Raw genomic sequence first — 115,343 nt, forward strand, 5'->3', positions numbered from 1 at the left:
AGCATAATCTTTTTCTCAAAATAAAAAAAAAAGCGTAGATAGTTCTACGCTTTTTTAGTTTTGACTTAAAAAGGTTATTCACCTTCTTTGCTAGCCATTTTTTCTTTCAATAAATCACCCAGAGTAGTTGATGCTGCCTCTGTTCTTGAGTACTTCTTAATTGCATCCGCTTCATCCTGGGCATCTTTTGCCTTGACAGAAAGTGAAATGGTGCGATTTTTTCTATCAATATTAGTGATTTTTGCTTCAACTTCATCACCAACTTTTACGATAGTGGTAGCATCATCAACACGTTCATCGGATAATTCACTCACACGAATTGTCCCAGAAACATCTTCTGCTAACGCAACTGTTACAGTTTTAGGTTCTACAGCTGTAACTGTACCTTTAACAATAGATCCTTTCGTGTAAGTTTCAGCAAAACTGGCAAAACTGTCGCCTTCCAATTGTTTCAATCCTAAAGAAATACGCTCTCTCTCTGGATCGATTGCTAAAATAACAGCTTCTAACTCTTGGCCCTTTTTAAATTGTTTTACCGCTTCTTCACCAGGAACAGTCCAGGAAATATCAGATAAATGAACTAGTCCATCAATATCACCATCAAGACCTATAAAGATTCCAAAGTCAGTAATAGAACGGATCTTGCCTTTTACTTTTTCGCCTTTATTATGAGTAGATGCAAATTGCTGCCATGGATTGCCCACGCACTGTTTCATACCTAAAGAAATACGTCGTCGTTCTTCATCAATTTCAAGAACCATAACGTCGACTACATCTCCCAGAGACACTACTTTGCTTGGGTGAACATTCTTATTAGTCCAATCCATTTCTGACATGTGGACTAAACCTTCTACACCTTCCTCAATTTCGACAAAGCAACCATAATCGGTGATGTTAGTTACTTTACCTTGCAATCTCTTGCCTATTGGGTAACGTTCAACCAAATCAACCCAAGGATCATTTCCTAACTGCTTCATACCCAAGGAAACACGGTTTCTTTCACTATCAAAGCTTAGTACTTTGACTTTAACATCCTGACCTACTGATAATACTTCACTTGGATGCTTGACTCGCTTCCAGGAAATGTCAGTGATATGTAACAAACCATCTATGCCGCCAAGATCAATGAAAGCACCATAGTCGGTAAGGTTTTTAACAATACCGTGAAGCTCTTGACCATCATGTAAAGACTCCAGTAGTGCTTGTCTGTCAGCGCTACTTTCTTCTTCAACTACAGCTCGTCGAGAAACAACAATATTATTGCGTTTCAAATCCATCTTGATGACTTTAAATTCAAGTTCTTTACCCTCGAGGTAAGACGGATCTCTTACAGGCCTAACATCAACAAGGGAACCCGGTAAAAATGCTCTGATTGAGCCAATTTCCACAGTAAAACCACCTTTGACTTTTCCAGAAATCAAACCAGTAACTGTTTCATTATTTTCGTGGCATTTCGATAATTTGCGCCATGCTTCCTGGCGTTTTGCTTTTTCTCTTGAAAGGAGCGTTTCGCCGTGACCATCTTCTACTGAATCCAGGGCCACTTCGACAGTATCGCCTACTTTAACTTCCAACTCGCCATTTTTATCGTAGAATTCTTCTACGGCAACAATACCTTCTGACTTTAGTCCAGCATTGAGAGTAACAAAATCATCATCGATATCGATGACTTTAGCAGTAATAATGGCACCAGGATAAAATTGAGCTCCGGCAATACTTTGCTCAAATAATTCTTTGAAACTTTCAGACATGTTAATAAACTCTTTAGTAAAAAAATGGAAGAATGAGTTCCACTCACCTTCCCCCCAATTCAAAACTACAAATTATTCAAACGTTCATCAATTAATTTTAATACAATATTGAACACTTGTACAATTGTTAGTCCGGTTGTATCGATCAATACAGCATCTTCAGCTGGTTTCAATGGCGCATGCGTACGAGCTGTATCCCTTGCATCGCGTTTAGCCAGTTCTTCAACAACCTGCGCGAGGCTAACATTAATCCCATTATCTTGCAACTGTAAATATCGTCTATTTGCTCTTTCTTCTGCACTTGCATATAAATAAACCTTCAAAACAGCATTTGGAAAGACCACCGTACCCATATCGCGTCCATCTGTCACCAACCCAGGAAATTGGGCAAAGTTTCTCTGGCGTTCAAGCAGTGCTGTTCTTACTTCAGGAATCACTGCAATTTGTGAGGCATCCTGACCACATTGCTCACTGCGGATTTGCTGACTGACATTTGCACCATCAAGTATTACTTTTATTTCATTATCCGCAGATGATTCAAAACGCAAATTCAGGGAACGGGCCAAAGCGGTTAATTTTTTAATATCATTCGGTTCGATGCTATTTTTCCGAGCAGCATAAGCTAGAACACGATAAATAGCACCACTGTCAAGCATATTCCAATGCAGTCTCTTGGCTACCAAATGACAAATTGTCCCCTTTCCTGTTCCACTTGGACCATCCAACGTAATGACAGGAACCTCATTATTAAAAACCATCAGCTGTATTCCTCTATCTGAAAATGAAGCATGTTAGCGGTAGTAACAAAAGATGGGAATGAAGTTGCAACATTGGCGCAGTTTTTAATCGTTACAGGAGCACTGGCGACAGCGCCAGCAATGGCAAATGACATGGCAATACGGTGATCTCCTCGACTATTAACCTCACCACCCTGTATACTTCCACCCTCTATCAATATTCCATCATCAAAACCTTCAGCATGAACTCCCAATTGGTTTAAGCCATCCACCATCGCGCCAATACGATCACTTTCCTTCAAGCGCAGTTCTTTAGCTCCATGAAGAGTTGTTTTCCCTTGTGCGCAAGCAGCTGCAATAAAAATAACCGGGAATTCATCAATCGCCAAAGGCACCATAGAGGCAGGAATATCGATTCCTTTTAATTGGGAATATCTGATATGCAAATCGGCAACTGGTTCCTCTCCATAGGCACGTTGATTCAAAACTCTTATGTCCGCTCCCATTTCAGTTAAAATATGAATAATGCCAGTTCGTGTAGGATTAATACCTACATTACGAATTAAAACATCGGAACCTGGAGTAATAGAAGCTGCAACAATAAAAAAAGCAGCAGATGAAATGTCTCCCGGGATATTCAGACGAGTTCCATGGCACTCGCCATTACGATCAATTACGATAGCACCATCTTGTATCTGAACTGGATAAGAAAATGTTCTTAACATTCTTTCGGTATGATCCCGACTGACTGCATTTTCAGTTATTTTTGTTTGTCCTTCAGCATACATACCAGCTAACAACAGGGACGACTTTACCTGAGCACTAGCTTCCGGCATAACATAATGTATTCCATTTAATTTTTTTCCGCCTTTGATTACTATAGGCGGCTTCCCATCCTGAGTAGTGACGTCTGCACCCATTTGACTTAAGGGTCTACTGACTCTTAACATTGGGCGTTTAAGTAAACTTTCGTCTCCCGTTAACTGGCTATCAAATTGTTGTGCTGCAAGCAATCCAGCCAGCAAGCGCATACTGGTACCTGAGTTGCCACAATCAATAATATTTTGGGGTTGTTTTAAACCATATTTCCCAACCCCATGAATAATGACACATTGCTTATCAGGCCCCTCTATCCTAACACCCATCGATTGGAATGCTTTAAGGGTAGCTATGCAATCTTCACCATCTAAAAAGCCATCGATTACTGAAGTTCCAATAGCAATCGCGCCAAAAATAATAGAACGATGGGAAATGGATTTATCTCCAGGTACTGTGATTTCGCCCTTAAGGCAGCCAACTGGTTTACTTATAAAATTCAACATGCTTATTAACCATTTTCTTTTGCAAATTCAGACAAAAACTCAATGAGCGCATCAACTCCAGCCATAGGCATGGCATTGTACAAACTGGCGCGCAATCCTCCTGCGAAACGATGACCTTTTAAGGCCTTTAACCCACGCTCATTAGCCATATCTAGGAATTTTTGTTCCAAATCAGGATAGCAGAGGGAAAAACAAATGTTCATTATAGAACGAGCTTCTTTAGATACTGGAGTTAGATAAAAATCAGTTGAATCAAGATATTGATATAACTTCGCGGCTTTCAAACAATTCCTTTGAAATAATCCTTCTATACCTCCCTGAGTTTTTATCCACTCGAACATTTTACTTGCCAAATAACAATTAAATACTGGTGGTGTAGCATATAAGGAGCGATGTTCGGCATGATTTTTATAATTCAACATGGTAGGAATCACTGGTTCAGGTTGGTTTTTTAGTAAATCCTCATGAATGATAACTACAGTTAAACCTGCATTGGCAATGTTCTTCTGCGCACCAGCAAAAATCAAACCATATTGATTAATATTTATCGGCTCGCTCAACAAGCAAGAAGTCATATCCGCGACTAAAGGAACCCCTCCTGTTTTAGGAACATAAGGAAATCTGACTCCATTAATTGTTTCATTTGGGGTGTAATAGACATAAGCTGTATTACTTTTTAACTCCCACTTTTGATAATCAGGAATTGATACAAATCCCTCTTTCTCTTCATTGCTAAGATAATATGCCTGTTTTAGAAGATTCGCTTCATGATAAGCCATCTTAGACCAGATTCCAGTAATAAAATAAGCCGCCTCATCCCCGAGCTGTAATAAATTCATAGGGATCATGGCAAATTGTGCCCGAGCTGCTCCTCCTAAAAACAATACATGATAATTTTTAGGGATATTTAACAGCTCTCTTAACGATTGCTCCGCAGTACTTAAAAGATTAATGATCTCCGGTGTTCTATGCCCTATTTCAAGTATGGACATTCCGGTATTACGCCAATTAAGGAATTCTTCTTGAGCCTCTTTTAGTATTTCCTCGGGCAGCATAGCAGGGCCAGCTCCAAAATTGAAAACCTTGCTATTCATCATTGTTGTCTTCAGCATTGAGGGATGAATCTTCTGCTTCTTCTAACTCTTCTCCAAGATCTACAATTTTTTGCATTCCAACAACTGTCTCACCAGAACTGACATTAATCAGGCGAACTCCTTGTGTATTTCTGCCTATCACAGATAATTCATTAACTTTAAAACGAACCAAAGTTCCTTTATCTGTAATTAACATGGCTTCGTCATTATCTGTAACCTGCAAGGAACGGACCACTTTACCATTTCGTTCAGTTACCTGAATGGAAATAACACCTTGCCCCCCCCTTCCTGACACTCGATATTCATCAATATGAGTTCTCTTGCCGTAGCCGTTTTCAGTTGCCGTCAAAATGGTACCTCCTCTTGGGTCGACTACCACAAGAGATTTAACGGCTTGATCCTTTTCCACCCTAATTCCGCGAACTCCTCGAGCCGTGCGTCCCATAGGTCTCACTTTACTTTCATCAAAGCGGATTACTTTGCCTGCATCGGTAAACAACATAATATCGCGAGCACCATCAGTAATATCAACTCCAACGAGACTGTCATCTTCTTCCAGGTCCACAGCAATAATACCATTGGAACGCGGCCTGCTAAATGCGTTTAAAGGTACTTTTTTAACTGTTCCCTTCTTGGTTGCCATAAACACATAGCTGCCGTCTTTGTACTCACGAACAGGGAGCATAGCATTAATCTCTTCACCTTCTGCCAAAGGAAGAATATTAATTATAGGCCTTCCTCTCGAAGTGCGGCTTGCTTGAGGCAATTGATACGCTTTTAGCCAATATAATTTGCCATGATTGGAGAAGCATAATAAGGTGTCATGAGTACTCGCAATAACCAAACGTTCAACAAAATCCTCATCCTTGACATGAGTTGCCGATTTCCCTTTGCCACCTCGGCGCTGAGCCTGATAGGCTGTAATGGGCTGATATTTTACATAACCTTGATGAGATAAAGTGACCACAACGTCTTCTTCGGTAATCAAATCTTCAATAGTCAAATCTTCTTGTGAGGCTGTTATTTCCGTTCGTCTCTCATCACCAAATTGGGATTTAATCTCTATCAATTCATCGCGAATAACTTGCATAAGTCTTTCAGGTGAAGCCAATATATCAAGTAATTCTTTAATTAAATTCAATAGCTCTTCAAATTCATTAATAATTTTATCTTGTTCAAGAGCTGTTAGCCTATGTAATCTTAATTCAAGTATTGCTTGTGCCTGTGCTTCAGATAATTTATATCCGTTCTCATGCAAACCATATTCTTCAGTTAAATCATCAGGCCTTGACGCGTTTGAGCCAGCCTTTTCCAACATGGCCTTTACCAAGCCAGGTTGCCATATTTTGCTTAATAAAGCATTTTTTGCGTCTTGAGGAGTAGGAGATTGCTTAATTAACGCAATCATTTCATCGATATTGGCTAAGGCGATTCCCAAGCCCTCCAATAAATGGGCTCTACTTCTGGCTTTTTTCAATTCAAATATTGTGCGCCTGGTAACAACCTCTCTTCGATGTTTTATAAAATATTCCAGTATTTGTTTCAAATTCAAAGTACGCGGTTGGCCATCCACCAGAGCAACCATATTAATTCCGAATACATTTTGCATTTGAGTATGAGCGAACAGGTTATTCAATACCACATCTGCTACTTCATTGCGTTTTAATTCAATGACTACTCTCATTCCCTGCTTATCTGACTCATCCCTCAAGCCGGAAATTCCTTCGATTTTCTTGTCCCTTACCAATTCAGCAATACGCTCGATCAAACGCGCTTTATTCACCTGATAAGGTAATTCCTGAATAATAATTGACTGACGGCCTGAACTTTCATCCGTTTCAATTTCTGTGCGTGCCCTGATAACAACCCGCCCTTTTCCAGTACGATAACCTTCAATAATTCCAGCACGACCATTAATAATTGCTGCTGTAGGAAAATCAGGGCCAGGAATAATTTCCATTAAATCTTCAAGACTCGTGTCAGGTTCATCCACTAAAGTAACACATGCATTGATCACTTCGGTAAGATTATGTGGTGGAATATTAGTAGCCATCCCTACCGCAATACCGGAAGAACCATTAACTAACAAATTAGGAATTCTCGATGGCAATACCACTGGAGCAAATTCTGTTTCATCATAGTTAGGACTAAAATCAACGGTTTCCTTATCCAAATCAGCCAGTAAAGCATGTGCCACTTTGGACATTCTTACTTCAGTGTAACGCATCGCAGCTGGAGCATCTCCATCTACAGAACCAAAATTACCCTGTCCATCGATCAAAAGGTAGCGCATAGAAAAAGGTTGAGCCATACGAACAATAGTGTCATAAACAGCTGTATCACCATGAGGATGGTATTTACCGATGACATCCCCTACTACACGGGCAGATTTTTTATAAGGTTTATTCCAATCATTACCCAACTCGCTCATCGCAAAAAGAACTCGCCTATGCACCGGCTTTAAACCATCACGTACATCAGGCAATGCTCGACCTACAATAACACTCATCGCATAATCCAAATAGGATTGCTTCAATTCGTCTTCTATGTTGACTGGTAAGACTTCTTTGGCTAGGTATACCATGATTTGGATGTATCCTTTAGACAATAAATCAAGATTAATTTAATGCAAAAGGATACCACACTGGGCGTCTTAATTAAATGACCTTAAGCTTCAGATGGCTCAAGGATATTTTTAATATTCGCAAGTGATTTTGTAATTAGGGAATCCAGACAAGATTTGACATCAGTTACAAAATTTCCATGTATCCTGTTATTAATCACCACACTTAAGGATAAGCATTTATGTCCAAGCATACTGCCAAGTGCGTAGATGGCAGCAGTTTCCATCTCAAGATTAATTACTGAATAATTCTGAGTACAAAATTTTCCTAACTGACTAATAAGATTGGGATAATGAAGAGGAATTCTTAACTGGCGGCCTTGCGGCCCATAAAAACCACCACAAGTGGCTGTAATTCCCGTATGGCCTAAGACACTAAACTGTTCAGCTAATTGCGGGCAGGATTCAGAAATATAAAATGGACCACTCTCTCCCTTTAGATAATTAGATAACTCTTCCCTAATTGTTTCAAGCACTCCCATCGGCTGATACTGATAATAATCAATCAAACTATCAAAACCAATTGCATATCGACTAATCGCTATATCTCCAGGCATACAGCTCGCAGCCACTCCTCCTGTAGTGCCTAATCGAATAATTGTTAAACTCTTTTTGTTAGTATTCACCGTTCGTGTAGATAAATCGATGTTTGCCAAAGCATCCAGTTCATTCATCACAATATCTATGTTTGGCATGCCAATGCCAGTTGAGAGAACTGTAATTCTATGAGTTCCGAGGTACCCAGTATGGGTAACAAATTCTCGGTGGGAGCGTTTCACTTCAATTTTATCAAAATGTTGACTAACCAGGCTCACTCGCCCAGGGTCTCCAACTGTAATGATGAGGTCAGATATTTCCTCAGTTCTTAAATCAAGATGATATACCGCACCACGATGATTAATAGGTAATTCAGCTGGAGTTATCATTTTTTTTTCTATTATTCCTCAAATTTGTAAACCATAATATATAATCAATGTATACGGTTGCAAATGGTCTAAATTATTTGAATGTATGACTAAGGTCAGATTTTGGACTAGCATTTTTAATGACCAAAATTACGTTTAATTTGACTGTATGTTGTCATTTTTATATAGTTCCGCGCACTAACGCAAGTATGAATGCTTAAAGCATGTAAATAATCAGGAGAAGCAATGACTCAAAAGACAGCGAAACTCAGCATCGATGGGCAAGAGACGATTGATTTACCAATCTACACTCCCACCTTAGGTAATGATGTGATTGATATTACCCAGCTTGGTTCACATGGCGTCTTTACCTTTGATCAAGGTTTTTTATCAACTGCCTCCTGTGAATCAAAAATCACCTATATTGATGGGGATAAAGGCATTTTGTTGTATAGGGGTTATCCTATAGAACAATTGGCAGAAAAAAAGGACTTCCTTGATGTAAGTTATTTATTACTCAATGGAGAACTACCTAACAAAGAAGAAAAGAAAGCTTTCGTTAGTCTGATCAACAATCATACTATGGTTCATCAGCAAATGTACCAGTTTTTGAATGGGTTCAGACGTGACGCTCACCCAATGGCTATAATGGTTGGAATTGTGGGGGCTTTGTCTGCTTTTTATCATGAATCCATGGATTTGAATAACGCACAAGACCGTTTTATTTCCGCAATCAGACTGGTTGCTAAAATGCCTACTTTAGCCGCAATGAGTTATAAATACTCCATTGGCATGCCCTACATGTATCCTAAAAATAAAATGTCTTATGCAGAAAATTTTCTTCACATGATGTTTGGTGTTCCATCCGAAGATACTACGCCAGATCCAGTATTGGTAAGAGCTATGGATACTATTTTTATTCTACATGCTGATCATGAACAAAATGCATCTACATCGACAGTGCGTCTGGCAGGCTCTACTGGAGCTAATCCCTTTGCGTGTATTTCAGCTGGTATAGGGGCTTTATGGGGACCAGCTCATGGTGGAGCGAATGAAGCCTGCTTAAATATGCTAAAAGAAATAGGCGATGTGAGTCGCATAGATCATTACATTAAACGAGCCAAAGATAAAAATGATCCATTCCGTTTGATGGGTTTTGGGCACAGGGTCTATAAAAGCTATGATCCAAGAGCAAAAGTAATGCGTAAGACCTGTTATGATGTGTTAGAAGCCGTTGGAGCAAAAGACGCACCTTTATTTAAATTAGCAATGGAACTTGAACGTATTGCTCTTGAAGATGAATATTTCATTGAGAAAAAACTCTACCCGAATGTAGACTTTTACTCAGGATTGACTTTAAGCGCTATTGGAATACCAACCAATATGTTCACAGTGATATTTGCTCTAGCCCGCACTGTTGGATGGATGAGTCACTGGATGGAAATGGTAGCCACCAAGTCACGCATTGGCAGACCTCGCCAATTGTATACTGGTGAAAAAATTCGTGACGTAAAATAAAAAATCCAATGTGTTAATCAGTAGCTTGTATTAAACTATAATACGAGCTACTGCGATCTAATTTAATCGCACCAATTTAAATATAAGACTAGCCTATGCGTGCCTTGCTTTAACCATTGCCAACGCCTCTAACCAGCCACGAAAATCTTTTTCAACTACCTCTCTTTCCCTAGATGGCTGAAACTCGTTCTCAACGTCCCATACCTTATTTGCTGAAGAAACTGAATCAAATAGACCAGAACCTATTGCGGCTAATACTGCTGCCCCTTTGGCAGTCGTTTCAATGTCCTTGGGTTTTTGAATTGTCAACTGACATTGATCAGCCATAAATTGTAGAAACCATTGGTTTACTGCCATCCCTCCATCCGCTCTTAATAAAGTCAAATCCAATTGACTATCATCTCTCATACAGGTTAATACATCACGTGTTTGATAACAAACTCCTTCCAGGGCGGCTCTGGCAAAATGCGCTCTATTCGTTGAACGGGATACACCAATAATAGCCGTTCCTGTTATTGATAACCAATGAGGTGCTCCAAGACCAGTAAAAGATGAAACAAGATATACACCATTATTGCTATCAAGACTTTGTGCCAATACTTCAGTTTCAGCAGAATGAGATATCAACTTCATTTCATCGCGTAACCATTTAACAGTTGTTCCGGCATGATAAATACTACCCTCCAAACCATAAGCTGTTTTTTCTTTAATTCTATAGGCAATAGTAGTCAACAATTTATGCTTTGAGAAAACTGGTTTATCACCTGTATTGAGCAATAAAAATCCCCCGGTACCAAAAGTAGCTTTAACCATTCCGCCATTAAAACAACCTTGACCAATTAAAGCGGCTTGTTGATCACCTGCAACCCCGGTAATTGGTATTTCTACTCCCAGCCATTCTTTATCTATCACCCCAAAATGATTATCACTGGAGTAAACCTCTGGTAATATCGATTCTGAAATAGAAAAAAGTTCAAGTAGCTGTTTATCCCATTTTTCATCATGAATATTAAACAGCATAGTTCTGGATGCGTTGGTGATATCGGTAGCATGACTGGCACCTTTAGTCATGCGCCATATTAAAAAACTGTCTATTGTCCCAAATGCCAAATCCCCTTGATTAATTAGTGATTGAGCTTGAGCATTATTCTTTAGTAACCAGTTTAACTTGCTCGCTGAAAAATAGGGATCAGGAAGCAATCCGGTTTTCTCTTGTATCATTGACGAGTATTCAGACAATGAATAACAAAACTCTTCCGTACGTCTATCTTGCCACACAATTGCTGGCGCGAGGCATTCCCCTGTTTTTTTGTTCCAAATCAGAGTAGTTTCCCGTTGGTTGGTAAGGCCACAGCATAAAATTGCTTTTCCTTGAACTTGAGATACGACATCCCTCATCGCATTCAGAGTTTTTTGCCATATTTCCTCAGGATCGTGTTCTACCCAACCCAAATTGGGGTAATATTGAGTAAGAGGATACTGACTATTTGCGATTAAATCACCTTGAAGGGTGTAGATCATCGCGCGAGTACTACTTGTTCCCTGGTCAATAGCTAGTATATAGTTCATTATTATAAAATCCCTCTATATTTATATATATTGAGTGTAATCTTTTTTCGGAGATAAAAACATGGATCAGGTTTTTGATGTTGCAATTATTGGTGGAGGCATCAATGGCTGCGGCTGCGCTGCAGATGCAGCATTAAGAGGTCTGTCTGTGATACTCTTCGAACAGGACGATCTGGCTTCGAAAACCTCATCAAGTAGCACAAAATTAATTCATGGTGGTTTAAGGTATTTAGAGCATTATGAATTTGGTTTAGTCAAAAAAGCACTCCAGGAACGTCAAACCCTTCTCAATTTGGCTCCCCATTTAGTCCATTCCCAATCTTTTGTTTTGCCCTACTTAAAACACATGCGCCCCTCATGGTTATTGAGGTTAGGTTTATTTTTTTACGATCATCTCAGTCGAAAAAATCATTTACCCAAATCCAGATCGATCCACAGAAATAATAAGAATAATTATTTTACGCCACTAAAAGAGGAGCTAAATCGCGGTTTTCTTTTCTATGATGCCGCCACGGATGATGCTCGCTTAACCATTCTTAATGCCATACAAGCCAAAAATCATGGCGCAAGCATAAGGCCACATGCCAAAGTAACCTGTGCTGAGGTAATCAATAACATATGGCATTTAACTATCCAGCCCACCAAAGGGCAGAGTTATAAAGCTTATGCTAAAAGCATCATTAATGCCACAGGACCATGGGTGCAATCCATTGCCCAATTAACTCATACACCTATCCAAAAAGATATTACCCTGGTTAAAGGTAGCCATATTATCGTCCCCAAACTTTTTGAGGGAAATCATGCCTATTTCTTGCAACATAATGATCAGCGGGTTATTTTTGTTATCCCCTATCATGGCTTTAGTATGATTGGAACCACCGATATCCACTATACTGGAGATCTTAACCACATAGAGATTGGCGAAGAAGAAATTGACTATTTAATTGAATTGGTAAATGCCTACTTCAAGGTTAAAATAACTAAAGAAGATGTAGTCCATTCCTGGAGTGGTATTAGGCCTTTATTAGCTGATGATAGCAAGGAAGTCAAATCATTAAGTCGTGACTATTCCTATGAGTTTAACCACTCCCCAGCTCCCATTATTACAATTTTTGGAGGAAAAATAACCACTTACAGGCAGTTGGCTGAAGAAGTTGTAGATCAACTTACCCCTGTATTTCCACAAATGAAGCCATCAAAAACACAACACACGCCCTTACCGGGGGCAACTTTAGCGGATATGAGTTTTACTCAATATGTCAATTACGCCAAAACAAAATATCATTGGCTGGATGATGAACTATTAAATCGCTACCTCAATACCTATGGTTGTTATACTGAAATTTTTCTTTCGCAATGCAACAATATGGAAGCAATGGGGAAAAAATATGGCCCATCACTCTACCAGGTGGAAGTAGATTATCTTATTTTAGAGGAGTGGGCGAATTATTGTGATGATATACTTAACCGCCGCACTAAGCTCGGCCTTACTATGGATAATGCCAGTAAAAAAGAACTTGCGGATTATCTGGCTAGTATATCTACTTATCCTTCTGCTCAAGCTGAGCTCGTATTTCACTAACATCAGCATCAAGTGCTTGTTGCGCCAATTCTTTTAAAGTGGACTCGGGTATGCTTCCAGCATCAGAATAAATAACAATACTGTCTTTGAAAACCATAAGATGAGGGATGGATCGGATCTCGAAAAAATCTGCTAACTCTTGTTGCTCTTCAATGTTAACTTTAACAAATTTAATAGCTGGAAATTGATCGGAAACTTGCTCATATACTTTTGAAAATTGCTTACAGGGAGCACACCACTCAGCCCAGAAATCAATAAAAACTATCTCATTGTCATTAATTAATGATTCAAATTCAGCGCTGTTAATAGTCTGGGTCGGCATGTTAACTCCTAAGTTTCGAGTATCGTTACGATGTTGTCAAATATTTGCTCTACTGTACCTGTACCACTAATAGTGTGAAATTTTGGAGCTTCTTTAGAGCCAGATTCAGCCCATTCCTTATAATATTGCACCAATGGCGCTGTTTGGCTATGGTAAACCTGTAAGCGCTTACGTATGGTTTCTTCTTTATCATCATCACGTTGAATCAGAGGCTCACCTGTGATGTCATCTACACCCGGATTTTTCGGCGGTTGATTCACAACGTGATAAACCCTACCAGAAGGCTGGTGAATGCGTCGCCCGCTAATGCGTTCAATTATTTCTTCGTCATCGACGGCTATTTCTATCACATGATCCAAATGGATTTCTGCATCTTTTAAAGCTTCGGCCTGAACCAATGTTCTTGGAAAACCATCAAACAGGAATCCTCTATCACAATCAGGGTTTTTTAGTCTTTCCTTCACTAACCCGATAATAATATCATCAGATACCAACCCACCTGATTCCATGATTTTTTGGGCACTTAATCCTAAGGGCGTACCTTTTGCTATGGCCGCACGCAGCATGTCACCGGTAGAAATTTGAGGAATTTTATAACGGTTAATTAAAAGTGAAGCTTGGGTTCCTTTGCCGGCGCCCGGTCCACCTAAAAGCATTAATCGCATCCAAAACTCCTTAAATAATTCGTAATCATTATATACTTTCGAATATAGTAACATAGTAGCACTATAAAATTTTATAATTATTTAGTGCACATTGACAAATAATTTTGGTCATGCATAGTCTTAAAAAAACAAATGAGCAGCTCAAAAAACAGGTTTTTTAAGACTATAAGGATTGAGTAGGCTCATCATGAGCAGACCATCACTCACCTTTTCTTTTCAAGCTTTATTCTGTTAAATAAACAGGATTTTACCCGATTTTCTATTTAAAAATAGAAATGTATACCTTACTTAAGATTGACTTCGTGTTATAGCGATTATTATAAACACACAAAATCATATATGGTCCAAGTCTGACTTTATTTCCACTGGCAAGAACATAATTAGGCTATCTTAATTACCACCAGGAACGTGACTTCAACGAACCTTGACAAGAATTGAGCTGCATTGCATAAAGTTGTGATTTAGCCTTCACTTTGCGCGCTACAGAAATTAACCATGGTTTTTTCAAATAGGTTTTCCTTTGATAACCGCCGATCCCTTCATGATAAGCCAAATAAAGTGAGTAAGTATCTGTTCGGGGAATACCTGCCTTAATATTTGCCTGGTTAGCATACCATCCTATAAAATCAACACCATCTCCAAAATCGTCACGTGATGACCAAAACCATCCATTGGTGCGTTTATAATTGTCCCAAGTCGAACGCAACGCTTGAGTATATCCGTAAGCTGTTGATGGCCTTGTCCATGGAATTATCCATAACAGTTTGGTTCTTGGTGGCCTAGCTCGAGCATTAAATTTTGATTCTTGATGAATAATTGCCATTTGGACCGGAACCGGAACCTTCCAGCGTCGCTCAACATCTTTTGAATCCACATACCATTTCGGATATTGTTTAAATATATTACAAATATTATTAATGTCTGCTGGAGGTTTACTGACGCAGCCCGTAAGAAAAATGCTAAAACAAAGTAAAGTAAATCGAATCTTCATGATTTAATGATAAAAAACTCATCCTGCAGTATTGAATATCAATGCTACGATATAAGGTATCAATTTAAAAAATATTGTATCAAATATACTGCATACAATCTATGCCATTTAAAGTTACTTCTATTCCTTCACATGATAGAATCAATCAGATATCCCAATTGTGATTTTGACAAATCCGAAACTTGGCGATAGTTTCAAGCAAATTTGCAAAAATAAGAATTAAGACCGAACTGGACCAACAAATTATGACAATACTTGTTTTTGATATTGAAACAATCCCAGATATTGAGTCAGGGCGAAAGCTTTTTGCACTTGATGGCTTATCAGATAAAGATACAGCATGCGCTATGTTTGCCTTAAGGCGTGAGAAAGCAGGCAATGATTTTTTGCCTCATTACTTACAAAAAATCTGCGCTATATCAGTGGTAATCAGTCATGGAAATCAAATAAAAGTATGGTCTCTTGGCGATGAAAATTCTGATGAAAAAGAATTAATAACTCGTTTTTTTGCTGGAATTGACAAACATACACCCACCCTGGTGAGCTGGAATGGGAGCGGTTTTGATCTTCCTGTACTGCATTACCGATCCCTATACCATAGTATTAGTGCGCCCACTTATTGGGAGACAGGGGAAAATCAACAAACCTTTAAATGGAACAATTATCTAAGCCGTTTTCACTACCGACATATTGATCTAATGGATGTTCTTGCAGGATATCAGAACAGAGCATTTGCCCCTCTTGATGACATTTCAACCATGTTAGGTTTCCCTGGAAAAATGGGAATGAGTGGCTCTAAAGTTTGGGAACAATACCAGGCAGGCCAATTGAAAGAAATAAGAGATTATTGTGAAACAGACGTACTCAACACCTATTGTGTATATTTAAGATTTGAGCTGATGCGTGGCACAATTAGCCAGGAAGGTTATGACAGAAACATAGCACAACTCAAAAACTATTTAGGTGCTGAGAAAGACAAGATGCATTTACAGGAATTTCTCAAAAAAATGCTCTGAAGATCTTAATCGTCACTGTAAACGAGTTGTCCTGTCTAGATAATGGCGACCGCTAAAAAGGTCTCTGCCCCGTAAAAGTCAGGCTATGACTATCTGTTTCAATCAGTGCCAAGGCTTTGACATAGCCCTCACTTTTCAAGTGAATTAAGGTGTTATGATACCTTTCAAGCCCAAGTTGCTCATAAGAACTCAAATCAACTGCATTAGCTCCATTTGCCAATTGTGTCCATGACCAAATGGTTATCCACCACTCAATGATGGGTTTATAAACCTCTATCCATGCCAACAGAGAGCCACTCAGCTCTTCTGTATTAAAGTAAGCTTTCAACAAAATAAGCTGTTGTTCACGGTTTAGCTTGGCCTCAACCATAAAATAAACCAAATCCCAAATAAAATCATTATTACTTGAATATTCCCAATCAATCTGATGAATCTTTTCAGAACCCTTGATTTCTGGATTTTCGGACAAGATAAAATTAAGTGGCGTTGTATCATTGTGGCAAGGAAATTGCTGAATACGATAAGAAGAAAAAATCTCCTTTAGATTTTTCATTTGTTGCTCAATAAATTCTATTTCCCCTGGGAAATTAAAGGGTTTTCGTTTTAATAAATCCAATAACTCTTCATTTCGCTCAAAAAAAAGCGTGTTATTATTAAAGGGAGGAGATTTATGAAGTCTTCTCATCATAGATGCTACCTCATGCAGAATTTCCTTGCGGGCCAAAGCTTGATCATCCAGAGAATGTACTCCTTCTATAAAGCGCGTTACCTGCAGCCCATCTTTTGGATCAAAGAAAGCTATTGGAACATTCAGTCCAAGTTTTTCGGCTTGTTTAGCATTGTGGGCTTCATCTCTTCTGGTTATAAATGCTGAAGAGCCTATTCCAGGAATCCGCATAACCCATTTCTCAGGTGCATTTTTGATTCTTAGCCTAAATGTGGAATTCGTCATACCACCTGTCATTAATTTTAATTTCAAAACGTCAAGACCCAAATTCGCAAATAAAGGTATTCGATGAATCACCGGTAACATAGACAGGTATTGCCGTGTCAATTGAACCAGCCGAGACCAGTCTTTATTCACTAAAGAAGCAACAGACTGAGACTTGGGATCTAGCAAACTGAGTATGTAAATGATTAAATGTTCGCTTAATTTGGGTTTATTATTATCATCACCAAAAAAATATAATTTCATAAATGTCATTTATTAATTAATGATAAAACTGAATGCATTATATAAAAACTGATAATAAAATAACATACAATTCATCATTACTTTCCTGGGAATACTGAATGTTTTTGCACATGAATCGCTACATTAGCCTCTATTTTCTACTCATTCTATTAATTGCACCAATTCACCTCCTTGGATTAGATAGTTATTATTACTGGGATTGGAGTAGGCATTTGGCTCTATCATACTATGATGGTTCTCCCATGATTGCCTACTTTATCCGCATAGCCACACTTTTATTTGGAGATACTCTCTTTGCTTTAAACCTGGTTACTATAGTTTCTACTGCCTTGACCAGTTTTATAATTTATAAAACAGCAAGATTATGCCTTAATAAGGAAGCCAGTTATGTTACGGTTTTGATTTGGTTATTCTCACCATTAGTCACTTTAGATTTGATCAATCAAACTACTTATGACACACCTTTAACCCTTTTTTGGGCATTAACTCTTTACTTTACAATAAGGTATATCCAGTTTAATCGAAACCACGATCTGTATTACATAGGCTTGAGTATAGGCCTTATGCTTTTATCCAAATACTCAGGTGTTGTTCTCGTGCTGGCCTTACTTATTTTTTTGGTTGCAACACCCTATAGACGACTTTTTAAATCCAGGCATTTTTATTTGGCATTAACCCTGGCAATCATTGTCTTTAGCCCGGTTATCCTATGGAATGTTCAACATGATTGGGTATCCATTCGCTACCAGTTAAGTACTCATCAAACGCAAAATACTCATCATGCGATGGGGAGTGTCTTGCATGCCTTTTTTAGTATTTTCCTCCCTGCAATTAACTTTTTATTCATTCCACCAGCGTTATATCTATCCAAAGGGACGCCTAGAAAATCTCCTGTATTTTATTTGTGCCTCATTATTTGCGTAACATTTAGTCTTTTCTATTTATTTGTCGCCAGCAAAGCCACGATAAGAGGATATTGGTTGAGCCAATACATAATTACTGCCAGCTTATTAGCTGGTTATTGCTATCAAGAGTGGGCTTATCGTAATTCTACTTATTTATTAATTGTATTCTACACTCTTACCAGTGGAATCATTTTGATGGACAATACCACTCTTTTCAGTTTTGGGTATTCAAAAAAACTGGCTTATTATCAATCGATACAACAAATTAATCAGTCTAATGATAAACTCCCAAGCATAGTCATAACCCCAGGATGGTTTGAGGCACGCATGCTGTTTTTTCTTAAAAATAAACCAACAATTTTTACCTTTGACTGCGGTTCAATGCAAAATCAATACGGGTATTGGTCACCTAATCTGAATACCCTTGGCGAAGTGCTATATATCGATACATTTGATAGATTATCATGTGTTAAAAAATACTTTGCCCAGTGTCAATCATTAAATTTGCCGGCTACTTTTGATGAAAAAGGTAAGCCAATCATTTACGCCTATTGGTGCAGTAATAAGCTGGATACTTAAATGAAACAGGAGTTATACCCCCAATCTCTTTGTAAAAAATGCTTTTATTGAGGGTTTAGTTTATCCAATCTCATTACACTTATGCTTTCAAATTTGAGTTTCTTTAGAAGAGTTTGAATTGAGAGAATGAGCGCCTTTTGATGACCAAATAATATTTGAATAAAACAGGTAATTGATAATAGATCCAATGCCCAAGCCTGAGGCTACAATGATATTTTCTTTCAAAACACCTTGTCCAAAGGAATGGACAAAAATATGAACCCATAGGCTTTGAAAATAAACCATAAATGTGGAATAAATAATAAATTGTGTAAAACGGCTAAACGTTGTTTTAGTTATCCGGAAGTCAGTTTTTTGTTTGAATGTAATGGAATGGTGAAAAATAAAATTGGATATAATAGCAGCAGTGATAGCAACTTGGCTGGATATCAGAGCGGAATAGTTCGAACTGCGCAACCAATTGTATAAGCTGAATTGAATCAATGCACCGATGGAGCCAACACAGCACATAGTTAGGTACTGGCGTAATTCTCTGAAGCGAAGGGTAAAAAGAACACGTAAGGTGTCAATCATACTGTTTTTAGGTAATTTACTTTTCCCTTTTTCTCTATCAATAAATTGGATAGGAAATTCAACGATCCTGGCTTTTGCCTTGTGTAAAAGCCAGTATAACTCAAGTTTATACGCGTAATTATTGGATAGGAAGTTTGAAGGCAATAGTTTCTTTAGCAGATTAGTACGTATTGCCCTTAAACCAGAAGTAAGATCTTTATATTTTCCAGTTAATAACATACGAGCAACCCAATTACCTCCCACAGATAATAATTTACGATGGAATGCCCAGTTTGAGGGAATCCTTCCCCCTGAAATATATCGGCTCCCCACAACTACATCATGCTGTTTAAGTAGCTCTAACATGGGAGCAATATAACAAGGTTGATGAGAACCATCTGCATCAAACTCAAATACAACATCTGCATTTAACTCATTTATTGCAATTCTCATAGCTTGCAGGTAAGCGGAACCAAGTCCAGTTTTCTGTGGTTCTTGTGCAAAATGAACACGTTGAGAGGTATAAGTTAGCTTTCGAACTATATGGGCTGTAGAATCTGTGGAGTGACTATCAAATACAAGAATGTCAACCTGATAATCTGCGAGTGAGCAAGTCTCCTGAAGAATCAAATCAATCGTATTAGAAATATTATCTTCTTCATTGTAGGTAGGGATAATAATAACGACTTTTTCTTTGGGCATACTGATCAGATCATAAGAAGCAGATTTTAGAAGTAAGCAAATCTTATCAAATGGTGGACTTGCCGTAAACAAACTTTAAGTGGCAGTTGCTATTGTAAAGATTTATTCTCAGTATATGGCAGATTTTATGTCACTTACCAAAACATTTATCAGATTTTCTACCAAATTATGAAATAAATGTATATACTGACAGACCGCCTTTTAGAAACGATTGATTCAGGTTTAATGCTATGTCTGAGCCACTAATTAAAATTTCATACAGACAGGCCATTATCTTTGCTTGCTTCCTGGTTTTATACGAGTTTTTGACTTATATAGCCAATGACATGATCATGCCAGGTATGATCAATGTTGTTAAATCATTCAACGCGCATGAAAGTGTTGTTGCCACCTCTCTAACTGTCTATGTCCTCGGAGGGGCCAGTTTGCAGCTCATACTTGGCCCACTATCAGATGCTTATGGCAGAAGACCTATGATGTTAATAGGATCATGCTTATTTTTTCTGTTCACTCTTTTGATCGCAAGCTCACACTCCATGAATCAGTTTTTAATCGCCCGGTTTTTTCAGGGAATGGGATTGTGTTTCATTGGCGTTATAGGCTATGCCACAATTCAAGAAATATTTGAAGAAATGGACGCTATCCGATTAATTGCTATCATGGCTAATGCCGCAATATTAGCCCCATTATTAGGGCCACTATTGGGAGCTATAATCATTCATTATGCGTCCTGGCGTTTGATTTTTATTATTATTGCTTTGGGTGCTCTTTTAGCTTATTGGGGATTATGGCGGTTTATGCCAGAACCCATAGGCCAGGTAAAAAGAGACGGCCAGATTATACCTAAAACACCGTTCGCACTGAACGCTATAACCCGAAATTATAAAACGTTATTATCTAATCAGGCCTTTTGTTATAGTGCAATTGCTGAAGGTCTGGTAGGGATCCCATGCATCGCCTGGATTGCGCTCGCGCCAATCATATTAATTGCTGAAGCAAAATTAACTGTGATTCAATATGGCCTTTGGCAACTACCTATCTTCGGGGCAACAATTTTAGGAAACTGGTGTTTACATCATTTAACTTACAAATATAAAATCGAGAGAATTATTTTTATAGGTTGTATCATAATGGTTGTGGGACTTGCTCTGACAGCTCTCCTCCCTTATTTTTATGGCAATAATTATGTGTATTTGATCCCGGGAATCATAATTTACTTTTTCTCGCTGAGTGTAATTAATGCCCCCTTGAACAGGTATTGTTTATTTGTAACCGCTGTAAGCAAAGGTACAGCCTCGGCATTAATCAGCCTAAGTATTATGATCATTGGGGCTATTGGAATAGAAATAGCTAACCTGTTTTATCAACATCACAATAATCTGCATTTCGCCCTCTATTGTAATGCCGTTGGATTATTATTTTTAATCTTTATCGGTTTAACTTTTTTTATAGGGACTCCCAAGAAATCTGAAATTCATGATGAAGCAAATAGTAATGTGGCTAACTCATAAGAACAAGCCACATTTACATAACCTGATTCCTTTGTTTTAGGTCAATAACGCAAAATTGAATTGATAAATCTGTTATTAATCTCTGCGCGCAGGATGTGATTCCTTAAGCAAAAAAGTGGCAATAAGCAAACTAGCCAGGAAGCATATCGGCATAACGAGCAAAGCAGTCTGATAACTCGATATACTGTATACATGAGCACCATTGACAATTCGCCATGATCCTATCTGTTGCAAGATATAGCCAACGAGTGGCTGGAAAATGGCCCCACCAATTAATACAGACAAATTATTAAAACCAGATGCTGTGCCAACTAATTCTGGGGTATTATTTTCTTTAACTACTGCAAAACTTACCGTCTGTCCTCCAGCACCTAATCCTAAAACGAACAAGACAACATAAGCCCAATTATAAGATAACTCAGACCAATAAAGGATAATCAGAGTAGCAATCAACCCTAAAACCGCACTGATAATCAATGCAATACGACGACTCTCCAATTTATCACTCAACCAACCTAACAAGGGACTACCAACACCAATGCCTAGCCAAATCATACTGCATAAACCTGAGGCAGCCACTACGCTTACTTGAAATTTTTCCTGTAAAAAAGGAACCCCCCAAAGTGCAGCAAATACTGCAATAGGAGTCCAAATTGCAAAAGCATAACCCCCGATAATCCATGTATAAGCATGTTTACAGACAGCTACTAAGCGCTTCCATTCATCTCTTAAATAATGATCGGGGATTGTCTGATTTTGCTGATGAGGATAATCTCGAATAAATACCCAAAATAAAATAGCCAAAAGAAATCCAACACCCGCTAAAATAAAACTCGCACTTCTCCATCCAACCAGATCAATTAAAGCTGCCAAAGGCATTTCACCAAACATAGCGCCGACTGAACTCATCAACTGCGCTACCCCTGCTAGAATTGCAAAATAATAAGGGGGAAACCAGCGTGAAATAAGGACCAAAACACCGATAAAAGAAAACGCAGAGCCTATTCCGATCAAAAATCGGCCTATGCAAGCTGTAAATACACTGTCAGTGGAAGCAAAAAAGGCAGAACCAAATGCACACAAAACGATTGCAAAAGTCATTAACTTGCGTGGCCCATATCTATCGTATAATACTCCTGCTGGCAATTGTGTAGGGGCATAAGCATAAAAATAAAAAGCTGAAATGACACCAAAGCCTTGACCCGTCACCCCAAAAGTTTTCATCATCGACTCTGCCATAACGCTTGGTGCTACTTGTAGTATGAATTCATACAAGTAAAATGAAGCGGCTAGAAAAAAAATAAAATAAGACGTTGCAAGTGTATTTCTTGCTCCACTGTTTGAAGCGACGTTGTAATGTGCGGTCAATTTAAAATCACTCTGTTAATTTTTATGAAATTAAACCTTATGATTCTTTAGTTTGTCAATATGATTTTATTATAGGATACACTGCACCTAAAATTGCAATACCTTTAGCTCCAGTTATTGATGTTAAATTAACTGGCATTTGATTAATCGTCTGTGCTGCTAACCATGCAAACATCATTGCCTCAAGATAATCAGGACTAATCCCTAGCTCTGCTATGCTTTTTACTGCTATCCCAGGCAGTAGACGAGCTAAATTCTCTTTCAAATGCGTATTATGGGCTCCGCCTCCACAGAGATATAATTGTTTAATTTCTCCTGATTCATTTAATATTGTTTCAGCTATCGTATGGGCTGTAAGCGCCAACAAAGTAGCCTGAATATCAGCTGGTGTGTAATCTGTTTTTAAATGTTTTTGTAGCCAGGATAAAGAAAAATATTCTTTGCCTATGCTTTTAGGTGAATCCAAATGGAAAAATGGATCTTGTAACAAATATTCAAGTAGAGGATGAATTACTTGACCTTGGCTCGCCCAAACCCCACTTTTATCAAAAAGGACTCCTTTATTTTTATAAATCCAGGCATCCATCAGACAATTTCCAGGCCCTGTATCCCAACCTCTAGTCATTTGATTCTTTGCAATAAAGGTAACATTAGCAATACCACCGATGTTAACAACAGCAACAGACTCATTCACTTTAGAAAATATCTGTTGATGGTAAAGGGGAGCAAAAGGCGCACCTTGACCACCATTCACCAAATCTCTTGTTCTAAAATCTGCTACAACGGTAATGCCAGTTAAAGAAGAAATCGTATGGCCACAACCAAGCTGCAAAGTATACGGGATATTTCCACTTGTATCATGACAGACAGTTTGACCATGACTACCAATGGCCTGAATTTCTTTTGAATGCACTTTTATTTCATTCAAGAGTTGGCGAACTGCTTCTGCAAACTCCCTGCCAATTAGCGTGTTCAGTTGGCAAATCGAAGCCAGGGTTAAATGATTACCCATAATTAAATCATCAAGATTTCTCCTGACATCATCTCTATATTGTTTAGTAATCCCGTGAATCAATTGATTGGAAGGAAGCTCCAGTAAGGCAGTATCAATTCCATCCATACTGGTACCTGACATCAAACCGATGTATAAACTCATTAATTACTCTAAATTTAAAATAGAATTGATAAATACTACTAAAACCTTTATTCACAAGCAAAAAATTATTAGACAACGTTCCTAAAGTTTATTTGTATTTTATCAAAGTTTAGCAACAAGCGATGAATCAAGACCTTGGGCCTTTTTGCTGCAATGGCTATCAATGTAATCAACACGACTGATCAAGTCCTGATTATCCCCCATAATGGCTTTTAAGCTTTCTATGATCTCAATAACCACTTGATTTCTAGCATCTTCTCCATTTTCTTGTACTGCAGTACGTTTTAACTGTGAAAGAAGAGTTTTTACCGATCTTACTTGGCTACTAAACAAACTACTTCCAACGAAAGCATGATTAGCATAGTCTTGAAGTATGGCCTGTGTAAGAGCTAAATTATCTTTTGTTGCGAGGGTTTGGCGAATCATTTCAAAAGAAAGATATCTGGTTATTTCTGGGTATCCTGCATTTTTTGCAACTTGTAACGCATTTTTAACGTAATATATATTAGGTACATTTTTGTCATCTAAATTACAAAGCATTTGGATAACATCAAGTCTTCCTTTTCCTGCTACAATTTGCAGCAAATTACCAGCTGTCTTTGAGTCAGGTTGCTGCAGAGAACAAAGTGCCTTAAAAACCTCCCATTTATTATCGGGGTCCGATACTGCCAATGTTAATACAGTATTCATTGCGGTATGGGAAGGTTTATCTCCTTGCTGTTGAATAAAATAATTTAAAACCTTTACCCACTCCCCATTGTAGGCGAAGTTAATTAATTTCTTATCAGCTCGTATCTGTGGAACTTTTGCTAATTGCCTTAATGCATTATCTAATAGATTTTTATCAGGTACAATAGCAGGCGGTTGTAAGCTCGCAATGGCTTTTACTGCCTCCCATGCTTTAGAAGATGATTGTATATCACCTTTATTTTCATAGCTCTCCGCATTTGATAATGCTGCGTCTAGGATTGCATTGATTATTTTTTGACTTGGTTGACGTGCTGGGGCAGTTAAGTTGCAAAGAGCTATCACAAATTTCCAATTATTGGTTTTAATTGCTTTTTCTGCTTCTCGTACTAAAGCCTCGTTTACCATTTTTTGACTTGGTTGACTTGCTGGAGCAACCAAGTTGCAAAGAGCTATAACAAGCTCACTGTAATTAGTTTCTACTGCCTGCTTAAAAGCATTGTTTACAATATGTTGATTTTGATAATGATCTTCCCATTTTAAGTTGCATAACATCACAACAATTTTCAATCGCTTATCAGCCCCTTCATTTAACACGTCAGATGCTGAACTGATTGCTACCTTTATAGCTTCGTTAATTGCTTCAGGTCGAATATCATTGCTGTCTGATGCTGATTTTATGAATTCTTTATTTATAGTTTGAATAAGCCCTCTGGAAGCCAAATCAATCAGTCTTAATTCTTTAATAGTAGGTTTAAATTTTGGCATAGTGTGGATATCCAATACAAATACAATTTGTATCAATTATAATACAAAATAAATTAAATTAATATAATTTATTTATTATTTGATCATTAATTTTCGTAGCGAGCTAATGAAATTTACTAGTAACGGACAGCGCAAGATCATACCTTTTTGAATAATAACTCGCCTTACACAGCAGCTTTCAGAAACTACGGTTCATTGAACATGATTTGATTAGCCTTCAGCAGTAATTTTTGTTTGATAGCAAAGTGATTCATAGAGGTTTTTACTGTCAACAATTCAGGTTTGCATTATGCAATCACAGATGCAAACAGATGATTGCATTGTGTTCATAGGAGCGCTGCCTATTTCTAGTTTAAAAAATGATAAGTTAAGCTGAGAACCACCCTTTGCCAGCTATTTATGCTTGTCGTTTGATATTAAAACAATTGTAAAAATTGTTTGTAGTGATTTCTGCTATCTCTTGGAATTCCATTCCTCTGAGTTGCGCGATAGTTTCTGCAACATGTTTCACTAAGGCGGGATGATTTTGTTTTCCTCTATGTGGAACAGGGGCCAAATAAGGTGAATCTGTCTCTATCAATATCCTCTCTAAAGGTATCTCTCTCGCTACTTCTTGTAAGGAAACAGCATTTTTAAAAGTGACTATCCCAGAAAATGATATATAAAAATTCAAATCAATTGCTCTTTGCGCAATATCCAAGTCTTCAGCAAAACAATGCATGACACCACCTATCTGACTAGCCTCTTCCTCAGCCATCATCAGCAAAGTATCTTCAGCTGCTTGCCGCGTATGAATAATTAATGGCTTGGAAGTTATAAGTGCGGCCTTGATATGTTCTCTGAAGCGATCTCGTTGCAAAGATTGAGCTTCTTCAGTGGGATTACGATAATAATCAAGTCCTGTTTCTCCTATGGCAATGCAGGCAGGGTTTTGAGCCAATTCACATAACATCTGTGCCGTAACAGGATAATTCATTTCACTATTCGGATGCACTCCAACAGAAATGCTAATATCAGGATAATCCTTAGCTAAACGCTCTAATTGAGGATAATCGCTCAACTCAACACAAACAGACAAGAAATGTTCCACCCCATTCTCGCGAGCCTGATTGATTACCTGAGCAAGATCATGATTAAAATGCGTCAAATCGATAAAATTTAAATGACAATGAGAGTCGACCAGCACCTTTATTCCCCACAATGAAAATACTGCTCATTATATAATAAATGATAATTCTAAATAGTATCTGTAACCTGACATGATTTTAGCACTCCTGCCAAATAAGTTTCTATCTTGTTACATAGATAACGACTGTTTTCACCGGTAAATTGAATACCAACTCCTGGGGGCTTATTACCTTGTGCACCTTTAGGAGTAATCCAGACTATTTTACCAGTGACCAAATATGGTTCATTTTCATTAAGCAATTTAACAGATAATTCAAGCGACTGCCCTAGAGAATAAACGTGTTGAGTTCTTATAAAAAGACCGCCACCTTTCACAAAAGGCATGTAAGCCATGTACAAAGATGCTTCATTTGGAAATGAGCAGTTTATAAGCTGTGGTTTTTCGGTCATGACTCCTCCGCTCAATCAAAAGACATCCTCCTTGAATAGTCCTGTTTTGACTAATCATCTTGCTTACTTCAGTTGCTTAATAAAAATTCGGTTCACACGCAATGGTTTAATTCCTTTAAACTCAATTAATAATCAACAACCAAAGAAAATAATAAATCTTCCAAGACCAAAGTATGATTCATATTCATATTCATATTATGGCTTAATTTTCTTAACAAAGTATTGATTTTATCTACTTGGGCAAAAATCATAACCGGATTGAGTAATGAGGATAGCTTATTCAATTGTTTTGTTAAGGTACCAGAATAAGCCACTCGAAACAAATGCATATACTGTAGTTGAGAATAGAGCAAATATAAAAACCACAAAAAAGCACCTAATTCATGTTGAGTCCATTGTGCAGCTAAAGTGCATGGATGCTCTCTTCGCTCAATAATTGCAATCAAGCCTTCTAAAATGGATTCTGAATGCTTGAAGACCATTGTGCTATTCGATTCGTGAGTATAGTACTCTCCTAAAGCCAATAAATTGTTGCAAGGCAACTCATCAAAAACAGTAAATTGCGTCATTTGGCATCGGCTCAATACGGTGGGTGGTATATTGCCAATTTGTTGCGCTAACAAAATAAAGATAGTATGTTGGGCTGGCTCTTCCAGAATTTTCAATAAGGCATTTGATGCCGCAATATTCATTGATTCAGCTGATTCGATAATTATAAGTTTATGATTAGTCCTCTGTGGTGTTAGAAACGCGGTGCTCTGCAATCCCCTAATTTGATCAATTTTAATAATACCACCGCTTCTTTCAGGCTTAATCCATTGCACATCCGGATGCTCAAAACGCTCTATCATTTGGCAATCCATGCAAGTCAAACAAGGTTCATTCTGTTTTATTTTACACAAGAGTAATTTGATCACTTGATTTGTAAATTCTATAAGACCACAATGCAAAGAACCGAAAAATAGCATGGCTTGAGGAATTCGTCTTACCGCCAAGGCCATTTGCATTTTCTGCCATTGTTCTTGATAAGTAATCATAGGTTATGCTCTATAAACTCCTCGATTACTGATTGAATGGAAGATTGAACCTCTTCCAAAGACCTGTTAGCATCAATCATCATAATTTCCGGGTTTTGTTTAACAAGAACATGATATGTATCATGTATTCTATGAAAAAACTCAATTGACTCCTGCTCAATCCTGTCAAATTTTCCCCTTGATTTAGCTCTTATCATGCCAAGCTCGGGATTAATGTCTAAATATAAAGTAAGATCAGGTTTGAATCCTTTTAAACAGAAATTCGATAGCTCATTAATAAGCCGCATATCCATTTTGCGGCCCCCACCCTGATAAGCTAAAGTGGAAAGCTCAAATCGATCAGCTATGACCCACTGCCCCATATTTAAAGCAGGTTTGATCACTTGCTCAATCAGTTGTATTCTTGCGGCATACAGGAGAAGTAATTCGCTTCTGTCATCCAGAACATTATTGTACTCTGGATTTTTAATAATACTTCTTAAAATTTCACCTATTCTTGTTCCTCCGGGTTCTCTCGTAGTTATAGTACTGATTTTTTTTTGGGATAACAGTTCAACAACTAAATTGACAGCTGTAGATTTTCCTGCCCCCTCCAAACCTTCAATAACTATCAATTTCCCGGTTAACGATGACATTAATAATCCTTGCGTCTGTATTGGTTAATTGCTTGTCTTTGTTGCTCATAAGTTTCGGAGAATTGATGAGTGCCATCTCCTTTGGCAACAAAGTATAAATAATTGGACAATTGCGGATGTGCAGCAGCATCTATGGCCTCTTTACCAATCATAGCTATTGGGGTGGGAGGTAATCCTCTGTTCAAATAAGAATTATATGGTGATTGAATTAGCAAATCATTATGTGTTAATTTTCCTGTATACTGATTTCCCAGCCCATAGATAACCGTAGGATCCATTTGTAATGGCATTTTTTTCTTTAATCTATTTACCATTACACCAGAAATCAATTTTTTCTCTTGCGCAATTGCAGTTTCTTTTTCAATAATTGACGCAGCAATCAATAGCTCATAGGCAGTTTTATAAGGCAAATTTGGTGCTCTGCTTGTCCAACTGGTATTAAGATAATTTAATAAATTACGATGGGCTTGCTCTAATAATGTCCTACTACTACTCCCAGCTTGATATTGATAAGTGTCTGCTAGAAGTAACCCCTCTGCACTTGGGTAATTTTCTTTTACTATTGCCCAATCTTCTGGATTGTATTTCAAATAATTAGCTTGTCTTAGGTCATAATCTACTTTCTGCTGTGTAGATCCTTCGATGATCGTAAAATTTTGCGTAATTACATCACCAGCAACTACTCGGTGTAGTAATTTCATTGCAGTTTCGCCAGGAGTAATTTGATACACGCCTGCCTTTAACTGATGCGATAATCCTTCAAAACGAATAATCAATAGAAAAAATTTGGCAGAATGTATTAATTTTTTATCTTGCAAAATATAAGCAAATTGATAAGCGGACGTCGCCTTATCCAAGGCAATAATCATTGGAGAAGCAGTTTTCGGAATTATTGGTGTATATAATAAACGATATATATTCCAAAATAAAAACAATAAAGACATAAAAAACAACGATAAAACAAGAATAACCAGTTTTTTATGTCTAGAGAATTGCATTTAGATTCGCTTGAACAATAAGCTACCGTTTGTCCCACCAAAACCAAGTGAATTACTTAGAACATAATTAATTGTTCTACTTTGTGGTGCATGTGCTACATAATTCAAATCACAACCTTCATCAGGATTATCCAAATTTATTGTAGGTGGAGCCACCTGATCTCTTATGGCTAAAATACTTATAATTGCCTCTACTGCACCTGCAGCTCCGAGCAAATGTCCTGTCATGGATTTGGTTGAGCTAACCGCCAGATCATAAGCATGATTCTGGAAAACACGCTTAATGGCTTTTGTTTCATTTAAATCGTTTAAATAAGTCGACGTGCCGTGAGCATTAATATAATCAACTTGTCTGGGATCGATACCAGCATCCTGGATGGCTGCCTCCATAGCTCGCGAAGCTCCATCGGCATCTTCATCGGGTGCAGTAATATGATAAGCATCTCCTGACATACCAAAACCAACCAATTCAGCATAAATTTTGGCTCCACGAGCTTTAGCGTGTTCATATTCTTCCAAAACCAAAATACCAGCACCCTCACCCATAACAAAACCGTCTCTGTCTTTATCCCAAGGCCTTGAGGCTTTCTCAGGCTCATCATTCCGCTTGGACAAAGACCTTACTGCTGAAAACCCAGCAAGGCAAAGTGGCGTTGTGGTCATTTCTGCTCCACCACAAACCATGACATCGGCATCGCCATAAGCAATTATACGCCCTGCTAACCCGATATTATGTGTTCCGGTAGTACATGCAGTCACAACCGAAATATTAGGCCCTTTTAAATTATGTTTAATAGAAATCTGTCCAGCAACCATATTGATAATACCTGCCGGAATAAAAAATGGCGAAACCTTACGTGGTCCACCGGCAACCAGTTTATCCTGGTTATTTGTGATTGTTTGAATACCACCAATACCTGCCCCCACTGCGACACCAATTCGACGAGATAAGATTTCATCAATTTTTAAACCCGAGTCAAGCATCGCTTCATCGGCAGCAGCCATACCGTATTGTGTAAAGACGTCCATTTTGCGGGCGTCTTTAATTGGCATGTGATTCTCAACATTAAAATTCTTGACCTTAGCCCAAATCTTAGTTGGGTATTCAGTAGTGTCAAAATCTTCTACCAAACCTACCCCACTAACCCCAGCTAAAATACTTCGCCAAGTTTCTTCTACATTAAGTCCGACAGGAGTAAGCATACCCATGCCGGTAATAACCACACGCCGACTATTCAATGAGAGCTCCTTAAAAAAATTAAGCTTCTTCTTTATTTAAGTTAGATTCAATATAATCAATTGCTTCTTGAATTGTAGTAATTTTCTCAGCTTTTTCATCAGGAATTTCTGTTTCAAATTCTTCTTCAAGAGCCATAACCAATTCTACTGTATCCAGGGAATCAGCACCCAAATCATCAACAAAGGATGCATCATTCTTTAATTCTTCTTCTTTAACACCCAGTTGTTCAACAACAATTTTGCGAACACGCTCTTCAACTGTACTCATAACGTAATTTTCCTCTTTCGGTTGATAGAAATTATTAAATACTGACGGCTAGTTTATTCAATTATACAGATAACGCAAGTGCATTTAACTCATATACATACCGCCATTGACATGAATTGTTTCACCTGTGATATATTTTGCGCTGTCTGATGCTAGAAAAGCTACAGCATCAGCAACATCTTCTGGCTGGCCCAGCTTACGCATGGGAATTCTTTTTAACATTTCCTCTTTCACCATATCAGGCAATGCAGTAGTCATATCTGTGTCGATAAACCCGGGGGCTACCACGTTTACAGTTATTCCTCTACTACCAATTTCCTGTGCCAAAGACTTGGAAAAACCAATAAGTCCAGCCTTGGCTGCAGTATAGTTTACCTGTCCAGAATTGCCACTGGCACCTACCACAGAGCCTATAGAAATTATTCTTCCCCAACGTGCTCTGAACATAGGTTTTAAGCAAGCTTTAGTCATTCTGTAAATAGAATTCAAATTTGTTTCTATTACTTTGTACCATTCCTCATCATCCATACGCAATAAGAGGTTATCTGCGGTAATGCCTGCATTATTAACAAGAATAGAAGGACACTGATGATTATCAGACAAGGTAGACATCAAATTTTCTACTTGCTCAGTGCTGGTTACATCCAAAACAATTCCTTTACCAGCCAATTTTTCTTTCTCAAAAAAAGAATTAATAGATGCAGCACCCTGTTCAGTGGTTGCTGTTCCAAAAACAAAGGCACCATTTCTTGCCAACTTCTCGGCAACAGCACGACCTATGCCACGGCTGGCACCAGTAACTAATGCAATTTTACCTTCTAAATTGATCATTTAGTTTCCTCTCAAACTGGGATATGTAAACGCTCTATGACTTGATCAAGACTAATGGTGTCATAAACGCTAATCGTAGTTAAATTTCTTTCAATTCTTTTTATCAAACCATTGAGAACCTTTCCTGGCCCACATTCCACAACGAGTTCAATTCCACGCTGTTGAATTAACTGAACCGTTTCAACCCAACGTACAGGGCTGTATAACTGCTCTTTAAGTTTATCTCTTATATGTTGAGTGGAATAATAAATACTTAAATCAACATTGCTTATTACATCGACTGAAGGAACTTGGAATTCTATTTGAGCTAAATTTTCAGCAAACAGTTCTGAAGCATCTTTTAATAAAGGGCAATGACAAGGTACACTGACAGGAATTATCATCGCTAATCTGGCACCTGCATCTTCAGCCAATTGGATTAGTTTATCAACGGCTGTTCGATGTCCGGCAACAACAATTTGACCCAGAGCATTATAATTCGCTGGGGTAACAAGATGATTGGCTGTGCTGGCCTGCTCACACAACGAACGAACTTGCTCATCAGATAAGCCTACTATCGCAGCCATAGCCCCCTCTCCCAGAGGGATAGCATTTTGCATCACCTGCCCTCTGCGAGCAACTAATTGTGCAGCATCCTTTAAAGATAAAGAATTAGCGCAAACCAAAGCAGCGTATTCTCCCAAACTATGACCAGCCATTACTTGAGGCTGGGGTACACCTAATTGCACTAATAAACGATAAATTGCAACATCAGCAGTTAACATGGCTGCCTGCGTGTATTCAGTCTGGTTTAGTTTTGTTTCAGGACCATTTTGAACCAAATCCCACAAATCATAACGCAAGGCATCTGAAGCCTCTACAAAAGCATCAGTGACAACAGTATACTGTGGCATAAAGTCAGACAACATGCCTATAGACTGTGATCCCTGTCCAGGGAATACAAATGCTGTTTTTACCATAATAGAATTAATCCTTATTAATTAATTTAGTAACGAATAACCATAGCGCCCCAGGTCATTCCACCACCAAAGGATTCAATTAATAATATTTCATCCCTTTTAATTTGATTATTTTTAATTGAATAATCAAGTGCTAAAGGAATAGAAGCAGCCGATGTGTTACCTTGGTTACCAATTGTAACAATTACATGTGACATAGGAAGAGATAATTTTTTAGCTATGGCTTGTATGATGCGTATATTAGCTTGATGAGGTATCAGCCAATCAATATCAGATTTTTTTAAATGACTTGCTTCTAACACTTCATCAACAATATTACCCATAATATTAACAGCAATTTTAAATACCTCATTACCCCGCATTCCAATCGTTGCACGATCTTGTTCGAAAGTTGAATTACGAAGGACTAGTAATTTATCAGAGTCATAGGCAGAATGTAAAACACTACCCATAATCCCTTGGCGATCACTTGCGCTTAAAACAACAGCGCCTGCGCCATCTCCGAATAAGACACAAATAGAACGATCAGTCCAATCTACCGCTCTTGACATGCTCTCACTGCCTACGACAAGAACATGTTTGGCAGCCCCTGCAGCAATGTATTGTTTCGCTACATCCATCGCATAAACAAAACCGCTGCATGCAGCTCCAATGTCAAAAGCCGGAATAGGTCTTTTGATTCCTAAAGCGTGTTGTACGTGACAGGCAACGCTAGGAAAAAAATAATCCGGGGTACATGTTGCTACTAATATCAAATCAATTTCTTCAGCATCAAGGCTTGATGCTTCTAGTGCTTGCTCTGCTGCTCTGGAAGCCATATAAGATGTTGTTTCATGTTCTTGAGCAATACTACGACTAGTAATACCAGTCCTGGTAACTATCCATTCATCGCTAGTATCAAGCATGGTTTCCAGTTCAGCATTAGTCATTTGTTTCTCTGGAGAGTAACTTCCAGTGCCATTAATAACAGCATTTTTCATAACAACAATCCTTGATTTATAAAATCATTTATTTGATCACGCACTAAATCGACAACATTATTTTTTACTTCAAGAACAGCCTGTTCAATAGCATGTTGAAAACCAATTTCATTGGCTCCACCATGACTTTTGACAACGATACCATTCAACCCGAGTAGACTAGCACCATTGTATCTCGATGGATCCAAACGATTTTTTAAATGTTTTAAGGCTGGTAAAGCAATCAAACCAGCAATTTTTGTTAACCAATTTCTGCTAAATGATTCTTTAAGGACAGTTAATAAAAGCTTTGCCAAACCTTCACTTGCTTTTAATGCCACATTTCCAACAAATCCATCACAGACCACTAAATCAACATCACCACTGTAAAAGTGATCGCCCTCAACGTATCCCACATAATTCATAACAGAACACTCAGCCAGCATATGTGCAGTACGCTTAACCTGATCGTTACCCTTGATTTCTTCAACGCCAATATTAAGTAAACCAATTTTAGGTTTGGGTTTATTTTCTATTGCCTGTATCAATGCAGACCCCATCACAGCAAACTGAAACAAATGCTCGGCGCAAGAATCAACATTGGCTCCCAAATCAATGACTCTTGTTTTTCCACCCATGGTAGGTAACTCGGATACTATTGCTGGGCGATCAATTCCCGGTAAAGTCTTTAAGACATATCGTGCGGTAGCCATTAAGGCACCTGTATTGCCCGCACTGACGCAAGCCTGCGCTCTGCCTTCCTTAACTAGGTTGATTGCTATTCGCATTGAGGAATCTTTTTTATTTCGTAATGCATGAGATGGCAATTCATCCATTGTAACCACTTCTGATGCGTGGATGATAGTAAATTGCTGACAGGACAACATGCCATGTTTTTTCAAAGAAGCACTGATCTTGTCCTGGACTCCTACAAGCAATAGTTTCAAATCAGGGTTGTTTTTAATAGCACGAATACAGGCAGGAATCACAATTTCCAAGCCGTGATCCCCACCCATCGCGTCAATTGCAATGGTGATATTCTTCAAGAAAGTTACTCTTGTTCGTAAGTGGTTTCAGCGTCAATAATTTTTTTGCCTCTGTAATATCCATCTGGTGTCATGTGATGACGAAGATGGGTTTCACCAGTTGTTGGATCAACTGATAGAGTAGGCTTGGTTAGTGCATCATGAGAACGCCTCATATCACGACGTGAGCGTGATTTTTTATTTTGTTGTACGGCCATTGTATTACTCCTAAACAAATTGCATTCATAAAGCGGGAATATTACCGATATTTTAACTTCAATCCAAGTATTAATTATCAAAATATCAAGAAGTTTGTTTTTTCCCAGTTAAAATTTCATTGATTTCATTAGCACATTCATTAATATTAGGATGAACTTGTGGTGCATATAAATGCAGCTCATCAATTATTAATTCATTTAAGTCAACCTGCCAGTTTGAAGAAACCAAGCATTCATATTGACTCAAAAGTTGCTCGGCTCTCTCATCACTTCGACAAACAGCAACAACAGTGGAGTTATTATAACATACAGTGAAGTTTTCCATACATCGCTGACATATACTGTTTAAATTACCTTGCACTCTAAGATGAATAAGATAAAAATCATCTTTTGCCTCTATATGATAAGACGCATGCAAATGGCATCCGGGACTAACAAACGAAGGTAGACGCTCGTTTAAAATCACTTCCTTTTCTTGCTGGCCATGTTTTGCCAACTCTTGTAAATGCATCATAGATAATTATCCGAAATATAGAATGAGTTTGCTCTTTGAGTCTTGACAAGTATATATAAGCGCTTATAGACGGTTTATGACTTACTAACATAATCAAGTTAAAATGATAACGAATCCCTAAAAACGTGGTATTATCCAATTATATGTAAAAAATATCAACTTATTGGGTAATAAATACAGGGCTAAATTACAATTTCCTAGAGTGTAGTTAATTTGTTAAAATCGCAGATTCCAATATGATTATGATTCAAAAAAGAGCGATACAAACCATTTATGAAAGCTAAAGTTATTGTTGGTATGTCAGGAGGAGTCGACTCTTCTGTAGCAGCCTGGCTATTGAAAGAACAAGGATACCAGGTGGAAGGGCTATTCATGAAAAACTGGGAGCAGGACGATCACAATGATTATTGCCCTGCAGTAAAAGATTTGGCAGATGCCCAAGCCGTCTGTAATCAATTGCGCATACCACTACATACTGTAAATTTTTCAGAAGAATACTGGGATAGAGTCTTTGCTTATTTTCTGAGTGAATATGAAAAGGGAAGAACACCCAACCCCGACGTGTTATGTAATAAAGAAATCAAATTTAATGCCTTTTTGAATCATGCTTTAAACCTTGGCGCAGATTATATAGCTACTGGCCACTATGCCAAAAATACAATAGAAGAATCTATCGGCTACTTATTTAAGGCAAAAGATAGAGAAAAGGATCAAACGTATTTCCTCCACGCTGTTGAACCAGAGGCATTGTCCAAAACCATTTTTCCAATAGGTGATTTTACCAAACCACAAATTAGAGAATTCGCTAAACAACTGGGCCTTGTCACTCATGCCAAAAAAGATTCTACAGGTATTTGCTTTATAGGTGAAAAAAGATTCAAAACTTTTCTTAATGAATTCATACTTGCCAAACCGGGAGAAATAAAAAGTACTGGAGGAAAAACACTTGGTCAACATGATGGTTTAATGTTTTACACATTAGGACAACGCCAGGGTTTGGGAATTGGAGGATTACAAAACTCGACAGATGAGCCATGGTATGTCGTGGATAAAGACATAGCCAGTAACACCCTTTACGTAGCACAGGGCAGTCAACACCCAATGCTCTATTCTCAAGGTTTGATATGTGGTCCCATTCATTGGCTGGCAGACTATGAGAATCATTTGCCACTAACCTGCTTTGCCAAAACAAGATATAGGCAAACCGATCAAGCCTGCATGATTTCTCCTCCGGATAATAATCTGCACTATGTGATGTTTTCAAGTCCTCAACGTGCGATTACTCCGGGACAATTCATCGTCTTTTATGAAAAAAATCAATGCTTGGGTGGAGCTACTATAGAGCAGATTATTCGCTAAACAGGGAAGCAAGTTTTGTACTGGTACTGTTTGTTTTCTCTGGTACCCATACCAATTTATGGATTGAGACTACGAAACAACTCACATTATTGATATAATGAATAATAATAGTAGTAATTATTTTGGAGCTAAGTATGGCCAGTGTTGACGTATCCCAAAACACTTCAGATATCCATTTTTCTGTCAGCGCAGCTGATAAAGTAGCAGAATTAATTAAAGAAGAAGATAATTCCAATTTGAATTTACGCGTCTCAATTACAGGTGGTGGTTGTTCTGGATTTCAATATGGATTTAGCTTTGATGAACAAATCAATGATGACGACACGATTATCATACAACAATGTTCTGATGGAAAATCTTCTGTCAAATTGCTAATTGATTCAATGAGTTACCAATATCTACATGATGCGGAAATTGATTACATTAAAGGAATTCAAGGAGAGCAATTTGTCATACGCAATCCTAATGCAAAAACGACTTGTGGCTGTGGCTCTTCGTTTAGTATTGGTGATGAAGATGATTTATAAAAAAATCACTGCCTAAAACTTGGGCAGTGATCTTAGTTTTTTACGGATGAACTGCTTATTATTCTTAGGCACCTCGGGTAGGTGCGGGTGGTGGAAAATTAAGATCCGTTAATTTACTCTCAAGAGTTCTTGCCCAGTCACGTAATGACTTGCATGTTTCCACTTTACTAATTTCAAAAAACTTGCTATCTAAACCAGCTTCTTTTAATTTGGCTCGCAAATTGTCATCTATTCCTGCTAGCAAACAACGTTTAGCACTACTGGCACAGTTATTAAAAAGAAATGAGTAATTTTGGCTGCGTTCTTCTTGCATAGCTTTCAGTATTTTGACTTCATCAACATAATAAGTAAAACCACTTTCCGCAGTTGGCAATGTGACACTGTAATCAGGATGCCTACCTTTAGTAAAATCACGGCTTTTGATAAATTGTTCTTTGCGAGAGGTGAATTCTTTGTGGCGATAGGCCTCTTCTTGCAATTCTTTTAAATCATTTTCATCCCTGCCATTGATTTTAATATCCAATTGCCTTAGATTTTCTTCACGGTAGTTAATTGCAAGCTCAACCTGTTGAAGATTTTTTTCAATTTTTTGCATACCTTCATAATAAGTGAGTTCAGATTTTGACATCAATTCGCTTATCTCATGTTGAGAACTTATTGTAGTTTCGAGCTCTTTTTTTAATTTAATTAATTTTTCAGTAAGCTCAATCGATTGTGCTCTGGTTTTAGGATCAGGATTTTCCAATTTGTCCAAGTAGGCTAAAGTTCTCTCTGTAGCTTTAATTTGTCCGTTTGTTTTATTCAAATGAAGTTCCAGCTTGGCTAATTGCCCCTTTAAATCTTTTAATTGGGTTTGGTGGGAACTGGTTAATTGCTTCTGTTGCTTACTCAGCTCCTCTTTTTCTAAATGCAATTTCTTAAGATCATCCGTAAAAAGTAATCTTTGCTCCATGTTGACTTCCAAATCTGAAACTTCAACCAACAAGTCAAGATTTTTCATTTTTCTTTTTGTCCCTATGAATCTCTTCTAAAGCAGATTTGCGATGTGTTATATCCATTGCCGTTACTGAATCTTCAGCAATCATATCGTCTTCATGAGTTTTAAACTTGGGTTTAACTCCTTTACCTTTTATAGTTTCTGATTTACTTGGTCTCCCTTCTGGCCAAAAGCTATGAGACACCACATCACTCTTTACCATAGTTGGTTTCAAATGAGACGATTCTATGTTTGTTATGGAAGGTCCAGTCGCTTGAGTTGGGACGGCACGCAATGTTTTTTTAGCCCCCAGCTCAGGCCCGTGTTTTTCAATAAAATCAAAACTATTTTTTCTGCGCTCATCAATTTCTATAGTAAAATTCACATGCCCTACATTTTCCCCTTTGTCCTCTGAAGCTAAAAGCGGGCCAAAAAATTTGTGCTTAATTCGTTTCTTAAACAAAACAGCAGTTGATAACCAAATATTTACTTCAATCATAACGATACTTCTTCTAAAATTAATGAGTATAAATGAATTGGTGAACAATAGTCACCCAATAATTCCAATTATACTACATAATTCCCAATTATGGCGCATTAATTAATGCTATTAATAGGATTTAATAATTACTTTCGTTCCAACTTTAATAAAATTTTGACTTAACCATCTTGCATCATGAGGCTTCACTCTGACACAACCATGACTTGCGTTATAATTTGGCACATCCGGAGAACCATGAATTGCATACAATTTACTAAAAAACATACAATATGGCATAGGTGCTCCACCTTTGCCCAGCGGATAACGACTGGATCGGCATGCTGGGCCACCTTTGCTAATCACTCTAAAAACGCCAGACGGTGTTTTACATGATCTGCGAACATCAGAACAGTAGTGTTTTCCACCTGATCCGCGTCCTGTACGTATCACCTTTCCATTAGCACTGATAGCTTTCCAGGTTAATGTATTGGGATTAAAAATAAAGGTATTCCCTGCTGCGTACCCATTACAGAATAAAAATACCCCTAAAGTGAAGAGCAAAATTTGAGACAAAAAATTTAAGCGAAAATTGGACTTTTCCATGATTTAACCTATTTTTTTTCCGTCACTTTATTATTTTAGTTTAATTTTTGAGCAATTCAAATATTTCATCACCTTTATGCCACTGCTAATCAGTTATTAAATTACTTACCCAACAACACGTGGGGCCATGATTGCCTAAGATGCACAACAAGCACATAGGTGTGTTGGCAAGAAGAAGTAAAGAGGAATCAATCATTTAGTTTCAAGTAACTATAAATTACTAAATAAAGGAAAAATTGTATTTTTTGTCCTACTATATTTATGAGACTCTAAAAATAAGGACAATAAATCATGTCAAGGAAATTACTTATTGCTACCACGCTCGTGCTAGGCACTTCATTATTTCCCTTAATATCCAATGCTGAGGATACAACAAATCCTAATGAGATGACTAAGGATGCTTGGTTAAACTCTATGACTCCCTTATTACCAGATCTTATCTGCAAAGGATTCATTCAAGATCCGGATCTCAAAAAACGATTTGATGAAATTAAAATGACTTATGAACAATGCGTGACTTTAATTCCTGAAAGCACCAAAAAATGCCAAGATGAACTGTATGCCAGCATGCCAGATAAAATCAATAGTGAAACAGCTGGCACATGGGGCAGATCATTAGGAGAATGTATCGGAAAAGATTTTGCTGAAAAACATCTAATCCCCAAATAGATAATAAAAAAATTGCTTGAATGAGATATTCATTAGGCTTCGCCTCTGCCTATAACCAATCACTTGGGTTGCTTGTTTTGAGGATAGCGACCAGGAATAGGATGTCTGAAGAATTTTTGTTATTGCATAAGGTTTAGTATTGGCAGACGCGAAACCGAATAATAAGTGTAACAGAATAATTATTTATAATTTATATAATCATGAGAGCTATACCTCTTCCCAATGATTGATACCGGATTTTTTAGATATAAATTCAACGAAACTTTGATGTTGAATTAATTCCTCTTCATTAGCCTTCATTATTACTGGTTTTTTTAAACTTAATGACTTTATCTCTTGGGTTTTTATTTTTGATTGACGCAAACTGGATTCAACCTCAGTAAATAAACTGCTTTGGCCACCTGTCATTGCCAAATACACATAAGCTAATATTTCGGCATCAAGCAAAGCACCGTGCAGCTCACGATTAAAATGATCTATTTCATAACGTTTACACAAAGCATCCAAACTATTACGTTGTCCTGGATGTTTTTCTCTGGCTAAAATCAAAGTATCAAGAATCGGGCAATAATCTTCTAATGTCTTATTCCATTTCACATGTTTTAATTCAGAATTCAGAAATCCAACATCAAATGGAGCATTGTGAATAATTAATTCTGAACCTTCAACAAATTGTATAAATTCAGTCACAATATCCTGGAATAAAGGTTTATCTTGCAAAAATTCAGTGCTTATCCCGTGAACTCTAAATGCCCCTTCATCCACTTCACGCTGTGGATTAAGGTATATGTGAAAGTGCTTGCCGGTTAATTTTCTATCAATAAGCTCAATACAACCTATTTCAATTACTCTATGTCCCTGTTCAGGTCCAATACCAGTCGTTTCGGTATCTAATATAACTTGTCTCATAACTCTATGATAATTCCTCAATACCCAAGTTTGCCAAAGCATCAACCAAATCATTTTCCAAATGGCCTGAGTGCCCTTTAACCCAATGCCAATGAATATTATGAATAGAAGCCAGATTATCTAATGATTTCCATAATTCCGCATTTTTAACCAACTCTTTCTTGGAGTTACGCCAACCATTTCTTTTCCATGTTTTGATCCATTCCTTCATTCCTTGCTGCAAATATTGGGAGTCGGTATACAAATCCACCTCACAAGGACGTTTTAATGCTTCCAGGCCCTTAATTGCTGCCATTAATTCCATGCGATTATTGGTAGTTTGCGCCTCTCCTCCATGAAGAGTTTTTTCTCTACCATTATATCGGAGCAATACGCCCCAGCCGCCAGGCCCTGGATTTCCCTTACATGCACCATCAGTATAGATTTCTACCTTCATAAAAATAAATCAGGACAAAGTTGAGCTTTAGGATTCATAGCATAGCAAGAAAAATCAGTGACACCGCTATTTTTTAATACGTCTTCATCAATAAAAAAATTTCCAGTGGTTGATTTTGATGGTTGATTGATAATCCAATAAGCAGCATCAGCCATAATGAGTGGCTTTCTGCTTGCCATATACAGCTCACTGGGAAAATGAACTCTTATGGCATCAGTAGCTATAGTAGTTTTCGGCCATAAAGAATTAACAGCAATTCCCGCCTCTTTAAATTCCTCAGCGAGGCCTAATGTGCACATGCTCATACCGTATTTACTGATGGTATAAGCCAGATGTGGTGCAAACCAGGTTTTATCCATATTTAAAGGTGGGGACAAAGTCAGAATATGCGGATTCTCGCTTTTTAAAAGATATGGAATGGCTGCTTGAGAACATGCAAACGTTGCCCTGACATTAACACTTTGCATGAGATCATAACGCCTCATTGGAGTATCTAATGTATCAGTCAAATTGATTGCGCTCGCGTTATTGACTAATACATCCAATCTTCCAAAAGTTTCTATGGTTTTAGTGATCGCATTTTGGATCTGTTGCTCATCTCTGACATCAACCATTAAAGGCAGGGCCTGTCCGCCTATCTCTTCAATTTCTTTTGCAACTGAATAAATAGTTCCTTCCAATTTAGGATGAGGTTCTGCTGTTTTCGCTGCAATAACGATATTAGCTTTATCTTTTGCTGCAAACTTTAAAGCGATTTCTCTACCAATTCCTCTGCTGCCACCCGTAATAAAAATGACTTTATTCATGATTTCTCCTTCTACTTGATGCCACCAACCCAAGCCAAAAACATACGCATAAAAGCACCATAAGGTGGGTATAACCAGCTCACTGTAGATATAAATCGCTGCACTAATACCGGTTTTAATTTTGAAAAGGTATCAAACCCTTCTTTTCCATGATAATGCCCCATACCACTATGGCCAACACCCCCAAATGGCAAATCATCAATTGCAATATGCATTAAGGTTTCATTAATTGTCAAAGCACCAGATAATGTTGTTGTTTGTATGATCTTTATTTCATTCTTATCTTCCCCAAAATAATATAGCGCAAGCGGATTGGGAAAAGAATTGATTAAATCTATGGCATCAATTATCGAATTATAAGTCAACACAGGAAGAACAGGGCCAAAAATTTCTTCCTTCATAACAAGCATATCATTTGTTATATCAAATAATAAAAACACAGGTAGCTTCGAGCTATTCGAAATTAAATGACCAAACTCAACAACACGGGCCCCTTTGCTTCGCGCATCTTCGACCAGATCAAGTAATCGCTTTTTATGGCTCTCTGATATGATACTGGAATACTGCTCATTACTCATTAAATCTGGATAAAAGGTATTAATAAACTTCTTAAACTCTGTTTCAACTCTCTCCTCCCATCCTTTAGGAATCAATACATAATCAGGTGCAATACAAGTTTGACCGGCATTCAATAATTTCCCCATAAACAGGCGCTTAAAATAAGCTGGATTCATGGTGGGAGATAATATTACCGGAGATTTACCACCTAGCTCCAGTGTCACTGGGGTCAGGTTATTGCTGGCAGCCTTCATCACCAGTTTTCCTACGTTAGTTGAACCAGTGAACATAAGATGGCCAAAAGGCAGAGAAGCAAAGCGTTTTGATAGCTCAATATCGCCGTTAATGACGCTGATAGAATGGTTTATTCCACTTGCATGTACCAATTTTTGTAAAGTATCGCCAATATGTGGAGATAACTCGGACATTTTTATCATTACCCTGTTTCCCGATGCCAATGCATAAATAGCAGGGACTAAAGCCAGATAGACAGGATAATTCCAGGGAACCAAGATGCCTACAACTCCAAGGGGTTGGGGAATAACATAGGCTTGTGCGGGAATAAACAACCAAGACACATTCCTACGTCTCTTTCTCATCCATTTCTTCATATTTTTTAAACAAAAATTAATGGCTTGTATCGTTGGAAACACTTCCAAAAATAAGGTTTCCTCAATAGGGCGATGAGTAAAGTCTTTATTTATTGCTTCTGCTAAAGTGTAAGCTTCTGTCTGCAAGATTTTTTTTATTGCAATCAGCAATTTTTTTCTTTCAGACAAAGAAGGATAAGGATTGTTTTTGTGTTGTTGATGCAAAGTTAGAAATTCTGCCATCAATTCCATTGTATTTTTCCTGCTATTCGTTCGTGAGTGTGAGTAATGAGAATTCTTTATCTAAAATCTTCTTTTTAATTTTTTCTATATCAGGTGCAAAATAGCGATCTTTATCATACTCTTTAACAACGCTTCTTACGCTTTGATAAATTTTATCCAATTGCGGTGATGTCTCTAGAGGTTTATGAAACTCCAGCCCTTGACAAGCTGCCAATAACTCAATAGCAAGAATTGTTGAAGTATTATCGATCATTTCGTGCAGTCGACGTGCTGCGCTAGTTGCCATAGAAACATGATCTTCCTGATTTGCCGAGGTAGGCAAACTATCAACGGAGTGCGGATGAGCAAGCGCTTTGTTATCACTGGCACATGAGGCAGCAGTAACATGGGCAATCATAAAACCTGAATTTAAGCCGCTTTCTCTAACCAGGAAAGCAGGCAATCCACTAAAATTCTTATCAATTAATAAAGCGATTCGCCGTTCTGCACTACCTCCTATCTCGGATAATGCCAATGCTAAATTGTCAGCAGCCATTGCGATGATTTCACCATGAAAATTTCCCCCAGACAAAATATCCCCCTGCTCTGCAAAAACGAGAGGATTATCGGAAATTGCATTGGCCTCTACTTGGAGAGTTTGTCCAACAAACTGCATCTGATGAAGAACTGCACCCATGATTTGTGGCTGACATCTTAAAGAATAAGGGTCCTGAACACGATTACAATCCCTGTGTGACTCTCGAATTTGACTACCAGCCAATAAATTTCTGTACATGCTGGCAGCAGAAATTTGAGCTTGATGCCCTCGAATTTGATGTATTCTGTCATCAAAGGGCACATCACTCCCACTGGCAGCATCTACTGACAAACTGCCGGAAATAATCGCTGTTTCGAACAATGTCTCACTAATAAACAGAGCTGACAAAGCTAAAGCGGTAGATACCTGTAAGCCATTAAGCAGTGCTAATCCTTCTTTAGCTTCCAATTCAAGCGGTTTCAATCCCGCCAGTTTTAGTCCTTCCTCAGCACTGATCACCTGACCTTGATGCCTTACTTCGCCTTCTCCTAACAAAGGTAAAGACAAATGCGCAAGCGGGACTAAATCTCCGGACGCACCTACCGAACCCTTAGAGGGAATACATGGATATACTTTATGATTAAACAAAGCAATCAATGCATTGATTAATTCCAGCCTAACTCCGGAATACCCTTGAGACAAATTATTAATTTTCAAAAGCAAAATCAAGGCAACCACGCTATCCGGCAATAATTTACCCGTTCCACAAGCATGAGAAAGTACAATATTACGCTGCAACTCTTTCAAACAATCTGAAGAAATGGTCTGGTTTGCCAGAGAACCAAAACCCGTATTGATTCCATATACTGTTTTCTTTTCATCAATTACTTTTTTAACCGTTTGGTGAGAAGCTCTAATTAATTCAAAGGCGTTCTCAGCAAGAACGCAAGATAGTTCCTCATCTAAAATTTGTTTAATAGAAACTAGCGATAACTGACCAGGCTGCAATATAAAATGTTCTGACATAAACCTGCTCCTTTTAAGATTCCATGGGTAACCAAAGCGAATTCTCTTTGGCACATTGCTTGGCAATTTGATAACCTGCATCAGCATGCCTCATTACCCCTGTCGCAGGATCATTGTGTAGCACGCGAGCCAATCGTTTAGCCGCTTTTTCTGTTCCATCAGCAACAATCACAACGCCAGCATGTTGAGAAAAGCCCATACCAACCCCTCCCCCATGATGAATGCTTACCCAAGTAGCCCCGCTGGCACAATTTAACAGCGCATTAAGCAAAGGCCAATCAGAAACAGCATCACTGCCATCCAGCATACCCTCTGTTTCGCGGTTGGGGCTGGCCACAGAACCAGAATCCAAATGGTCACGGCCAATCACAATAGGCGCTTTAACTTGTTTATTTTTAACCATTTCATTGAAAGCCAGGGCAAGGCGCGCTCTATCCTTTAACCCTACCCAACATATCCTTGCAGGTAATCCTTGAAATGAAATTTTTTCCCTGGCCATATCTAACCAATGATGTAAGTGAGGATCATCAGGAATTAGCTGCTTTACTCGCTCATCTGTTGCATAAATATCTTCTGGATCACCTGACAATGCAACCCATCGAAATGGTCCGATTCCTTCGCAAAATAATGGCCTGATATAAGCCGGTACAAATCCCTCAAAGGAAAAAGCGTTTTTTTCTCCCGCTTCAAATGCCATTTGTCTAATGTTATTGCCATAATCAAATACAGGAATGCCTCTGTTATGAAACTCAATCATTGCATGCACTTGAACAGCCATCGATTTCTTGGCTGCATCAACAACCTCTTCTGGTGATTTTTTCCTCATTTCAACAGCTTGTTCCAATGTCCATCCTAATGGCAAATAGCCATTGAGCGGATCATGTGCGCTGGTTTGATCGGTAACCAGGGAAGGGTGAACTCCCAACTTAACCAGCTGAGGAAATATTTCGGCAGCATTTCCCAAAACAGCTACTGAAACTGGCTTTTTACAGCGACAAGATTCATTAATCCAGTCTAATGCTTCACTTAAATTATCAGTGTACCGATCCAGATACTTCGTCTGTAAACGTTTCTCAATCCTTTGCCTGTCACATTCTACAGCCAGAACGCTGGCACCAGCCATAGTTCCAGCTAAAGGTTGAGCTCCACCCATTCCCCCTAAACCCGCTGTTAAAATCCAACGCCCGGACAAATCACCCTGATAATGTTTTTTAGCTGCCGCAACAAATGTCTCATAAGTTCCTTGCACAATGCCTTGAGAACCTATATAAATCCAGCTGCCGGCGGTCATCTGACCATACATCATCAGGCCTTTCTTATCTAGTTCGTTAAAATGCTCCCAAGTAGCCCAGCGCGGTACCAAATTAGAATTAGCAATTAGTATTCTGGGAGCCTCTTCATGGGTAGTAAATACACCGACAGGTTTTCCGGACTGAATGAGTAAAGTCTGATCATTATTCAATAATTTTAATACATGAACAATTTCATCAAAACATTCCCAGTTTCTGGCTGCCTTGCCTAATCCACCATAAACAATCAAAGAATCGGGATCCTCTGCAACATTGGGATCCAAATTATTGCAAATCATCCTTAATGCCGCCTCAGTTAACCAATTTTTAGCTTGAATTTCGGTACCTCTAGGGGCAGAAATAACACGTTTATTCTTGTCCTTGTTCATCAAGAATACTCCTTATTGCTATGAAAACTTCAGTTATTATTTCCCATCAAATAGCGATTAAAAAATTTTTTAGCATCATACACCAGTCAACTACCTCCGGGAATGAGATATTCTAATGAGTTGAGAAAAACCAGATAAAATGACCAATCAATACTCATACTGTTTTTTATATGTTATAATTTTTATTTAATAAATTAATTTAATCGTAGTTACTTAAATAATATGGAAAAACACCCAAAATCTCTCCGCATCTACTTTACAACCGAAATGTGGGAACGTTATGGTTTTTACGCAGTTCAATCCTTATTAGCACTTTATTTGGCCTTGCACTTTAAATGGCCGGACAAAGAAATCTATTCTTTAGTAGGATCGTTCACAGCACTCACCTACCTTTCACCATTAGTAGGAGGCTGGATTGCTGATAAATTAATAGGCCAAAAAAGCGCTATATTGCTGGGTGCTATTGTTCTGTTTTTAAGTTATTGCATGTTGTCATTGATTGATAATTCTCTGGCATTAACCTCTTCACTTGCAGGAGTAACTGTAGGAACAGGTTTATTAAAACCTAACATTTCTTCATTACTAGGTAATGAATATCCAGTTGGCTCAACAAAAAGAGAAAGTGGTTTTACTATTTTTTATATGGGCATCACGACAGGAATAATCCTCGGAACAACTTTGCCAAGCAAGTTTAGTGAGTATTTTGGCTGGTCTGCTTCCTTCACCAGTGCATCAATCGGGCTAATCATCGCATTTGTAGTGTTTTTATTTGGAATACATCAGTACAAAATTAAGGATTATAATCCTTTTGTTTTCCAACCAGGTAAAATCATTTCAGCTTTTGTGTTATTGGTTTTTCTCTGGTCATTGTCATTTTATATTTTAAGTTCACCTCAGCTGGCGAATATCATGTTTGGACTTGTAGTTCTTTTTTCAGCCAGTTACATTTTATATTCAGTAAATCGTGAAAGTGCAAATCAATCCAGGCAAACATTAGTTATCGGGTTATTGTGCATCATCTCTGTTATTTTCTGGGCATTTTATTTTCAGATGTTCATGTCTTTAACATTATTTATTGCGCGAGTAGTCGAGCCAAGCTTTTTAGGTATCGATTTTCCCCCTCCATACTACATCACAGTGCAAAGTATTGGCATGTTAATAATTGGTTATTTTCTTGCAAAAAAACACCATAGTCTTACAATGATTGAAAGAGGCTTAAGTACCGGGAAAAAATTTGTACTTGCTATGGTATTCATGACACTCGCCTACTCAATTATTGCCTTTGTAAGTACTGTAGTTGATAAATCCATTTTGATTTCACCCCTTCTTATCATCCCTGCCTACCTGATGATTTCTTTGGCTGAATTACTGCTTTCACCAGTAGGGTTGTCAGCAATAACTGTACTTGCTGACAAAAACAAGGTAAGCACCATGATGGGTATCTTTTTCGTTTCATTAGGAATAGGAGGATTCCTTTCAGGAAAATTAGCCGATCTGACTGCCATTCCTACTGGAGAGACAAATATAATCGTTTTAAAAACGCTCTACGCTACAGCATTCACCCAACAACTCAGTATATTATTCATTGCTACGTTAGGCTGCCTGGTATTGTTTGCTGTAATTAAATTTTTATTGACTCATATTCAGATATGCGAAAAACAATAATTAGATTTTTACGTTTTAGTTTTCCAGACTTGAAAACTAAAACCCTTTTTATACAAATCAATTGTTGATATTATTCAACCCTTTTGACGGAATATATCTTAGTTATGCTTGAAAAAAATCCTACGCTCGAAAAACTGTTAAAATCTCTTGAAGACATTCAAGCGATAGATATTAAGATCATTGATGTGCATAAACAAACAACAATCACTGATTTTATGGTCGTCACATCAGGCCGTTCATCCAGACATGTCAAATCGATAGCTCAAAAAGTTTTGGAAGATATGAAGGTTGCTGGTCTGCCTTGCTTGAGTTCTACTGGAATAGAACATGGTGATTGGGCTTTAATTGATTTTGGAGACATCATATTGCATGTCATGCAACCAGAATCCCGACATTTTTATAACCTTGAAGGATTATGGGAAGAACACCCAGGTAACTCCTGACATTATCTATGCTAAAAATTACCATTATCACTCTTGGCAATAAAATGCCCGACTGGGTTAACTCTGGAGTTAATGAATACGCAAAGAGGTTTCATGATGGCATCCAGATAAAACTCATCGAAATCCCTTTGCTGCGTCGTAATAAATCCTCGGATTTAGCAAGAATACTAGAAAAAGAAAGTGCCTTGACTAAAGATACCCTTCCTGCCAATGCTCGCCTCATTGCACTGGACATGCTGGGAAAATCCTTTAGCAGCGAGGAATTAGCACTTAAGTTGACGCAATTACAACAAATTTCAAGTCACCTTTGTTTTATAATTGGCGGCCCAGAAGGATTATCCAATGAAATACTGACTCTTTGCGATGAACGCTGGTCGTTATCCAAATTAACCCTTCCTCATCCTCTGGTTCGCATTATTTTGCTGGAATCCCTCTACAGAGCATGGTCTATCATTAACAACCATCCTTATCATAAATAAGAATATACATACGTTTAAAAAATACAAAGAAAGACATTTTTATTGAGCATATTGAGCCTCGTATAGGAATGCATTAAAACGTCTCTGCCGTCCTGCAAGAGTGAGTAATTATCGGTTTCGGTATTGTATGTATCAAGAATCGGAGTAAGTTGGCAGGATAATCCGGGTTGTTATGGTAACTGGAATACAATTTATACTCGCTTTAAACACCGGAGTGAGAATGGTTTATTTTGGTTTTTAGTATAACCATTAGAACATCAGAAAAGAATTATGGCTTATAAAAGCGCAGTTACTATCATCAACATTTATCGCTATGATTCTGAGCACAAACTAATAGGCTCTTTTTGCTACATTATAAACAATATTGATATATATTGTGTTTTATGTATATAATATAATCATAAACATTTTATTAGAGGTGGTTATGGGGGGGCAGTTATATCTTAAAAATGGTAACCCTCAAAATAGGGAAAATACATGTGTTTCAGGTTACACAAAAGGACGTGATAATTATGCATTAAGTAATTTTCATGATAATAATGGTCAAGGTTTTGACTTTAATGATCCTGATATCGGAAAGGTACACTTTAGAACATCGGAACATTATCTTCATTTCCAAAAATTGACTCCCAGTGCCAAACGGGAATATCGTCAGCAATGGGAGACAATGACCAACCCAGGCGAGATTTTAGACTTCAACAAAAAGATTCCATCTCATAAATTGCGCTATCAATTTCTCCCTGGACAACCCTCTCCCGATTGGGACAGAGATAAAGTTGATGTACAAATGCAAATCAATGCAACGAAATATGCTCAATCATCTGAATTTAGAGATTCTATCCAGAAATCCATTGATATCGGAAAAGGATTCAACGACGGTCAGGGAGCAGCTGTTATTATTGAGGATACGAGTACTGCAAAAAAAGTTGAAAAAAACTGGGGAACAGGCCCCGATGGCACAGGCACAAATATTCTGGGAAATACGCAGACAGCATTTGCAAATATGGTTGCAAATGGCCAGATAAATGTTACAGAAAGAACACCATCCTTACAATCAATTAAAAACAACCCCTCTACAAAAACAAGCTACGACAAAGCAGAGATTCAATTCAAGTCAGGTTTTCAAAAAACATTAATTAAGACACGTGCAAATGCAGCTGCACAACTTGGGACGACTCCAGATAATCTTAAGATTGATACATCTCAATTAGGAACCAATTTGGTAGCTCCTGCAAAATTAGCTGGTCACGCAAACCAAGCCACAACAACCAATGACACCAGATTTGCACAACTAAGTCAAAAAATGCACTCGTCGCATTCAATAATCGCTCATAGCTCATCAACGCATACTTCAATCCTAAATTTTTCTCCTATACCGATTTCCATCAATTCTGCTGGCTTGAGCGGACTTATAAAGGCCTTAAATCAACAAAAAATTCCCGTCCTGCCAGATGGGAAAACAGAGTTTGATCAGTTTCTTTCCTCTACTGCAAGCCATAAAACAAAAATTGATGCTACTCATTTATTAACAAACTATGCCATAAAAAGTATAATGGGAAATTTAAGTACTGAAACTAACTTGTCAATTGTAGACAATATTGGAATATCTACAGCTACTGTAAAACATGATCCTCAAGCTATTAAAATCAAATTCAATAGTCCTGAAGAAGCAATGATATTTGCAAAAAAACTATCAGAACAAGGGATTAACAGCCATACTTTTCCCGGTCAAATGAAAACGCCGCAAGGTAAAAACAAAGATTGCATTTTCTTAACTCAAAGTGATTTGGAAAAAATAACAGAGAAATCCAGACTTGCTTCCAAAGAATCGGTAGCACATGCTTATCAAGCAGTTGTAACCGAATATAAGCAAAAAAAATTAGAGGATTCTCAAGATAATCAACTAAGTAGTAGAAACCTCATATAGAGTGAGTTTCTCTATAATTAAGGGATCTTTAAGTTTGTCCTCAAATAAAAGTGCATAAAAATCAAATATCAGTACCAATACAGATGCCTCTTAATTAATTGCACTTTTTAGTTTGTTAACAACCCCCTATTTTCCTGTTAAGTAGGTTTCTGTGGGAAATCATCAATGATTTGTATCAAAAGTCTATGTGGGTGAGAATAGCATCACACTGGTTATCCTATATGGCTTTGTACTCATGCTGAAATGAACATATGGCGACTTACACCGCCAGGCGTCTTCATAGACATGTCGTCAACTCGATCACATTGGGACAACTCCGTGATAATTATCCAGTGTAGCCCGCTCTTCAAGTAGCGATTTGAGCTTAATAAAGTCCATTGTTCTTACTTCAGATAATGCCGATATAGCTCCCAAATCATCACGAGATGCCGCTATGCCTGCATGCCGGCACCCCAGGGTACGATCACCGCGACCTTTATATATAGCTAAATCAACCCCCATCTTAGAATTCAGGTTAAACCAATCTTCATCCTTTTTAGTAGTCCAATTGTAGAATTGTTTCGATGATTTTGGCTGAGAGGAAAATTGAGGCACAGGATAAAAGGGTTCATTAGAGCAGTATTCATCAACAACATGCATCGGCAGCAGTTTTTGTGCACCACCAATACCTTCTCTCCACTGATTATCAATGGCATCCCAATTATCAATGGCATCTCCAGTCGGATTGGGAGCGTTTACCGAATCTACTTGCATTTTCATCTCTTTTACTTGAGTTTTAAGCTCTTTAATGATGGTATTTTCGAAATCAAAATGCTGTTCAGTTATGGTGTTCCCATTAAGTCTATAAGTGATTCCATCTGTATTAACTTTATTGTATTGAGCAAGCAATTGCACGAATACTCTCCTACTTTCTTCGTTGCTTGGTATGCACGCAATCATTGCTGTCCACATGTGTTTATCCAAGGCCCACAGTACATATTCAAAAGCACTGATACTCTCAAACTCTCGTCCAGAGCAATCTGTGACTTTACCTCTTTTGAAAATTAAACTACAGTCTTTCTGTAACATTGATTGCACCTTAGCATGCTCACCACATACTACGCAGTGCAGTAACTTACGAACATCAACCATCGGTTTAAATAATACTAAATGATGCTTTGATGTCTGAGTCAAGTTTACTAAACCACGATTTAATAAATTTTGTGCTGTTTCGATTTGGAGATTTTTGGTTAATTCATCAAACTTCTCAAATTTATCTTGCGTAAATTTCATTTTTTACTAATTTTAGTCATAATGTAAAATTATTTTACTTTAATTGGTTGTAAATATCAAGAACTTTATGAATTCAAGCAGAACATACTCCGCGGTGGAGTAATCGAGACAATAGCACATTAATGCAAAATCATACCCAAATAACATGCAGAGTAAGTATTTTATAATTGGTAAAAATCAGTAATTTCAGTTACTATTCCTACTTTTGTTTTGTCATACAACATTTTCTGCGATGTATCGGAATCAATCATTTAAAAACTATCGTGCTGAATCCCAACATCAACGATTTAGACTTAATCTATTAATTGCAATTCTGATTATTTTATCATTAATACTGATTTTAAGATTGGCCTTCCTGCAAATATCAGAATTTAAACGATACCAAACCTTATCTTTAAAAAATCAAATGAGCGTGATACCCATTGCTCCTCCAAGAGGAGTTATTTTGGATAGAAATGGAGTATTACTCGCTGAAAACATACCTGTTTATGTACTTGAAATCACTCCTGAACGTGTTAAAGACATGAAACAAACTTTAGCTAAACTTCGAGAGTTAATTCCTTCAATCACAGACGAAGACATCGATAACTTCAATAAAACCAGATTACAAAATCGTTCTTTTGTTCCCATACCTATCAAGTTAAAATTAAGCCAGGAAGAAGTGGCAACCTTTGCCAGCAATCAGTATCATTTTCCAGGTGTGAGCATTAAAGCGAGATTGATGCGTCATTATCCTCTTGGGGAGATTACTGCCCACGCTTTGGGGTATGTTGGTCGCATTAATATTCAGGAACTCAAGCAAGTGGACTCCACTAATTACCGAGCTACCAATTTTATTGGCAAGGCCGGTGTTGAAAAATACTATGAAGATATTCTGCATGGCAAAGTGGGTTATCAAATGGTAGAAACTGATGTCAGTGGCCGCACTTTAAGAATAATAAATAAAGTCAATCCTCATTCAGGAGCGAAACTGTATTTAAGTATCGATGCCAGACTTCAGGAAGCGGCTTATAATGCATTGAAAGATAAACGCGGTGCGGTAGTAGTCATAAACTCCCGGAATGGTGAAGTACTCGCGATGGTGAGTTCTCCAAGTTTTGATCCCAATATTTTTGTTAGCGGAGTCAGTAAAGCAGATTATAAAGTGTTATCCAATGCCCTCCAACGCCCTCTTTTTAATCGAGCAGTTCGAGGTGTTTACCCGCCTGCATCAACAATCAAACCGTTTGTTGGGTTGGCTGGTTTGGATAAAGGCTTCATTACCACGACCACTGAAATATATGACCCCGGTAAGTACAAACTCCCTACTTCCAGCCATGTTTACCGTGATTGGAAAAAAACAGGCCACGGGGTCATTAATTTCAAACGAGCCATTACCGTCTCTTGTGACACTTTTTTTTACCAACTAGGTAATAAAATGGGAATCTCTAACATTGAGGACATGCTTGTAAAATTTGGCTTGGGACAACTAACACACGTTGACCTTCATGAAGAAGCAAATGGAATAATACCTAGCGCTCGCTGGAAAAGACAAACTAAAGGAGTATCCTGGTATCCAGGAGATACTCTCATTTCTGCAATAGGACAAGGATTTATGCTGGCAACCCCTTTGCAAATGGCTAATGCCACAGCTTCCCTAAGCCAGCATGGACAACGATTTAGACCTCACCTACTGATAAAAACAGTAAACAGTGATACCAATGAAACGGAAGAATACAAGCCTTTTGAAGAATACCCAGTTTCCCTGAGAGATGAAGCAAACTGGGATGTTGTGATTGATGCGATGCATAGCGTACTAACCAGTAATGAAGGAACAGGCTACCGTTTTGGCAGAAATCCTCCTTACCCGGTAGCAGGAAAAACAGGTACAGCACAAGTATACAGCGGAAGACAATATGAAAAGGCAAAATACGAAGACATACCTGAGCATTTGAGGGATAATTCTTTATTTATTGCATTTACTCCAGTAGAAAAACCCGAAATTGCCATTGCGGTGGTAGTTGAAAATGATACTATCGCTTCCACTGTAGCACGCAAGGTACTTGACACTTATTATCAACTTTATCCTATTAAGAAAACACCATGAGTAGACAAACGACTAAGCCCGTATATCGTTTTACAGCAAAGTCCCTGCATCTGGATTTTCCATTACTTGGATTAATACTTACCCTTATTGCCTTCGGACTCTTGATACTTTATAGCGCTTCAAATGCCAATATGGGCATGATCATGCGCCAATCCATGAGGCTGCTCTTCGCCTTTCTAATTATGTTTGTACTGGGATTTATCCCGCCACATAAATATAAAATCTGGACCCCATGGATTTACGGGGTTGGATTAAGCTTGTTAATCGCAGTCATGCTAATGGGTAAAATTGGTAAAGGGGCTCAGCGCTGGTTAGAACTGGGGTTATTTCGTTTTCAACCTTCCGAGATTATGAAACTGGCTGTACCTATGATGGCCGCCTGGTTTTTCGACCGACAATCTCATCCAAGCAGCATACGTTCAATTGGTATTGCTTCCCTGATTATTTTTATTCCGGCTCTTCTTATTGCAAAGCAACCTGATCTAGGTACTGCAATTATGGTTACTGTTGCAGGTTTATGTGTCGTATTTTTGGCAGGAATACGTTTTAAAATCATATTATTAATTGCATTACTGATGTGCTCAGCAATTCCTGTTGTCTGGAATCTGATGCATGACTACCAGAAACAAAGGGTGTATACCCTGATTGATCCTGAACAAGATCCACTTGGTGCTGGCTATCACATTATTCAATCCAAAATTGCCATTGGCTCAGGCGGACTAATGGGTAAAGGATGGTTAAAAGGTAGCCAATCACACCTCAATTTCTTGCCAGAACATGCTACTGATTTTATTTTTGCGGTAAGTGGCGAAGAATTTGGATTTGCCGGCGGATTTGCTATTGTGGCGCTGATAGTCTTAATTTCCCTACGTAGTTTAAATATTGCCAATAATGCACAAACTACATACACGCGCCTGCTTTCAGCCAGTCTGGCCATGACCTTTTTCCTTTCTGCATTTGTCAATATTGGTATGGTCATGGGGATTATTCCAGTTGTAGGTATCCCTCTTCCGCTCGTCAGTTATGGTGGAACAGCTATGGTAACTTTCCTGGCAAGCTTTGGAATTTTAATGTCGATAAGCTCACACCGTATATTATTTAATAGCTTGAATTGATTTAATTTTTTTTGCTCTGATTTGCATAAATCATATTATGACATTTTAAAAGCTATTTCTTATGTATTTTTATTTGGGCGGTATTTTTCCAAGTTAATGCCACCCAGAGTTTTATTTTGAAATCAAATCCGCAATAGGGGAGTAACTTCTTCTATGTATTTTACAAGGACCCAAACGCATTAGCGCTTCTTTATGAACAGGGGTTGCATAACCTTTATGTTCTGCAAAACCATATCCTGGATATATTTTATCAAGAGCTACCATTTCTTCATCACGCAATACCTTGGCGAGGATGGATGCCGCACTAATTTCAGGTATCAAGCTGTCTCCCTGGACAATAGCCTTGCATGGTATGTTCAATCGAGGAGTAAAAGCTCCATCGACAACGACATTGTCTGGCTGAATGGGTAAAGATTCAACTGCCCTTCGCATAGCTAATAGAGTAGCATGATGAATATTTAATTGATCTATTTCCTCAACTTCTGCTCTCCCATAGGCAAAAGCTAACGCTTCTTCCTTTATTCTAATTGCTAATAAATTTCTTTGTTTTGGACTTAATTTTTTTGAGTCGGTAAGCCCATTTATTGGTTTTTTTAAAATAACGGCTGCAGTCACAACGGCACCTGCAAGTGGTCCTCTCCCCACTTCATCGACCCCAGCCATCAATATTTTTAGCTCAGTATTCATTTAACTGCTCCCTGCGAAAAATTAGGCGTAAGATAATAGCTATTGAATGCAAGTGCAAGACAAGAATCGACTTCTTTGATTTGAACCAATCTCAGGAGTTTGATTGGAGTTTTAAATGCCTCAATTACTGTATATCTGGCATGATAACATAGGAAATACAATTGATTTATCACTAAGGAAATGCGATCATAAGTACAAATAATTATCAATTGATGATGAGATGAATAAAATTCGTTGTGCAGTTATTGGTGTTGGTTATCTTGGCAGGTTTCATGCCCAAAAATATCAACTAATTCCTAATGCGGAGTTAGTTGCAGTTTGTGATGTAAACTCTACAGTCTGCGAAGCGGTGTCCAGTGAGTTAAATGTTCCGGCATACATCAATTACCATGACCTGTTTGGCAAAGTAGACGCTGTCAGTATCGCAGCAACTACCAACAAGCATTTTGAAATTGCAAAATTCTGTTTACAACATGGGATACATGTTCTGATTGAAAAACCGATTACTGAAACAGTGTACCAGGCTGAGGAACTGATTCGACTTGCAAAACAACATCAGGTGAAATTACAAGTAGGCCATTTAGAACGCTTCAATTCTGCTCGCCTTGCCCTGGATGAATATCTGGAATTACCATTATTTATAGAATCGCAGAGACTCGCACCTTTTAACCCCCGTGGAACTGATGTAAACGTGATACTTGATTTGATGATTCACGACATAGACATTATTCAAAATATAGTTCAGAGCCCTATTAAATCCATTACGGCTCAAGGAGCACCGGTATTAACAAAAGCAATTGATATCGCTAATGCACGCATAAGCTTTGCTAATCAGTGCGTAGCAAATGTAACAGCCAGCAGAATCAGTTTCAAAACGGAACGAAAAACAAGAATCTTTCAGGAGAATTCTTATATTTCAATTGATTACCAAAACAAACAGCTTGCCGTATTTAAAAAAGGCACGGGAGAAATGTTCCCTGGAATACCTGATATCACCAGAGATCAAAGGGAGTTTGAAAAAGGAGATGCATTACTGGAGGAAATCAGAGCTTTCTTAAATTGCATAGAAAATGATAGCGTGCCGCTTGTTACAGGTGAAGAAGGAAGGGATGCTTTGAAAACAGCCGAACAAATCACCGCTTTAATTAATAATAACCTTGTGGAACGCTATGCCGAATGCTAGTCGTGTTGTCATAGTGGCAGGCGAAGAATCTGGTGACCACCATGCTGCCGAGCTGGTAAAGCAATTAAAAGCAGTTTATCCGAACCTGCAAATTAGTGGCATTGGCGGAAAGCACTTAAGAGCCGCCGGGGTTCATTTAATTTCAGATTTAACGCGTTATGCTGTAACCGGTTTGACTGAAATAATTCCTTTCCTGAAAATATTCCATAAAGCCTTTCAAGATATCAAACAGCACCTGAGCACACAAAAACCTGATTTGCTGATTTTGGTAGATTACCCTGCTTTCAATTTGAGATTGGCCAAGTACGCAAAGAAAAAACTGGGGCTCAAAATTATTTATTACATCAGCCCTCAAATATGGGCATGGAAAGGCAAACGTATCCATCTTATTAAAGATAGCATCGATAAAATGGCTGTCATCTTCCCATTTGAAAAGACTATCTATGAAAATGCAGGTGTTCCTGTCAATTTTGTAGGACATCCTTTAGTAAAAAAGATAGCTTCTGCCAAGGATAAAAACTCGAGCAGAACTTTCTTGGGATTACCTTTAGATGAGTCAATTATTGCCTTGCTGCCTGGGAGTCGCCATTCTGAAATTGAACGCCACATACCGATATTGGTGAATACAGCAAAATTGCTGACCCTAGACAACCCCAAACTTCGATTTGTAGTCCCTATCGCTGGAACTATCAATCCTGATAAAGTAAAAGCTTATTTCAGCAATCAGAATCTTACTGTTACTTTTATCCAGGGACAGGCAATAGAATGCATGTCTGCTGCTGACTTTGTCATAGTAGCTTCTGGAACTGCCTCATTGGAATGTGCCTTATTGGAAAAACCAATGTGCATTATTTACAAATCGTCCTTTCTTACTTATGTTGCTGCCATGTATTTTATTAAAGTTAAGTTTTTGGGCTTATGTAATCTGTTAGCCAATAAAATGATGGTACCTGAATTTTTGCAATACGATTGCAATGAAATTGAATTATCAAGATATATTTCCAATTTTCATAGTGATCCTAACCAACCCAAGTCGATGATTAATCAACTGGCAAAGTTAAAGGAATCTCTGTCTTCCAGCCAGGCTGACTGCTCTCTTTTTGATCTTGTAGTGGCAGAATTGCCTGAAAAAAATGCATAGTTTTGATGTGAAAATCTAGATTATCATTTAGCCTTCATGTACAATTAATTTTGCTTTCATTTACATGTGTAAGCAATTGGACTGTATGATTTAATTAAATAATAAGGAAGTTAAGATGAATGTCATTGATACACAAGCTACAACTCAATCCACTAAACAAGAACAAGGTTTACAGGATTTAGTTTACAGTTTGGTTACCCGCTTTCTTGCTGAAAATAAATCCAAATCAATTAATGATCTCTATGATATGATCCTGTCAGAAGTTGAGCCACCTCTATTACAAGCTGTAATGGAAAAACGTCGTGGAAATCAATTACAAGCAGCCAAGATGTTGGGTATTAGTCGCGGTACGATCAGAAAGAAATTACAAAGATATTTCGGTACCAAATATTTTCGCTTAACTGAAGAGTAAGGAAAATTTAAAAATAAAAAGGCTCATAAATGAGCCTTTTTATTTTATGTTCAACTCATCCCGGATAATGACTTGTTCTCATCCGGGATTGATTGTCAGCCCAATGGAATACTAGCAGGAAACCAGGAGTCTGTTAACCCGATTCACAAAATCAGCGGGATTATCCAATTGCCCTCCTTCTGCCAACACAGCTTGTTCGAACAGCATAGTAACCCATAATTCGAATTGGTTATCATCCTGAATATCATGCAACCGCTTAATCAGGGCATGATCCGGATTAATTTCAAAAATAGGCTTGCTCACTGGAACCTGTTGACCCGCAGCTTGTAAAATTCTTTGCATTTCCAATCCCATGTCTTGCTCATCAGCAACAACACATGCAGGGGAATCAGTAAGACGATTAGTCAGCAATACATCTTTAACTCGATCATTTAGAACTGATTTAATATGCTTAATCAATGGCTCCAGGGTTTTTTCCTGTTCTTTAATTTGTTCGGAAGTTTCATCATCCCCCAATTCAATCTTGCCTTTTGAAATTGATTGCAGTTTTTTGCCTGCAAACTCATTCATATAGCCAACAAGCCATTCATCGACTTTATCACTGAGCAATAATACCTCAACACCTTTTTTCCTGAATATTTCCAAATGAGGGCTATTTTTAGCAGCATTGTAGCTGGATGCGGTAATATAATAAATTTTATCCTGCCCTTCTTTCATGCGACTAACATATTCCTCCAGCGATACTTCTTGTTTCTCACTACCGCTTGCTGTAGTAGAAAAACGAAGCAACTTGGCAATCGCTTCCTTATTAGCGAAATCCTCAATAGGTCCTTCTTTTAGCACAAGTCCAAATTCATTCCAAAACTTCTGGTAGGTTTCTTTATCATTGGTAGCCATTTTTTCAAGCATAGACAAAACACGTTTGGTGCATGCAGCTCGAATTGACTCTACTTGCTTATTATCCTGTAATATTTCTCGAGAAATATTAAGCGGTAAATCACTGGCATCCACAATCCCTTTTACAAATCGTAAATATCGGGGTAAAAATTGTGTCGCTTCATCCATAATAAATACGCGCTTTACATAAAGCTTTAGTCCATGTTTGGCTTCATGCTGCCATAAATCAAATGGGGCATGGGCTGGTATGTAAAGCAAAGTAATATACTCGTGTTTTCCTTCAACATGGTTATGAGACCAGGTTAATGGATCCATGTAATCATGAGAAATATGCTTATACAGTTGCTTATAGTCTTCTTCAGTAATTTCAGATTTCTGTAGTGTCCAAAGTGCCGTCGCCTTGTTTACTGTTTCAAATTCTTTTGATTCTTTGCCTTCCTCTGAAAGCTTTTTCATCACAATAGGCCAACAAATATGATCAGAGTATTTGCTAATAATACCGCGAATACGCCAATCACTTAAAAACTCATCGTTTTCAGGTTTTAAGTGCAAAGTAATTTCTGTACCACGGGTCAATTTTTTTTCATATCCTATAGTAAATTCACCATCACCTTTAGACTCCCATACAATTCCATCCTCAGGTTGTAATCCAGCACGACGACTTTTAACTGTTACTTTATCAGCAACGATAAACGCGGAATAAAAGCCCACTCCAAATTGTCCTATGAGTTGAGAATCTTTTGCCTGTTCACCAGTTAATTGGCTAATAAATTCTTTTGTTCCAGATTTTGCAATTGTCCCCAAATTTTCTACGGCCTCTTCCCAACTTAAGCCAATGCCATTGTCGCTGATGGTAATGGTTTGAAGCTTTTCATTAATCTGGATGCTAATTTTCAAATCAGAATCATTTTCAAACAATGAACCGTTTGATAAAGCTAAAAATCGTAACTTGTCCAAGGCATCAGAAGCATTAGAAATTAACTCTCTAAGAAAAATCTCCTTGTTGCTATAAAGCGAATGCACAACCAAATGAAGCATTTGCTTTACCTCTGTTTGAAATCCCATAGTTTGCTGCTTGCTAACCATTAAACAATCTCCCCGTTAATAGTTGTGTTCGAATAATTAACTTCTCATATAGGGTTGATCTATTAAATTTCAAGGGGATAGCGCTAAAAAAGGAGGAAACCAGCAAAAAACTCTAATCACCAATAAAGTCTTTTATCTATTGGTGATTATTCATATTGCTAATGCTTGAGACAATATTCAAAGTTTGTGTGCTGAAATTAAGCTACCCTACTGAAGGCAACCAACTCAAACCCTCTCGATTCAACACGCCCAGATCTCGGACATTGGTTTGCCAACGCGCAATATTATCTGAAACAAAAGGACCCTTGTCATGCGCATCACAAAATACCTGTAAAACACGTGGTGGGGTTGTTGGCAACATAGGTCCTGTTGAACGCCTATGAGTGGTAGTGAAGCTGCCCGCTCCTCCTAAAGCATTATAAATGGCACCTGGCCCTGAAATCTCCTCAACTAATGGTTTGTAGAATGCTGAATAGTGCTCTTTGGCAATATCTATGTACATTGCTTTAGCCTTGACAAAATCAAGTGTATGCTGATTAATCTCGGAAGGTTTATCAGAAATTAAATTTAACAACAGATCCTTCTCGCTAAATTCACTTATATGCTCATTAATGTATTTGCTTTGAGCTTCCTTTAATTTAAATACTTCCTTAAATTTGTCTGCCCCTAAAAAGTCGTATAATTGCAATAATGAATCGGAGCGAAATGCATCTTGTAATCCTTTTCTTAAATCAAATATACTTTTCTTTTCCTCTTGGCACTTATTAAAAAAAGCCGTTTGCGCAAGAGGTGTGTCTTTTAATGCTGTATATGGATCATCGTATATATTTTTCAAATGGCGGGCGACCGTATCCATCATTTTTTGAGTTCTTTTATCATTGGAATAAGCAATAATGTCCGTATTCATACAAACAGCTTCTTGCCTTCTATAATGTGGAGCTATGGGTTCACTGATAATGGAGCCCATATTGAGCATGATTGGAACTCCTCCTGTAATTTGATGTCCTTCTACTATTTTTGAACTATCAACAGGGAGATCAATATCCACATAAAACCCTTCATTGAATAACTCAGGGATCCAGCGACACAGATCGGAAGCAGCAGCAGGATTTCCTCCTTTTCCAAGGTGTGCAAGTTCAGATTTTAGTAATGGATATAATGGTGAATCGGTTTTAACACTATCAATATCAATTAATGAAATATTTTGTTTCCTGGCAAATGCCTTCATCTGGCGGTTTGCTTCTACATTTAGCAATGAACTGGAATAAATTAATCTAATTTCGCAACCAGGGTATTGTTCCCTTCTTCTTTTTAAAGCCTCCTGTTGCTTAGAAGGCATGAAAAGATCGGGCTTGATACTAAACCATATCGAAGTTTAGAAATTACGTCTTTGCCAAGAAGCAAGCCTATTCAAAAAGCAAAGCCAGAAATGGTTAATATACCACCAGAATGTACAATCAATACCTTCCCTTTTAATTCGTATTTTTCTATGTACCTTCTGGCCTCATAAAATAATTTTGCAGAGTAAATCGGATCAGCCAAAATGCCTTCTTCATAAGCCAATCGTTTAATTTCTTGTTTAATTGTTTGATTTACAGATCCAAACGATTTCGCAGTGGTTGGGTAAAAACAAGTGTAATTATCAGGGTTTACTCCTGCCCAATGCATAAGTTTTTTCTTAAAAATCTCCTCACTATCTGCTAACAATAACACATGAATAAATCCTTTATGCTGTAATTCATGAAAACCTTTAATTAGCGCGATTGCTGAAAAACCTGTACCTGCATCAACAAAGATATGATCAAAAGCAAATCCCAAAATCTTTTCATTTTCCTTGATATCATTCGCTAGAGACATTGCCCCCTTCATGGACTCCTTAACACTGGCACCTTCAGATAAAATATAACCAGTTTCTCTGAGCCCCTCAAGATACTGCTCAGCCAATTCATTGACTCGATACCATTCTTCTCGATTTATCCAGATAATTTCATTCTCATGAAGAAAAAGAATGCTTAATTTAAAATTACCCTGGATTTTTAAATGTTTGGGCTTTACTAGAAAGGCTGTCACTTTCAATTGACATTCTCTGGCCACCTGCAGAGCAGCCAATAAATTATTAGATTGAGCACCCGCAATAATAATGAGATGGCGAATTCCCTTGATTTTTAGAAACGGGATTAAACTGCTGTATTTCCTTATCTTTGTACCACTTATGCCGCAACCTAATTCATCATCTCTCTTAACATAGCACTCTATACCTTGCTTGGGAAAATGATTAAGGGCATGCACCCGACTGGACAAATTCCACATCAAATACCTTTTAAATAATTTAATGGATTCGAATAAAATTCAAACTATTTGGACTGGAAATTTCTTTATTAAATAAATAACCCGACTCAGAAAACTCTTTAATTTGTTCTATGGAGTCTATTCTATTCTGCATTATATACTTTGCCATCATTCCTCTTGCTTTTTTAGCAAGGATACCTATCATTTTTAATTCGCTATTTTTCTGTTCATAAAAATTGATAGTCACAATAGGATAACTCAATTTTTTCTCATCCACTACTTTAAAATACTCAGTTGAAGCCAAGTTAATAAGTACAGGATTACTCTGCTCTGCCAGTATTTGGTTTAAAATATTAGTAACAATTTTGCTCCAAAATGCATAGAGATTCTTACCTGCTGGATTTTCCAAATTAACTCCCATCTCTAATCTGTAAGGTTGAATCCTATCTAAAGGCCGTAAAAACCCATATAGCCCTGACAAAATTCCTAAATGGGATTGAGCGTATTCGATCTCTTCATCTTTCCATGAATTAGCATTCAATCCTTGGTACACATCTCCTTGAAATAAAAACAAAGCGGGATAAGAGTGATTCATTGGGTTATTTTTAAGATCAAAATTTTGATATCTCTCATAGTTTAATTCAGCGAGTTGTCTTGATAAATCCATTAAATCCGCAATTTGTTCCACAGATTTTAACTTCATTATTTTAACCAATTGTAGCGCTTTATCGAGCAATAAAGGATTACTGGTTTCTTTAGAGTAATGTTTTGATATGGATAATAGTTTCTTAGCTGGCGATAACAAAGTTAACATACATAACCTGCTCTATTTATTAGAATTGATATTTTTCTTTCTGCCCTTGCCCATACCGACGCGAGGATTGTGCATGAAAATTGTAATACTGTCACTGACCTTAAGCACATCCCCTTTATCATTAAGAATCTGAACAGCAATTGTATGAGATCCTCGATAGATACCATTCAATTGAAAAATCAAATTGGGCTGTGGCTCTCCTAAAGGCGCCCCATCAAAAATAAGCTGCAAATTATCCCCCGGAGACAAATCAGGTTCTATTCTGACTGCAACAACAACATAACCTTGATCATTACGAATTGTTGCTTCATTTTGCGGTTGAATAATTTCTAATTTGGCATATTTTTCCTGATCTTCCTCTTTGACACTCTTTTGTTCTTGCTCAGAGGAACCACCTGTTTCATTTGCAGGTGGTGTATAGGTTTGAGCTTCAGGAATTTTTATTTTCTCAGCACCCTGATGAGGTTTGTCGCTAAAATGAACAACACCCTGACTATCCGTCCATTTGTAAATTTGCGCGCTGGAAAGGCAAATTACCATCATCAAAAAGACGAATAGTGGCAGTTTATTCATGAATATAGACCCTTAGAGACTATAATATAACTCAAATTCATAAGGATGAGTCAAGCTCCGGATTTTAGTAATTTCCTCTTCTTTCATTTGAATATAATTATTAATAAAGTCTCTGCTGAACACATCTCCCTGTAACAAAAACTCATGATCTGCCCGCAAATGGTCCATAGCCATCTCTAATGAAGAGCAAACAGTGGGTACATCAACAAGCTCTTCAGGCGGTAAATCATAAAGATCTTTATCCATTGGCTGCCCAGGATAGATTTTCTTCTGAATGCCATCTAGACCTGCCATCATCATTGCAGAGAAAGCAAGATACGGGTTAGCTGTTGGATCAGGGAAACGTACTTCTATACGTCGTGCTTTTGGATTGCTAACGTGTGGGATACGGATAGCGGCAGAACGATTTCTTGCTGAGTAAGCCAGCAATACAGGCGCTTCAAAACCGGGAACTAATCTCTTATAGCTATTGGTCGACGGATTGGTAAAAGCGTTCAAAGCCCTGGCATGCTTGATTATCCCGCCTATGTAATATAAAGCTGTTTCAGAAAGCCCCGAATATTGATCACCGGAAAACAGATTATACCCATCTTTATAAAGCGATTGATGACAGTGCATCCCGCTTCCATTATCTCCTACCAAAGGTTTTGGCATAAAAGTAGCGGTTTTCCCATAGTTATGGGCAACATTATGTATCACGTATTTCAGAATTTGTAGTTCATCTGCCTTTTTGGTCAGTGTATTAAAACGGGTAGCTACTTCACACTGGTTAGCTGTAGCTACTTCATGATGATGTGCTTCCACAACCATTCCTAAAGATTCCAATGTGATACAAATTGCTGAACGAATATCATGAGATGAATCGACTGGAGGAACAGGGAAATAACCGCCTTTCAACGGAGGTCTATGGCCAATATTTCCGCCTTCCATTTCCTTACCGGAGTTCCAATGTGCCTCGTCTGAATCTATTTTATAAAATGAGCCGCTGATAGTAGTTTCCCATTGCACATTGTCGAAGAGAAAAAACTCAGGCTCAGGGCCAAAATTTACACCATCTGCAATACCTGTAGATTGTAAATAATTTTCTGCGCGTTGTGCGATTGAACGTGGACATCTGTCATAACCCATCATAGTCTGTGGATCAACTACATTACATCGTATAAACAAAGTGTTGTCCTGAAAAAATGGATCCGACTTAATTGAAGTTAAATCTGGCACTAAAGCCAAATCTGATTGATGAATTTTCTGCCAACCTTTAAAAGATGAGCCATCGATCATTTTTCCATTCTCAAGAAAATCATCATCAACTGCTGAAACAGGGATGGTAATGTGTTGCTCTTTTCCACGGATATCTGTAAATCTTAAATCCACAAATTTGGCGTCATGTTCTTTGATTGCATCAAGCACTACATTTTTTGTCATCTTTTGTCTCCAGGATAGTCCGCATATAGTTTACCTTAAGTGACTTATTAATCCCAATAGATTACACTCTATAGTTTTAATTTTAACAAAAATAATATGGGCGCCTACCAATATCAAGCGCTAAAAGTGAATGGCAGCATTAGCAAAGGTGTAATAGAAGCCGATTCTGAACGTCACGCACGTCAATTATTGCGAGAACAAGGACTAATTCCTACTCAGGTTCAAACATTAACCCAGCAACGTGCTGCCAGCAGCAAAAGTAAAGTTTCTGCGGCTGATTTGGCATTACTCACTAGACAGCTGGCAACACTTCTGGCTGCCGGTATTCCTGTTGAAGAATCATTGCGCGGAGTCAGCGAACAATCAGAAAAAGACAAAGTCAGAGAGCTTATTATCGGAGTTCGCTCTAAAGTATTGGAAGGGTATGGTCTTGCTCAGGCAATGGCTCAATATCCCAATGCCTTTCCAGAACTATACCGGGCAACAGTAGGCTCAGGCGAGCAGACAGGGCGTCTTGATGTTGTTTTAGAAAAACTAGCTGATTATACTGAAAAACAACAACAAACTCGACAGAAAGTGCAGCAAGCCTTGATTTACCCATTGCTCATGATCATTGTTTCTACTGCCATTATCAGTTTTTTACTTACTTTTGTTGTCCCAAAAATTATTGATGTGTTTACCGAAAGTGGCCAAACACTACCACCAATGACGCAATTACTCATTAACTTGAGCCAATTTATTAAATCTTATGGTTTGTATAGTCTAGTGACAATAATTGTAGCTCTAATTGGATTTAAAAAGAGCCTCAGTAATATAAAAATTAAAACAGCATGGCATCAATTCATGCTTAAACTACCTATCGTGTCTTATTTGGTTAAAACAATTAATGTCGCGCGATATATTCACACGTTTGGAATTCTATTTGCAGCGGGAGTCAGTGTACTTGAAACCATGCGTGTTTCCTCAAGTTTGGTAACCAATATCGTAATGAGACAGGCTTTTGATTTAGCTACTCTACGAGTCCGAGAAGGAAGTGGAATCAGTGAGGCCCTCAAAGAAACAAAATTCATTAGCCCCATGGCTATCCATCTGATAGCCAGTGGTGAGAAAAGCGGCCAACTTTCAGACATGATGGAACGCTCAGCGTCTCATTTAGATAATGAAGTAAACCGACTGATTGAAACATCCTTAACTTTATTAGAACCTATGGTTATTCTATTAATGGGTGCAGTTGTTTTATTTATCGTGCTGGCGACTTTATTACCTATTTTTTCAATGGAACAATTAGTTGCCTGATTAAGCATAGAAAGGGCTATCCGCCTCCTTTTAAAATTTAAGCCTATTCATAGGCATCAATATTTGTGTTATAATTTAACATTTAGTTTCAAGAGGTACACAAATGAATCGACAAAAAGGCTTTTCTTTGATCGAAATTATGGTTGTTGTCGTGATTTTAGGCATATTGGCATCTATAGTTGTCCCCAAGATCATGGGACGTCCGGATGAAGCCCGTAAAGTCAAAGCGAAACAAGATGTTTTAGCCATTCAAAATGCACTTGATTTATTCAAGCTTGATAATGGTTCATACCCTACAACTGATCAAGGTTTAATGGCTTTGGTAGAAAAACCAACAAGCAATCCTGTTCCAACAAATTGGAAACAATATCTGAAATCATTGCCAAAAGATCCATGGGGCAGAGAATATCTTTATTTAAACCCAGGACAACATACTGACGTTGATGTCTTTACTTATGGGGCAGCAGGACAACCTGGTGGAACAGGGATTAATGCGGAGATTGGTAACTGGGATGACCACTCATAAGGGTTTTACCCTGATAGAAATTCTTATTGTCATAGTGATTATAGGTATAACCTTAGGGTTTGCCTTAATCGCTTTTGGTGACTTCGGGGAAAGCAGACGTATACAATTTTCAGCTGAACAATTGGCAAATACCCTAAGCCTGGCTCAACAACAAGCCATTTTAGAAAGCAGCACACTTGGCTTAAAAATAGATAATAGCAGTTACCAAATTCTGAAGTTTCAGGACCAGGCTGGATGGAATCCCATATCGAACAAAGGAATTTTTAAACTCTACTATTTTCCCAAAAACGTTGTGATTAGCCTTAAAACAAATCAAAAACATACCCGAGGGAACCCTGCAATCATTATAGCGCCATCTGGTGACATGACCCCTTTTACTATAGAATTTGGTACAGATAAGGAAAAATCGATAGCCAAACTTACAGGCAGCCATAATGGTGATTTGGATTTTACCATGGCAAAATCTCAATGATGCCGAATACTAAATCAATCTCCGGATTTACTTTGATAGAAGTCTTATTGGCTCTTACTGTCATTGCAATTGCTTTAACAGCGCTTTTAAAAGCAACTGCTCAAAATACAGATAACACGCATAGAATTAAAGAAAAAACAATTAGTCATTGGGTAGCAATGCAAGGGGTAGCAATGATCCAATTAAATCTGCTGCGCACTTCTCAAAGCCAAGAATCAACGCAAGCAACAACAATGCTGGGTCAAAAGTGGTACTGGAGAGCTAAAATTAGCCAGACCCCTATAAAACGAATGCAACAGATAACCATTTCAGTCAGCTCCAAGCAAGCAGGTCCCTTTCGAGAAGAACTCATTGCATTCAGGTACTTGCAATGATTAAAAATAAAGGATTTACACTGATTGAGATATTAATTGCTCTTACTGTTTTTGCTATATTAGCAACTATTACCTCCTCAACCTTATACTACGCATTCAATACTCGAACCCGTGTTAACGCGCAGGCCGAACGCTTAAATGCACTTCAGCTGGCAATAAGTATCATTCAGCAAGATACTTCCCAAACAGTGGAACGTGCTATAAGAGGTAATGAAATGCGCCTGTTTCCAATATTTGTTGGTCAACCTCAATACCTTGAACTAACCAGGGATGGGGTGGTAAACCCCAATAATGTTGAAAAACGCAGTACCTTGGAAAGAGTCGCACTTGTTTGCCAGGATAGCAAATTACTGCGCCGCACATGGAATACTTTAGATCCTATAGACAGAAATATCTATAAAGACAAAGTGCTTCTGGATAATTTGTCTCAATGCCATTTCAACTATTTAAATCAAAATTTACAGCTTCTCTCCGAGTGGCGAGAACAGGCGGTCAATCAAAATCAGCACAGAGAACCTCTTCCCAAAGCAATCCAAATGAATCTCACTTTAAAGGACTGGGGAGATATGAACATGCTTTTTATCATACCCGGAGCACTCTATGTTTATGGGTAGTCCACCTCCAAAATCCATTGCCAGTTCTAAAATGCAAGGAAGTGCTCTTTTAACTGCTCTATTTATTATGACATTGGTTGCAATAGTTGCCACTGCCATGAGCACACGATTACAACAGGACATTTACAGAACAAGACTAGTGATTGCTCAGGATAAACTATATCTTGCTTCTCAGGCGGTTACTTTCTGGGCTCTAAATGAATTACTTGATAAAAACAACCGCTTTACAAAAACCAACCAGTTAGGGATGGTAGCCCAATACCCTAAAAATATGGAATCCATATACAATCAAGTACAATTAAGTGGTGGAATTTTTGATTTACAAGCGCGATTCAACCTCAATAACCTGATTGAGAAAAAATCCATTCCCACTTTAATGCACCTGATAAGTCACGCCTACTCAAAGGCAACCGGCCAAGAACGTGCTAATATAGCCTTGGGAGTAAAGCATTGGTTGCTTGCTTATGATCTTGGCCGAGGAGAAGATATTTATACCTCTTATTATCTCTCTCAGAAACCTCCTTACTATCCCAGCCATCAACTTATAAAAAGTAAATCTGAATTTCGATTGATAAAAGATGTAAGCGCACCCGCTTATATTGCCCTTGAGCCTTTTATCACAGCCCTGCCTGAATCAACGAGCATTAACATTAATACTGCCCCAAAGCAAATATTGATGTCATTAGGAGATGGATTAAGTGACACCCAGGCAAATGAATTAATAAATGCTCGGGGGGAAAATGGTATCACTGATCTGAAAGAGATCAACGAGTTATTAAAAAAATTCAATATTCCCAGTGACCAAATAACCATTGAAAGTCAATATTATCTCAGCGTTGCCTATGCAAAGAATGATGAATTTAGTTTAGTTGTGTATTCTTTGTTAAAACGCAGTCGTGACAGAAAGGGTAAGTTATTAACGAGCGTCATTAGAGAGAGTATTAATAATTTTTGACTTGAGCTCAAATGTTCCAAACAATATGAATACGCCAGAATCCAACTTTTATTTAATGGGTTGCCATCCGATTTTTATTTTTACCAGGAATGGGTACTTTTATTTTCTGGAAAATGTCTTTCTTGCTGAGGTTTCATTCTCCACCAATCGATATATTTTAATATAAACTGATCATTTACTATACTAACAAATATCATCAAATTCATTTGGATTTCACGATGCACTTAGTTTTATTTTCTAACTGTTTACGAGGAAAACAGCCAACATTTATGCTCGTTTTGCTTTTTAACATACCATTTTACTAACTACTTGCTATGATTAATATTATTAAAAACAGAAACAAGAAAAACCATACTGCTTCCACTGAGTTGAAATCAGAAATTGAGAAAGAGCAGGTCAAACTGCTTTTTGATCAAGTTGGTATGGCTATATCAAGTGAAGCTCTAGCAGTAACTATGCTACCTATTGCATTATGGTCTGTTACAAATCATGAGCTGCTTATTATTTGGATGATTTTTACTTATGTTTTTTCAGATCTTTATAAGAGCATGCTGCTCTTCTATTACAATAAACAACCAACATTATTTTCAACCGAAAAATGGTTGTTCCTTTTTAACTTGGGTGTTGTAAGTTCTGGCTTGGCATGGGGATTTGCCAGTTCAATTATGATTCCACCCTCAAGTACATTGCATCAAATCATTGTAGTTTTTCTTATTACAGGAGTTACAGCAGCAGCCAACTCACTCTATTCAACTGTGCGATTATCCTATTTTTTATTTCTGGTCACTGCTTTTGTTCCTTTCACTATATGGTTATTTTCAAAAGGACAAGTTTATTTATTGTTGGGGTTTTGTGGTATTATTTATATGGGGATTATGTTGTTTATTTCATATTACTCAAACAGGATTTTGATTAATACCTTAGAAATGCGCTTTAAAATCTCTAACTTGAATTCAACTAAAGATATTCTAGAAAAAAAAGTAGCAGACAGAACCAAAGAATTGGAAAAAATCCTGGCTTTAACCAAATCAACTTTAGAGTCAACAGCGGATGGTATTTTAGTTGTTGATCTCAAAGGTAATATTGAATTCTGCAATCAGCAATTTCTCAAGATCTGGGGAATTTCTCCAGGGTTTATTGACAGTCATAATGATACAGAAACAATTCAATATGTATTGAATCAGCTTAAAAATCCAGAAGAATTTTTAAAACAAATTAAAGAACTATATAATAATCCAAAGCAGGAAAGCTTTGATGAATTGCATTTCAAAGACGGTAAAATCTTTGAGAGATACTCACAACCACATTGGCTAGACAATAAAATTGTAGGGCGTGTTTGGAGTTTTAGAGATGTCACCTTAAGAACTAGATTGGCCTATCAAGCCAATCATGATTCTCTAACTGGTTTACCCAATCGTACAGCTTTATACGATAGACTGGATCACGCGATTAATTACTGTAAACGATTAAACACCTCATTATCGGTATTATTTCTGGATATTGATAATTTTAAGTTAATTAATGACAGCCTGGGCCATGATGCCGGTGATATATTATTGTATGAATTTTCCAGGCGTCTTAAAGGATGCATACGTCATAGCGATACAGTTGCTCGATTTGGCGGTGATGAGTTTGTTTTGTTATTGATGACCACTGAACCTAAAGATGTTATTTTAGTAGCGCAAAACATTTTAAAGGCTATAGCGCAACCTATCAAATTGCCTACCCAGGAAGTCATAGTGACGACAAGTATAGGAATTAGCCTTTTCCCTAAAGATGGCATTGATGCATGCGCCTTACTCAAAAATTCCGATACCGCAATGTACCTGGCTAAAAAGGAAGGGCGCAATAATTTCCAATTTTATAATAATTCGATCAATCAACAATCACTCAAACGCCTTGAGACACAAACACAGATACACAATGCAATTAAAAATAATGAATTTTTTATTCTTTACCAACCCATTTATAATTTGCGTAGCGGTGAATTAATAGGTGCCGAAGCCCTGATACGTTGGGGGCATCCTGCAATAGGACTCCTCTCTCCGGATGAATTTATTCCTATTGCTGAGGAAACCGGGTTGATTAACCAAGTTGGCGAGTGGGTGTTAAGAAATGCCTGTATTCAAAATAAAACCTGGCAGCTTATGGGGTTACCGCATATTAGTATTTCCGTTAATGTCTCATGGAGACAGTTAAAAAATAGCAATTTTATCGAGATTGCAGAATCTGTATTAAAAGAATCCAGATTAGATCCTCAGTATTTGGAAATTGAATTTACTGAAAGCACTATGATACAAAAATCAACGCCCATTGATTCGACATTAATAAAAATTTCCCAGCTAGGTATTAAAATGGCAATCGATGATTTTGGTACTGGTTACTCAAATTTAAGTTATTTAAAGGCTTTCCCCTTCAATAAACTTAAAATTGATCGTTCATTTATTCAAAACTGTACTAATAACCCAAATGATGCCTCCATAGTTGAAGCAATTATTGCCATGGCCCATAGCTTAGAACTCAAAGTATTGGCAGAAGGAGTTGACACGATTGATAAAGCATTTTTTATGCATCAGCATGGCTGTGATGAAGTGCAAGGTTTCCTGTATGGCTTACCTGTTAAAGCTGACAAATTTGCGAAATTAATGCAAAAAACTAAAATCCACCATTCAAAATTTATTAATAAGACATAAGGTTGTTGTTTCTTTTATTACTATAAAGAAAATACTACAGACTATTCATTAATTAAACTATCTCATTTAAACTAGTATTTTAAACATACAAGAAATTATAAAGTTACAACTATAATCTTCTGGATTCAGTTTTTAACTTTAGTCCTCATAATTCTCTTTGCTTTCTAATGGGCCCAAATCCTTGATCATTTTCTCTGCTTCCAATTTTTCAGGCTCGGTCAACTTGTCTTCCAAAGATTTAAGTTGTTTTGCTGCTTCCTCATTTTTATTTCCAGCAGCAATTTTTAACCAGGCGTAAGCTTTAACCAAGCTCTTGTTGACTCCTAATCCTGCTAAATACATATACCCCAACTTGGCTTGTCCAACAGGATTTCCCTGATGTGCTGACTTTCCAAACCAGTAAGCTGCCTGTTGGTAATCTTTATCAACACCTGTACCAGTCAATAACAATTGTCCTAATTGTGCTTGTGCTTCAGGTTGCCCCTTTTCTGCTGCAGATTGATACCAATAAGCTGCTTTCACAGGATCAGCATCTACACCATACCCTTTAAGATAGTAATAAGCCAAATAGGTTTGTGCGTTGACATGTCCATGATTAGCTGCTTGTGAAAACCAGTAAAAAGCAGCTTTATCATCCGCACTAATCCCACCTTCTTGGCCTGTATACAATAGACCTAGACTGTATTCGCCCTTTTCATCCCCTTGCTCTGCCGCTTTTTGATACCATTCAAATGCTTTTTTTACATCTTTTGGAGTTCCTTTACCCATCATGTACTGATAGCCCAAATTCACTTGTGCCTTGCTATAGCCTTGTTCTGCTGCCTTTTTAAACCAGGTGAATGCTTTGTCATCACTGGCAGCTACACCATCTCCTGTGGCATACATTAATCCGATATTTCTTTGTGCTATAGGATTTCCTTGCTCTGCTGCCTTCATATACCATTTGAAGGCCTCAGCAAAATCCTGAGATACCCCCTTACCTGTATCGTACATAAATCCCAAACTTAATTGAGCCAATGCATTATTTTTATCAGCTGCCTTTTGATACCAATTTCTGGCTTCTTCGTAGTTAGTTGTCACACCATATCCGTATTGATACATGCGTCCCAATAAATACATGGCTTCCTCATTACCTTCTTTGGCAGCCTGCATTAAATGTGGGTAGGCTGTGGTGTAGTCGCCATTTTCAAATGCTGCAAAACCAACTAACTCATCAGCCCAAACAACAGTATTAATCGCCAGTAATACAGCTAACAAAAAACCGCGCATACTTGCTCCATTTTATTTCCTTTTAATTTAAGCGTAGAATAAACAAACAACAAAGCAAGTAATCGATCAATTTAAGATATAAAACAAGCCAGACACATAATCGAAAACAAAATATCTTAATCTTAATAAATACTATATTCCATCGATTAAAGTTAAACATATTTTATGGCAATGAAATATATAAGATGGAGATTTTCTTAAAACTATAAAAAAACTAATAATGCCCCAGTCATCAAACAAACACTATTTCTGACATAATACGCAAAACTATTCAACTAAAAAAAACAGGGTATCGCACATTGAAAGTTATGCAGAATCTAGGTTGGTTGACGGAACAAGGAACTATAAAAGAAGAAAATGGGATAGGAAGACTATTAAAAAATTGAATTATGTGTAGTAGTTCAAATCTGGTGATACTAATCAGTTCTTGGCGCCAAGCTTTGCCTGGTGCCAAGAACGTCTTATGCTAACATTATAGATTGAATTAAAATGATATATTTATAGCGCTTCAAATATCGCAGCAGCCCCCATTCCGGTTCCAATACACATGGTTACCATACCGTAGCGCCCTTTTGTTCTTCTCAATCCATGTAGTAATGTAGCTGTTCTTATGGTGCCCGTTGCTCCTAAAGGATGTCCCAAAGCAATAGCCCCACCTAGGGGGTTAACTTTCTCTCTGGGTAGGTCAAGGTCTTTAATAACCGCCAAAGCTTGGGCAGCAAAAGCTTCATTCAATTCAATCCAATCCAATTGATCTAAAGTAATTCCAGCGCGCTTTAGCGCCATAGGAATTGCCTTTACTGGTCCGATTCCCATGATTTCAGGCGGTACTCCCGCAACGGCATAGCTCATTAAACGGCCTAAAGGTTTTAAATCATACTGTTTTAAAGCCTTCTCACTGGCTAGTAATGCCACTCCTGCTCCGTCACTCGTCTGAGAACTATTTCCTGCAGTCACTGTCCCGTTTAAAGCAAATACTGGTTTTAATTTAGAAATCGCTTCGTAAGATGTGTCTGCTCTAGGGCCTTCGTCCTTATTTATCAATTTTTTCTTTATTTCGACCTTTGAAGTTTTCAGATCAGGGTATCTTATAGATATTTCGATAGGACTTATTTCAGCGTTGAAATCGAGTCTTTCCTGCGCAGCAATTGCTTTTTTATGGCTTTCTATGGCGAATTCATCCTGTTGTTCTCGAGTAATTTCCCAACGCTTGGCAACGTTTTCTGCTGTAATCCCCATGCCATAAGCTATAGCAACGTGCTCATCATTAAAAATGGATGGATTCGCCGTGTATTTATTTCCACCCATAGGTACCATGGACATGCTTTCGACACCGCCACCTAGTGCTAAATGAGCCTCCTGATTACGGATTGTATCTGCTGCAGTAACTATACTTTGTATGCCTGATGAGCAAAAACGATTAATAGTCATTGCTGGAACAGACTGTGGAAGATCAGCCAATAAAGAAGCGATTCTTGCTACATTCATACCTTGTTCCGCTTCTGGCATTGCACAACCTATTACTACGTCAGCGATCTCTTGCCAATCAATGTTTTGATGTCTATGTATTAAACATTTAATAGTATGAGCCAATAAATCATCAGGTAATGTGTTTTTAAAAACACCTCTTGGTGCTTTACCTACTGGTGTACGTAATACGTCAACTACATATACGTCAGTCATCCTAATTCTCCTTGCTTAGTTGCGCAGTGGTTTACCAGTCTCTAACAGATGACTGATTCTGGCTTGGGTTAATGATGTATTTGCTAGTTTTATGAATGCTTCTCTTTCCAACTTTAGCATCCATTGTTCATCAACCAAGGTTCCATGATTGACACCCCCACCACACAACACTTTCGCCAATTCATTCGCCAGAAAATAATCATGCTGTGATATAAATCCACCTTCCAACCAATTCACTAAACCGGATTGTAATCGGGCATGCCCCTCTATACCTGCCACTTTAAATCGTTGTTTTTTCATAGGAGGAAGATAATTAGCAGCTCGCATGGCTTTGATTTTTTCTAAAGAAGCATATAAAACCTCATCAGCATGCATTAGAATAGAATCAGCCGCGCGCAGATATCCCATATTTCTGGCTTCCACCGCACTTGCAGCTACTTTTGCAGTTGCTATTTGCTGAAAAACTGGCAATATAAAAGTTAATAAATCAGCTTGTTGGGCATGATGTGCTGAACGCATAGCGAGCTCTTTGCAACCACCACCAGCAGGTATAACTCCTACACCAGCCTCAACTAAACCGGGATAAGCTTCAAAAGCAGCAACAATAGAATCACAATGCATCATTAATTCACAACCACCTCCTAATGCTCGACCTCTTAAAGCAGCTACAGTTGGAATTGAACTATATTTTAAGCGCATTGCTACCCGTTGAAATTGCTCTACCATATGTTCAAGAGCTTGTATTGTTCCATCTGTTAATAATTTGGAGACGCCACGTAGATCAGCTCCTGAACTAAAATTGGATGCATCTTGTTGATAAATAATTAATCCCTGGTAATCCCTTTCTGCAATATCCAAAGCAGTCTCTATGCCATCGAGAACTGATTGACCAATTGTATTGGCTTTGCTTTTAAAACTAATCACAGCCACATCATCTTTTAAGTGCCATAAACAAACACCCTCATTTTCATAAATAACATGAACAGGATGATGTGACTCCTTTAATACCCTGTCATGGAAGAATTGTTTATGGTAAACAGGTAACTGACTTCTGGCGTGGTAATTATTTTTACCAGGCGAATAAGCGCCTTCTCGTGTGTAAAATTCCTTTATTTCATATAACCATTCAGGTAGTTTTGCGCTTGATAATGCCGTATTATCCTGTATAGATTCATCGATTTGTCGAGTCACACTGTGTAAATCAGAAAGCTGCCAGGTTTCAAATGGTCCTTGCGACCATCCAAATCCCCAGCGAATGGCCAGATCAACATCTCTTGCATTATCAGCAATTTCTTCCAAATGGTACGCACAGTAATGGAATAAATCTCTAAAGTAAGCCGCCAAAAATTGAGCTTGCTTATTATTTGATGTCATTAAATTCTTCATTCGAACTTCAGGATCTTTAATATCCATTATCGCTTTCAGTTCATCACTCACTTCTGCTCGAGAGGATCTATATTGACCGGTTTGAATATCATAAACTTCTATTACTTTACCTGCTTTTCGGTAAATTCCTTGGCCAGATTTTTGCCCTAAATGACCTTCCTTAATTAAACCATTCAACCAGTCTGGCAGAATAAACATTTTATGCCATGGATCAGCATTTAATTGAGACTGCATGGTATTAATAACGTGTTGCATAGTATCCAAACCAACCACATCCATGGTACGGAAAGTTGCAGATTTCGGTCTTCCTAATAATGGACCAGTCAAGGCATCCACTTCATCAATTCCCATATTCATGGCTAAAGTATGATGCAAGGTAGTTAAGAGTGAAAAGACTCCTATTCGATTTGCGATAAAATTGGGAGTGTCTTTCGCTCTTACAACTCCTTTGCCCAAATACTCGGTTAACCATGTTTCCAAATAATCGAGCAAATTAGATGATGTACTATTGGCAGGAATTAGTTCTGCCAAATGCATGTAACGCGGTGGATTAAAAAAATGGACTCCACAAAAATTGGATCTATGCTGCGCAGGTAATACCTCACATAGCTTATTGATACTTAGCCCTGATGTATTACTAACTAAAATTGTTTTATCAGATAAATAAGGCGAAATTCGCTTGTATAAGTCCTCTTTCCAATCTATACGTTCCGCTATCGCCTCTATGACTAAATCACAAGAAGATAACTCTTCCAAATTTTCCGCATAATTTTTTGCTTGTAATAACTCATTGGTTTGGGGAGTTGCAAGAGGAGTTGGTTTTAGTTTACCTAAATTGGCAATAGCTTTATCGACCAAGCTGTTTTTAGGTCCTTCTTTGCCAGCTAAATCAAACAGTAAAGTCTCTATTCCGGCATTAACGCAGTGTGCTGCAATTTGAGCACCCATGACGCCAGCCCCTAAAACCGCAACTTTTTTAATGAAAAAAGGCTCCTGCATTGTTATTATCCTCTTGTTAATAATCGATTGATGCCTCTATGAGTGAGATTTACTGGTAACAGGCACTTACCATTGGCTAAAAGGAGCAATAATCTGTTGATCTTGCTCCTTTCTACATCTTAACTTAAATTAAAACGAATACCCTGAGCCAAAGGCAATTCATCTCCCCAATTAATTGTATTGGTTTGTCTCCTCATATAAGCTTTCCAGCTATCTGAACCTGATTCACGTCCGCCACCAGTTTCTTTTTCGCCTCCGAAAGCACCTCCAATTTCAGCCCCTGAAGTGCCAATATTAATATTGGCAATACCACAATCACTTCCACAAGCGCTGAGAAAGAGCTCTGCATTTTTTAAGTTTTGGGTGAATAAGGCTGAAGAAAGCCCTTGAGGAACACCATTATGTAAAGCAATAGCCTCATCCAGTGTCCGATAGGACATAACATATAGAATAGGAGCAAAAGTCTCTTCCTGCACAATATCCCAATCGTTTTTTACATCACAAACTAAAGTAGGCTGCACAAAGGAGCCAGCTTGTTTTAATATTTCTCCACCATAAACAATTTGACCTCCTGCCGCTTTGATTCTATTTATTGCTTTTTTAAACTGTTCAACAGCTTGCTGGTCAATCAAAGGACCCATTAAATTTCGTGTATCGAGTGGGTCACCAATAGTTATCTGTTCATAAGCATGTCTTAGCCTTTTGATAACATCCTGGTATTTTGATTCATGAACAAACAGGCGTCTCGTAGTAGTACAACGTTGGCCAGCAGTACCCACAGCACCGAATACTATGGCAGGAATAGCCAAGTTCAAATCAGCAGACTCATCGAGGATGATGCCGTTATTACCTCCCAACTCCAGAATGCTTTTACCCAGTCTGGCAGCGACTTTTGCTGCTACTTGCTTTCCAACTGCAGTAGAGCCTGTAAAGGATATTAACTGTATTCGTTTATCATCAACCATGGCTTCAACCACATCGTGAGAATTGGGAATGATCAAGCCAAATATTTCAGGACAATTATTTTCTTTCAATACCTGATTGCAAATATGTTGTACTGCCACTGCACAGAGAGGTGTTTTTGCCGATGGCTTCCATATAGTAACGTTGCCACAAATAGCAGATAAAAATGCATTCCATGACCATACAGCAACAGGAAAGTTAAATGCTGAAATCACCCCAACTATTCCGTACGGATGCCATTGCTCATACATTCGGTGATTTGGGCGTTCTGAGTGCATGGAATTACCATACAACATACGCGATTGCCCTACAGCAAAATCAGCGATATCAATCATTTCCTGAACTTCGCCATCACCTTCCTGTTTGGATTTACCCATTTCCAGCGATACCAGACTTCCCAAGCTATCTTTATTTTCTCTTAGTGCTTGCCCTATTTGCCTGATGATTTCACCACGCTTTGGAGCTGGCACTTTTCGCCAGGCTTGCGCTGCTTGCTCCGCTCGCTGCATAACCTGCTCATAATCATCCATAGTGCAAGTTGCTATTTCAGCAAGCTTATTCCCAGTACTGGGATTGAAGGATTCCAGAGTATGGACATGGTTGTCACTATGCCAACCATGTCCACTAAAAGCTCCGGGGTTTACTGATTTAATATTTAGACGTTGCAATAAATCCATAAGATTCTCCTAGGCATAATATTTGCCGAAGCGATTTTCCAACACGTGGGACAATTTAAACTTTTCTTGCAAAATAAGCCCTTTATATTCATTTCCCTGTCCCAATACCAAATCAACAACAGCACATACGCCCGAAGCTGTACTGACCTGAATAGCTGACCACTCTAAACCTCGAATTACTTCTGGGTAAATTTTCTTGACATAACTTTTTTCAGTTAGTTCGCCCTGCTTAATACCCTCAACAGTAACATAAACTATCACGATATCCTGGTATGTTTTTGGAATTGCATTTTCCAGTATTCTTTTTAACGTCCCTCGATCTTCATTTAATCGTAAGTCATTCATTAAAAAGCGCATTTTTTTACAATGGCCTGGATAACGCATGGTTTTGTAATTCATCGATTGTATTTTTCCAGCATAAAGTTCAGCCAAACTTCCCAAACCACCGGACGTGTTGAACGCTTCATATTCACAACCATCAATCTGAATTGACTCCAATCCTTCCAGTGGAGCCATAACCACATCTTTACCACCTTCAATACCATAACAAGGATTACCATATTCATTAATAACCCCATCAGTAGACCAGGTTAATGAATAATGAAGCGCATTATTAGCACGCTGTGGCAATGCCCCAACTCTTAGTCTGGCATGATGACATTTCTCAAATTCCTGCATCAAACTATTGGCCGCAATACTGATAAAGCCAGGAGCTAATCCACATTGAGGAACAAAAGCTGTCTCGGCATTTTGAGCAATAGCTTTTACTGCCTCCGTTACAGAGGTATCTTCCGTTAAATCAAAATAATGGGCTTTGGCAGCTTTGGCGGCCTTGGCAACATGAGTATTTAAAAAATAGGGAAGACTCGAAATCACTGCGATAATATTGTGCTTTTGCAAATAGGCTTGAGTGGATTGTTCATCTTTAACATCCAATGCAACCGTTTTAATCTCAGGCAGCGCAGTTAATAATCTTGTCACATCAGAGCCATTAAATTCCAGATCGGCCAAATGAACCTGATAAGACCCACTATCGGCGAGTAGACAAGCAATTAGACTGCCTATTTTCCCAGCACCAGTAATCATTACGTTGTACATACAATCCTTCTCCTTTGTAAAACTTGATAATCCTACACAAATTATCAGAGATTAGATAGATCCAAAACATGATCAATACAGCAATTCTTGATATCACTTGACCAATTAGTCTTACTCATTTATCTTGACCACTTTAATCAGTCTAGTTGTGACATGAAGCAGGCCGCTTTGATACATTCGACAATAATAAACACACCAACACTAAACCAATATTCGAAGTTCGTTGTTGTATTTTTAGCAGGTTTATTAGCCCCTTTGGGATTTGCACCTTTCCATCTGCCAGGATTAACTATTTTGAGTCTGGCCATTTTATTTTCTGAATTTCTTCAATGCACGGTTAAGCAGGGATTTACTCTTGGTTTCCTATACGGGTTAGGATACTTTGGCTTTGGAGTATCATGGGTGATTATCAGCATCCACGACTATGGACAACTTGATTACTTTCTTGCTGGCGTTATCACCTTATTGTTTATCATGTATCTTTCTCTGTTTCCTGGAATAGTCGGTTATTCCTTTAAACTCCTTTCACCCAAGTGTAATTTATTAACATGCATGCTTTTGTTTAGCACTCTTTGGTGTATAGGTGAGCTCATCCGTTCCAAGCTTTTTACTGGATTCCCCTGGCTATTAACAGGTATTACCCAAATCGATACACCATTGAGATATATTGCACCAGTAGTTGGTGTTTATGGGCTTGGATTAATATGCTCTTTTTTGGGTACCCTACTGGTTCTGATAATTAAAGACAATACGATTAAACGATATTACTACCTTAGCGTTTTTATCTTGATTCTTATTGCACCATCCCTGGGGAAAAATATCCATTGGACAGAAATCAAGAAAGAACCTATTTCTGTTGGTGCAATCCAGCCTAATCTCTCAATGAGAGACAAGTGGGACGAAACTCTCTTTTGGAATTTATTAAAATACTATGAAAACAAAACAGATCAACTGTTAGGAAAAAATTTAATTGTTTTACCTGAATCAGCGATACCCCTGCCAGCAAGTTATGTTGAAGATTACCTACAGAAACTGCATGAAAAAGCATTAAAAGCAAAAAGCAGTTTAATTTTGGGAATCTTGCAACCTACAGATAATGATGAAACCAATTTTTACAATTCCATCATTAGCTTGGGAGAAGCTACTGGAGCCTATGTGAAACGCCAATTGGTACCATTTGGAGAATATATACCAAAACCCTTTATCCCCATCAATCGTTGGTTAAATCTTCCAGAACCTAATGTTGTTCCCGGCAGATCGAATCAGCCATTAATTAACATCGCTAATCATCCCATTGCCAGCCTAATTTGCTATGAAATTGCTTACCCAAATATCTTGAGATCACAAATGCCTGCAGCTCAATGGATAGTCTCTATCAGTGATAATGGCTGGTTTGGCCATTCCCTGGCAAGCTACCAGCAATTACAAATGGCTCAAATGCTTTCTTTGCTGACAGGACGATACCAAATCCTGGTGAATAATGATGGACTCTCCTCAGTAATTAACCACCAAGGAACTATTGTCGAAGGTCTACCAGCTTTTAATTCAGGTATGCTCCAAACAGATATTTTTCCTGCAAATGGCATCACTCCCTGGATAATTTGGAGTGACTATCCTGCCTTTGTTTTTTGTTTTATATTTGTTCTTTTTGTTTTATTTTTTAATATTAAACGATTTACAGAAAAATAATCTATTGCTGGCAAAGGCAAGAGGGGTTATCCTTAGCAGTTCCGTGTTATTAAATTTATTGGCCTATGGATAATACCTATAACCCCCAAGAAGTTGAAGAACAAGCACAACAATATTGGCATAAGAAGCAATCATTTAATGTTACTGAAGATTTAAACAAAGAAAAGTTTTATTGCTTATCCATGTTTCCCTATCCCAGTGGCACATTGCATATGGGGCATGTGAGAAACTATACTCTCGGTGATGTCATAGCCCGATATCAGCGGGCATTGGGAAAAAATGTCCTGCAACCTATAGGATGGGATGCTTTTGGCCTACCTGCTGAAAATGCAGCCATCAAGAATAAAATTCCTCCTGCAGAATGGACCAGGAAAAATATTGCTGCCATGAAAGAGCAGTTTTTACGCTTGGGAAATGCTTATGACTGGAAAAGAGAAATTACTACCTGTGATCCTGAATATTATCGCTGGGAGCAATGGTTTTTTATTCGTTTATTTGAAAAGGGCTTAGTTTACAAGAAAAACGCTGTTGTTAATTGGGATCCTGTTGATCAAACAGTATTAGCTAATGAACAGGTAGTTGACGGTCGTGGCTGGCGTTCGGGTGCTTTGGTTGAGCGCAAGGAAATTTCTCAGTGGTTTATTAAAATTACCTCTTATGCTGATGAGCTTTTAAGTTCTTTAGATAGCCTGGATGAATGGCCTGCACAAGTAAAACAAATGCAGCGCAATTGGATTGGTAAATCCATAGGCACAGAAATTTACTTCAATGTAAATAATTATTCCAAACGATTGAAAATTTACACTACTCGCCCAGATACATTGATGGGTGCAACCTATCTTGCTGTGGCAACAGATCATCCATTAGCAAAAGAAGCGGCTTCCAAGAATAAAAAGGTTCAAGAATTCCTCGATAGTTGTCAAGGAATTAAGATAGCTGAAGCAGAACTGGCAACTATGGAAAAACGAGGGATTGACACTGGAATGACTGCAATCCACCCTATAACGGGTAAGGAGCTACCCATATGGGTTGCTAATTTTGTTTTAATGCAATATGGTTCTGGTGCAGTCATGGCGGTTCCTGCACATGATCAGCGCGATTGGGAGTTTGCGCAAAAATACCAATTACCTATCAAACAGGTAATCAAGCCTATAGACAATGAGCATGACTTTAATCAATCAGCTTATACTGAAGAAGGAATTCTGATTAACTCAAATCAGTTTGATAATCTACTCTCTAGTAAAGCCATTCAAGTCATCACAAACTTTCTGGAAGAAAATGACGCTGGCAAAGCTACCATTAATTATCGTTTAAGAGATTGGGGCGTTTCCAGACAAAGATACTGGGGAACCCCTATCCCCATGATCATCTGTGAACAATGCGGTATTGTTCCAGTCCCTGATGAAGAATTACCTGTTGTTCTGCCAGAGAATGTTGATTTTACCGGTACCGGCTCTCCACTTACACAATGCAAAGAGTTTGTTAATGTAACATGCCCAAAATGCGGTCAAGATGCAACTCGAGAAACAGATACATTTGATACCTTTGTCGAATCTTCATGGTACTATGCTCGCTTTGCTTGCAAAGGTCAGGAAAATGCCATGCTTGATGACCGAGCTAAATATTGGACACCAGTAGACCAATACATCGGTGGAATTGAACATGCAGTGATGCACCTGCTATATGCTCGATTTTTTCATAAATTGATGCGCGATGAAGGATTAGTTAATTCGGATGAACCCTTTAAGGCTTTATTAACTCAAGGTATGGTTTTAAAAGACGGGCATAAAATGTCAAAATCATTAGGTAATGTGGTTGATCCAAACCATCTTATCAATACCTACGGAGCTGATACCGCTCGCTTATTCGTCATGTTTGCATCCCCTCCCGAGCAATCACTGGAATGGTCTGATTCTGGAGTCGAAGGAGCACACCGCTTTTTGAAACGAGTTTGGGCGTTTTCACATCAGCATAGAGACATGCTCATTGACATTAACGATAGTATTTTGAGTGGAAATGGTCATGTCGACTGGAAGGAAGCGGAGTCTCGATTAAAAAAATCCCGTCATATTGTGCATCAAATACTTGCTCAGGCAACCCATGACTATGACCGAAATCAATTTAACACGGTTGTTTCTGGTTGTATGAAATTATTTAATGAAATATCTGATTACTCCATTGAAACTGAAAATGATAAATTTTTTATACACTCAAGCATCAGTATATTGCTGAGATTACTCGCGCCAATTACCCCGCATATTTGTCATTGCCTTTGGCAGCAATTAGGTTTTGATAAAGCAATAATTGATGCGCCGTGGCCAAAGGTGGATAAAAGCGCTCTAAAAACTGATGAAGTAGATTATGTTGTACAGGTTAATGGAAAGCTCAGAGCTCAATTTACTGCAAGCACCGATGCGACTGAAGAGGAATTAATTGCTGCAGCTAAGGAGCATGCCCACAACTTTGTGGTAAACCACACCATTAAAAAAGCAATTATTGTCCCACATAGGCAACTAATCAACTTGGTCATTGGATAAACATGTGTGATTCGTCCCAGCAATCTCTAAATATTTTACACAATTTCTCAAGTTATGGGTGGTATTACCTGTAAGTGCAAATAAGAGAGGGAAAAGAAGAATGACTCAGATCCACAAGTACTTAGCATCTCTTATACTGATTTGGCTGCTAACTGGTTGTGGTTTTCATTTGCGTGGAGCAATTGATATCCCTGAGTGGCTTGATAATGTTTCTATTATTTCCAGGGATGGAAATAAAGAACTGGTTTCTATACTCAAATCCCAGCTGGAAGGCTATAAAATTGATGTCAATTCTGACCCATCTCTCGCGAAATACTGGTTAATTATTAACAGTTCCAGTTTACAGCAGCAAATTGTTAGTATTGGTGCAAGCACCAATCCAAGACAATATCAATTAATCTTAACCATTGAATTTATGTTGCAGACTCCCAAAGGGCAAATTATTAAAACCCCCAGAAAAGTTAATGTGAGCCGTCAACTCACCGTGAATAATGACAGGATACTAGGGTCAAATGAAGAACAAGCTCTTTTAGTCAGCGAAATGAGGCGTGATGCCGCTATTCAAATCATTAATCGTTTAAACCGACCATGATATGCAAATAAATCAACAAGCTCTTACTCAGCTTTTACAAAAAAAAATACATCATCTTAATGTACTAATTGGACAAGATCATTATCTTATTGACGAAGCACTCAATAACATAAAATCAATGCTTAAAAAATCATCTGAATGTGATGAGAAAATCCTCTCTATTCAGTCCCCTGAAGAATGGCATGTCGTTCTGGAAGAAACAAATAATTACTCTCTTTTTTATCAAACAGTTATTTTAACCATTTTCTTTGATAAAAAAACGATAGATACAATGGGAAAAAAAATTCTTAGTGAATATCTCAAATCAACCAACTCTCATAGTTATATTATTATCAGAGCCCCTAACCTTACCGCCAAGCAACTTCAATGGTTAACACATGATGAACAAGCGCTGATTATCATTGCACAACCATTAAGCTCAGAAGCAATGAAGAGATGGATTAATGAGCAATTAAAATTAAATACTATCTCTTTTGATCCATATGTTCCTGAATTAATTTATCAATATACTAAAGGAAATATGCTAGCTACCGCTCAGGTAATTGAAAAAATTACTTTGAGCAATACACCCGGCACTCTCATTACTCCTTACCTGGCCTTGGATCATTTATCGGATCAATGTGATTTTTCCCTTTTTGAACTGATTGATTCATGCCTACTTGGTCATAGCGACAGAGCAATTCATATTTTAAGACAAGCTGCCAATAATAAAACAGAAGTCACATTGGTATTATGGATACTTACCCAAGAAATAAGAACGCTATTACAATTATTATTTCTAATGCAACAAAAGATGGATATCAAAATGGCATCTAATCAATTAAAAATTTGGACTCAAAGAGTTAATCTTTATCAATCCGCTATTAAAAGATTAAACACTTTACTTTTACAACAACTTCATCATTATTGCCAATCTATTGATGATAAAATCAAATCCAACTCAAACAATCAAGCATGGAATGCTCTAGAGAACATTTCTCTTTCCTTATGTTTAGGGCAATTACTAGGTGATGCATGCATAGCATAGCAATATTTGGTGGAACATTTGACCCAGTGCATAATGGTCATATCAAGACCAGCTTGGCAATTCAAGCTAACTTTGGCTTTGATTCCTATTATTTTTTACCTTGTAAAAGCCCCGCAATCAAACCTCCGTCCTTTGCCAGCAGTGAGCAAAGAGTAGAAATGCTAAAGTTAGCACTCAAACCTTACCCTGATTTTAAAATAGATACCCGAGAACTGGATCGAGATACTCCTTCTTATATGGTATACACTTTGCAAAATTTCAGACAGGAATATACCGACTCATCATTAACTCTAATTATTGGATACGATGGATTATTAAATCTACCACAATGGTACCAATGGGAAAAAATAATATCCTTAGCCAATTTACTTGTTATCAATAGAGAAGAGTTTTTCCAGCAGCCTGTGCCAAAATCAGTGCAAACTCTACTTAACCAATATAGAAATGATGATAAAAATATTCTACTAAATCATCATGCTGGTAGTATTTGCTTATACAATGCTGGACACTATGATATATCCTCAACAAAAATTAGAGAACAATTAAAACAACATAAAGATGTAAAGAGTAATTTGCCTGATTTGGTATACGATTACATTAAGAAGCAGGAACTGTATCAATAATATTTTCTGTTTTATCAACAGTCTTGACCTGCTTTATAAATTCAGGCAAATGGCTATATAGCAAAGCTACAACAGGATCAAATCGTGCATAAAGTTTAGACTTTTGTGAATATTCCTGATAAGGCAAAGAGGTCATTTTAACAGCAACCATAATCAGGGCAACAATAAAAACGCCACGTAAAAAGCCAAAACCCATTCCTAAAGTTCGATCAGTTCCGCTTAAACCAGCTCGTTTTAAGATAAAGCTGAGTATTGCATTTACTACCCCCCCAACAAAAAGGGTGGCAAAAAGAATAATAATAAATCCAATAGCCGTTCGTACTGACTGTTCCTCGATATAAGAACTTAACCAGGGATCCAGGCTTTGTGAATAATTAAAACCTAGCCAAATAGCTAATATCCACACACATAACGCAACAAGTTCCTTTACAAAACCACGAAACAATCCGGTCAATACGGACAAAGCGATAATTGCAACAATTGCTATATCAACCCATTGTAGTTGCATAACTAACTAACTCCAGTATTCACAACAAAACCATTTAATTGCATGGCACTAGCTAATTGAGTTTTTAATTTTATTATATCCTTTTTAACGGGCGAATGGCCAACAACTACTTTATAAACTATTCCATTCCTGCTATTAGACTTAAGATAATTAGCCTTGTAGCCTTTGCTGCGTAATCGATTAACTAAAGCTTGAGCATTAGCTATTTGTGTGAATGAAGCCAACTGAACAGCATAAATATCTTGTTTAACTGCTGGTTTTCTCGCAGCAACAATTTGGCCGGCCTTTTTGTTAGTACTAACCTTTGCCGTAACAACTGGAGATGTTTTCACCGGTGGTTTTGCTGCAGCCAGGGTCATTACTTTCTTTGCTGTCGCATTCGCTGCTTTATTTACTGCCAATTTAATTGGCTCTGATTTAATTGAGTTCTCTCTTTCCGCTTCAAGTGTGTCGACTTTAGACGTTCTGATGAGATTGTCTTCTTCTGTGCTGATGGGTTCTGCTTTTGCCAGGTTAATTGATTTTTTTTCAACTGGTATTGGGGGTATTTCTGTCTTAGCCACTTTTATAGTTTTAAATACCTCTTTTTCATCAGTAATCACTACGTCAGGAGGTAATGGTTTTGGTGGTAATTTCACATTGACACTAAAGTTACTTTCAGGGCTTTGGCTGGATTTTTTTATTAGTGCAGGAGCAAAAATTGCTCCCAATGAAATAATAACGGCCAAACCTATCAAGCGATGTTTAACTTTCTCATCCATTATCAGTTTCATTGATTCTCCTTCTGCTCCAAAAGATTATGTTGGGCAGCCATTACATGACTAACCGTAAAAAATGAACCATAAACAATAATTAAATCGTCATCTGATGATTGCTTTAATGCCATTTCAAAAGCTGTAAATGGGTCATTATAACAAACATCTTGAAAAATTTCTGCTTCCCTGAATACAGAAAGCAATTCCTCTTGACTCGCAGCACGTTTATTATGTAATTGTGCAGGATACCATCGATTAACACAATCCCTTAAAGGCATAATCAATCCATAAAGATCTTTATCCTTTAAAGCGGAGAAAACAGCATGAATTTGCCCTTTTACATTGATTTTTTTTACTGTATCAGCAAGTAATCGAACTGACTGCGGATTATGAGATACATCGTACAAAATATCAGTCTTTCCTTTTTGTAATTGCAACCGCCCCGGGATATAAATGAGCTCCATCGCTTTCTTTAGATTCTTATAGGATACAGGCAAATCATTTTGCATCAAATGACAAGCCATTACAGCTGCTGCCGCAGAACGAAGTTGAATTTTTGGCCTAGTCAATTGCTCAAATGGCTTACCTTGACAAGTAACCCCCCAATGGTCAGCTTCCTCCTGATAATAATAGTCTTTACCGTATAAATAAGATGATGCTCCAAGTTGTACCGCAACCTCAACGACACTTTTTGGTGGTGAGAGATCAGCGTAGATAAAAGGTTTATTTTTTCGTAGTATTCCGGCTTTCTCATACCCTATCAACTCAAGTGTGTCACCAAGAAAATTCTGATGATCAAAGTCGATAGTAGTAATGATCGCTAAATCAGTATCAACAATGTTTGTAGCATCCAATCGTCCTCCCATGCCTACTTCAAGAATTATCAGATCCAGATCATGCTGTTTGAAATACCATAAGGCAGCAAGTGTTGCCATTTCAAAATAGGTTAAATTGGTAGGGTAACGTGCTTCTTCAATCACAGAAAAAGCCTTACATAAATCTTTATCTTGAATCGGTATTAAATTAATTCGAATACGTTCATTAAAAACAAGAAGATGGGGCGACGTATAGGTACCAACTCTAAAACCTGACTGGTGATAGATGGTTTCAAGTGCTGTGACTGTAGAACCTTTGCCGTTTGTTCCTGCAACTGTTATTACATTGCAATTTGGTCGCTGCAAATTTAATTTCTGCGCTACAGTCAAAATTCTGGTCAAACCAAGCTGTATTTCCTGGGTATTTCTGGTTTCCAAATGAGTCAACCAGTGATTTAAATCCCATTCACTCCATGGCGTGTGCAAAAAAACTCTCCGCTCCTTTATGAGTCAATTTGGAAACCAATTCGGATATAGTTGCTCGAAGATGTTTTCGTTCAACTATCATATCAATATGCCCATGTTCCAGTAAAAACTCACTTCGTTGAAAGCCTTCTGGCAAAGTTTGTCTAACCGTTTGCTCAATCACTCTTGGCCCAGCAAAACCAATTAAAGCATTGGGTTCAGCAATGATTATATCACCAAGACTGCCAAAACTAGCTGATACTCCACCCATCGTTGGATCGGTTAACACAACAATAAAAGGCAACCCAGTTTCAGCAAATTTTGCTAACGCTGCTGATGTTTTAGCCATTTGCATTAAAGAAAATAATCCCTCTTGCATACGAGCACCACCGCTAGCAGTAAAACAAATGTATGGTCGCTTTTCTGTTGCAGCAACATTCACTGCCCTTACAAATTTTTCTCCAACCGTCGCTCCCATGGAGCCGCCCATAAAATTAAACTCAAAGGCACTGACAACCACCGGTTGTTGCATTAAAAACCCTTTAACAACAATTAATGCCTCTTTCTCCCCTGTCGCTTTTTGTGCTTGAGAAATTCTATCCTTGTATTTTTTGGAGTCCCTGAATTTTAATCTGTCCTGCGGCTCCAGCCCAGCGGCCACTTCTTCTTGCCCCGACTCATCTAGAAATTGAGCAATTCTCAAGCGCGCACAAATGCGATGATGAAAATTACAAGATGGGCAAACCATAAAATTTTTTGCCAGTTCGGTACTGTAAAGCACCTCATTACAACCAGAACATTTAACCCATAAACCTTCCGGAACCCCCTTCTTTTGGGAGGTTTCTGTCCTTATTTTTGATGGTAACAGTTTTTTAAGCCAGCTCATAAATTAGAACCCAGATATTATCAAATCAGATTATTATACACAGAAAAAAATAATCTGACATGCCTATATTGGACTTGAATTTCACATAAAGTAATAAGATATTTTACCAAATCGACTTGATAACCAGAACCAAATTACCCTGAAAACCCCAATTACTCTTTAAAAATATTCAAGTCCATCTGAGGAATTTCAGACTCGTTGATTATATTACAATCGATCTTTCTATTTATTTAACACCATAATTTTATTCAATAATTTTTTACGACTTTTCAAAAAAACGCTTTCGGAACTAAAGTTTTTTCCACTATTTCCGATAACTAAATCGGGTACAGTAAATTCACAACAATAAATCGAATTTACTGAATTACAAATGTCCCATACCAGGGATTCAGGTCTGAGGAGACTAAAACTATGGCTCAAGTAATCAACACTAATGTGGCTTCGCTTACAGCCCAACGCAATTTGGGTGTTTCGGGCAACATGATGCAGACATCAATCCAGCGTTTATCATCAGGATTAAGAATTAACAGTGCCAAAGATGATGCGGCAGGACTCGCCATTTCTCAACGAATGACTGCACAAATTCGCGGGATGAATCAGGCCGTTAGAAATGCTAACGATGGTATTTCTCTGGCCCAGGTTGCTGAAGGAGCGATGCAGGAAACAACCAATATTTTGCAGCGTATGCGTGAGCTTTCCGTTCAAGCTGCTAACTCAACGAATAACTCATCTGACCGGGCTTCAATTCAAAGCGAAATTTCACAATTAAAAAGTGAATTGGAGCGTATTGCTCAAAATACTGAATTCAATGGTCAAAGAATTCTCGATGGCTCTTTCTCTGGCGCAAGCTTCCAGGTTGGGGCGAACTCAAACCAAACCATCAATTTCAGTATCGGCAGCATAAAGGCTTCTTCTATTGGTGGTATTGCCACGGCAACAGGAACAGAAGTAGCTGGTGCAGCAGCGACAGATATCACTATCGCAATTGGAGGAGGAGCAGCAACCAGTATTAACTCTTCTGCCAATTTTACCGGGGCACTAAACGGACAAGATGCTTCATCTGCCTATGCCAAAGCAGCGGCTATCAACGATGCCGGGATAGGAGGACTATCGGTGACAGCATCTACTAGCGGCACACAAGCAGTTGGCGCAATAGGTGGAACCGCAGGTGATACCTACAACTTAACGATTAATGGTGTTGCAATATATACTAACCTTAACGTAGCAACAGCATTAACTAACTCCGATCTTCGGGATGCCATCAATGGTGTCAGCAACCAAACTGGAGTTGTCGCGTCCCTTAACGGTGGGAATATGACACTCACTGCTGCTGATGGCAGAAATATTACGGTAACAGAAAGCGGTACAGGTTTTACGGCAGGTACTGACGGCTTGACCGTGACTGGAGGCGCATTTGATGGCGCCCTACGCGGTACTTTATCAATCAGCGCCGTTGATACTATCGCGATTGGTGGTACTGTTGCTAACATTGGTTTAAGTGCCAATATCTCTAAAGACACAGTAGGGATAGACTCACTGGATGTGAGCACAGCGTCTGGAGCCCAAACAGCGATTAACAGAATTGATGCAGCACTCAATAGCGTAAACTCTAATCGGGCTAATATGGGTGCTCTGCAAAATCGCTTTGAATCAACGATAGCCAACCTGCAAAACGTATCAGACAATTTATCAGCTGCTAGAAGTCGTATTCAAGATGCAGATTATGCTGCTGAAATGGCTAGTTTGACCAAAAACCAAATTCTGCAGCAAGCAGGTACAGCGATGTTGGCACAAGCAAATAGCCTACCGCAATCTGTATTATCGTTGTTAGGTCGATAGGATGTCTCAATCGAAGTGCAGCAACAACTGCACTTCGATTTCTTTATACCTCGGTTAATGGGTATAAAAAGGAGTAAGAAAAATGAGTATTGAACCTGTACCCTCAAATAGGGCAGCCCAAACAGATCAAATAAAAATAGTTGAGGAAGTCTCTAAGCCAGAAATTAAAAATATGGTTTATGATTCCGCGTTGGATGCCGAAACTAAACAGGCGCTGGATAAAGCAACAGGTTTGCTTCAAACTATAATAACAGAGAAAATATCTGATAAAGTATTACGTAAAATGCCTTCTGATGAGTATTTGCAATTACTAAGCTTGCTTGATGATATTATTAGTGGTTCTATAGACAAGCACGTTTAATAATTTGAAATATTTATTAAACATTTGACTAGAACAATAACAACATAGAAAAGGGATACTCTATGGAACTCTCTTCACCCGGCATAGGGTCAGGACTTGATGTAAAAAACCTGGTCGATGCGATAGTCACGGCAGAAATAACTCCATCGCAAGTGCGTCATGATAAACAGTTAAACAGTGTCAATACAGAGTTGTCGGCGCTTGGTCAATTAAAAAGCTATTTAACTAATTTGCAAACTTCGTTAGCCAAGCTCTCCAGTCTTAGCCAATTCTATACTATGAAATCAACCATTAGTGATCCGAATTACTTTTCCGCTACTCTGGGGACTGGTGCAACTAAAAATACTTATCAAATTGAAATACAAAAACTGGCACAACAACACAGTCTGGCAAGCTCTTACATGACTAATACTGGAAGTGGAACAATAACCATAGATTTTGGAACCTATAACAGTGATAAAACCACTTTTACACCGAATCCTTCCGCTACGTCAGTCAACATAACTATTACGCCTGGCAACGATAGCCTTGTTGCGGTACGAGATGCCATTAATAATACTAATTCAGGAATAACAGCCAGCATAATTCAAGATAGCCAAGGCTCCAGACTAACTATTACTTCGTCAAAAACTGGCGAAAATTATGCCATGAAAATTAGTGGTGGAATTGCCTCATTGAATTATGATCCTACTATGGGAGTGAATTCATTAACTGAAACAGTAGCGGCACAAAACAGTACTGTTAAAATTAACGGATTAACTTTGGTTCAAAGTTCTAATCAATTGAATGAGGCAATAACTGGTATCACCATTGATCTAAAGAAAGCAGAGATTGGGAAAGTTGTTACCTTAACTATTGATGATAATAAAGATCAGCTCACAGGTTTAATCAACGAATTCATAAAACAATACAATGACAGCATGACTTTTTTAACCAACTTAACTGGTTATAACAATGAAACCAAACAAGGAGGAGTATTTCAGGGTGACCCTCAATTTCGCAATTTAAAACTCAATTTAAACAAGTGGGCAACTACCCCTTTAGCTAACCAGGAAGGACCAATCCGCTCATTAGCCGATTTGGGAATAATCACCAATAAACAAGGTTTACTGGAAATCAAACAAGACAAGTTTAAAACTGCACTCGATAATCACTATAAAGAAATAGGAGCATTATTCGCAAAGACCGCGAAGGTTAATGATACAGGCATTAACATCAAGTCTATCAATTCAACTGTAAAATCGGGTCATTATGATATTGTATTGACTGAATTTACTCCTGGAGTCAGTATGTCTGGAACAATAGGAGGTTTATCTGCTACCTCATCTGACGGCATTACATTGACAGGAAGTGGTACTTTAAGTGGTCTGTCGATTAATGTATTTTCAGGGTCTGCCGGAGCCCGTGGGCAAATAACTGTTACAGATGGTATTGCAGTCCAATTAAGTTCTTTGCTAGATACTTACATTGAAATTAAAGGCGATTTGGACCAGAGAAAAGACCAACTCAATAATCAAGCCAAGCAATTGAACAAAATACAAAACGAAATTGATATAAGACGTAAATCAATTGAAACTCGCTATTTAAAACAATTCACTGCTCTGGACACTCTACTCAGTCAATTACAAAGCACCAGTGTTTTTCTATCCCAGCAATTAGCCAATTTACCCCAATTAAAATTGAAATAATAGGAGGTAATGAGAATGAAAAACCTATATTCACAAATTTCTAGCCAATACAAAGCCATAGAGCTACAAACTCGCATAGAAACGGCCTCCCCTCATGAACTTATAGATTTATTACTTCAAGGAGCCAGATCTCACATTGCTACTGCTCAGGGTAATATACAGCGTAACCAAATTAAAGAAAAAGGAGAACACATTGGCAAAGCCATTAGCATCATTGAAGGTTTAAAAATGAGTCTAAATCATGATAAAGGTGGCGAAATTGCCGAAAATTTACTCCAGTTATATGATTATGTTCAACAAATACTACTTAAAGCCAATTTAAAAAATGATGAAGATTTATTAGCTCAGTCCAATATGCTATTAGCTGAAGTGCATCAAGCCTGGCAAGCGATTAACTCTAATGATGATAATCAACTTTAATATTTACAATGAGCCCCCATGATTCAGCATTTGCTTTTTACGGCTTGATAGCAACCAAAATAAGACTCCTCTTGCTTGGCAATTATTAAACCCAGCCCATCTATTTTTATTCTCACAATGCAAATAGTTTAAGACTTCTAAATATCAATAAGATATGAGGAATTGTCTGGAAGTCTTGTAGTTATTGAAATTTTTGTACATTTTGGTAATCAAGAATAGAACAGGACTTACGAAAAACCCCAATCTCTATGTTAAAAAATGCTTTTAATTCGGTCATTTAGTTTATCTAAACTCCCTCACTAAAAACATTTTTTGCTTTGAGCTTGGGGTTTTTCGTAAGTCCTGTAGGATTATAATTTTGGCAAATTTGTATAGATTTATCGAATTGGAATATAAAGTTTTTCCATTATATGCCGCCAAAACAGTTAGGATGAATAAATTAATTTCATTATGAATACATTTAAATCATCACTGGCATTTGTAATTTGTCTCTTACTTGGCATGCAACCGGCACAGGCGCAAATGAGATATGGAGAAACTCTCTGCAACTTGCCTGAATATTTTTGCATGAAAATAAAAAGCGGGGACACTTGGGATAGGCTTTTCCCTAACATCGAAGAGCAAGATATTGTCAGACGCATTAACCGAATGAATATCAGGCTCAAGCCCGGGATGATTATTGCTGTTCCCAAAAATATAGAGCGTTTAACCATTTATGATGTCTCGCCTTTTCCAAGATATATTGAATCAAGCGGTGAAAAAACAATTTATGTGAGTCAAAAAAAATTGGCATGGGGAGCTTATGATGAAGACGGGGAATTGCTTTGGTGGGGACCAATATCATCAGGTGTTGGAAAATGTAAAGTAATAGGTGGTTGTTCTACACCAACAGGTTCATTTCGCATTATCCGCAAGCAAGATATTGATTGTGTTTCAACTGTTTTCCCAAGAAGGGCAAATGGCGAACATGGCGGTGCGCTGATGCCTTATTGCATGCACTTTTTTAGAGGTTATGCTTTGCATGGAAGTTATGAAGTTCCAGGATATAGGGCCAGCCACGGCTGTGTTCGCATGTTTATTGAAGATGCGCGTTGGTTAAATGAGGAATTTATCGACCTCCCAGGTGGAGGAATGAGAGGAACGCGTGTAATCCTTGATGCGCCAGATGCTCAAGAGAATCCCGATAACCTACAATAATATATTGAAAACACAATCAAAAAACTCACCCCCAATAGACAAATAGTGGTCAACCTGATAATATTTTATTTAGTGAATTTTGCCATGAGGTGTGTTAACGTATAAATTCACTGTGTGAATAAAATAAGTACATTTTTAATCAAAGATTAGAATATATGGAAATACCATCTATATCCTCTTTTTTGACTAATAACTTTCATAGAATCTAATGATTGGATAAATTTGGAGAATTTTTAAATAATGGCTCATTACAATGTACAATCCGAATCGCTCAATAAAGCAAGTGTCAGCTTAATTATGCCCTGGATGGTGTGGGGCTTGGGTTGCTTATTCTATTTTTATGAATGCTTATTGCAAGTATCCCCAAGCGTAATGAGTAATGAACTCATGAGAGATTTCTCGGTAACAAGTCATACTTTAGGGATTCTATCGGGTATTTATTTCTATTCTTATGCCGCCATGCAGCTTCCTGGTGGTGTTCTAATGGATTATTTTGGCCCACAACGTTTATTAACTCTTGCCACAGTGGTTTGTGCCGTGAGCACTATAGCCTTTGGCATGACAGATAATTTCTTCATGGCCTGTGTCGCAAGGCTAATGATTGGATTTGGTTCCGCATTTGCTGCTGTTGGCACCATGAAATTGGCAGCCAACTGGTTTCCAGCACAAAAATTCGCATTATTGACTGGCTTGATGGTTACCATAGGCATGATGGGTGCAATAGGTGGAGAAACACCTTTGGCTCTTCTAATTGATAATTTCGGCTGGCGAGAAAGCATGATTATAATGGGTAGTGTTGGGCTTCTTTTGGCAACTTTGCTCATCTTGATTGCCAGAGATACTCCCAAGAATTTTTCTCCTGCTATCCATCAACATCCTGTCGAAGAAGAACGTTTAATCCCAAGTCTATTCACATTGATAAAAAATAAACAACTTTGGCTGGTTGCTACCTATGGCGGGTTAATGTACATGGCAACACCCGTATTTTGTGGGCTTTGGGGGGTTCCTTTTCTAATGAATAAAATGCTAATAGCAAAATCTACAGCAGCTAATTTTATCTCATTGGTATTTGTGGGTTGGGCAATAGCCAGTCCTTTATGGGGTCTGTTTTCAAACCGTATTGGATTACGTAAGCCGCCTATGTATATTGGATGTGTAGGGGCAATGATTTGTTCTTTACTCTTTATTTTTGCTCCCATCACCTCTTCAATTACTATGGAAATCCTGCTGTTTGCATTTGGTATCTTTTCCGCAGGCTTTTTGCCAGCTTTCTCAGTAGCCAAAGAATTATGTAATAAAAAATATGTGGCAACAGGGCTTAGCTTCATGAATATGATGAATATGGTTGGAATAGCATTAGCACAACCTTTAATTGGTTATATTCTGGATAAAATGTGGCAAGGTCAAATGATGGGGACTGTGAGAGTTTATCCATTGGAAGCTTACTACACTGCTTTGTCAATCCTTCCAATAGGCATGTTAGTTGCGTTACTAATATTACCGAAAATCAAAGAAACCTATTGCCAAAGTGTCAATTAATGAAATAATACCGCAATTTCAATTTGTAGAATCAAAATGGTTAAAAAATTATATATTAAAACAAATGGCTGCCAAATGAATGAATATGATTCTTCTAAAATGGCAGAAGTACTTTACGCTTCCCATGGTTTGGTCAAAACTGATCAAGTCGAGGATGCCGATGTTATTTTATTAAACACATGCTCAATTCGAGAAAAAGCACAGGAAAAAGTTTTTTCTCAACTGGGTCAATGGCGGGAATATAAAGCTAAAAACCCTCATGTGCTCATTGGAGTGGGAGGATGCGTAGCGAGCCAGGAAGGCTCAGACATCATAAAAAGAGCACCGTTTGTTGATATCGTATTTGGGCCACAAACATTGCACAGGCTCCCTGCCCTGCTCAATGAAAGGCTTGAAAAAAATAAATCCGTTGTTGACATCAGCTTTCCAGAAATAGAGAAATTTGATCATTTACCCGCACCAAGAGCAGAAGGCCCTACAGCTTTTGTATCTATAATGGAAGGCTGTAGTAAATATTGCAGCTTCTGTGTAGTGCCTTACACGCGTGGCGAAGAAATCAGCAGACCATTTGATGATGTATTGGCTGAATGTTATCAACTAGCTAGTCAAGGCGTCAGAGAGATTAATTTACTAGGCCAAAATGTGAACGATTATAGAGGTATTATGGATAATGGGGATATAGCCGATCTTGCTCTGTTAATTCATTATATTGCCGCTATCGATGGAATAGGAAGAATACGTTTCACAACATCACATCCCTTGGCATTTTCTGAAAATTTAATTAATGCCTACGCCGAGGTTCCAGAGCTTGCCAATCATTTACACCTTCCGGTACAAAGCGGATCCGATCGCATTTTATCGTTAATGAAACGAGGGTACACTGCTTTGGAATTTAAATCCAAAATTCGTAAATTAAGGAAAATTCGACCAGACATTCGCTTATCTACTGACATTATTGTAGGCTTTCCCGGAGAGACAGACAAAGATTTCCAGGACACTATGGATCTTGTGCATGAAATCGGCTTTGATACCTCTTTCAGTTTTATATACAGCCCAAGACCAGGAACCCCTGCAGCAAATTTACCTGATGACACGCCTATGGAGCTCAAAAAGCAACGTTTACAGATTTTACAAAACAGATTATTAATGAATGCAGCTCGTTACAGTGAATCAATGATAGGCAGCAAACAAAAAATTCTGGTTACCGGATTTTCCAAGAAAAGTTCGCAGCAATTATCTGGTCGTACTGAATGTAACCGTGTAGTTAACTTTGATGGACCACCTCATTTAATTGGACAATTTATAGATGTTCAAATTAGTGACGCACTACCTAATTCATTGCGAGGAAGGCTGCTTGAAAAGGAGATGCAGCCAGCCTAATGATTGAGCATATCCAGCAACAATTATCAGTACCTCGCGAATTACATAACCAACGAGTAGATAGCGTGCTTGCCAGGCTGCTCCCTGAGTATTCACGCTCTCTTATTTGTAACTGGATTAAAACAGGTGCTGTTACCCTTAATAATCTGCCTTGCAAACCCAAAGATAAAGTGCTGGGCGGTGATTTAATTACGATTAATGTTGACCATACAATAGTTAATACAGATTTTAACTTGTGTAAACCTGAGAACATTCCAATTCAGATAATCTATGAAGACAGTGAAGTAATTGTTGTTAATAAGCCAGCCGGTCTTGTTGTACATCCGGGCGCGGGCAACAAGGATCATACACTCGTTAATGCGCTGCTTCATCATTGTCCCGAGTTGCAACCACTTCCTCGTGCTGGAATTATTCACAGATTGGATAAAGATACCACTGGTCTGCTGATAGTGGCTAAAAACCTGATTAGCCATACTTCTCTCATCAGGCAAATGCAAAATCGCGAAATTAAGCGCCACTACCTGACATTAGTTCATGGTTATGTCATTTCTGGTGGAACAATAGATACGGGTTTTGGCAGGCATCCCAAAAATAGACTAAAGATGGCTGTAACTGACTTCGGGCGTCAAGCCGTTACCCATTATAATATCAATAAACATTATAAAGACTTTACCTTACTGAATGTTAGCTTAATGACAGGGCGGACTCATCAGATAAGAGTGCATATGAACTATATTAACCACCCGGTTGTAGGAGATCAACAGTATGGAGGAAGAATGAAGTTTCCTCCTAATGCTGATGAGGCAATACTCTCAGTTTTAAAACAATTTAAAAGACAAGCACTTCATGCCTGTTCCATTTCATTTTGTCATCCTGTAAAAAATACAGAAATAACACTGAATGCATTATTACCCGATGATTTCGAACTCTTGTTAAACACTCTGGATCAACACGATGAAAAATAGATTTGCCAATTGGCCGGCTCCTGAAAATATTACCGCTTTGAGTACTACACGTTTGTATGGTTTCAGTGACGGACCCTATGCGAGCAACAACCTTGGGTTACATGTTGGTGATAACCAACAGCATGTACTCAAAAACAGACAACAGCTCATTGAACTTATTGATCTGCCTGCAGAACCAATCTGGCTGGAACAAACACATAGCACAAAATGCATCACGATAGAAACTGAAAAAACCAGAGATGCTGATGCTGCAATTACTCGTTTACCTAAACTCCCTTTAGTCATTATGACAGCAGATTGCCTACCCATATTGCTATGCAATCGACAGGGAACTGAAATTGCCGCCATTCATGCTGGATGGAAAGGGCTGTATAATGGTATTATTGAAAGTACACTAAAGAAGCTAAATAGCAATAGGACAGATATAATTGCCTGGATAGGCCCTGCTATCTGTAAAAAATGTTATGAAGTGGGTGAAGAAATTTATCTGTCTTTTACCAATAAATACTCCTTAACCAAGAATGCGTTTGAGCCTGTTCATAGCAAATGGTTAGCTGATTTACCTCAAATTGCAGAAATAGTACTTAATTTGGAAGGGGTAAAATCAGTATTTCAGTCAAATTTGTGTACTTTTGAGTTAAAAAATGAATTCTATTCCTATCGCAGAGAATCACAAACAGGTAGAATAGGTACTTTCATCTGGATTAATGAGTAAAATCAGGATTAATAATATGATTACACGTATAAAATTATTCATAGCAAGTCTGCTGGTATTTTTCATCCCTGTAGCCGATGCAGCACAAGATCTTACAAACATGCCCAGCCTGGCTCCTGTTCTGAAAAATGCTATGCCGGCTATTGTTAATGTGGCTGTTCAAGGGTACTTGCCTAATAATGTGGCATCCGGAAATGCAGACGATGATGACGGGGAAAACAGTAAGCAGCCTTCTAGGATACCTGAAAAAGGCAGAAAATTTGAAAGTATAGGGTCCGGAGTTATCATTGACCCTAAAAATGGCATTATTATAACGAATGACCATGTTATTCGTAACGCCAATTTAATTACTATAACTCTTCAAGATGGCAGGAGATTAAAAGCTCGCCTGATTGGAGGTGATAGTGAAACGGACTTGGCTGTTTTAAAAATTGATGCTAAAAACTTGAAATCACTGGTAATTGGTGATTCCGATAAGCTGGAAGTCGGAGATTATGTTGTTGCTATTGGAAATCCCTTTGGATTAAACAGCTTTGGAAATAGTCAATCTGCTACGTTTGGAATAGTGAGTGCCTTAAAACGCAGCGATTTAAATATTGAAGGGGTTGAAAACTTTATTCAAACTGACGCAGCTATCAATCCTGGTAATTCAGGAGGTGCTTTGGTCAATGCAAAAGGCGAATTAATTGGCATTAATACAGCCATTATTTCACCCTATGGAGGAAATGTAGGTATTGGTTTTGCGATCCCAATTAATATGGTAAAAGATGTAGCGCAGCAAATTATTAAATTTGGCTCTATTCATCGTGGTTTAATGGGTATATTTGTTCAACATTTGACACCAGAACTTGCCCAATCAATGGGATATGCAGAAGATTTTCAAGGAGCTTTAGTATCACAGGTCAATGAAAATTCACCTGCTCAATTGGCTGGTCTAAAATCAGGCGATGTTATTGTACAAATTAATGACACCAAGATAACTCAGGCAACACAGGTAAAAACAACTATTAGCCTGTTGCGAGCCGGCTCTACTGCTAAAATTAAAATCTTGCGGGATAATAAGCCGATTACATTAGATGTAGAAGTCACAGACATCAAAAAACATGAACAAAAATTACAATCCAATAATCCATTTCTCTACGGATTAGCCTTACGTAATTTTGAACAAGAATCACCGCCTCATGGTAATGTTGTTGGAGTTCAGGTTGTAGGTGCTTCGGAAACCAGTGCGGGCTGGCGAGCTGGCTTAAGACCAGGAGATATTATCATTTCTGCTAATAAAACACTGGTTAAAGACATTAAATCTTTACAAGCTGTTGCACACGAGAAAAGGAAACAACTATTAGTCCAGGTGCTGAGAGGAGCAGGGGCACTCTACCTGTTGATTATTTAAATTTTTTATCCAAATAATGAAGTAAAGCATCTACTTTATTTAAGCCTATCTCTGAGAGATGGGCTTAAATTTTGATAAACTATCCTGCTTTTGGTAATGCTGACTATCAACTATTCCCCCCTATCCTCCAAAACAATCCCTTGCCTGGGGAAATACCACTTTTCAATATCTCAACAAACTTCTTTTGAAATACGCTATTCTGCTTTGAAAAATAATGCAAATTCAATTTAATATAAATTAATTATAAAAAACTCAGGAAACAGTCTTGACATAAACACGTGAAAAAGACAAAATCACGACCTCTTGTGGCTATGTAGCTCAGCCGGTTAGAGCGCGGCACTCATAATGCTGAGGTCGGTGGTTCGAGTCCACCCATAGCCACCATTTACATTCATATGCCCTCTGATTGAGAACACTTGAAGTGAGCAATCAAATCCTACTCCCGATTTTTGTTTCTCATTTGTCACTTCAGGCAATAAAATAGCCACTGTAATCAAATAAGACCCTGCCCAGAAATAATATTTGAGATCATCTTGCATCACGAAAAGAAATTATAGTAGCATCGTTGCTCATCACATTTCATAATATGGATTTTATTTTGTTCAGGATTAACTTAATACGATATGTGGTACTTCTGTTTATTATCACATTGAATTTAGATTGTATTAGCGTTGCATTTTCATCTCAGGTAATTTATGGAATACAAAATGCTGCACGAGTTACTGGAAAAAATCTGAAAAAAATTTATTTTCTTCAGTTAGGAGCTTTTAGCCAAAAAAACAATGCTCAGCAATTGGCAAGAAAAATTCAAGCGAGAACACAATACCCTGTAATAATTAGTCATTCAGGCAATGCTTTCTCTGTTCGTGTGGGGCCTGTCAATACGCAAGAACTGCATCAACTCAGCATAAAACTTTCACAAAATTCCAATATTACTCCAATAAAACATAATTCATCACCAAAGCAGATACCGACTATTCAGTCAAAACCGCCAATACTCGTTAATGAAACTTCTCGCCCTCTTCCAACTCATTCTGTGACTAAAGAAACAATTGTTGGGAAAGGACGCTGGTATGTAACTGCTAAAATTGGAGCACAAGAAACAACACCAGATGATCAGTTTACAGTAAATAACGGCAGTGGCTTTCCCAGCCCTTTTGATAAAGATGTTTATACAAACAGTTCCGATTCCTCCCTGATATTAGGCATTGGTGGGGGATATCGTTTTGCAAATATAATTCTCCCCGCAATCTCTGTTGGAGTATACTATTCTCATTTCTTTAATATGGACATTAATGGACAGGTGATTCAGTACAGCTTGCCCGAATTCACCAATTACAATTATCAATGGAAAGTAAAATCTGATTTGGTTTTAGCTTCTGTAAAAGCCAATGTCTTTCGCTGGAAAAATTTAATGCCATTTGTACAAGGGGGTGTTGGAGCGAGCTCCAATCGAGCAAGTCAATATTATGAGAATGCCTTGCCTGATGTCACACCTCGTATCAGTCCTAATTTTGCCAATCATACTACCACTGTATTCGCTTACCAACTGGGCGCTGGCCTGGATTGGGAGATAAGACCACAATGGTTGTTATCTTTAGGGTATGAATATTCTGATTTAGGCAAAGTACGTTCAGGTTATGGTACTGATAGCTGGAATGGAGAGACATTGTCCTCGAAAAGTTTGACAAGCAATGCTGGAACTTTAGGCTTTACCTATTTATTTCATGGATAATCAAAAGTGAGGCGCGGGCTAAAATTCCAAACCTTGAGAAACCACAAGTTATTTGTGGCTTCCCAACGGTAACTTATCAAATAGAACTGATTTAATCTTCATAAAAATAATGGGTGAAAGGACCAACATGAAATACTCAACTCGCATCATAATCACCACAATCCTTCTGTTATTCGCCTTGCTGAGTTATGCTGGAAAAGATCCTATCAGCTGGCGAGTCAGTGGAGTATTTCCTGCTCAAAGCAGCATTGGGCAGACTTATACTGTGACTTATACTTTTACCAATCAATTGCCTTTTCGATTGGCTAAGGCCTTGATTATAGAACGATCGGCAAGCCCCAACACGGAATTCAATTTTAATGATCAATGTTCCGGTCGGTTATTGAATTCCGGAGAATCCTGTGAAGTCGTTGTGGCGTTAAACCCACTTTTAATCGGTCTTAAAACTCTTCAATTGACTATTGCAGGATATAGCAAGGATAGAGTTCCTCTACCTCAAACAAGCACTTTAAGCACAGGGCAGTCCTTGAGTCCAATAGTTAGCTTCGTCATGGATGGCTTTCCCTCTCAATTAACAACAGGTTCTTTTTCCAGTTATAAATTTACATTTACCAATAACGGGGCTATTTCAGCTACCAATTTATCAGTTAATGTCTCGCAATCATTAGGAACACCGAATTTTACTACGACGTGCAATAACACACTGACTCCCAACGGAGGGGTTTGTGAAGTTGATGGAACGTACACAGTAACTTCCGGGAATCCGTCGATTCAACAAGTCACTGCCAGTCTGTCTTATACAGGGCCATCGGGAAGCCCGGTAACAGCACAGACATTCACGCAAGTAGTCAATCCAGCAGCTCCTCTTGTAGGCACTTTAGTACCGCCAAATTATCTACCACCATTGATGATTGCAACCACCGTATATACAGTCCAATTTTTATTCACTGCCAGTGGGACTGTGGATATTACAAATAATGGCACGATAACTTGTCTGGAAGGAGTTAATAATTGTAACGGGACTATAAACATCACCAGCTCCAGCTGCACCCCTCAAACATTGACCAATGCCGCCTGTCAAATGACTGCTACGTTCACAGCACCTGCTGCAGTTGCTCCCCCACTTACTTATATTCTTACCGCAACAGTTCCCTACTCTGTTGGAGGAAACCCCCAGCCTGATGCAACCGCTATCACTTTCGGTACAGTACTTGCTACGTTACCGACAGAAAGAACCGTAACTTTAGTCAATGAGTGCGATTTTAATGTATGGTTTTCACTTAATGGGAGCCAATTAGCTAGCTCGCCTAACTGCCCAAGCACGCCATGCCCAAATGGATCAAGCTGTAATACCAGTACGAACAAGTGCTTTTGGAATAATCCGTCCCCCAATGTGGTGGTTGCCCCTCAGGCCTATTTACTGACCGCTGCTGGTGGCACGAATAACGTGACCATTCCCGTTACGAACGCTGATCCTAATATTCAATGGAGTGGAAATATTTCGGCAAGCACTCTGTGCAATGGTACAACTTGTCAACAAGCAGCTTGCGGTAATAATGGCGGTACCACTTCTTGCGCGCCAGGCATTGGTTTCACACAACCTGCCACCCAGGCTGAAATCACGATGAATCTAACCACCTCTGACAGCTATGATGTTGAAGTCATCAATGGTTTTCACATCCCGATTTCGATGCAACCGATTTATTATCAAGCAGGAGTCACTACTATTCCTGCTATCCCGAATAATTACAACTGCGGGGAGCCTGGCAAGGACACTGCCGCCAATGGATTCGGAGCTTGTGATTGGGATACAGCAACAGTGCCAGTCATTGATCAAGTGCCGGGAAATGGTTTTTACTGGGTAACTAGTGGGGTACAAGGTTGCTCCATCACCTCTACAAATCCAGGATGCCCTGCGATGACGCTATGCGGATTAGACAGCAATTTTAATCAAGTTTGTGGAAACTTTTTAGGATATTGGTCATCCGATCAAGTCTGTGGTTCAAGTAATGTTCCTGCCTCAGTACAGAGTTATTTTAAATGCAATCAACCTCTTCCTACTTCCACAACGCCTTTTTATCCTTCCGGCGCTGTCCTGTCGAATTTAATGCTATGCTCTGTTCCCAAAGGATTTACCGGTCCAAGATACAATACCTGTTATAATGCTTACCCATCTTCTTCCTCTACAGACATTGCACAATGTTGTGGGTGCGCAGACTGGTGGAATCCTGCTCAAACCAACAATGCAGTGATTGGAGCAAATCCTAACACAGAAAGCTGCACTCAACCTGGCGCGTTGCAACCACAAACCAATGCCCAGTGGAATTCCTTTGTGCAGCCAATGATACAATGGATGAAACAAGCGTGTCCTTCTGCTTATATTTATCCTTTTGATGATAAAACCAGTGGATTTACTTGTACTAATAACCTGTCAGGGCAACCTAACTCCACAAGCTACATCATCAGGTTCTGTCCAGGCGGGAAAACAGGTCTTCCAAATAATATCACTGATGGGCGCATTTAGACTTGGGCACCAAGGGGTAAGTGTAAATGCCCCTGTTAATAACTAACTCTCTCGTGAGAAGATGGCGATTCATTAACATGGGCAAAACTTAGTAACGGTTACTTTAATATATAAAGCTCACTCAGGATACCTCAAACAGGTCAAAACAGGTAAACTGTTTGGCTAGTCATTTAAAAATCAAATAACAATATGAATAAAACAATCTATCTATTCGCAGCAATAAATAATCCCTCCTAAATCTTTATTAAAAAAAAGTTCCATATTATTTTATTTTAAATGATAATGATTATCATTTACATTTAAAATAAAACCAAATGCTGTATATAAAAAATTACATTAGCACAAGAATTATTTTAGGAATATTAATGTTGAATGTTACCGTGTTAGCTTTCGCTGACGCTGGAGACTCTTTATTTAAAAATGAAAAATTGACCTACGATGGACATCTGTTTTTTAATGCCGCCAATTCAGCAACACAAGGGGAAAAATATTTACTGAATCAGCAGCTGTCCAATATTAAAATGGGATCTGAATTACAGGTGACTGATTGGAACAAAATGAAAGGCTCGCTAATTTATAACACCTTGCCTACCCCAGTGGCTCCTCAATTTTATTTTGAGCAATTTTATGACGAACTCCAAATAGAGTCTTTAAATATTTTCTTTGCATTTGGAAAAAAATGGCTCACATTTGGAAATTATAAAAGTGACTTAATTTATAAACCACTTACAAAAGCCTTGGGACAAACCAACGAAGTGACCGCTATTATTGGATACGATTCCTTATATTATGCTAACGCTTCTTTTTTTAAACCCTATTCTCGCATAAGTACATCATCACTTCCGCTTTATTACAATCTGAATACAGGAGTACATAATCAATCAATAGATGCAGGAGTCAGTTATTTATACTCTTTAGCAGAAACTCAATTATTTCAATACAACAAAGGTTTTGGCGGGCTTTTATCACAATCATTAAAAACAAGGGTTCCAGGATTTGCAACCTATTTTAATTTAAAATACAAAAAAATAAGCACTTATCTTACCTATGTTACTGCAATCACATCCTTTGCATTCGAAGACATGAGCTATAACAATAAAAGAGCTATACCAAAAGCATTGAGTATACAAAATAGTTATGATGTAAATATTAAAAATTTTTCTTTTAAAATCATTGGTTTTTATGACTACACTTTTCAAGCTCTGGCACTCGGAATACCGGAGCAAAGACTTGGACTGGGATTGTCTACAAATCCCTTTCCTTATCTTGGTATTCAATTTCAGTATTCCAGAGACTATAGTTATGGAAATAATGCCATAGCCTCGGGAATCAATCATTTTGTAAATGGCCGTAATACAAAAATGAATAATTTGGCATTACAAACCATACTGAATTTTTAAATTCAGGCACTCAATCAAAAATAAAAAACTATCTCTCTATTATTTAAGCAAATAAATCACAATACATTATTGCAAATGATAATCATTATCATTTATAGTGTTGTCGTTTCTTACTTATTCACGGAAATAATCATGGCAGCAGTTTTAAATAATTCTTATAAACTAAATAACTCATTACACAGTTTATTACTTGAAAAAGATCTTCTTATTTCACAATCAGAAATGGAGCATTTCATATCCATTGCGCACCAGCAATGTTTAGATCGATTGCGACATGCAGCGCTTCGTGAAGGATTAATAGACAAGGAAATAAATAGCCTTCATATACATGATTATCTTGATTTACTTTATCATCAACAGAAAAAGCAAAAACCGGAAAAAAGATTTGATCGATGGCCTCTTCTAAAAAAGGAACTCGATGAAAGCATCAACAATCAGGCGTTAGCCCTCGCTTATTATCATTGCTGGCAACAATCGCTGAGGCAACAGGCGAAAAACCACTCCAGTTTATGGTCATGGTTATCAGAGCAACATAGTAAACAACAAATTCTGACTTTTTTAGAGCAATGGGGTTGCATAGGGCACCCGTATCATCCTAATTTCCGGGCAAAAATCGGGTTTATTCCTGAAGAAGTGATTCGATACTCCCCTGAATTTAACGCACAGGTAGATATTCTCTGGCTGGCAATTCATCGCTCCGTAGCGTTTACTTCAATTGATGCGACTAGCTATTCTTTGTTGTTTGCCCAACATTTTGCTAAAGAATATCAATTGTTGAATTATTCAGTACAGAAGCAACAGTTAGATCCCGAGCAGTATTTGCCTCTTCCAGTTCATCCCTGGCAATGGAATAACAAATTACAAACTCTGGCCTCTGTATTAATCAATTCAAAGCAATTATTAATAACAGAGGCTTTTCAAAAAACCAAACCATCCATGTCGTTCCGAACGATGATGCCTTTAGATAACAAAGGCCCACACTTAAAATTAGCTACAGCAATCCATACTACTTCTGCTTTACGCACTGTATCTCCTGCATCAGTAAGCAATTCGTCTCCTCTTTCCAATTGGCTTAGGCAATTACTGACTCAGTATCAAAGTTTTGAAAAGCCGCTATTTCTAGCCAGGGATTTAGCGGGGATTAACACCAGACACCCATCCATTTCCCAACAAAATAAAAAGCATTTGGCTATGATAGTACGTGAAAATCCACTGGAATTGATCAATGCATCACAAACATTAGTACCTGTAGCAGCACTCTATGCTCTTTCTCCAGTCAGTCAACGTGCCTTATTCATTGAAATTATTGAAGCAAGTGGCATGGAGCCTGAATTATATTTTATTGAATACAGCCGATGTATTCTCGAATGCCAGTTTCATTTATTATTAAACTATGGCGTTGCGCTGGAAGCCCAACAACAAAACACTTTAGTCATTTTTCAGTCTCATCGGCCTGTTGGATTAGTTATTCGAGATCTTGGCGGCATCAGGGTCTGTTTTAATTCGCTATATGAGACAACACCCAAACCTAATCTTCATCCAGACTCTACCATTTCATGCCACGAATTGAGTGATCTCTTTAATACCTTCATTTATGGAAATTTACTGAGTAACTTAACTTTTTGCATTAATTGTTTACATAATAACTATAACTTGACTAAAAAAAACCTTTGGATCCTGCTAAAACAAATTGCAAATCAATTATTACAAAATTTCAAAAAAGAAATTAATCCATTGATATACCAAAAATTCCAACAACATTTATTCTCTCATCCCTGGCAACATAAAAGTTTGCTGAGCATGAGACTCAATCAAAATCAGGATAACCTGGTATTTTTTAGTCTTGACAACCCATTGAGCCAAGATAATGAATAAACCAGTTCAAAAAATGATGCTTTCAGGTCAGTTTTTGATGATATTGGCCTTGGAAATGACGAATCCCTTTCTACCACTATTGATCGCGCACCAAAGCAACACACCAGTGCCATCGGTAGTGATTTATAACACCCTGAGTCTAATTCTACCAATGCTGGCTAACATTCTATTAACCCCAATCTGGGGCTTGGCAGCTGATCGATATGGCTATAAACCCATGTTAATGAGAGCATCCTGGGCCTTGGTGTTAACCCAGGCCAGTATGATTTTTGTAAATTCTGTACTCTGTATTTTAATCATCCGATTACTGCAAGGAGCTTTTGCAGGTTTTCTTGTTGCAATGCAAACCTATGCCCTAAGCATTACTGAATGGCAAAACAAAAGCACACAATTATCTCGCTTGCAATCCTCCAAGGCAATTGCAACTTCTACAGCAGGGTTTATCGGAGGATTAGCTTTAAGCTTCACTAATTATCAAGGATTATTTGGTTTGGCAACATTGATATGCCTGGGCACTACTGTAGCAATGCACTACAAATTACCCTCGCCACCAAAGTACCAGATAAAGAAAAGATCACAAACATTAAATCATTCTTACACATCAAAAAGTGTTTTCTTCTTTCTTTGCGTATTAATCATGCTAACCCAAATTGCCAAGTTTTTACCTGATCCAGGGTTTACCCTTTATCTAAATAAGTATTGTTCAAATAATCTGGTACTAATTGGATTTCTTTATTCTTTACCGGCAATGGGGATGCTATGTAGTTCAGTATGGTGTGGCAAACAGTTTGACTACTGTCGAAGTCAACCTTCTTTGGTTAACCAATATTTAATGCGCTATAGTGTATTCGGAGCTATCCTCATGATCATTCAAGCCAATGTAGATAATTTCTATCTGTTTGCTCTTATACGTATTTTGTGGGGGATCGTACTTGCGGCCTTATTGCCTGCGTTATTTGCCTTGTGCAGTGATCGTAATTTGTTACCTGGTTATGCCTTAGGATTAGCCAATTCATTTGCAAAACTGGGAAATCTAATTGGATTGTTATTGGGTGGTCTTTTTGCATTTTATCTACCATATCCTGTAATTTTCATGATGATTTCTGGAATTTATAGTTTATTCGCGATTTTTGTTTACGGGTATGATCGGCTAAATGCCAGGCAGATGACAGAATTTTCTAATTCTTATTTTAACGTGAAATCATGAAAAAAAATGCTCTTCTTATAGTGTTATTAACCTGGTTTCTTGGAAACATGGATATACATTTCCTAACTCCAGCCTTGCCATCATTAGTTGATTACTTCTCGGTGACTCCCAATATAGCTCAACTAACTATCAGTCTTTTTCTTTTGGGGAAAGCCCTCAGTATGATTTTATGGGGTCTTCTTTCCGAACGTTATGGGAGAAAACCAATCTTCATTGGAGGACTGTTGTTATTTATTCTGAGCAATTTTCTGATTGCTCTAAACCACTCCATCCTTCTCTTTTTAATATGCCGATTTCTCCAGGGAATTAGCGTAGGCGCTACCCTTCTAATGGGTAGAGCAATGATTAACGATACACATAATGAACAAAATGCCACAAAATACTTTGCGTGGTTATTCACTCTGGCTGGGCTGTTTATTTGCTTTCTTCCATTCTTTGGAGGTTTGATAAACAATTATTGGAATTGGCAAATAGCCTCTCTTATCATTGCTGCCTATGGCCTGCTTTTATTACCTTTATGTCGAGGTTTAAAAGAAACCAAACCCCATTATGTAAAATTCCCTCGGCTAGGTCATAGTATTATGGTGGTCTTCAACCATCCCCTTTTTGTTTCTTACCTCCTTATTTCTGCCTTGATGATGGCTGGAGAATCAGCGTTTAATACCAGCGCCTCTTTTATTCTTATTAAAGGAGAAAATTTTACCAGCGCTCAGTATGGTGCAATCAAAACCACTATGGCAATTATGCATTTATTAGGAACCGCTTGTTGTGGCTTAATAGCAAAATATTATCATAGTATCCAACTAACAAAATTAGGAGTACGTTTCTTTATTTTTGCAGCATTCTTGATGTGGTTATTTGTCTTTTCTGCTGAAAATATATATTTGACTTTTATAGTGCCTATGGTGATTTATTATTTTGGTACAGGTTTTATTGTTGCATCAGCAACAGCATCAGCTGTTCGCCCTTTTCCTCAGCAAATGGCTCTTGCATTAGCTATCACTTTATTTTGTCAATTTAACTGCTCCGCTTTCTTTAGTTTTATTACCAGCATGATAGGAATTCAGCAAATAAAAACTTTTATGTTCTTATTAAGTTTGGTAAGTATTTTGAGTTTTCTTGTCCTTCTAAAACTTCAACGAATGGAGCCCTGCTGAAAAAACCATGATCTTTGATCCTGGTAAGAAAATATAAAGTTTGCGTGTATTTCTGCCTAAAGAAGACTATGCTTATTTAAAATAAGTTCTTAATCGTATTTCGCTTAGAACCTGTGTACTTCCTTCAATTAGAAGGAAAAAATATGGATAGTAATTTTAAAATCAGTATACGTGTAAGCATCATTACCTTATTTGTGCTTTTGCTAAGCCTGGTAGGGTTCACTATTATTGGTATTAATTATATTGCTTTCAATAGTGTTCTTAACAGTAGCGCTAAAGACTCAATTGAACAAACATCATTACTCGTCAAAGAGAGGTTTGAAATCTATTTAAATCCTTTAAGTCAAGATTTAATTAAAATAGCAAATGCCATAAATAATGGCATCATTAACCCTGATGATTCAAAACAATTTGATAAATTTCTTTTTGAATCAATTCGATATAATCCTGAAATATTTATGGTTTACTATGGTTCAACAACTGGTGATTTTATAGGAGTAGATAGAGAGCAAAAGGGAATAATAGGATTAACCCATGTGATTAATTCCATATCACCTCCAGTCAACGTTCGTTATCAATTAAACGAACAAGGAGAAATAATCGGGAAAAAATTGCTGACGCGCCATTATGATCCGAGAGTTCGCCCGTGGTATCAACAAGCTATAAAAGCAGGTAAACCGGTATGGACAAACGTATATACATTTTATGTATTTGATAAAAGTGACTTCCTTATTCCTGGAATTACCGGGGCTTCACCAATATATAATAAAAATAAACAGATAAAAGGAGTGATTGCTCTTGACCTGACTATTGATGGTTTACAACATTTTATCCGAGAACTGGAATTAACTAAAAATACTATGGTTTACGTGATCAATAATGAATCCAATATCATTGCTTTCAGAACCCCTCAAAATAAAGAGGACATCCGTGGAAAAAAACTAACTCCTGAATGGATAAAAAAGCTGAACATTCCACTTAAAAAACTGGATTTTAATGGTTTTCAACCCATTATCAAATCTTATACTCATAATAATCAAAAATATTTTTTAGCATACCAACCTATATCCAGTACGAATGAGAAAGCACTGTGGCATATTATTATTATTGTTCCTGAAAAGGATGTGACAGAACCCCTGAAAGATTTAAGCATGCGCTATATTTTGTTAACTATATTAGTCTTGCTGATTGGAACATTGTTAGTTCGTATCGTTTCACAAAGAATATCAAATCCTATTATTCAACTAACAGAAGAAGCTAAAGAAATTACCATGCTTAACCTCAAACCAAGACCACTTCTTACGACCAGGATTAAAGAAGTCAGTTATATGGATAAAACACTATCAACACTGCGATCCAGTTTAGCTTCGTTTCAACGTTATGTTCCCGGTTCTTTAGTCAAAAAATTAATGCGCAGTGGAAAAATTGCTCAAGTTGGAGGACAAAGCCAAACGATTACTATTTTATTTTCAGATATAAAAGATTTTACAAGTATTTCAGAATCCACTTCACCACAAAAATTAATGACCTATTTATCCGATTATTTCCAGTCCATGACCGAGATTGTAATACAACATGAAGGCACTTTGGATAAATACATTGGCGATGCTATCATGGCATTATGGAATGCACCTTCAAAAGATACCAAGCATGCATTGCATGCATGCTTGGCTGCCAAAATCATGATTGATCGCCTTAGCCTGTTAAATCAAAAGAATAAACATCTTGGATTTCCCGAATTTAAAATCAGAATTGGCATTCACACCGGAGATGCTGTTGTGGGTAATGTTGGTTCAGAGGACAGGCTAAGTTATACGGCCTTGGGCGACTCAGTCAATCTGGCAAGTCGCCTGGAATCAATTAATAAAAATTATCATACTCAAATCATTGTCAGTCACGCCACTTTCACTCAAGTATCTGAAAAATTTCCTTTCCGTTTGTTAGATGAAGTAGCTGTAAGGGGTAAGCGTGAAAGTATTGAGATATATGAACTGATTACAGCCCAAAATCTTGAAAATCTTGAGCGACATAAAAAGGAATTTCAAAAAGCATTTTCTCTCTATCAAAAAGGTTCCTGGAAAGAAAGTATAAGCGCTTTTGCAAAACTTACTCCAGCCTACTCTGGTGATCCATTAGCTTCCGTTTACATCGAACGCTGCAAGGTATTAGCAGTTAATCCACCTGTCAATTGGGATGGTATCTGGCGCGAAGGAAAAACAGATTACTCTCTTCTCGGAAATTTTGACTAGTATCACCAGAACCATTTTGCTTATGCATGAGGCAGCCTGTCTTTTAATCTGGATAATTCAAGGCTTGGTTTTACAGAGATTATTTGTTTTAGCCAGGTTTCCAGAATGATTGTATTTCCCATGCTATCTAATAAAGACGTCTTGCTAAA

The 115,343-nt window shown here is 38.0% G+C and carries 103 protein-coding genes and 1 tRNA gene (1 of these 104 only partly in view); 48 read left to right on the plus strand and 56 right to left on the minus strand.

Translation table 11 applies throughout. The annotated features are described in order from the left end of the window. Window positions 1–74: 74 nt before the first annotated feature. The 6 genes from rpsA to OQI99_RS05490 form a co-directional block, all read right to left on the minus strand. A complete protein-coding gene (gene rpsA, locus OQI99_RS05465; protein WP_010947150.1) occupies window positions 75–1,751 on the minus strand; it encodes a 30S ribosomal protein S1 in 1,677 nt (558 codons plus the stop codon). Between the two features lie 65 nt (window positions 1,752–1,816). Beyond that, window positions 1,817–2,509 carry a (d)CMP kinase gene (gene cmk / locus OQI99_RS05470; protein ID WP_061514067.1) on the minus strand — a complete coding sequence of 231 codons (693 nt, stop codon included), beginning with the start codon at window positions 2,507–2,509 and terminating at the stop codon, window positions 1,817–1,819. Continuing rightward, entirely contained in the window at window positions 2,509–3,810 is a 1,302-nt protein-coding gene (gene aroA / locus OQI99_RS05475; protein ID WP_080447474.1) for a 3-phosphoshikimate 1-carboxyvinyltransferase, read from the minus strand. Before aroA ends, cmk begins: the two co-directional genes overlap by 1 nt. 5 nt (window positions 3,811–3,815) lie before the next feature. After that, window positions 3,816–4,904 (minus strand): 3-phosphoserine/phosphohydroxythreonine transaminase, encoded by a 1,089-nt coding sequence (gene serC, locus OQI99_RS05480; protein ID WP_061514093.1) that lies wholly within the window; start codon window positions 4,902–4,904, stop codon window positions 3,816–3,818. Continuing rightward, the gene (gyrA, locus tag OQI99_RS05485) at window positions 4,897–7,488 is read right to left on the minus strand and encodes a DNA gyrase subunit A (RefSeq protein ID WP_061514069.1); all 2,592 of its coding nucleotides are present in this window, start codon (window positions 7,486–7,488) and stop codon (window positions 4,897–4,899) included. Before gyrA ends, serC begins: the two co-directional genes overlap by 8 nt. 83 nt (window positions 7,489–7,571) lie before the next feature. Further along, on the minus strand, window positions 7,572–8,453 hold the full coding sequence (locus OQI99_RS05490) for a nucleoside phosphorylase (protein ID WP_061514070.1): 882 nt from the start codon (window positions 8,451–8,453) through the stop codon (window positions 7,572–7,574). 225 nt (window positions 8,454–8,678) lie between these two features. Here OQI99_RS05490 and gltA point away from each other — a divergent pair, with 225 nt between their 5' ends. Further along, window positions 8,679–9,950, plus strand: coding sequence for a citrate synthase (gene gltA, locus OQI99_RS05495; protein ID WP_010947144.1), 1,272 nt, complete (start codon window positions 8,679–8,681; stop codon window positions 9,948–9,950). Between the two features lie 93 nt (window positions 9,951–10,043). Here gltA and glpK read toward each other — a convergent pair whose 3' ends face one another. Beyond that, complete coding sequence (glpK, locus tag OQI99_RS05500; protein ID WP_061514071.1) at window positions 10,044–11,519, minus strand: glycerol kinase GlpK; 1,476 nt, start codon at window positions 11,517–11,519, stop codon at window positions 10,044–10,046. Between the two features lie 61 nt (window positions 11,520–11,580). Here glpK and glpD point away from each other — a divergent pair, with 61 nt between their 5' ends. Continuing rightward, a complete protein-coding gene (glpD, locus tag OQI99_RS05505) occupies window positions 11,581–13,101 on the plus strand; it encodes a glycerol-3-phosphate dehydrogenase (RefSeq protein ID WP_061514072.1) in 1,521 nt (506 codons plus the stop codon). Here the strand turns inward: glpD and OQI99_RS05510 are convergent. From OQI99_RS05510 to OQI99_RS05520, 3 genes are all read right to left on the minus strand, one after another. Further along, window positions 13,061–13,423 (minus strand): thioredoxin family protein, encoded by a 363-nt coding sequence (locus OQI99_RS05510; protein WP_010947141.1) that lies wholly within the window; start codon window positions 13,421–13,423, stop codon window positions 13,061–13,063. The genes glpD and OQI99_RS05510 overlap by 41 nt on opposite strands. Window positions 13,424–13,431: 8 nt before the next feature. Continuing rightward, window positions 13,432–14,088, minus strand: coding sequence for an adenylate kinase (gene adk, locus OQI99_RS05515; RefSeq protein ID WP_011946427.1), 657 nt, complete (start codon window positions 14,086–14,088; stop codon window positions 13,432–13,434). A 394-nt stretch (window positions 14,089–14,482) separates the two neighbouring features. After that, the gene (locus tag OQI99_RS05520) at window positions 14,483–15,079 is read right to left on the minus strand and encodes a transglycosylase SLT domain-containing protein (RefSeq protein WP_027224940.1); all 597 of its coding nucleotides are present in this window, start codon (window positions 15,077–15,079) and stop codon (window positions 14,483–14,485) included. A gap of 245 nt (window positions 15,080–15,324) precedes the next feature. Between OQI99_RS05520 and OQI99_RS05525 the strand changes: the two genes are divergently transcribed. Then, entirely contained in the window at window positions 15,325–16,095 is a 771-nt protein-coding gene (locus OQI99_RS05525; RefSeq protein ID WP_061514073.1) for a 3'-5' exonuclease, read from the plus strand. 52 nt (window positions 16,096–16,147) lie between these two features. Here the strand turns inward: OQI99_RS05525 and OQI99_RS05530 are convergent, their stop codons facing one another. Then, complete coding sequence (locus tag OQI99_RS05530) at window positions 16,148–17,290, minus strand: phosphotransferase family protein (protein ID WP_061514074.1); 1,143 nt, start codon at window positions 17,288–17,290, stop codon at window positions 16,148–16,150. A gap of 98 nt (window positions 17,291–17,388) precedes the next feature. Here OQI99_RS05530 and OQI99_RS05535 point away from each other — a divergent pair, with 98 nt between their 5' ends. Further along, window positions 17,389–18,774: a glycosyltransferase family 39 protein gene (locus tag OQI99_RS05535; protein ID WP_061514075.1), complete on the plus strand. Its 1,386-nt coding sequence runs from the start codon at window positions 17,389–17,391 to the stop codon at window positions 18,772–18,774. A gap of 87 nt (window positions 18,775–18,861) precedes the next feature. Here OQI99_RS05535 and OQI99_RS05540 read toward each other — a convergent pair whose 3' ends face one another. Beyond that, window positions 18,862–20,028: a glycosyltransferase family 2 protein gene (locus tag OQI99_RS05540; RefSeq protein WP_061514076.1), complete on the minus strand. Its 1,167-nt coding sequence runs from the start codon at window positions 20,026–20,028 to the stop codon at window positions 18,862–18,864. 230 nt (window positions 20,029–20,258) lie between these two features. On the opposite strand from OQI99_RS05540, the gene OQI99_RS05545 reads away from it, so the two are divergent. Next, window positions 20,259–21,539, plus strand: a complete 1,281-nt coding sequence (locus OQI99_RS05545) for an MFS transporter (protein ID WP_061514077.1) — start codon at window positions 20,259–20,261, stop codon at window positions 21,537–21,539. A 75-nt stretch (window positions 21,540–21,614) separates the two neighbouring features. Here OQI99_RS05545 and OQI99_RS05550 read toward each other — a convergent pair whose 3' ends face one another. The 16 genes from OQI99_RS05550 to OQI99_RS05625 all read right to left on the minus strand — a co-directional run bounded on the left by OQI99_RS05550 (window position 21,615) and on the right by OQI99_RS05625 (window position 35,779). Then, window positions 21,615–22,907: an MFS transporter gene (locus tag OQI99_RS05550; RefSeq protein WP_061514078.1), complete on the minus strand. Its 1,293-nt coding sequence runs from the start codon at window positions 22,905–22,907 to the stop codon at window positions 21,615–21,617. Between the two features lie 55 nt (window positions 22,908–22,962). Beyond that, on the minus strand, window positions 22,963–24,063 hold the full coding sequence (locus tag OQI99_RS05555) for an anhydro-N-acetylmuramic acid kinase (RefSeq protein WP_061514079.1): 1,101 nt from the start codon (window positions 24,061–24,063) through the stop codon (window positions 22,963–22,965). Between the two features lie 102 nt (window positions 24,064–24,165). Continuing rightward, window positions 24,166–25,347, minus strand: a complete 1,182-nt coding sequence (locus OQI99_RS05560; RefSeq protein WP_265731469.1) for a hypothetical protein — start codon at window positions 25,345–25,347, stop codon at window positions 24,166–24,168. Window positions 25,348–25,915: 568 nt separating this feature from the next. Beyond that, the gene (locus OQI99_RS05565) at window positions 25,916–26,704 is read right to left on the minus strand and encodes a TatD family hydrolase (RefSeq protein ID WP_061514081.1); all 789 of its coding nucleotides are present in this window, start codon (window positions 26,702–26,704) and stop codon (window positions 25,916–25,918) included. A 50-nt stretch (window positions 26,705–26,754) separates the two neighbouring features. Beyond that, a complete protein-coding gene (locus OQI99_RS05570; protein ID WP_061514082.1) occupies window positions 26,755–27,096 on the minus strand; it encodes a PilZ domain-containing protein in 342 nt (113 codons plus the stop codon). A 125-nt stretch (window positions 27,097–27,221) separates the two neighbouring features. Continuing rightward, a complete protein-coding gene (locus OQI99_RS05575; RefSeq protein ID WP_061514083.1) occupies window positions 27,222–28,133 on the minus strand; it encodes a DNA polymerase III subunit delta' in 912 nt (303 codons plus the stop codon). Continuing rightward, window positions 28,130–28,768, minus strand: coding sequence for a dTMP kinase (gene tmk / locus OQI99_RS05580; protein WP_061514084.1), 639 nt, complete (start codon window positions 28,766–28,768; stop codon window positions 28,130–28,132). The genes OQI99_RS05575 and tmk overlap by 4 nt, the downstream gene beginning before the upstream one ends. Further along, entirely contained in the window at window positions 28,768–29,766 is a 999-nt protein-coding gene (mltG, locus tag OQI99_RS05585) for an endolytic transglycosylase MltG (RefSeq protein ID WP_061514085.1), read from the minus strand. Before mltG ends, tmk begins: the two co-directional genes overlap by 1 nt. Further along, window positions 29,767–31,005 carry a beta-ketoacyl-ACP synthase II gene (gene fabF, locus OQI99_RS05590; RefSeq protein WP_061481435.1) on the minus strand — a complete coding sequence of 413 codons (1,239 nt, stop codon included), beginning with the start codon at window positions 31,003–31,005 and terminating at the stop codon, window positions 29,767–29,769. A 19-nt stretch (window positions 31,006–31,024) separates the two neighbouring features. Next, entirely contained in the window at window positions 31,025–31,273 is a 249-nt protein-coding gene (acpP, locus tag OQI99_RS05595) for an acyl carrier protein (protein ID WP_003631752.1), read from the minus strand. Window positions 31,274–31,357: 84 nt separating this feature from the next. Further along, on the minus strand, window positions 31,358–32,104 hold the full coding sequence (fabG, locus tag OQI99_RS05600; RefSeq protein WP_061481437.1) for a 3-oxoacyl-ACP reductase FabG: 747 nt from the start codon (window positions 32,102–32,104) through the stop codon (window positions 31,358–31,360). 11 nt (window positions 32,105–32,115) lie between these two features. Then, window positions 32,116–33,063, minus strand: coding sequence for an ACP S-malonyltransferase (fabD, locus tag OQI99_RS05605; RefSeq protein ID WP_061481439.1), 948 nt, complete (start codon window positions 33,061–33,063; stop codon window positions 32,116–32,118). A 26-nt stretch (window positions 33,064–33,089) separates the two neighbouring features. Continuing rightward, window positions 33,090–34,043, minus strand: coding sequence for a beta-ketoacyl-ACP synthase III (locus tag OQI99_RS05610; RefSeq protein ID WP_061481441.1), 954 nt, complete (start codon window positions 34,041–34,043; stop codon window positions 33,090–33,092). Then, a complete protein-coding gene (plsX, locus tag OQI99_RS05615) occupies window positions 34,040–35,068 on the minus strand; it encodes a phosphate acyltransferase PlsX (protein ID WP_061481443.1) in 1,029 nt (342 codons plus the stop codon). Before plsX ends, OQI99_RS05610 begins: the two co-directional genes overlap by 4 nt. A gap of 5 nt (window positions 35,069–35,073) precedes the next feature. Beyond that, window positions 35,074–35,265, minus strand: coding sequence for a 50S ribosomal protein L32 (rpmF, locus tag OQI99_RS05620; protein ID WP_061481446.1), 192 nt, complete (start codon window positions 35,263–35,265; stop codon window positions 35,074–35,076). An 85-nt stretch (window positions 35,266–35,350) separates the two neighbouring features. Continuing rightward, the gene (locus OQI99_RS05625) at window positions 35,351–35,779 is read right to left on the minus strand and encodes a YceD family protein (RefSeq protein ID WP_061481448.1); all 429 of its coding nucleotides are present in this window, start codon (window positions 35,777–35,779) and stop codon (window positions 35,351–35,353) included. Window positions 35,780–36,052: 273 nt separating this feature from the next. Between OQI99_RS05625 and mnmA the strand changes: the two genes are divergently transcribed. Together mnmA and erpA are read left to right on the plus strand one after the other, a co-directional pair. Beyond that, window positions 36,053–37,138 (plus strand): tRNA 2-thiouridine(34) synthase MnmA, encoded by a 1,086-nt coding sequence (mnmA, locus tag OQI99_RS05630; protein ID WP_061481450.1) that lies wholly within the window; start codon window positions 36,053–36,055, stop codon window positions 37,136–37,138. Between the two features lie 134 nt (window positions 37,139–37,272). Next, entirely contained in the window at window positions 37,273–37,665 is a 393-nt protein-coding gene (gene erpA / locus OQI99_RS05635) for an iron-sulfur cluster insertion protein ErpA (RefSeq protein ID WP_011946410.1), read from the plus strand. A gap of 64 nt (window positions 37,666–37,729) precedes the next feature. On the opposite strand, the gene OQI99_RS05640 is transcribed toward erpA, so the two are convergent. The 3 genes from OQI99_RS05640 to OQI99_RS05650 form a co-directional block, all read right to left on the minus strand. Next, window positions 37,730–38,665, minus strand: a complete 936-nt coding sequence (locus tag OQI99_RS05640) for a hypothetical protein (RefSeq protein ID WP_265731470.1) — start codon at window positions 38,663–38,665, stop codon at window positions 37,730–37,732. Then, on the minus strand, window positions 38,652–39,140 hold the full coding sequence (locus OQI99_RS05645) for a hypothetical protein (RefSeq protein ID WP_265731471.1): 489 nt from the start codon (window positions 39,138–39,140) through the stop codon (window positions 38,652–38,654). The genes OQI99_RS05640 and OQI99_RS05645 overlap by 14 nt, the downstream gene beginning before the upstream one ends. A gap of 111 nt (window positions 39,141–39,251) precedes the next feature. Continuing rightward, window positions 39,252–39,725 (minus strand): L,D-transpeptidase, encoded by a 474-nt coding sequence (locus OQI99_RS05650; protein ID WP_014841534.1) that lies wholly within the window; start codon window positions 39,723–39,725, stop codon window positions 39,252–39,254. A 291-nt stretch (window positions 39,726–40,016) separates the two neighbouring features. Here OQI99_RS05650 and OQI99_RS05655 point away from each other — a divergent pair, with 291 nt between their 5' ends. Further along, window positions 40,017–40,394, plus strand: a complete 378-nt coding sequence (locus OQI99_RS05655; RefSeq protein WP_061475967.1) for a hypothetical protein — start codon at window positions 40,017–40,019, stop codon at window positions 40,392–40,394. A gap of 207 nt (window positions 40,395–40,601) precedes the next feature. On the opposite strand, the gene dnaQ is transcribed toward OQI99_RS05655, so the two are convergent. Genes dnaQ through hutU form a run of 6 tightly spaced genes read right to left on the minus strand, consistent with a single transcriptional unit; the run spans window position 40,602 to window position 47,157 of the window. Then, window positions 40,602–41,303, minus strand: coding sequence for a DNA polymerase III subunit epsilon (dnaQ, locus tag OQI99_RS05660; RefSeq protein WP_061475970.1), 702 nt, complete (start codon window positions 41,301–41,303; stop codon window positions 40,602–40,604). Between the two features lie 4 nt (window positions 41,304–41,307). Beyond that, the gene (rnhA, locus tag OQI99_RS05665; RefSeq protein WP_010947113.1) at window positions 41,308–41,739 is read right to left on the minus strand and encodes a ribonuclease HI; all 432 of its coding nucleotides are present in this window, start codon (window positions 41,737–41,739) and stop codon (window positions 41,308–41,310) included. Then, window positions 41,736–42,545 carry an SDR family oxidoreductase gene (locus tag OQI99_RS05670; RefSeq protein WP_061475973.1) on the minus strand — a complete coding sequence of 270 codons (810 nt, stop codon included), beginning with the start codon at window positions 42,543–42,545 and terminating at the stop codon, window positions 41,736–41,738. The genes rnhA and OQI99_RS05670 overlap by 4 nt, the downstream gene beginning before the upstream one ends. An 11-nt stretch (window positions 42,546–42,556) precedes the next feature. Then, window positions 42,557–43,945, minus strand: a complete 1,389-nt coding sequence (locus tag OQI99_RS05675) for a coniferyl aldehyde dehydrogenase (RefSeq protein ID WP_061475976.1) — start codon at window positions 43,943–43,945, stop codon at window positions 42,557–42,559. A gap of 13 nt (window positions 43,946–43,958) precedes the next feature. Beyond that, window positions 43,959–45,479, minus strand: a complete 1,521-nt coding sequence (hutH, locus tag OQI99_RS05680; RefSeq protein WP_061475979.1) for a histidine ammonia-lyase — start codon at window positions 45,477–45,479, stop codon at window positions 43,959–43,961. A gap of 13 nt (window positions 45,480–45,492) precedes the next feature. Then, entirely contained in the window at window positions 45,493–47,157 is a 1,665-nt protein-coding gene (gene hutU / locus OQI99_RS05685; RefSeq protein ID WP_061481455.1) for a urocanate hydratase, read from the minus strand. A gap of 222 nt (window positions 47,158–47,379) precedes the next feature. Here hutU and OQI99_RS05690 point away from each other — a divergent pair, with 222 nt between their 5' ends. The 5 genes from OQI99_RS05690 (at window position 47,380) to OQI99_RS05705 (ending at window position 51,671) form a co-directional block, all read left to right on the plus strand. After that, window positions 47,380–48,822: a peptide MFS transporter gene (locus OQI99_RS05690; protein WP_061481457.1), complete on the plus strand. Its 1,443-nt coding sequence runs from the start codon at window positions 47,380–47,382 to the stop codon at window positions 48,820–48,822. Between the two features lie 104 nt (window positions 48,823–48,926). Beyond that, on the plus strand, window positions 48,927–49,265 hold the full coding sequence (gene rsfS / locus OQI99_RS05695) for a ribosome silencing factor (RefSeq protein ID WP_011213673.1): 339 nt from the start codon (window positions 48,927–48,929) through the stop codon (window positions 49,263–49,265). An 8-nt stretch (window positions 49,266–49,273) separates the two neighbouring features. Further along, window positions 49,274–49,744, plus strand: a complete 471-nt coding sequence (rlmH, locus tag OQI99_RS05700; protein WP_061475988.1) for a 23S rRNA (pseudouridine(1915)-N(3))-methyltransferase RlmH — start codon at window positions 49,274–49,276, stop codon at window positions 49,742–49,744. A 123-nt stretch (window positions 49,745–49,867) separates the two neighbouring features. Continuing rightward, a complete protein-coding gene (locus OQI99_RS16235; RefSeq protein WP_080445702.1) occupies window positions 49,868–49,990 on the plus strand; it encodes a transposase in 123 nt (40 codons plus the stop codon). A 130-nt stretch (window positions 49,991–50,120) separates the two neighbouring features. Continuing rightward, window positions 50,121–51,671, plus strand: coding sequence for an NADAR family protein (locus tag OQI99_RS05705; protein WP_265731472.1), 1,551 nt, complete (start codon window positions 50,121–50,123; stop codon window positions 51,669–51,671). Between the two features lie 300 nt (window positions 51,672–51,971). On the opposite strand, the gene OQI99_RS05710 is transcribed toward OQI99_RS05705, so the two are convergent. After that, window positions 51,972–52,943 (minus strand): hypothetical protein, encoded by a 972-nt coding sequence (locus tag OQI99_RS05710; RefSeq protein WP_061481460.1) that lies wholly within the window; start codon window positions 52,941–52,943, stop codon window positions 51,972–51,974. A gap of 232 nt (window positions 52,944–53,175) precedes the next feature. Between OQI99_RS05710 and mrdA the strand changes: the two genes are divergently transcribed. Then, window positions 53,176–55,029 carry a penicillin-binding protein 2 gene (mrdA, locus tag OQI99_RS05715; protein ID WP_265731473.1) on the plus strand — a complete coding sequence of 618 codons (1,854 nt, stop codon included), beginning with the start codon at window positions 53,176–53,178 and terminating at the stop codon, window positions 55,027–55,029. Beyond that, the gene (gene rodA, locus OQI99_RS05720) at window positions 55,026–56,144 is read left to right on the plus strand and encodes a rod shape-determining protein RodA (protein ID WP_010947104.1); all 1,119 of its coding nucleotides are present in this window, start codon (window positions 55,026–55,028) and stop codon (window positions 56,142–56,144) included. The genes mrdA and rodA overlap by 4 nt, the downstream gene beginning before the upstream one ends. Window positions 56,145–56,255: 111 nt before the next feature. Here rodA and rnhB read toward each other — a convergent pair whose 3' ends face one another. Beyond that, the gene (rnhB, locus tag OQI99_RS05725; RefSeq protein WP_265731474.1) at window positions 56,256–56,831 is read right to left on the minus strand and encodes a ribonuclease HII; all 576 of its coding nucleotides are present in this window, start codon (window positions 56,829–56,831) and stop codon (window positions 56,256–56,258) included. 220 nt (window positions 56,832–57,051) lie between these two features. Here rnhB and OQI99_RS05730 point away from each other — a divergent pair, with 220 nt between their 5' ends. From OQI99_RS05730 to OQI99_RS05740, 3 genes are all read left to right on the plus strand, one after another. Beyond that, a complete protein-coding gene (locus OQI99_RS05730; RefSeq protein WP_061513506.1) occupies window positions 57,052–58,014 on the plus strand; it encodes a Gfo/Idh/MocA family protein in 963 nt (320 codons plus the stop codon). Continuing rightward, window positions 58,001–59,155: a lipid-A-disaccharide synthase gene (lpxB, locus tag OQI99_RS05735; protein ID WP_265731475.1), complete on the plus strand. Its 1,155-nt coding sequence runs from the start codon at window positions 58,001–58,003 to the stop codon at window positions 59,153–59,155. Before OQI99_RS05730 ends, lpxB begins: the two co-directional genes overlap by 14 nt. A 115-nt stretch (window positions 59,156–59,270) precedes the next feature. Next, window positions 59,271–59,567 carry a helix-turn-helix domain-containing protein gene (locus OQI99_RS05740; protein ID WP_010947100.1) on the plus strand — a complete coding sequence of 99 codons (297 nt, stop codon included), beginning with the start codon at window positions 59,271–59,273 and terminating at the stop codon, window positions 59,565–59,567. A 111-nt stretch (window positions 59,568–59,678) separates the two neighbouring features. On the opposite strand, the gene htpG is transcribed toward OQI99_RS05740, so the two are convergent. From htpG to glnA, 6 genes are all read right to left on the minus strand, one after another. Beyond that, entirely contained in the window at window positions 59,679–61,550 is a 1,872-nt protein-coding gene (htpG, locus tag OQI99_RS05745) for a molecular chaperone HtpG (protein WP_265731476.1), read from the minus strand. A 202-nt stretch (window positions 61,551–61,752) separates the two neighbouring features. After that, the gene (locus OQI99_RS05750) at window positions 61,753–62,919 is read right to left on the minus strand and encodes a glycosyltransferase family 88 protein (RefSeq protein WP_265732353.1); all 1,167 of its coding nucleotides are present in this window, start codon (window positions 62,917–62,919) and stop codon (window positions 61,753–61,755) included. Window positions 62,920–62,960: 41 nt separating this feature from the next. Next, a complete protein-coding gene (locus OQI99_RS05755; protein ID WP_265731477.1) occupies window positions 62,961–63,860 on the minus strand; it encodes a pyridoxal-phosphate dependent enzyme in 900 nt (299 codons plus the stop codon). A 19-nt stretch (window positions 63,861–63,879) separates the two neighbouring features. Beyond that, window positions 63,880–64,653, minus strand: a complete 774-nt coding sequence (gene yaaA / locus OQI99_RS05760) for a peroxide stress protein YaaA (protein ID WP_011946392.1) — start codon at window positions 64,651–64,653, stop codon at window positions 63,880–63,882. Window positions 64,654–64,665: 12 nt separating this feature from the next. Beyond that, on the minus strand, window positions 64,666–65,226 hold the full coding sequence (locus OQI99_RS05765; RefSeq protein ID WP_265731478.1) for a DUF4124 domain-containing protein: 561 nt from the start codon (window positions 65,224–65,226) through the stop codon (window positions 64,666–64,668). A gap of 12 nt (window positions 65,227–65,238) precedes the next feature. Then, on the minus strand, window positions 65,239–66,648 hold the full coding sequence (gene glnA, locus OQI99_RS05770; protein ID WP_265731479.1) for a type I glutamate--ammonia ligase: 1,410 nt from the start codon (window positions 66,646–66,648) through the stop codon (window positions 65,239–65,241). Between the two features lie 96 nt (window positions 66,649–66,744). On the opposite strand from glnA, the gene lspF reads away from it, so the two are divergent. The 7 genes from lspF (at window position 66,745) to OQI99_RS05805 (ending at window position 73,578) form a co-directional block, all read left to right on the plus strand. Beyond that, on the plus strand, window positions 66,745–67,944 hold the full coding sequence (gene lspF, locus OQI99_RS05775) for a GspF family T2SS innner membrane protein variant LspF (protein ID WP_265731480.1): 1,200 nt from the start codon (window positions 66,745–66,747) through the stop codon (window positions 67,942–67,944). A gap of 103 nt (window positions 67,945–68,047) precedes the next feature. Beyond that, window positions 68,048–68,470 carry a GspG family T2SS major pseudopilin variant LspG gene (gene lspG, locus OQI99_RS05780; RefSeq protein ID WP_061513498.1) on the plus strand — a complete coding sequence of 141 codons (423 nt, stop codon included), beginning with the start codon at window positions 68,048–68,050 and terminating at the stop codon, window positions 68,468–68,470. Then, window positions 68,457–68,942: a GspH family T2SS minor pseudopilin variant LspH gene (lspH, locus tag OQI99_RS05785; protein ID WP_195911915.1), complete on the plus strand. Its 486-nt coding sequence runs from the start codon at window positions 68,457–68,459 to the stop codon at window positions 68,940–68,942. Before lspG ends, lspH begins: the two co-directional genes overlap by 14 nt. After that, the gene (gene lspI / locus OQI99_RS05790; RefSeq protein WP_265731481.1) at window positions 68,939–69,316 is read left to right on the plus strand and encodes a GspI family T2SS minor pseudopilin variant LspI; all 378 of its coding nucleotides are present in this window, start codon (window positions 68,939–68,941) and stop codon (window positions 69,314–69,316) included. The genes lspH and lspI overlap by 4 nt, the downstream gene beginning before the upstream one ends. Beyond that, the gene (gene lspJ / locus OQI99_RS05795; protein ID WP_265731482.1) at window positions 69,313–69,930 is read left to right on the plus strand and encodes a GspJ family T2SS minor pseudopilin variant LspJ; all 618 of its coding nucleotides are present in this window, start codon (window positions 69,313–69,315) and stop codon (window positions 69,928–69,930) included. The genes lspI and lspJ overlap by 4 nt, the downstream gene beginning before the upstream one ends. Beyond that, window positions 69,917–70,885, plus strand: coding sequence for a GspK family T2SS minor pseudopilin variant LspK (lspK, locus tag OQI99_RS05800; RefSeq protein ID WP_265731483.1), 969 nt, complete (start codon window positions 69,917–69,919; stop codon window positions 70,883–70,885). The genes lspJ and lspK overlap by 14 nt, the downstream gene beginning before the upstream one ends. A gap of 314 nt (window positions 70,886–71,199) precedes the next feature. After that, window positions 71,200–73,578 carry a bifunctional diguanylate cyclase/phosphodiesterase gene (locus tag OQI99_RS05805; protein ID WP_265731484.1) on the plus strand — a complete coding sequence of 793 codons (2,379 nt, stop codon included), beginning with the start codon at window positions 71,200–71,202 and terminating at the stop codon, window positions 73,576–73,578. A gap of 138 nt (window positions 73,579–73,716) precedes the next feature. Here the strand turns inward: OQI99_RS05805 and OQI99_RS05810 are convergent, their stop codons facing one another. The 6 genes from OQI99_RS05810 to OQI99_RS05835 all read right to left on the minus strand — a co-directional run bounded on the left by OQI99_RS05810 (window position 73,717) and on the right by OQI99_RS05835 (window position 81,961). Then, a complete protein-coding gene (locus OQI99_RS05810) occupies window positions 73,717–74,847 on the minus strand; it encodes a tetratricopeptide repeat protein (protein ID WP_061513493.1) in 1,131 nt (376 codons plus the stop codon). 498 nt (window positions 74,848–75,345) lie between these two features. Beyond that, window positions 75,346–76,530 (minus strand): acetyl-CoA C-acyltransferase, encoded by a 1,185-nt coding sequence (locus OQI99_RS05815; RefSeq protein WP_027268131.1) that lies wholly within the window; start codon window positions 76,528–76,530, stop codon window positions 75,346–75,348. A gap of 15 nt (window positions 76,531–76,545) precedes the next feature. Beyond that, complete coding sequence (locus OQI99_RS05820; protein ID WP_265731485.1) at window positions 76,546–78,915, minus strand: 3-hydroxyacyl-CoA dehydrogenase/enoyl-CoA hydratase family protein; 2,370 nt, start codon at window positions 78,913–78,915, stop codon at window positions 76,546–76,548. Window positions 78,916–79,034: 119 nt separating this feature from the next. Further along, a complete protein-coding gene (locus tag OQI99_RS05825) occupies window positions 79,035–80,555 on the minus strand; it encodes an aldehyde dehydrogenase family protein (RefSeq protein WP_265731486.1) in 1,521 nt (506 codons plus the stop codon). Between the two features lie 9 nt (window positions 80,556–80,564). After that, on the minus strand, window positions 80,565–81,653 hold the full coding sequence (locus OQI99_RS05830; RefSeq protein WP_011213649.1) for a saccharopine dehydrogenase family protein: 1,089 nt from the start codon (window positions 81,651–81,653) through the stop codon (window positions 80,565–80,567). 137 nt (window positions 81,654–81,790) lie between these two features. After that, entirely contained in the window at window positions 81,791–81,961 is a 171-nt protein-coding gene (locus tag OQI99_RS05835; RefSeq protein WP_265731487.1) for a hypothetical protein, read from the minus strand. On the opposite strand from OQI99_RS05835, the gene lnt reads away from it, so the two are divergent. The 5 genes from lnt (at window position 81,948) to nadD (ending at window position 88,121) form a co-directional block, all read left to right on the plus strand. Next, window positions 81,948–83,342, plus strand: a complete 1,395-nt coding sequence (lnt, locus tag OQI99_RS05840) for an apolipoprotein N-acyltransferase (protein WP_265731488.1) — start codon at window positions 81,948–81,950, stop codon at window positions 83,340–83,342. The two genes, OQI99_RS05835 and lnt, sit on opposite strands and share 14 nt — an antisense overlap. A 65-nt stretch (window positions 83,343–83,407) precedes the next feature. Continuing rightward, a complete protein-coding gene (gene leuS, locus OQI99_RS05845; protein ID WP_061513489.1) occupies window positions 83,408–85,879 on the plus strand; it encodes a leucine--tRNA ligase in 2,472 nt (823 codons plus the stop codon). Window positions 85,880–85,979: 100 nt separating this feature from the next. Next, window positions 85,980–86,471 carry an LPS assembly lipoprotein LptE gene (lptE, locus tag OQI99_RS05850; RefSeq protein ID WP_010947077.1) on the plus strand — a complete coding sequence of 164 codons (492 nt, stop codon included), beginning with the start codon at window positions 85,980–85,982 and terminating at the stop codon, window positions 86,469–86,471. A 1-nt stretch (window position 86,472) separates the two neighbouring features. Further along, entirely contained in the window at window positions 86,473–87,498 is a 1,026-nt protein-coding gene (holA, locus tag OQI99_RS05855; protein ID WP_061513488.1) for a DNA polymerase III subunit delta, read from the plus strand. Further along, complete coding sequence (gene nadD, locus OQI99_RS05860; RefSeq protein WP_061513487.1) at window positions 87,486–88,121, plus strand: nicotinate-nucleotide adenylyltransferase; 636 nt, start codon at window positions 87,486–87,488, stop codon at window positions 88,119–88,121. The genes holA and nadD overlap by 13 nt, the downstream gene beginning before the upstream one ends. Here nadD and OQI99_RS05865 read toward each other — a convergent pair. From OQI99_RS05865 to accD, 4 genes are read right to left on the minus strand one after another with little or no spacing between them, the layout of a single operon-like run. Further along, entirely contained in the window at window positions 88,096–88,629 is a 534-nt protein-coding gene (locus OQI99_RS05865) for a CvpA family protein (protein ID WP_011213644.1), read from the minus strand. The genes nadD and OQI99_RS05865 overlap by 26 nt on opposite strands. A gap of 2 nt (window positions 88,630–88,631) precedes the next feature. After that, complete coding sequence (locus OQI99_RS05870; protein WP_061513486.1) at window positions 88,632–89,402, minus strand: SPOR domain-containing protein; 771 nt, start codon at window positions 89,400–89,402, stop codon at window positions 88,632–88,634. Beyond that, window positions 89,399–90,685, minus strand: coding sequence for a bifunctional tetrahydrofolate synthase/dihydrofolate synthase (gene folC, locus OQI99_RS05875; protein ID WP_265731489.1), 1,287 nt, complete (start codon window positions 90,683–90,685; stop codon window positions 89,399–89,401). The genes OQI99_RS05870 and folC overlap by 4 nt, the downstream gene beginning before the upstream one ends. Further along, window positions 90,666–91,550 (minus strand): acetyl-CoA carboxylase, carboxyltransferase subunit beta, encoded by an 885-nt coding sequence (gene accD / locus OQI99_RS05880; RefSeq protein ID WP_061513484.1) that lies wholly within the window; start codon window positions 91,548–91,550, stop codon window positions 90,666–90,668. The genes folC and accD overlap by 20 nt, the downstream gene beginning before the upstream one ends. Before the next feature lie 411 nt (window positions 91,551–91,961). Between accD and OQI99_RS05885 the strand changes: the two genes are divergently transcribed. From OQI99_RS05885 to OQI99_RS05970, 18 genes are all read left to right on the plus strand, one after another. Further along, the gene (locus OQI99_RS05885) at window positions 91,962–93,389 is read left to right on the plus strand and encodes a flagellin (RefSeq protein ID WP_265731490.1); all 1,428 of its coding nucleotides are present in this window, start codon (window positions 91,962–91,964) and stop codon (window positions 93,387–93,389) included. An 82-nt stretch (window positions 93,390–93,471) separates the two neighbouring features. Next, a complete protein-coding gene (locus OQI99_RS05890) occupies window positions 93,472–93,750 on the plus strand; it encodes a hypothetical protein (RefSeq protein ID WP_061513482.1) in 279 nt (92 codons plus the stop codon). A gap of 62 nt (window positions 93,751–93,812) precedes the next feature. After that, the gene (gene fliD / locus OQI99_RS05895) at window positions 93,813–95,438 is read left to right on the plus strand and encodes a flagellar filament capping protein FliD (protein ID WP_061513481.1); all 1,626 of its coding nucleotides are present in this window, start codon (window positions 93,813–93,815) and stop codon (window positions 95,436–95,438) included. Between the two features lie 9 nt (window positions 95,439–95,447). Continuing rightward, window positions 95,448–95,858, plus strand: a complete 411-nt coding sequence (fliS, locus tag OQI99_RS05900; protein ID WP_080447348.1) for a flagellar export chaperone FliS — start codon at window positions 95,448–95,450, stop codon at window positions 95,856–95,858. 450 nt (window positions 95,859–96,308) lie between these two features. Then, on the plus strand, window positions 96,309–97,055 hold the full coding sequence (locus OQI99_RS05905) for a L,D-transpeptidase (RefSeq protein WP_061513479.1): 747 nt from the start codon (window positions 96,309–96,311) through the stop codon (window positions 97,053–97,055). A 240-nt stretch (window positions 97,056–97,295) separates the two neighbouring features. Beyond that, complete coding sequence (locus OQI99_RS05910) at window positions 97,296–98,594, plus strand: MFS transporter (RefSeq protein ID WP_011215366.1); 1,299 nt, start codon at window positions 97,296–97,298, stop codon at window positions 98,592–98,594. Between the two features lie 36 nt (window positions 98,595–98,630). Then, on the plus strand, window positions 98,631–99,974 hold the full coding sequence (gene miaB, locus OQI99_RS05915) for a tRNA (N6-isopentenyl adenosine(37)-C2)-methylthiotransferase MiaB (RefSeq protein ID WP_027224917.1): 1,344 nt from the start codon (window positions 98,631–98,633) through the stop codon (window positions 99,972–99,974). Continuing rightward, window positions 99,974–100,939, plus strand: a complete 966-nt coding sequence (rluD, locus tag OQI99_RS05920) for a 23S rRNA pseudouridine(1911/1915/1917) synthase RluD (protein ID WP_265731491.1) — start codon at window positions 99,974–99,976, stop codon at window positions 100,937–100,939. Before miaB ends, rluD begins: the two co-directional genes overlap by 1 nt. After that, a complete protein-coding gene (gene pgeF, locus OQI99_RS05925; RefSeq protein ID WP_265731492.1) occupies window positions 100,929–101,654 on the plus strand; it encodes a peptidoglycan editing factor PgeF in 726 nt (241 codons plus the stop codon). The genes rluD and pgeF overlap by 11 nt, the downstream gene beginning before the upstream one ends. A 16-nt stretch (window positions 101,655–101,670) precedes the next feature. Next, on the plus strand, window positions 101,671–103,047 hold the full coding sequence (locus OQI99_RS05930; RefSeq protein WP_265731493.1) for a Do family serine endopeptidase: 1,377 nt from the start codon (window positions 101,671–101,673) through the stop codon (window positions 103,045–103,047). A 307-nt stretch (window positions 103,048–103,354) separates the two neighbouring features. Next, window positions 103,355–103,431, plus strand: a tRNA-Met gene (locus tag OQI99_RS05935). A gap of 202 nt (window positions 103,432–103,633) precedes the next feature. Then, entirely contained in the window at window positions 103,634–104,782 is a 1,149-nt protein-coding gene (locus tag OQI99_RS05940) for an SPOR domain-containing protein (RefSeq protein ID WP_322783693.1), read from the plus strand. A 52-nt stretch (window positions 104,783–104,834) separates the two neighbouring features. Further along, entirely contained in the window at window positions 104,835–107,306 is a 2,472-nt protein-coding gene (legT, locus tag OQI99_RS05945) for a Dot/Icm T4SS effector LegT (protein WP_265731495.1), read from the plus strand. A 314-nt stretch (window positions 107,307–107,620) separates the two neighbouring features. Continuing rightward, entirely contained in the window at window positions 107,621–108,706 is a 1,086-nt protein-coding gene (locus OQI99_RS05950) for an LbtU family siderophore porin (RefSeq protein ID WP_080447345.1), read from the plus strand. Window positions 108,707–108,838: 132 nt separating this feature from the next. Next, window positions 108,839–110,581 carry a siderophore legiobactin biosynthesis protein LbtA gene (lbtA, locus tag OQI99_RS05955; RefSeq protein WP_061513472.1) on the plus strand — a complete coding sequence of 581 codons (1,743 nt, stop codon included), beginning with the start codon at window positions 108,839–108,841 and terminating at the stop codon, window positions 110,579–110,581. After that, window positions 110,574–111,788: a legiobactin export MFS transporter LbtB gene (lbtB, locus tag OQI99_RS05960; RefSeq protein WP_061513471.1), complete on the plus strand. Its 1,215-nt coding sequence runs from the start codon at window positions 110,574–110,576 to the stop codon at window positions 111,786–111,788. Before lbtA ends, lbtB begins: the two co-directional genes overlap by 8 nt. Then, window positions 111,785–112,945, plus strand: coding sequence for a legiobactin import MFS transporter LbtC (gene lbtC / locus OQI99_RS05965; protein WP_061513470.1), 1,161 nt, complete (start codon window positions 111,785–111,787; stop codon window positions 112,943–112,945). The genes lbtB and lbtC overlap by 4 nt, the downstream gene beginning before the upstream one ends. 143 nt (window positions 112,946–113,088) lie before the next feature. Continuing rightward, entirely contained in the window at window positions 113,089–115,194 is a 2,106-nt protein-coding gene (locus OQI99_RS05970) for an adenylate/guanylate cyclase domain-containing protein (protein WP_061513469.1), read from the plus strand. 20 nt (window positions 115,195–115,214) lie between these two features. Here OQI99_RS05970 and OQI99_RS05975 read toward each other — a convergent pair whose 3' ends face one another. Then, window positions 115,215–115,343, minus strand: partial view of a Gfo/Idh/MocA family protein gene (locus OQI99_RS05975; RefSeq protein WP_061513468.1) — the final stretch only. 900 nt of this gene lie beyond the right edge of the window; 129 of the gene's 1,029 nt are visible here — the last part of the coding sequence; its start codon lies off the right edge, out of view; it ends in the stop codon at window positions 115,215–115,217.

This window comes from Legionella sp. PATHC039 (genome assembly GCF_026191275.1).
Taxonomy (GTDB): domain Bacteria; phylum Pseudomonadota; class Gammaproteobacteria; order Legionellales; family Legionellaceae; genus Legionella; species Legionella pneumophila.

Excerpts from the sequence above, each read along its gene's own strand:
- rpsA (WP_010947150.1), bottom strand. The coding sequence starts at position 1,751 with ATGTCTGAAAGTTTCAAAGAATTATTTGAGCAAAGTATTGCCGGAGCT.
- cmk (WP_061514067.1), bottom strand. The coding sequence starts at position 2,509 with ATGGTTTTTAATAATGAGGTTCCTGTCATTACGTTGGATGGTCCAAGT.
- aroA (WP_080447474.1), bottom strand. The coding sequence starts at position 3,810 with ATGTTGAATTTTATAAGTAAACCAGTTGGCTGCCTTAAGGGCGAAATC.
- serC (WP_061514093.1), bottom strand. The coding sequence starts at position 4,904 with ATGAATAGCAAGGTTTTCAATTTTGGAGCTGGCCCTGCTATGCTGCCC.
- gyrA (WP_061514069.1), bottom strand. The coding sequence starts at position 7,488 with ATGGTATACCTAGCCAAAGAAGTCTTACCAGTCAACATAGAAGACGAA.
- OQI99_RS05490 (WP_061514070.1), bottom strand. The coding sequence starts at position 8,453 with ATGATAACTCCAGCTGAATTACCTATTAATCATCGTGGTGCGGTATAT.
- gltA (WP_010947144.1), top strand. The coding sequence starts at position 8,679 with ATGACTCAAAAGACAGCGAAACTCAGCATCGATGGGCAAGAGACGATT.
- glpK (WP_061514071.1), bottom strand. The coding sequence starts at position 11,519 with ATGAACTATATACTAGCTATTGACCAGGGAACAAGTAGTACTCGCGCG.
- glpD (WP_061514072.1), top strand. The coding sequence starts at position 11,581 with ATGGATCAGGTTTTTGATGTTGCAATTATTGGTGGAGGCATCAATGGC.
- OQI99_RS05510 (WP_010947141.1), bottom strand. The coding sequence starts at position 13,423 with ATGCCGACCCAGACTATTAACAGCGCTGAATTTGAATCATTAATTAAT.
- adk (WP_011946427.1), bottom strand. The coding sequence starts at position 14,088 with ATGCGATTAATGCTTTTAGGTGGACCGGGCGCCGGCAAAGGAACCCAA.
- OQI99_RS05520 (WP_027224940.1), bottom strand. The coding sequence starts at position 15,079 with ATGAAGATTCGATTTACTTTACTTTGTTTTAGCATTTTTCTTACGGGC.
- OQI99_RS05525 (WP_061514073.1), top strand. The coding sequence starts at position 15,325 with ATGACAATACTTGTTTTTGATATTGAAACAATCCCAGATATTGAGTCA.
- OQI99_RS05530 (WP_061514074.1), bottom strand. The coding sequence starts at position 17,290 with ATGAAATTATATTTTTTTGGTGATGATAATAATAAACCCAAATTAAGC.
- OQI99_RS05535 (WP_061514075.1), top strand. The coding sequence starts at position 17,389 with ATGTTTTTGCACATGAATCGCTACATTAGCCTCTATTTTCTACTCATT.
- OQI99_RS05540 (WP_061514076.1), bottom strand. The coding sequence starts at position 20,028 with ATGCCCAAAGAAAAAGTCGTTATTATTATCCCTACCTACAATGAAGAA.
- OQI99_RS05545 (WP_061514077.1), top strand. The coding sequence starts at position 20,259 with ATGTCTGAGCCACTAATTAAAATTTCATACAGACAGGCCATTATCTTT.
- OQI99_RS05555 (WP_061514079.1), bottom strand. The coding sequence starts at position 24,063 with ATGAGTTTATACATCGGTTTGATGTCAGGTACCAGTATGGATGGAATT.
- OQI99_RS05570 (WP_061514082.1), bottom strand. The coding sequence starts at position 27,096 with ATGACCGAAAAACCACAGCTTATAAACTGCTCATTTCCAAATGAAGCA.
- OQI99_RS05575 (WP_061514083.1), bottom strand. The coding sequence starts at position 28,133 with ATGATTACTTATCAAGAACAATGGCAGAAAATGCAAATGGCCTTGGCG.
- tmk (WP_061514084.1), bottom strand. The coding sequence starts at position 28,768 with ATGTCATCGTTAACCGGGAAATTGATAGTTATTGAAGGTTTGGAGGGG.
- mltG (WP_061514085.1), bottom strand. The coding sequence starts at position 29,766 with ATGCAATTCTCTAGACATAAAAAACTGGTTATTCTTGTTTTATCGTTG.
- acpP (WP_003631752.1), bottom strand. The coding sequence starts at position 31,273 with ATGAGTACAGTTGAAGAGCGTGTTCGCAAAATTGTTGTTGAACAACTG.
- fabG (WP_061481437.1), bottom strand. The coding sequence starts at position 32,104 with ATGATCAATTTAGAAGGTAAAATTGCATTAGTTACTGGTGCCAGCCGT.
- fabD (WP_061481439.1), bottom strand. The coding sequence starts at position 33,063 with ATGGTAAAAACAGCATTTGTATTCCCTGGACAGGGATCACAGTCTATA.
- OQI99_RS05610 (WP_061481441.1), bottom strand. The coding sequence starts at position 34,043 with ATGAAAAATGCTGTTATTAATGGCACTGGAAGTTACTCTCCAGAGAAA.
- rpmF (WP_061481446.1), bottom strand. The coding sequence starts at position 35,265 with ATGGCCGTACAACAAAATAAAAAATCACGCTCACGTCGTGATATGAGG.
- OQI99_RS05625 (WP_061481448.1), bottom strand. The coding sequence starts at position 35,779 with ATGATGCATTTACAAGAGTTGGCAAAACATGGCCAGCAAGAAAAGGAA.
- mnmA (WP_061481450.1), top strand. The coding sequence starts at position 36,053 with ATGAAAGCTAAAGTTATTGTTGGTATGTCAGGAGGAGTCGACTCTTCT.
- erpA (WP_011946410.1), top strand. The coding sequence starts at position 37,273 with ATGGCCAGTGTTGACGTATCCCAAAACACTTCAGATATCCATTTTTCT.
- OQI99_RS05640 (WP_265731470.1), bottom strand. The coding sequence starts at position 38,665 with ATGAAAAATCTTGACTTGTTGGTTGAAGTTTCAGATTTGGAAGTCAAC.
- OQI99_RS05645 (WP_265731471.1), bottom strand. The coding sequence starts at position 39,140 with ATGATTGAAGTAAATATTTGGTTATCAACTGCTGTTTTGTTTAAGAAA.
- OQI99_RS05650 (WP_014841534.1), bottom strand. The coding sequence starts at position 39,725 with ATGGAAAAGTCCAATTTTCGCTTAAATTTTTTGTCTCAAATTTTGCTC.
- OQI99_RS05655 (WP_061475967.1), top strand. The coding sequence starts at position 40,017 with ATGTCAAGGAAATTACTTATTGCTACCACGCTCGTGCTAGGCACTTCA.
- dnaQ (WP_061475970.1), bottom strand. The coding sequence starts at position 41,303 with ATGAGACAAGTTATATTAGATACCGAAACGACTGGTATTGGACCTGAA.
- rnhA (WP_010947113.1), bottom strand. The coding sequence starts at position 41,739 with ATGAAGGTAGAAATCTATACTGATGGTGCATGTAAGGGAAATCCAGGG.
- OQI99_RS05670 (WP_061475973.1), bottom strand. The coding sequence starts at position 42,545 with ATGAATAAAGTCATTTTTATTACGGGTGGCAGCAGAGGAATTGGTAGA.
- OQI99_RS05675 (WP_061475976.1), bottom strand. The coding sequence starts at position 43,945 with ATGGAATTGATGGCAGAATTTCTAACTTTGCATCAACAACACAAAAAC.
- hutH (WP_061475979.1), bottom strand. The coding sequence starts at position 45,479 with ATGTCAGAACATTTTATATTGCAGCCTGGTCAGTTATCGCTAGTTTCT.
- hutU (WP_061481455.1), bottom strand. The coding sequence starts at position 47,157 with ATGAACAAGGACAAGAATAAACGTGTTATTTCTGCCCCTAGAGGTACC.
- OQI99_RS05690 (WP_061481457.1), top strand. The coding sequence starts at position 47,380 with ATGGAAAAACACCCAAAATCTCTCCGCATCTACTTTACAACCGAAATG.
- rsfS (WP_011213673.1), top strand. The coding sequence starts at position 48,927 with ATGCTTGAAAAAAATCCTACGCTCGAAAAACTGTTAAAATCTCTTGAA.
- rlmH (WP_061475988.1), top strand. The coding sequence starts at position 49,274 with ATGCTAAAAATTACCATTATCACTCTTGGCAATAAAATGCCCGACTGG.
- OQI99_RS05710 (WP_061481460.1), bottom strand. The coding sequence starts at position 52,943 with ATGAAATTTACGCAAGATAAATTTGAGAAGTTTGATGAATTAACCAAA.
- mrdA (WP_265731473.1), top strand. The coding sequence starts at position 53,176 with ATGTATCGGAATCAATCATTTAAAAACTATCGTGCTGAATCCCAACAT.
- rodA (WP_010947104.1), top strand. The coding sequence starts at position 55,026 with ATGAGTAGACAAACGACTAAGCCCGTATATCGTTTTACAGCAAAGTCC.
- rnhB (WP_265731474.1), bottom strand. The coding sequence starts at position 56,831 with ATGAATACTGAGCTAAAAATATTGATGGCTGGGGTCGATGAAGTGGGG.
- OQI99_RS05730 (WP_061513506.1), top strand. The coding sequence starts at position 57,052 with ATGAATAAAATTCGTTGTGCAGTTATTGGTGTTGGTTATCTTGGCAGG.
- lpxB (WP_265731475.1), top strand. The coding sequence starts at position 58,001 with ATGCCGAATGCTAGTCGTGTTGTCATAGTGGCAGGCGAAGAATCTGGT.
- OQI99_RS05740 (WP_010947100.1), top strand. The coding sequence starts at position 59,271 with ATGAATGTCATTGATACACAAGCTACAACTCAATCCACTAAACAAGAA.
- htpG (WP_265731476.1), bottom strand. The coding sequence starts at position 61,550 with ATGGTTAGCAAGCAGCAAACTATGGGATTTCAAACAGAGGTAAAGCAA.
- OQI99_RS05755 (WP_265731477.1), bottom strand. The coding sequence starts at position 63,860 with ATGTGGAATTTGTCCAGTCGGGTGCATGCCCTTAATCATTTTCCCAAG.
- yaaA (WP_011946392.1), bottom strand. The coding sequence starts at position 64,653 with ATGTTAACTTTGTTATCGCCAGCTAAGAAACTATTATCCATATCAAAA.
- OQI99_RS05765 (WP_265731478.1), bottom strand. The coding sequence starts at position 65,226 with ATGAATAAACTGCCACTATTCGTCTTTTTGATGATGGTAATTTGCCTT.
- glnA (WP_265731479.1), bottom strand. The coding sequence starts at position 66,648 with ATGACAAAAAATGTAGTGCTTGATGCAATCAAAGAACATGACGCCAAA.
- lspF (WP_265731480.1), top strand. The coding sequence starts at position 66,745 with ATGGGCGCCTACCAATATCAAGCGCTAAAAGTGAATGGCAGCATTAGC.
- lspG (WP_061513498.1), top strand. The coding sequence starts at position 68,048 with ATGAATCGACAAAAAGGCTTTTCTTTGATCGAAATTATGGTTGTTGTC.
- lspH (WP_195911915.1), top strand. The coding sequence starts at position 68,457 with ATGACCACTCATAAGGGTTTTACCCTGATAGAAATTCTTATTGTCATA.
- lspI (WP_265731481.1), top strand. The coding sequence starts at position 68,939 with ATGATGCCGAATACTAAATCAATCTCCGGATTTACTTTGATAGAAGTC.
- lspJ (WP_265731482.1), top strand. The coding sequence starts at position 69,313 with ATGATTAAAAATAAAGGATTTACACTGATTGAGATATTAATTGCTCTT.
- lspK (WP_265731483.1), top strand. The coding sequence starts at position 69,917 with ATGTTTATGGGTAGTCCACCTCCAAAATCCATTGCCAGTTCTAAAATG.
- OQI99_RS05805 (WP_265731484.1), top strand. The coding sequence starts at position 71,200 with ATGATTAATATTATTAAAAACAGAAACAAGAAAAACCATACTGCTTCC.
- OQI99_RS05810 (WP_061513493.1), bottom strand. The coding sequence starts at position 74,847 with ATGCGCGGTTTTTTGTTAGCTGTATTACTGGCGATTAATACTGTTGTT.
- OQI99_RS05815 (WP_027268131.1), bottom strand. The coding sequence starts at position 76,530 with ATGACTGACGTATATGTAGTTGACGTATTACGTACACCAGTAGGTAAA.
- OQI99_RS05820 (WP_265731485.1), bottom strand. The coding sequence starts at position 78,915 with ATGCAGGAGCCTTTTTTCATTAAAAAAGTTGCGGTTTTAGGGGCTGGC.
- OQI99_RS05825 (WP_265731486.1), bottom strand. The coding sequence starts at position 80,555 with ATGGATTTATTGCAACGTCTAAATATTAAATCAGTAAACCCCGGAGCT.
- OQI99_RS05830 (WP_011213649.1), bottom strand. The coding sequence starts at position 81,653 with ATGTACAACGTAATGATTACTGGTGCTGGGAAAATAGGCAGTCTAATT.
- OQI99_RS05835 (WP_265731487.1), bottom strand. The coding sequence starts at position 81,961 with ATGGCCAGACTCAAAATAGTTAATCCTGGCAGATGGAAAGGTGCAAAT.
- leuS (WP_061513489.1), top strand. The coding sequence starts at position 83,408 with ATGGATAATACCTATAACCCCCAAGAAGTTGAAGAACAAGCACAACAA.
- lptE (WP_010947077.1), top strand. The coding sequence starts at position 85,980 with ATGACTCAGATCCACAAGTACTTAGCATCTCTTATACTGATTTGGCTG.
- holA (WP_061513488.1), top strand. The coding sequence starts at position 86,473 with ATGCAAATAAATCAACAAGCTCTTACTCAGCTTTTACAAAAAAAAATA.
- nadD (WP_061513487.1), top strand. The coding sequence starts at position 87,486 with ATGCATAGCATAGCAATATTTGGTGGAACATTTGACCCAGTGCATAAT.
- OQI99_RS05865 (WP_011213644.1), bottom strand. The coding sequence starts at position 88,629 with ATGCAACTACAATGGGTTGATATAGCAATTGTTGCAATTATCGCTTTG.
- OQI99_RS05870 (WP_061513486.1), bottom strand. The coding sequence starts at position 89,402 with ATGAAACTGATAATGGATGAGAAAGTTAAACATCGCTTGATAGGTTTG.
- accD (WP_061513484.1), bottom strand. The coding sequence starts at position 91,550 with ATGAGCTGGCTTAAAAAACTGTTACCATCAAAAATAAGGACAGAAACC.
- OQI99_RS05885 (WP_265731490.1), top strand. The coding sequence starts at position 91,962 with ATGGCTCAAGTAATCAACACTAATGTGGCTTCGCTTACAGCCCAACGC.
- OQI99_RS05890 (WP_061513482.1), top strand. The coding sequence starts at position 93,472 with ATGAGTATTGAACCTGTACCCTCAAATAGGGCAGCCCAAACAGATCAA.
- fliD (WP_061513481.1), top strand. The coding sequence starts at position 93,813 with ATGGAACTCTCTTCACCCGGCATAGGGTCAGGACTTGATGTAAAAAAC.
- fliS (WP_080447348.1), top strand. The coding sequence starts at position 95,448 with ATGAGAATGAAAAACCTATATTCACAAATTTCTAGCCAATACAAAGCC.
- OQI99_RS05905 (WP_061513479.1), top strand. The coding sequence starts at position 96,309 with ATGAATACATTTAAATCATCACTGGCATTTGTAATTTGTCTCTTACTT.
- OQI99_RS05910 (WP_011215366.1), top strand. The coding sequence starts at position 97,296 with ATGGCTCATTACAATGTACAATCCGAATCGCTCAATAAAGCAAGTGTC.
- miaB (WP_027224917.1), top strand. The coding sequence starts at position 98,631 with ATGGTTAAAAAATTATATATTAAAACAAATGGCTGCCAAATGAATGAA.
- rluD (WP_265731491.1), top strand. The coding sequence starts at position 99,974 with ATGATTGAGCATATCCAGCAACAATTATCAGTACCTCGCGAATTACAT.
- pgeF (WP_265731492.1), top strand. The coding sequence starts at position 100,929 with ATGAAAAATAGATTTGCCAATTGGCCGGCTCCTGAAAATATTACCGCT.
- OQI99_RS05930 (WP_265731493.1), top strand. The coding sequence starts at position 101,671 with ATGATTACACGTATAAAATTATTCATAGCAAGTCTGCTGGTATTTTTC.
- OQI99_RS05940 (WP_322783693.1), top strand. The coding sequence starts at position 103,634 with ATGGATTTTATTTTGTTCAGGATTAACTTAATACGATATGTGGTACTT.
- OQI99_RS05950 (WP_080447345.1), top strand. The coding sequence starts at position 107,621 with ATGCTGTATATAAAAAATTACATTAGCACAAGAATTATTTTAGGAATA.
- lbtA (WP_061513472.1), top strand. The coding sequence starts at position 108,839 with ATGGCAGCAGTTTTAAATAATTCTTATAAACTAAATAACTCATTACAC.
- lbtB (WP_061513471.1), top strand. The coding sequence starts at position 110,574 with ATGAATAAACCAGTTCAAAAAATGATGCTTTCAGGTCAGTTTTTGATG.
- lbtC (WP_061513470.1), top strand. The coding sequence starts at position 111,785 with ATGAAAAAAAATGCTCTTCTTATAGTGTTATTAACCTGGTTTCTTGGA.
- OQI99_RS05970 (WP_061513469.1), top strand. The coding sequence starts at position 113,089 with ATGGATAGTAATTTTAAAATCAGTATACGTGTAAGCATCATTACCTTA.